General features: G+C 48.3%; 104 protein-coding genes, 4 tRNA genes and 1 riboswitch (2 of these 109 running past the window's edge). Of the genes, 56 read left to right on the top strand and 52 right to left on the bottom strand.

Features of this window, described 5'->3' with window-relative positions:
- Window positions 1-89, bottom strand: the 5' end (the start) of a protein-coding gene (locus ACY2RR_RS11930) for a hypothetical protein (RefSeq protein ID WP_490108370.1). It extends 598 nt beyond the left edge of the window; the window shows 89 of its 687 coding nt (coding positions 1-89); its start codon is at window positions 87-89; its stop codon lies beyond the left edge, outside the window.
- 304 nt (window positions 90-393) lie between these two features.
- On the opposite strand from ACY2RR_RS11930, the gene ACY2RR_RS11925 reads away from it, so the two are divergent.
- The 6 genes from ACY2RR_RS11925 to ACY2RR_RS11900 all read left to right on the top strand — a co-directional run bounded on the left by ACY2RR_RS11925 (window position 394) and on the right by ACY2RR_RS11900 (window position 8,102).
- Complete coding sequence (locus tag ACY2RR_RS11925; protein WP_490108369.1) at window positions 394-2,133, top strand: ABC transporter ATP-binding protein; 1,740 nt, start codon at window positions 394-396, stop codon at window positions 2,131-2,133.
- A gap of 69 nt (window positions 2,134-2,202) precedes the next feature.
- The gene (locus ACY2RR_RS11920; RefSeq protein ID WP_490108368.1) at window positions 2,203-3,765 is read left to right on the top strand and encodes an ABC transporter substrate-binding protein; all 1,563 of its coding nucleotides are present in this window, start codon (window positions 2,203-2,205) and stop codon (window positions 3,763-3,765) included.
- A gap of 103 nt (window positions 3,766-3,868) precedes the next feature.
- A complete protein-coding gene (locus ACY2RR_RS11915) occupies window positions 3,869-4,849 on the top strand; it encodes an ABC transporter permease (RefSeq protein WP_490108367.1) in 981 nt (326 codons plus the stop codon).
- The gene (locus tag ACY2RR_RS11910; protein ID WP_490108366.1) at window positions 4,846-5,808 is read left to right on the top strand and encodes an ABC transporter permease; all 963 of its coding nucleotides are present in this window, start codon (window positions 4,846-4,848) and stop codon (window positions 5,806-5,808) included. Before ACY2RR_RS11915 ends, ACY2RR_RS11910 begins: the two co-directional genes overlap by 4 nt.
- A 173-nt stretch (window positions 5,809-5,981) precedes the next feature.
- Window positions 5,982-7,409, top strand: coding sequence for a mannose-1-phosphate guanylyltransferase/mannose-6-phosphate isomerase (locus ACY2RR_RS11905; RefSeq protein ID WP_490108365.1), 1,428 nt, complete (start codon window positions 5,982-5,984; stop codon window positions 7,407-7,409).
- A gap of 60 nt (window positions 7,410-7,469) precedes the next feature.
- Window positions 7,470-8,102, top strand: coding sequence for an SGNH/GDSL hydrolase family protein (locus ACY2RR_RS11900; protein WP_490108364.1), 633 nt, complete (start codon window positions 7,470-7,472; stop codon window positions 8,100-8,102).
- Here the strand turns inward: ACY2RR_RS11900 and ACY2RR_RS11895 are convergent.
- The 9 genes from ACY2RR_RS11895 to ACY2RR_RS11855 form a co-directional block, all read right to left on the bottom strand.
- Complete coding sequence (locus ACY2RR_RS11895; RefSeq protein ID WP_490108363.1) at window positions 8,092-9,654, bottom strand: sodium:solute symporter family transporter; 1,563 nt, start codon at window positions 9,652-9,654, stop codon at window positions 8,092-8,094. The genes ACY2RR_RS11900 and ACY2RR_RS11895 overlap by 11 nt on opposite strands.
- Window positions 9,655-9,713: 59 nt before the next feature.
- Entirely contained in the window at window positions 9,714-10,232 is a 519-nt protein-coding gene (locus ACY2RR_RS11890) for a DUF3299 domain-containing protein (protein ID WP_490108362.1), read from the bottom strand.
- 30 nt (window positions 10,233-10,262) lie between these two features.
- Window positions 10,263-11,525, bottom strand: coding sequence for an ABC transporter permease (locus tag ACY2RR_RS11885; protein ID WP_490108361.1), 1,263 nt, complete (start codon window positions 11,523-11,525; stop codon window positions 10,263-10,265).
- Window positions 11,525-12,271, bottom strand: coding sequence for an ABC transporter ATP-binding protein (locus tag ACY2RR_RS11880; protein WP_490108360.1), 747 nt, complete (start codon window positions 12,269-12,271; stop codon window positions 11,525-11,527). The genes ACY2RR_RS11885 and ACY2RR_RS11880 overlap by 1 nt, the downstream gene beginning before the upstream one ends.
- 1 nt (window position 12,272) lies before the next feature.
- Window positions 12,273-12,974, bottom strand: coding sequence for a ZrgA family zinc uptake protein (locus ACY2RR_RS11875; protein ID WP_490108359.1), 702 nt, complete (start codon window positions 12,972-12,974; stop codon window positions 12,273-12,275).
- Window positions 12,975-13,011: 37 nt separating this feature from the next.
- Entirely contained in the window at window positions 13,012-13,398 is a 387-nt protein-coding gene (locus ACY2RR_RS11870) for a hypothetical protein (RefSeq protein ID WP_490108358.1), read from the bottom strand.
- 106 nt (window positions 13,399-13,504) lie between these two features.
- Complete coding sequence (locus tag ACY2RR_RS11865; protein WP_490108357.1) at window positions 13,505-14,410, bottom strand: putative 2-dehydropantoate 2-reductase; 906 nt, start codon at window positions 14,408-14,410, stop codon at window positions 13,505-13,507.
- Between the two features lie 17 nt (window positions 14,411-14,427).
- Window positions 14,428-15,096, bottom strand: a complete 669-nt coding sequence (locus ACY2RR_RS11860; RefSeq protein WP_490108356.1) for an HAD hydrolase-like protein — start codon at window positions 15,094-15,096, stop codon at window positions 14,428-14,430.
- Window positions 15,097-15,135: 39 nt separating this feature from the next.
- The gene (locus ACY2RR_RS11855; protein WP_490108355.1) at window positions 15,136-15,984 is read right to left on the bottom strand and encodes a MazG nucleotide pyrophosphohydrolase domain-containing protein; all 849 of its coding nucleotides are present in this window, start codon (window positions 15,982-15,984) and stop codon (window positions 15,136-15,138) included.
- A gap of 195 nt (window positions 15,985-16,179) precedes the next feature.
- On the opposite strand from ACY2RR_RS11855, the gene ACY2RR_RS11850 reads away from it, so the two are divergent.
- Genes ACY2RR_RS11850 through ACY2RR_RS11840 form a run of 3 tightly spaced genes read left to right on the top strand, consistent with a single transcriptional unit; the run spans window position 16,180 to window position 19,356 of the window.
- Window positions 16,180-16,800, top strand: coding sequence for a gluconate 2-dehydrogenase subunit 3 family protein (locus tag ACY2RR_RS11850; RefSeq protein WP_490108354.1), 621 nt, complete (start codon window positions 16,180-16,182; stop codon window positions 16,798-16,800).
- Window positions 16,801-16,809: 9 nt separating this feature from the next.
- Window positions 16,810-18,507, top strand: coding sequence for a GMC family oxidoreductase (locus tag ACY2RR_RS11845; RefSeq protein WP_490108353.1), 1,698 nt, complete (start codon window positions 16,810-16,812; stop codon window positions 18,505-18,507).
- Window positions 18,508-18,519: 12 nt separating this feature from the next.
- Window positions 18,520-19,356, top strand: a complete 837-nt coding sequence (locus tag ACY2RR_RS11840) for a ThuA domain-containing protein (protein WP_490108352.1) — start codon at window positions 18,520-18,522, stop codon at window positions 19,354-19,356.
- A gap of 11 nt (window positions 19,357-19,367) precedes the next feature.
- Here ACY2RR_RS11840 and ACY2RR_RS11835 read toward each other — a convergent pair whose 3' ends face one another.
- The 6 genes from ACY2RR_RS11835 to ACY2RR_RS11810 form a co-directional block, all read right to left on the bottom strand.
- Complete coding sequence (locus tag ACY2RR_RS11835; RefSeq protein WP_490108351.1) at window positions 19,368-19,661, bottom strand: hypothetical protein; 294 nt, start codon at window positions 19,659-19,661, stop codon at window positions 19,368-19,370.
- Between the two features lie 62 nt (window positions 19,662-19,723).
- Complete coding sequence (locus ACY2RR_RS11830; RefSeq protein WP_490108350.1) at window positions 19,724-20,521, bottom strand: GNAT family N-acetyltransferase; 798 nt, start codon at window positions 20,519-20,521, stop codon at window positions 19,724-19,726.
- 139 nt (window positions 20,522-20,660) lie between these two features.
- Window positions 20,661-22,232, bottom strand: a complete 1,572-nt coding sequence (locus ACY2RR_RS11825) for an aldehyde dehydrogenase family protein (RefSeq protein WP_490108349.1) — start codon at window positions 22,230-22,232, stop codon at window positions 20,661-20,663.
- Window positions 22,229-22,696, bottom strand: coding sequence for a hypothetical protein (locus tag ACY2RR_RS11820; RefSeq protein ID WP_490108348.1), 468 nt, complete (start codon window positions 22,694-22,696; stop codon window positions 22,229-22,231). The genes ACY2RR_RS11825 and ACY2RR_RS11820 overlap by 4 nt, the downstream gene beginning before the upstream one ends.
- A complete protein-coding gene (locus tag ACY2RR_RS11815) occupies window positions 22,693-24,159 on the bottom strand; it encodes a GMC family oxidoreductase N-terminal domain-containing protein (RefSeq protein WP_490108347.1) in 1,467 nt (488 codons plus the stop codon). The genes ACY2RR_RS11820 and ACY2RR_RS11815 overlap by 4 nt, the downstream gene beginning before the upstream one ends.
- 415 nt (window positions 24,160-24,574) lie before the next feature.
- On the bottom strand, window positions 24,575-25,621 hold the full coding sequence (locus ACY2RR_RS11810; protein WP_490108346.1) for a C45 family autoproteolytic acyltransferase/hydrolase: 1,047 nt from the start codon (window positions 25,619-25,621) through the stop codon (window positions 24,575-24,577).
- 94 nt (window positions 25,622-25,715) lie between these two features.
- On the opposite strand from ACY2RR_RS11810, the gene ACY2RR_RS11805 reads away from it, so the two are divergent.
- The 9 genes from ACY2RR_RS11805 (at window position 25,716) to ACY2RR_RS11765 (ending at window position 32,753) form a co-directional block, all read left to right on the top strand.
- Window positions 25,716-25,967, top strand: coding sequence for a GrxA family glutaredoxin (locus ACY2RR_RS11805; protein ID WP_490108345.1), 252 nt, complete (start codon window positions 25,716-25,718; stop codon window positions 25,965-25,967).
- Between the two features lie 380 nt (window positions 25,968-26,347).
- A complete protein-coding gene (locus ACY2RR_RS11800) occupies window positions 26,348-27,433 on the top strand; it encodes a patatin-like phospholipase family protein (RefSeq protein WP_490108344.1) in 1,086 nt (361 codons plus the stop codon).
- Between the two features lie 96 nt (window positions 27,434-27,529).
- The gene (locus tag ACY2RR_RS11795) at window positions 27,530-28,273 is read left to right on the top strand and encodes a forkhead box protein (RefSeq protein WP_490108343.1); all 744 of its coding nucleotides are present in this window, start codon (window positions 27,530-27,532) and stop codon (window positions 28,271-28,273) included.
- 218 nt (window positions 28,274-28,491) lie between these two features.
- A complete protein-coding gene (locus tag ACY2RR_RS11790) occupies window positions 28,492-29,097 on the top strand; it encodes a hypothetical protein (RefSeq protein WP_490108342.1) in 606 nt (201 codons plus the stop codon).
- 87 nt (window positions 29,098-29,184) lie between these two features.
- On the top strand, window positions 29,185-29,766 hold the full coding sequence (locus ACY2RR_RS11785) for a TetR/AcrR family transcriptional regulator (protein ID WP_490108341.1): 582 nt from the start codon (window positions 29,185-29,187) through the stop codon (window positions 29,764-29,766).
- A 29-nt stretch (window positions 29,767-29,795) separates the two neighbouring features.
- A complete protein-coding gene (locus tag ACY2RR_RS11780) occupies window positions 29,796-29,966 on the top strand; it encodes a hypothetical protein (protein ID WP_490108340.1) in 171 nt (56 codons plus the stop codon).
- Between the two features lie 154 nt (window positions 29,967-30,120).
- Window positions 30,121-31,011: a sterol desaturase family protein gene (locus ACY2RR_RS11775; protein WP_490108339.1), complete on the top strand. Its 891-nt coding sequence runs from the start codon at window positions 30,121-30,123 to the stop codon at window positions 31,009-31,011.
- Between the two features lie 19 nt (window positions 31,012-31,030).
- A complete protein-coding gene (locus ACY2RR_RS11770; RefSeq protein ID WP_490108338.1) occupies window positions 31,031-31,459 on the top strand; it encodes a DUF2141 domain-containing protein in 429 nt (142 codons plus the stop codon).
- Window positions 31,460-31,511: 52 nt separating this feature from the next.
- Complete coding sequence (locus ACY2RR_RS11765; protein WP_490108337.1) at window positions 31,512-32,753, top strand: B12-binding domain-containing radical SAM protein; 1,242 nt, start codon at window positions 31,512-31,514, stop codon at window positions 32,751-32,753.
- A gap of 378 nt (window positions 32,754-33,131) precedes the next feature.
- Here ACY2RR_RS11765 and ACY2RR_RS11760 read toward each other — a convergent pair whose 3' ends face one another.
- From ACY2RR_RS11760 to ACY2RR_RS11750, 3 genes are all read right to left on the bottom strand, one after another.
- Window positions 33,132-34,613 (bottom strand): MFS transporter, encoded by a 1,482-nt coding sequence (locus ACY2RR_RS11760; protein WP_490108336.1) that lies wholly within the window; start codon window positions 34,611-34,613, stop codon window positions 33,132-33,134.
- Window positions 34,614-35,053: 440 nt separating this feature from the next.
- On the bottom strand, window positions 35,054-35,809 hold the full coding sequence (locus tag ACY2RR_RS11755; protein ID WP_490108335.1) for a TSUP family transporter: 756 nt from the start codon (window positions 35,807-35,809) through the stop codon (window positions 35,054-35,056).
- 116 nt (window positions 35,810-35,925) lie between these two features.
- Window positions 35,926-36,384 (bottom strand): acyl-CoA thioesterase, encoded by a 459-nt coding sequence (locus ACY2RR_RS11750; RefSeq protein ID WP_490108334.1) that lies wholly within the window; start codon window positions 36,382-36,384, stop codon window positions 35,926-35,928.
- A gap of 116 nt (window positions 36,385-36,500) precedes the next feature.
- On the opposite strand from ACY2RR_RS11750, the gene ACY2RR_RS11745 reads away from it, so the two are divergent.
- Both ACY2RR_RS11745 and ACY2RR_RS11740 read left to right on the top strand, forming a co-directional pair.
- Complete coding sequence (locus ACY2RR_RS11745) at window positions 36,501-37,043, top strand: DUF2058 domain-containing protein (RefSeq protein WP_490108333.1); 543 nt, start codon at window positions 36,501-36,503, stop codon at window positions 37,041-37,043.
- Window positions 37,044-37,218: 175 nt separating this feature from the next.
- Entirely contained in the window at window positions 37,219-37,722 is a 504-nt protein-coding gene (locus tag ACY2RR_RS11740) for a redoxin family protein (RefSeq protein WP_490108332.1), read from the top strand.
- On the opposite strand, the gene ACY2RR_RS11735 is transcribed toward ACY2RR_RS11740, so the two are convergent.
- The 5 genes from ACY2RR_RS11735 to ACY2RR_RS11715 all read right to left on the bottom strand — a co-directional run bounded on the left by ACY2RR_RS11735 (window position 37,719) and on the right by ACY2RR_RS11715 (window position 42,303).
- Window positions 37,719-38,183, bottom strand: a complete 465-nt coding sequence (locus ACY2RR_RS11735; protein ID WP_490108331.1) for a CesT family type III secretion system chaperone — start codon at window positions 38,181-38,183, stop codon at window positions 37,719-37,721. The two genes, ACY2RR_RS11740 and ACY2RR_RS11735, sit on opposite strands and share 4 nt — an antisense overlap.
- Before the next feature lie 13 nt (window positions 38,184-38,196).
- Window positions 38,197-39,816: a hypothetical protein gene (locus tag ACY2RR_RS11730; RefSeq protein WP_490108330.1), complete on the bottom strand. Its 1,620-nt coding sequence runs from the start codon at window positions 39,814-39,816 to the stop codon at window positions 38,197-38,199.
- Complete coding sequence (locus ACY2RR_RS11725; protein ID WP_490108329.1) at window positions 39,813-40,304, bottom strand: hypothetical protein; 492 nt, start codon at window positions 40,302-40,304, stop codon at window positions 39,813-39,815. The genes ACY2RR_RS11730 and ACY2RR_RS11725 overlap by 4 nt, the downstream gene beginning before the upstream one ends.
- Window positions 40,301-40,840, bottom strand: coding sequence for a hypothetical protein (locus ACY2RR_RS11720; protein ID WP_490108328.1), 540 nt, complete (start codon window positions 40,838-40,840; stop codon window positions 40,301-40,303). The genes ACY2RR_RS11725 and ACY2RR_RS11720 overlap by 4 nt, the downstream gene beginning before the upstream one ends.
- A 113-nt stretch (window positions 40,841-40,953) precedes the next feature.
- Window positions 40,954-42,303 carry an alanine/glycine:cation symporter family protein gene (locus ACY2RR_RS11715; RefSeq protein WP_490108327.1) on the bottom strand — a complete coding sequence of 450 codons (1,350 nt, stop codon included), beginning with the start codon at window positions 42,301-42,303 and terminating at the stop codon, window positions 40,954-40,956.
- A 358-nt stretch (window positions 42,304-42,661) separates the two neighbouring features.
- On the opposite strand from ACY2RR_RS11715, the gene ACY2RR_RS11710 reads away from it, so the two are divergent.
- From ACY2RR_RS11710 to ACY2RR_RS11685, 6 genes are all read left to right on the top strand, one after another.
- Window positions 42,662-43,231: a 2-oxoacid:acceptor oxidoreductase family protein gene (locus tag ACY2RR_RS11710; RefSeq protein WP_490108326.1), complete on the top strand. Its 570-nt coding sequence runs from the start codon at window positions 42,662-42,664 to the stop codon at window positions 43,229-43,231.
- Window positions 43,225-44,454, top strand: a complete 1,230-nt coding sequence (locus tag ACY2RR_RS11705) for a hypothetical protein (RefSeq protein ID WP_490108325.1) — start codon at window positions 43,225-43,227, stop codon at window positions 44,452-44,454. The genes ACY2RR_RS11710 and ACY2RR_RS11705 overlap by 7 nt, the downstream gene beginning before the upstream one ends.
- Window positions 44,455-44,475: 21 nt before the next feature.
- The gene (locus tag ACY2RR_RS11700) at window positions 44,476-45,492 is read left to right on the top strand and encodes a thiamine pyrophosphate-dependent enzyme (protein WP_490108324.1); all 1,017 of its coding nucleotides are present in this window, start codon (window positions 44,476-44,478) and stop codon (window positions 45,490-45,492) included.
- Window positions 45,492-47,123 carry an NAD(P)-binding protein gene (locus tag ACY2RR_RS11695; protein WP_490108323.1) on the top strand — a complete coding sequence of 544 codons (1,632 nt, stop codon included), beginning with the start codon at window positions 45,492-45,494 and terminating at the stop codon, window positions 47,121-47,123. The genes ACY2RR_RS11700 and ACY2RR_RS11695 overlap by 1 nt, the downstream gene beginning before the upstream one ends.
- 78 nt (window positions 47,124-47,201) lie before the next feature.
- On the top strand, window positions 47,202-48,362 hold the full coding sequence (locus tag ACY2RR_RS11690) for a hypothetical protein (protein WP_490108322.1): 1,161 nt from the start codon (window positions 47,202-47,204) through the stop codon (window positions 48,360-48,362).
- 96 nt (window positions 48,363-48,458) lie between these two features.
- Window positions 48,459-49,856, top strand: coding sequence for a hypothetical protein (locus tag ACY2RR_RS11685; protein WP_490108321.1), 1,398 nt, complete (start codon window positions 48,459-48,461; stop codon window positions 49,854-49,856).
- A 30-nt stretch (window positions 49,857-49,886) separates the two neighbouring features.
- Here ACY2RR_RS11685 and ACY2RR_RS11680 read toward each other — a convergent pair whose 3' ends face one another.
- The 3 genes from ACY2RR_RS11680 to pgm form a co-directional block, all read right to left on the bottom strand.
- Window positions 49,887-51,263: an 8-oxoguanine deaminase gene (locus ACY2RR_RS11680; protein ID WP_490108320.1), complete on the bottom strand. Its 1,377-nt coding sequence runs from the start codon at window positions 51,261-51,263 to the stop codon at window positions 49,887-49,889.
- A 192-nt stretch (window positions 51,264-51,455) separates the two neighbouring features.
- Window positions 51,456-52,904, bottom strand: coding sequence for a carbon starvation CstA family protein (locus ACY2RR_RS11675; protein ID WP_490108319.1), 1,449 nt, complete (start codon window positions 52,902-52,904; stop codon window positions 51,456-51,458).
- Window positions 52,905-53,170: 266 nt separating this feature from the next.
- On the bottom strand, window positions 53,171-54,805 hold the full coding sequence (gene pgm / locus ACY2RR_RS11670) for a phosphoglucomutase (alpha-D-glucose-1,6-bisphosphate-dependent) (protein WP_490108318.1): 1,635 nt from the start codon (window positions 54,803-54,805) through the stop codon (window positions 53,171-53,173).
- A 219-nt stretch (window positions 54,806-55,024) separates the two neighbouring features.
- On the opposite strand from pgm, the gene ACY2RR_RS11665 reads away from it, so the two are divergent.
- Complete coding sequence (locus ACY2RR_RS11665; protein WP_490108401.1) at window positions 55,025-55,303, top strand: peptidylprolyl isomerase; 279 nt, start codon at window positions 55,025-55,027, stop codon at window positions 55,301-55,303.
- A 43-nt stretch (window positions 55,304-55,346) separates the two neighbouring features.
- Here ACY2RR_RS11665 and ACY2RR_RS11660 read toward each other — a convergent pair whose 3' ends face one another.
- Window positions 55,347-56,402 carry a hypothetical protein gene (locus ACY2RR_RS11660; RefSeq protein ID WP_490108317.1) on the bottom strand — a complete coding sequence of 352 codons (1,056 nt, stop codon included), beginning with the start codon at window positions 56,400-56,402 and terminating at the stop codon, window positions 55,347-55,349.
- Between the two features lie 209 nt (window positions 56,403-56,611).
- On the opposite strand from ACY2RR_RS11660, the gene yiaY reads away from it, so the two are divergent.
- Entirely contained in the window at window positions 56,612-57,763 is a 1,152-nt protein-coding gene (gene yiaY, locus ACY2RR_RS11655) for an L-threonine dehydrogenase (protein WP_490108316.1), read from the top strand.
- Between the two features lie 92 nt (window positions 57,764-57,855).
- Window positions 57,856-58,293 (top strand): hypothetical protein, encoded by a 438-nt coding sequence (locus tag ACY2RR_RS11650; protein WP_490108315.1) that lies wholly within the window; start codon window positions 57,856-57,858, stop codon window positions 58,291-58,293.
- Here the strand turns inward: ACY2RR_RS11650 and ACY2RR_RS11645 are convergent.
- Complete coding sequence (locus ACY2RR_RS11645) at window positions 58,290-58,751, bottom strand: hypothetical protein (RefSeq protein WP_490108314.1); 462 nt, start codon at window positions 58,749-58,751, stop codon at window positions 58,290-58,292. The genes ACY2RR_RS11650 and ACY2RR_RS11645 overlap by 4 nt on opposite strands.
- A gap of 243 nt (window positions 58,752-58,994) precedes the next feature.
- Here ACY2RR_RS11645 and ACY2RR_RS11640 point away from each other — a divergent pair, with 243 nt between their 5' ends.
- The 3 genes from ACY2RR_RS11640 (at window position 58,995) to ACY2RR_RS11630 (ending at window position 59,857) form a co-directional block, all read left to right on the top strand.
- Window positions 58,995-59,222: an SHOCT domain-containing protein gene (locus tag ACY2RR_RS11640; protein WP_490108313.1), complete on the top strand. Its 228-nt coding sequence runs from the start codon at window positions 58,995-58,997 to the stop codon at window positions 59,220-59,222.
- 129 nt (window positions 59,223-59,351) lie between these two features.
- The gene (locus tag ACY2RR_RS11635; RefSeq protein ID WP_490108312.1) at window positions 59,352-59,540 is read left to right on the top strand and encodes a hypothetical protein; all 189 of its coding nucleotides are present in this window, start codon (window positions 59,352-59,354) and stop codon (window positions 59,538-59,540) included.
- Window positions 59,537-59,857, top strand: a complete 321-nt coding sequence (locus ACY2RR_RS11630) for a GNAT family N-acetyltransferase (RefSeq protein WP_490108311.1) — start codon at window positions 59,537-59,539, stop codon at window positions 59,855-59,857. The genes ACY2RR_RS11635 and ACY2RR_RS11630 overlap by 4 nt, the downstream gene beginning before the upstream one ends.
- Before the next feature lie 70 nt (window positions 59,858-59,927).
- On the opposite strand, the gene ACY2RR_RS11625 is transcribed toward ACY2RR_RS11630, so the two are convergent.
- Window positions 59,928-62,441 (bottom strand): CoA transferase, encoded by a 2,514-nt coding sequence (locus ACY2RR_RS11625; protein WP_490108310.1) that lies wholly within the window; start codon window positions 62,439-62,441, stop codon window positions 59,928-59,930.
- A gap of 468 nt (window positions 62,442-62,909) precedes the next feature.
- Here ACY2RR_RS11625 and ACY2RR_RS11620 point away from each other — a divergent pair, with 468 nt between their 5' ends.
- From ACY2RR_RS11620 to ACY2RR_RS11580, 9 genes are all read left to right on the top strand, one after another.
- Window positions 62,910-63,392: a universal stress protein gene (locus ACY2RR_RS11620; protein ID WP_490108309.1), complete on the top strand. Its 483-nt coding sequence runs from the start codon at window positions 62,910-62,912 to the stop codon at window positions 63,390-63,392.
- Entirely contained in the window at window positions 63,389-64,975 is a 1,587-nt protein-coding gene (locus ACY2RR_RS11615; RefSeq protein ID WP_490108308.1) for a BCCT family transporter, read from the top strand. The genes ACY2RR_RS11620 and ACY2RR_RS11615 overlap by 4 nt, the downstream gene beginning before the upstream one ends.
- An 80-nt stretch (window positions 64,976-65,055) precedes the next feature.
- Window positions 65,056-66,216, top strand: a complete 1,161-nt coding sequence (locus tag ACY2RR_RS11610) for an iron-containing alcohol dehydrogenase (protein ID WP_490108307.1) — start codon at window positions 65,056-65,058, stop codon at window positions 66,214-66,216.
- A 108-nt stretch (window positions 66,217-66,324) separates the two neighbouring features.
- A complete protein-coding gene (locus ACY2RR_RS11605; protein WP_490108306.1) occupies window positions 66,325-67,824 on the top strand; it encodes a CoA-acylating methylmalonate-semialdehyde dehydrogenase in 1,500 nt (499 codons plus the stop codon).
- A 137-nt stretch (window positions 67,825-67,961) separates the two neighbouring features.
- Window positions 67,962-68,903 carry a transcriptional regulator GcvA gene (gcvA, locus tag ACY2RR_RS11600; protein WP_490108305.1) on the top strand — a complete coding sequence of 314 codons (942 nt, stop codon included), beginning with the start codon at window positions 67,962-67,964 and terminating at the stop codon, window positions 68,901-68,903.
- 131 nt (window positions 68,904-69,034) lie between these two features.
- Window positions 69,035-70,399 (top strand): MATE family efflux transporter, encoded by a 1,365-nt coding sequence (locus tag ACY2RR_RS11595; RefSeq protein ID WP_490108304.1) that lies wholly within the window; start codon window positions 69,035-69,037, stop codon window positions 70,397-70,399.
- A gap of 21 nt (window positions 70,400-70,420) precedes the next feature.
- A riboswitch (TPP riboswitch) is annotated at window positions 70,421-70,529 on the top strand.
- 75 nt (window positions 70,530-70,604) lie between these two features.
- Window positions 70,605-71,384 (top strand): ABC transporter ATP-binding protein, encoded by a 780-nt coding sequence (locus ACY2RR_RS11590; protein ID WP_490108303.1) that lies wholly within the window; start codon window positions 70,605-70,607, stop codon window positions 71,382-71,384.
- On the top strand, window positions 71,381-72,130 hold the full coding sequence (locus tag ACY2RR_RS11585) for an ABC transporter permease (RefSeq protein WP_490108302.1): 750 nt from the start codon (window positions 71,381-71,383) through the stop codon (window positions 72,128-72,130). Before ACY2RR_RS11590 ends, ACY2RR_RS11585 begins: the two co-directional genes overlap by 4 nt.
- A 30-nt stretch (window positions 72,131-72,160) precedes the next feature.
- Window positions 72,161-73,111 carry an ABC transporter substrate-binding protein gene (locus ACY2RR_RS11580; protein WP_490108301.1) on the top strand — a complete coding sequence of 317 codons (951 nt, stop codon included), beginning with the start codon at window positions 72,161-72,163 and terminating at the stop codon, window positions 73,109-73,111.
- Between the two features lie 84 nt (window positions 73,112-73,195).
- On the opposite strand, the gene ACY2RR_RS11575 is transcribed toward ACY2RR_RS11580, so the two are convergent.
- Window positions 73,196-73,909 (bottom strand): hypothetical protein, encoded by a 714-nt coding sequence (locus ACY2RR_RS11575; protein ID WP_490108300.1) that lies wholly within the window; start codon window positions 73,907-73,909, stop codon window positions 73,196-73,198.
- 181 nt (window positions 73,910-74,090) lie between these two features.
- Here ACY2RR_RS11575 and ACY2RR_RS11570 point away from each other — a divergent pair, with 181 nt between their 5' ends.
- Window positions 74,091-75,383, top strand: coding sequence for a hypothetical protein (locus tag ACY2RR_RS11570; RefSeq protein WP_490108299.1), 1,293 nt, complete (start codon window positions 74,091-74,093; stop codon window positions 75,381-75,383).
- On the opposite strand, the gene ACY2RR_RS11565 is transcribed toward ACY2RR_RS11570, so the two are convergent.
- Genes ACY2RR_RS11565 through ACY2RR_RS11555 form a run of 3 tightly spaced genes read right to left on the bottom strand, consistent with a single transcriptional unit; the run spans window position 75,380 to window position 77,515 of the window.
- Window positions 75,380-75,826 (bottom strand): GNAT family N-acetyltransferase, encoded by a 447-nt coding sequence (locus tag ACY2RR_RS11565; protein ID WP_490108298.1) that lies wholly within the window; start codon window positions 75,824-75,826, stop codon window positions 75,380-75,382. The genes ACY2RR_RS11570 and ACY2RR_RS11565 overlap by 4 nt on opposite strands.
- Before the next feature lie 4 nt (window positions 75,827-75,830).
- Window positions 75,831-76,103: a hypothetical protein gene (locus ACY2RR_RS11560; protein WP_490108297.1), complete on the bottom strand. Its 273-nt coding sequence runs from the start codon at window positions 76,101-76,103 to the stop codon at window positions 75,831-75,833.
- Window positions 76,104-76,153: 50 nt separating this feature from the next.
- Complete coding sequence (locus ACY2RR_RS11555) at window positions 76,154-77,515, bottom strand: PP2C family serine/threonine-protein phosphatase (RefSeq protein WP_490108296.1); 1,362 nt, start codon at window positions 77,513-77,515, stop codon at window positions 76,154-76,156.
- Window positions 77,516-77,775: 260 nt separating this feature from the next.
- Between ACY2RR_RS11555 and ACY2RR_RS11550 the strand changes: the two genes are divergently transcribed.
- Window positions 77,776-79,374 (top strand): ABC-F family ATPase, encoded by a 1,599-nt coding sequence (locus ACY2RR_RS11550; RefSeq protein WP_490108295.1) that lies wholly within the window; start codon window positions 77,776-77,778, stop codon window positions 79,372-79,374.
- 147 nt (window positions 79,375-79,521) lie between these two features.
- Complete coding sequence (locus ACY2RR_RS11545; protein WP_490108294.1) at window positions 79,522-80,949, top strand: MATE family efflux transporter; 1,428 nt, start codon at window positions 79,522-79,524, stop codon at window positions 80,947-80,949.
- A 15-nt stretch (window positions 80,950-80,964) separates the two neighbouring features.
- Here the strand turns inward: ACY2RR_RS11545 and ACY2RR_RS11540 are convergent, their stop codons facing one another.
- Window positions 80,965-82,611: a long-chain fatty acid--CoA ligase gene (locus ACY2RR_RS11540; protein ID WP_490108293.1), complete on the bottom strand. Its 1,647-nt coding sequence runs from the start codon at window positions 82,609-82,611 to the stop codon at window positions 80,965-80,967.
- 140 nt (window positions 82,612-82,751) lie between these two features.
- Here ACY2RR_RS11540 and ACY2RR_RS11535 point away from each other — a divergent pair, with 140 nt between their 5' ends.
- The gene (locus tag ACY2RR_RS11535; RefSeq protein ID WP_490108292.1) at window positions 82,752-83,225 is read left to right on the top strand and encodes a YcgN family cysteine cluster protein; all 474 of its coding nucleotides are present in this window, start codon (window positions 82,752-82,754) and stop codon (window positions 83,223-83,225) included.
- On the opposite strand, the gene ACY2RR_RS11530 is transcribed toward ACY2RR_RS11535, so the two are convergent.
- The 6 genes from ACY2RR_RS11530 to ACY2RR_RS11505 all read right to left on the bottom strand — a co-directional run bounded on the left by ACY2RR_RS11530 (window position 83,194) and on the right by ACY2RR_RS11505 (window position 96,236).
- Window positions 83,194-84,711 carry a hypothetical protein gene (locus ACY2RR_RS11530; protein ID WP_490108291.1) on the bottom strand — a complete coding sequence of 506 codons (1,518 nt, stop codon included), beginning with the start codon at window positions 84,709-84,711 and terminating at the stop codon, window positions 83,194-83,196. The two genes, ACY2RR_RS11535 and ACY2RR_RS11530, sit on opposite strands and share 32 nt — an antisense overlap.
- A 163-nt stretch (window positions 84,712-84,874) precedes the next feature.
- The gene (locus ACY2RR_RS11525; RefSeq protein WP_490108290.1) at window positions 84,875-86,398 is read right to left on the bottom strand and encodes a hypothetical protein; all 1,524 of its coding nucleotides are present in this window, start codon (window positions 86,396-86,398) and stop codon (window positions 84,875-84,877) included.
- Between the two features lie 89 nt (window positions 86,399-86,487).
- The gene (locus tag ACY2RR_RS11520) at window positions 86,488-87,042 is read right to left on the bottom strand and encodes a DUF4136 domain-containing protein (protein WP_490108289.1); all 555 of its coding nucleotides are present in this window, start codon (window positions 87,040-87,042) and stop codon (window positions 86,488-86,490) included.
- Between the two features lie 107 nt (window positions 87,043-87,149).
- A complete protein-coding gene (gene acuI, locus ACY2RR_RS11515) occupies window positions 87,150-88,127 on the bottom strand; it encodes an acrylyl-CoA reductase (NADPH) (RefSeq protein WP_490108288.1) in 978 nt (325 codons plus the stop codon).
- A gap of 88 nt (window positions 88,128-88,215) precedes the next feature.
- The gene (locus ACY2RR_RS11510; RefSeq protein ID WP_490108287.1) at window positions 88,216-90,177 is read right to left on the bottom strand and encodes a RecQ family ATP-dependent DNA helicase; all 1,962 of its coding nucleotides are present in this window, start codon (window positions 90,175-90,177) and stop codon (window positions 88,216-88,218) included.
- A 56-nt stretch (window positions 90,178-90,233) separates the two neighbouring features.
- A complete protein-coding gene (locus ACY2RR_RS11505) occupies window positions 90,234-96,236 on the bottom strand; it encodes a hypothetical protein (RefSeq protein ID WP_490108286.1) in 6,003 nt (2,000 codons plus the stop codon).
- A 139-nt stretch (window positions 96,237-96,375) separates the two neighbouring features.
- Between ACY2RR_RS11505 and ACY2RR_RS11500 the strand changes: the two genes are divergently transcribed.
- Entirely contained in the window at window positions 96,376-98,757 is a 2,382-nt protein-coding gene (locus ACY2RR_RS11500) for a DNA polymerase II (RefSeq protein ID WP_490108285.1), read from the top strand.
- On the opposite strand, the gene ACY2RR_RS11495 is transcribed toward ACY2RR_RS11500, so the two are convergent.
- Window positions 98,705-100,081 carry an NAD(P)-binding domain-containing protein gene (locus ACY2RR_RS11495; RefSeq protein ID WP_490108284.1) on the bottom strand — a complete coding sequence of 459 codons (1,377 nt, stop codon included), beginning with the start codon at window positions 100,079-100,081 and terminating at the stop codon, window positions 98,705-98,707. The two genes, ACY2RR_RS11500 and ACY2RR_RS11495, sit on opposite strands and share 53 nt — an antisense overlap.
- A gap of 195 nt (window positions 100,082-100,276) precedes the next feature.
- On the opposite strand from ACY2RR_RS11495, the gene ACY2RR_RS11490 reads away from it, so the two are divergent.
- The 5 genes from ACY2RR_RS11490 (at window position 100,277) to ACY2RR_RS11470 (ending at window position 104,243) form a co-directional block, all read left to right on the top strand.
- Window positions 100,277-100,762, top strand: coding sequence for an HAD family hydrolase (locus ACY2RR_RS11490; protein WP_490108283.1), 486 nt, complete (start codon window positions 100,277-100,279; stop codon window positions 100,760-100,762).
- A gap of 232 nt (window positions 100,763-100,994) precedes the next feature.
- Window positions 100,995-102,152: an iron-containing alcohol dehydrogenase gene (locus ACY2RR_RS11485; protein ID WP_490108282.1), complete on the top strand. Its 1,158-nt coding sequence runs from the start codon at window positions 100,995-100,997 to the stop codon at window positions 102,150-102,152.
- 29 nt (window positions 102,153-102,181) lie between these two features.
- Window positions 102,182-102,598, top strand: a complete 417-nt coding sequence (locus tag ACY2RR_RS11480; protein ID WP_490108281.1) for a thiol-disulfide oxidoreductase DCC family protein — start codon at window positions 102,182-102,184, stop codon at window positions 102,596-102,598.
- 24 nt (window positions 102,599-102,622) lie between these two features.
- Window positions 102,623-103,564, top strand: coding sequence for a LysR family transcriptional regulator (locus tag ACY2RR_RS11475; protein ID WP_490108280.1), 942 nt, complete (start codon window positions 102,623-102,625; stop codon window positions 103,562-103,564).
- Between the two features lie 73 nt (window positions 103,565-103,637).
- On the top strand, window positions 103,638-104,243 hold the full coding sequence (locus tag ACY2RR_RS11470) for a LysE family translocator (protein ID WP_490108279.1): 606 nt from the start codon (window positions 103,638-103,640) through the stop codon (window positions 104,241-104,243).
- Here ACY2RR_RS11470 and ACY2RR_RS11465 read toward each other — a convergent pair.
- From ACY2RR_RS11465 to ACY2RR_RS11450, 4 genes are all read right to left on the bottom strand, one after another.
- Window positions 104,233-105,414, bottom strand: a complete 1,182-nt coding sequence (locus ACY2RR_RS11465; RefSeq protein ID WP_490108278.1) for a hypothetical protein — start codon at window positions 105,412-105,414, stop codon at window positions 104,233-104,235. The two genes, ACY2RR_RS11470 and ACY2RR_RS11465, sit on opposite strands and share 11 nt — an antisense overlap.
- A 164-nt stretch (window positions 105,415-105,578) precedes the next feature.
- A tRNA-Gly gene (locus ACY2RR_RS11460) sits at window positions 105,579-105,654 on the bottom strand.
- Between the two features lie 18 nt (window positions 105,655-105,672).
- Window positions 105,673-105,748 (bottom strand) — tRNA-Glu (locus tag ACY2RR_RS11455).
- 34 nt (window positions 105,749-105,782) lie between these two features.
- Window positions 105,783-105,858: transfer RNA gene (locus ACY2RR_RS11450), tRNA-Ala, on the bottom strand.
- Window positions 105,859-106,096: 238 nt separating this feature from the next.
- Here ACY2RR_RS11450 and ACY2RR_RS11445 point away from each other — a divergent pair.
- Window positions 106,097-106,172, top strand: a tRNA-Trp gene (locus ACY2RR_RS11445).
- Window positions 106,173-106,454: 282 nt separating this feature from the next.
- Here the strand turns inward: ACY2RR_RS11445 and ACY2RR_RS11440 are convergent.
- The 3 genes from ACY2RR_RS11440 to ACY2RR_RS11430 form a co-directional block, all read right to left on the bottom strand.
- Window positions 106,455-107,399 (bottom strand): endonuclease/exonuclease/phosphatase family protein, encoded by a 945-nt coding sequence (locus tag ACY2RR_RS11440; protein WP_490108277.1) that lies wholly within the window; start codon window positions 107,397-107,399, stop codon window positions 106,455-106,457.
- A 79-nt stretch (window positions 107,400-107,478) separates the two neighbouring features.
- Window positions 107,479-107,652, bottom strand: coding sequence for a DUF1016 N-terminal domain-containing protein (locus tag ACY2RR_RS11435; RefSeq protein ID WP_490108276.1), 174 nt, complete (start codon window positions 107,650-107,652; stop codon window positions 107,479-107,481).
- 493 nt (window positions 107,653-108,145) lie between these two features.
- On the bottom strand, window positions 108,146-109,621 hold the full coding sequence (locus tag ACY2RR_RS11430; RefSeq protein WP_490108275.1) for a hypothetical protein: 1,476 nt from the start codon (window positions 109,619-109,621) through the stop codon (window positions 108,146-108,148).
- Window positions 109,622-109,861: 240 nt separating this feature from the next.
- Here ACY2RR_RS11430 and ACY2RR_RS11425 point away from each other — a divergent pair, with 240 nt between their 5' ends.
- Window positions 109,862-110,977 (top strand): DUF4124 domain-containing protein, encoded by a 1,116-nt coding sequence (locus ACY2RR_RS11425; protein ID WP_490108274.1) that lies wholly within the window; start codon window positions 109,862-109,864, stop codon window positions 110,975-110,977.
- 1 nt (window position 110,978) lies between these two features.
- Here ACY2RR_RS11425 and ACY2RR_RS11420 read toward each other — a convergent pair whose 3' ends face one another.
- Entirely contained in the window at window positions 110,979-111,182 is a 204-nt protein-coding gene (locus ACY2RR_RS11420) for a DUF2905 domain-containing protein (protein WP_490108273.1), read from the bottom strand.
- Between the two features lie 127 nt (window positions 111,183-111,309).
- Here ACY2RR_RS11420 and ACY2RR_RS11415 point away from each other — a divergent pair, with 127 nt between their 5' ends.
- Both ACY2RR_RS11415 and ACY2RR_RS11410 read left to right on the top strand, forming a co-directional pair.
- A complete protein-coding gene (locus ACY2RR_RS11415; protein WP_490108272.1) occupies window positions 111,310-112,686 on the top strand; it encodes a hypothetical protein in 1,377 nt (458 codons plus the stop codon).
- Between the two features lie 137 nt (window positions 112,687-112,823).
- Window positions 112,824-113,159 (top strand): PBPRA1643 family SWIM/SEC-C metal-binding motif protein, encoded by a 336-nt coding sequence (locus ACY2RR_RS11410; protein ID WP_490108271.1) that lies wholly within the window; start codon window positions 112,824-112,826, stop codon window positions 113,157-113,159.
- A gap of 64 nt (window positions 113,160-113,223) precedes the next feature.
- Here ACY2RR_RS11410 and ACY2RR_RS11405 read toward each other — a convergent pair whose 3' ends face one another.
- Window positions 113,224-114,135 (bottom strand): hypothetical protein, encoded by a 912-nt coding sequence (locus ACY2RR_RS11405; protein ID WP_490108270.1) that lies wholly within the window; start codon window positions 114,133-114,135, stop codon window positions 113,224-113,226.
- Between the two features lie 81 nt (window positions 114,136-114,216).
- Entirely contained in the window at window positions 114,217-114,780 is a 564-nt protein-coding gene (locus tag ACY2RR_RS11400; RefSeq protein ID WP_490108269.1) for a pilin, read from the bottom strand.
- 236 nt (window positions 114,781-115,016) lie between these two features.
- On the opposite strand from ACY2RR_RS11400, the gene ACY2RR_RS11395 reads away from it, so the two are divergent.
- Window positions 115,017-115,343, top strand: the beginning of a protein-coding gene (locus ACY2RR_RS11395) for a DUF8508 domain-containing protein (RefSeq protein WP_490108268.1). 4,701 nt of this gene lie beyond the right edge of the window; 327 of the gene's 5,028 nt are visible here — the first part of the coding sequence; the start codon lies at window positions 115,017-115,019; its stop codon lies off the right edge, out of view.

Here is a 115,343-nt window from a genome sequence, read left to right as displayed (position 1 = left end):
CTGTAATCGGGGATTGATTCAGAACAATTTGTCGTAGGCGCAAAGAAATGGAAGAATGCCAGTAACACTGTGGATATGAATGTTTTCATGTCTTTGCGTTTTGTAAGTAATTGATATAGAAGACGAAAGGTAGACTTCCGAAGCAGCTTTTTCTTCTGATATAGTCGGAAAAGATCAGTATTTAGATGAAAAGACTGCAATCACTATTTTTCTGAATAAATACAAACATGAAACGGCCGTAAATTAGAAAATAGAACTTCTTGGTCGTTTTTTATTGAATTAGCTCTGCTGTATAAAACTGTACAAAAAACGATCGAAATTCTTCATTGTTTCAATCGATCTCAGTCACACAAAACAGTTGTTAGAGCTTGCTTTTATTGAGAGGGGAAGAGCATGTCACTGCTCTGTGTCGATGACCTGACAATTGAGTTTCCATCCCGCCACGGGGTTGCTGTATCCGTTAAGGGAGTGTCTTTCCAGGTTGAGAAAGGGGAAATCCTGGGCCTGGTAGGAGAATCTGGTGCCGGTAAATCTACAATCGGCAACGGTATTGTTGATCTGCTCAGTGCTCCTGGCCGTGTAGCTGGTGGAACAATTAATCTGGCTGGTGACTCCATTCGTAACCTCAGTGGTGAAGCCATGCGCAAAGTGCGTGGCCGCCGTATCGGGTTTATTTTCCAGGATCCGATGACATCTCTGAACCCACTGCTAACCATCGGCACACAGTTGATGGAAACTGTGCAGGCTACTTTGGGAGCGGATAAGGAAACTGCCCGTGCTCGCTCTATTGAGTTGCTTGATGCCGTGGGTATTCCTGAACCTGAGCTGCGCCTGGAACAGTATCCGCACCAGTTTTCTGGCGGTATGCGGCAGCGGGTTGTTATTGCTATTGCTCTTGCTGGTGAGCCTGAACTGATTATTGCTGATGAGCCTACAACAGCTCTGGATGTTTCCGTTCAGAACCAGGTGTTGGAGCTGATTCGCAAGTTGTGTAAAGAAAGGGATGTGGGCTGCATTCTGATTACCCACGATATGGGTGTTATTGCCAACACCACAGACCGGGTTGCGGTTCTCTATCATGGTGAACTGATGGAGTGTGGCCCAACTATGGATGTGCTTGAACGTCCACAACATGCCTATACCCGCAGTTTGATCAGTGCTGTGCCACGGGCTGATGTTAAGGTGCACCGTTTCCCCAGAGTGGAATACATCGAAAAAGCACAAAGCAAACCGATTGACGTCAAGAACCATTGGCTGGGTATTAAAGAAAGCTTTGGCTCTGTCAAAAATGGAGAGTTGCTCAAGGTTGAGAACCTGGATCTGCGGTTTGTCACTAAATCTGCGTTTCTGGAGAAGAACCGTCAGTATGTTCAGGCTATTGATAATGTTTCCTTTACTGTTAAAGACGGAGAAACTTTTGGCTTGGTAGGGGAGTCCGGTTCCGGTAAATCGACTACGGCGCGGGTGATTGCCAGCCTTTACAGACCTGATAATGGTCGTGTTGTTTTTGCTGGCCAGGATTTAGGTGCACTGTCTGAGAAGCAGCGTCGTCCATTACGTCGACAGATTCAGATGGTTTTCCAGAACCCTTACTCCAGCCTGAATGCCCGAATGACAGTGTCCGACATTATTGCCGAACCTATTCAATTCCATAACTTGGCGGAGTCAGAGATGAAAACCCGCCAGATTGTGAACGATCTTCTTGATCATGTGGGGCTGGGTGCTGCAGCTGGTAAGCGCTTCCCCCATGAGTTCTCTGGTGGCCAGCGTCAGCGCATTTCTATCGCCCGCGCTCTGGCCACCCGTCCTCGTTTCTTGATTTGTGATGAACCGACATCGGCGCTGGATGTGTCTGTGCAGGCACAGATCTTGAATCTATTAAAAGATCTGCAGGATGAACTGGGTCTCACCATGTTGTTTATCAGTCATGACCTGCCAGTTATTCGTCAGATGTGTGATCGGATTGCTGTCATGAAGCGCGGGGGCATTGTTGAGATCAACGACACTGAATCTCTGTTTGCCAGCCCGCAAGACCCTTACACTCAAAACCTGATTGATGTAATGCCTCATCTGGATAATCTGTCTCGTGAAGGACTTGATCTGGAAGAGTTTCATCAGCCGGTAGCTGTGTAACCTGCAGTAAGAAAAACTATAGAAAAAACACAACACAAAAAAGCAGAAACTCCTTTGGGGGAAGACATAATGAGAAAAATGAAATTGTCGAAACTGTTCGCTGGCATGGTGCTGGCGGGTGCCATGGTCACCGGCGCTCAGGCAGCTACGCTCAAGATGGCTCTGGATGCAGATCCTGTTTCTCTGGATCCTCATGAGCAGCTGTCTGGTGGTACTCTGCAGATGTCGCACATGGTATTCGATCCTCTGGTTCGTTGGACTCAGGATCTTCAGTTTGAAGGTCGCCTCGCAGAAAAATGGGAGCGAGTAGATGATCTGACTGTGCGTTTTCATTTGCGCAAGGGTGTGAAGTTCCATTCTGGCAATGAGTTGACCGCTAAAGATGTGAAGTGGACATTTGACCGTCTGCTGACCAGCCCAGATTTTAAGGGTGTGTTCGAGCCTTTCGAAGGTATGAAGGTTGTTGATGAGTACACTGTTGATCTGGTGACCAAGCGCCCGTTCCCGCTGGTACTTAACTCTGCGACCTACATCTTCCCAATGGACAGCGCTTTTTACACTGGCCAGGATGACAAGGGCCAGGCTAAAGATCTGCTGAAGAAGCATGCGGATACCTTTGCTTCCCGTAACCACTCCGGTACTGGTCCTTACCAGGTGACTGAACGTCAACAGGGCGTAAAAGTGGTGTTTGATCGCTTCGACAATTACTGGGATAAGAAATCTCCAGGTAATGTTGACGAGATCGTTCTGACTCCTATCAAAGAAGCACCTACCCGTGTTGCTGCTTTGTTGTCTGGTGATGTTGATTACATCGCACCAGTACCTCCAACTGACCACAAACGCCTGGAGAAAACATCAGGCACTGATCTGGTCACGATGCCTGGTACCCGTGTAATTACTTTCCAGATGAACCAGAACCGTGTGGAAGCCTTTAAGGATGCCCGTGTGCGTCAGGCTATCGCCTATGCCATTAACAATGAAGGTATTGTTAAGAAGGTTATGAGGGGCTTCGCGACTGCTGCTGGCCAGCAGGGTCCCAAGGGTTACGCCGGTTATTCTGAAGACCTGAAGCCACGTTACGACCTGAAAAAAGCTAAGCAGCTGATGAAGGAAGCTGGTTACGAAGATGGTTTCAGCATCACTATGGCGGCGCCTAACAACCGTTACGTGAATGATGAAAAAATCGCACAGGCAGTAGCCAGTATGCTGGCCAAGATCAATATCAAGGTTGATCTGAAAACTATGCCAAAAGCCCAGTACTGGCCTGAGTTTGATAAGCGTTCTGCCGATATGATGATGATTGGCTGGCATGCGGATACTGAAGACTCCGCTAACTTCACCGAGTATCTGGCAGCCTGCCCAGATGAAGAGAGCGGCTGGGGACAGTATAACTCTGGTAACTACTGCAACCCTGAAGTTGACAAGCTGGTCAAAGCTGCTGGTAGTGAGACTGATCCAGTTAAGCGTGCTGCCATGTTGCAGGAAGTAGAACAGACCCTTTACAACGAAGCGGCCTTTATCCCTCTGCACTGGCAGAACCTGGCCTGGGGCGCAAGCTCCAAGGCGGGTGTCAGCAAAGTTGTTAACGTAATGGATTTCCCATACCTGGGTGATCTGGTCGTTAAAGAGTAATCGCACTAAAGCGTGATTCGTGATTGTTCCCTGTCGTCTTTGATTGAAAGGCGGCAGGGAGTGATAAGCGAATAACAGATAACGAGAATAAGCGAAGTAATTCATGCTTGCATTTCTAGCCCGGCGTCTTATGCAGGCGCTGATTGTTATGTTTGTGATCAGCCTGATCAGCTTTTCAATTCAGGATAACCTGGGTGATCCGCTGCGAGAGATGGTTGGTCAATCTGTGTCTGAAGCTGAAAGACAGCAGCTTCGGGATGAACTGGGTCTGAACGATCCTTTCCTGACCCAATACGGCCGTTTTTTAAGTAATGCCGTACAGGGTGACCTGGGGCAATCTTATTTCTTTAAGGAGCCTGCCCTTGAAGTTATTCTGGCTAAATTGCCAGCCACTCTTGAGCTGACTTTTGGTGCAACCCTGCTGATTATTCTTGTCTCTATTCCTGCAGGTGTTTATGCAGCTATCCGCCCTAACAGTTTTCTCACGAGGGTGATTCTTGGATTCAGTATTCTTGGTATCTCTGTTCCTGTTTTCTTAACTGCTATCTTCTGTATTTATCTGTTTTCTATTGAGCTGGGATGGCTGCCGTCTTATGGGCGTGGCGAACTGGTGCCTGTATGGGGAGTTTGGGAGTCCGGCTATTTAAGCAAGGACGGTCTGTTGCATTTGATTCTGCCCTGTGTGTCTTTGGCCAGTATTATGCTGCCGTTGTTTATTCGTCTGATTCGCTCGGAAATGGTTGAAGCTTTACATACCGAATATGTGAAGTTTGCCAAGGCGAAAGGATTGAAGAAGGCTCGTATCTATTTTCTCCATGCGTTGAAAAATACCATGCTGCCAGTTGTTACCGTTGGTGGTGTACAGATCGGTACCATGGTGGCCTACACCATTCTTACCGAGACTGTGTTCCAGTGGCCGGGAATGGGCTTCCTGTTCCTAGAAGCTGTAAACCGGGTAGATACACCGCTGATTGTGGCTTACCTGATTGTTGTGGGGGCGATTTTCGTTATTGTAAATACCCTTGTTGATTTGATTTATGGACTGATTAACCCAACTGTGCGTCTGGCTGGAGGTGATAAATGAGTTTTGATACCTCTACCTCAGCCGTTAATGAAGTGGCAGTACCTGGCCGGTTTGAGAGGTTCCTGCAATCGAACCTCTGGTACAACTTCAAGCGGGATAAGGTTGCCATAGTCTCCTTTGTGGTTTTGCTGCTTATGGCTGGCTCTGCACTGCTGGCGCCCGTCATTGCACCAACAAATCCTTATGATCTGGCCGCTATCGATATCATGGACTCTGAGCTTCCCCCTTCATGGGCGGAAGAGGGCGAAGAGCGTTTCTTGCTGGGTACAGACGACCAGGGTCGTGATCTCTTCAGTACTATTCTTTATGGTATGAAAACATCTCTGACTATCGGTATCTGTGCTGTGATGCTGCAGATGTTTCTGGGAATTGTTATTGGCCTGAGCTCCGGCTATTTTGGTGGGCGGATTGACAGCTTCCTGATGCGGGTTGCAGATATACAGCTGTCCTTCTCCACCATGATGGTTGCCATTATTGTACTGGCAGTCTTTCAGGCCTCCTTTGGTTCTGAACTCTATAGCCAGTTAGCCATGTTGATGCTGATACTTGTGATAGGTATTGCAGAGTGGCCGCAATATGCCCGGACAATTCGTGCATCTGTGCTGGCCGAGAAAAAGAAAGAGTATGTGGAAGCTGCTCGAGTGATGGGCTTTGGCAGTGGCCGGATTATGTTCCGCCATATTTTGCCGAACTGCCTGTCGCCGATTCTGGTTATTTCCACAGTTCAGATTGCGAACGCAATTATCAGTGAGGCCGCTCTTTCATTCCTTGGACTGGGAATGCCGGTATCACAGCCTTCACTGGGGGCACTGATTTCCAGCGGATTTGAATATATCTTCTCTGGCAGCTGGTGGATTACTGTAATTCCCGGGATTGTGCTGGTTGTGCTGGTTCTGGTTATGAACCTGCTGGGAGACTGGTTACGGGATGTTATGAATCCGAAGCTTTATAAAGGGTAATCAAAACCCTGAAAACAAATAAGCCACCTTTCTGGTGGCTTATTTGTTTCTGAATTAAAGAAAAGTCCCTGACTGTATTCGCTAAAATCTTTGAAATTGGTTATTTTCAGAGAGACGTTACTCTTTGAGCATCCTTTTATGCGAAATCGCATTGCGGCTTTAAGGAAAAAGCTGTGGCCTGTGACTCTATGATTCTTCCTGTTATTCTCTCCGGAGGCTCTGGTTCTCGCCTTTGGCCTCAGTCTCGGGCGATGTGTCCGAAACAGTTCCAGCCTTTGGTAAACGAGTACACGCTTTTTCAAAACACTATCCAGCGTCTGGAAGGTTTAGAAAACCTACAGCCTCCCATAGTTATTGCTAACGAAGAGCATCGTTTTCTGGTCGCGGAACAGCTTCGGCAGCTAAGTTGTTCGGCAACTTCCATTGTGCTTGAACCTGAAGGGCGAAATACGGCTCCGGCCGTTGCTCTTGCAGCATTTCAAACTCTAGCAGAGGGTGATGATTCACTTCTGTTGGTACTGGCTGCTGATCATGTAATTCTGGATAACGAGGCATTTCATCAGTCTGTAAATACTGCAGTTTCTGCCGCTGAAGCAGGAAAATTGGTGACCTTTGGTATTACTCCAGATCGTGCTGAAACCGGATATGGTTATATTCGGGGACGCTCACCTTCTTCTCATGAATCCTTAATGGATGTTGCCGAGTTTGTGGAAAAACCTGATAAGGCAACAGCAGAAGCTTATCTCAGCAGCGGTGAGTATTTTTGGAATTCCGGCATGTTTTTGTTTCAGACTTCTGTTTATCTGAACGAATTGAAAACGTACCGGCCCGATATCTATAAAGCCTGTGAACAGGCTATGGCAGTGCAAAAACCTGATCTTGATTTCACCCGTGTCGACAAGGTTCAGTTTCTGGATTGTTCAGCAGAATCTGTAGACTGTGCGGTGATGGAAAAAACCGATAAGGCCGTTATGGTTCCTATGGGTGCTGGCTGGTCTGATATTGGTTCATGGTCAGGATTGGCTGATGTGCTTCCAAAAGATCAGCACAACAATGTTGTGTCTGGTGATGTATTTGCTCTGGGCTCACGCAACTGTTTATTACGGGCGGAGAAAAAACTGCTGGCCTGTATTGGTTTGGACAATCTCGTTGTTGTCGAAACCGATGACGCTATTTTGGTGGCAGATAAACACCGTTCTCAAGATGTGAAAACACTGGTGGACAATCTTCACAGGCAAAACCGTCCTGAAGCACAAAATCACCGAAAAGCTTTTCGCCCTTGGGGATGTTATGACACGGTGGATATTGGTGAACGTTTTCGGGTGAAGCGAATTACTGTTAATCCTGGAGCGAGGCTCTCTAAACAAAAACATTACCACCGTGCAGAACATTGGGTTGTGGTTTCTGGCACTGCCAAAGTAACTTGTGGAGAAAAGATCTTTCTTGTAGCAGAAAATGAATCCACGTTTATTCCTGTAGGTGAAGTTCACCGTTTGGAAAACCCCGGTAAACTTCCGCTCCACCTGATTGAAGTGCAAAGTGGCGGTTACCTCGGTGAAGACGACATTGTTCGTTTAGATGATACCTATGGACGCTCGTAACTTTCATAGGGAGAAACTGATTGTCTTCTCCTATGCTTCTACTAAAGCATGGGAGGCACGATGAAAACAGTTCTGTGTTACGGCGATTCCATAACCTGGGGTTTTAATCCTCTGACTGGTAACCGGCATAACTATGAAAACCGCTGGACTTCAATTCTGCAGTATCAGCTGGGCGAAGACTATCAGGTTATACCGGAGGGGCTGACAGGGCGCTATACCGTCCATCAGGATGCCTGGCGGGAAGGGCTGAAAGGTTCTGAGTTACTTCTGCCGATTCTGGAAACCCACAAGCCTGTTGATCTACTGCTTCTTATGTTGGGCACAAATGATGTGCTTCACTTTCCAGAGCTGACCGCTAGCGATGCGGCTCGTGGCGCAGAGGTTTTAATTAAAAAGGCTTTAACCAGCGAATGCGGATTAGATAATTCTGCTCCTCGCATCCTGTTACTGGCACCGCCATTAATGGGCACCCTGTCGGCAGAGTTGGCAGAAATATGTCATGGTCATCCTGTACGTTCTGAGAAGTTTTCTCATTATTTCCGCCAGACAGCCAAGAGCTTGGGAGTCAGTTTCTTTGATGCCGGAAAAGTGTGTATTCCCAGTTGTGCAGATGGTGTTCATCTGGATGAAGAGGGTAATCGCTTGCTGGGGGAAGCACTGGTTTCCGAAGTATTGAAGGTTCTTACACCTTAATAATTTGCGACTCCAGAACCCAGAGAGTTGCTGTCAGAAGTAGCGCGAACAGAGTCAGAGTCAGGTAACTTAAACGGTTATTGGACTCAATGGCTAATGTCTCGTTGTCTTGAATGAAATGGTCACTAGTGTTCTGTGTTCGCTGGGTAAACAGGCAAAGAGCAACACCTGTGGCTGCAGCAAACCCGGTCAGGTTCCAGAGCACCCAGTGAACAGTTCCACTACACCACAGGCCTATATTCAGCGCTATTCCTGCCAGAATTCCTACTAAAATTCCTTTCGCAGAAACCCTTTTGAACAAAATGCCAGCAATAAATGCTGCCAGTATTGGACCATAGAAAATTGAGCCTGCTTTATTAATTGCTTCAATCACAGTATCTGCAAAATACCTTGTGGTCAGAGCCAGAAGAATAATTAATCCGCCCCAGAGTGCAGTGGTCAGACGACCAGCCCACAACACTTGTTGAGAGCTGAGTTGGTTTTTGCGGGGGAGAAAGTCTTCAATTGTCACTGCTGAAAGGGAGTTAATGGTGGAATCAAGGCTGGACATAGCCGCAGCTAAGATAGCAGCAACAATAAATGCTCTCACACCTTCTGGCAGATAGTGAATGATATAGAGCGGAACAAGCCCGTCGCTACTTTCATTAATGGCCGTTTGAAGTTGGGGTTCTTTCTGGAGAAAAATTCCCAAGGTGACTCCTAGGAATATATACAGCATATGCAGGGGGAGTCGCCCAAGGGCATTAAAATACAAAGACTTTTTTGCATGGTTGTTATCCTTGGCAGAAAGTTGCCTTTGAGCCTGGCTTTGATCAACGCCGTAGTAGGAAAGGTAGAGAAACAGGCTGCAGACAATAAACGCCCAGAGTGGAACCTGGCTCATGGAGCTTGGATTCAGAGCCGCCTGGCTTTCTGCTGAAAGAAAATGATTGATTTCAGCGAACCCGCCATCAGGCATGGTGTAAGCCAGACAGAGAGCTAGCCCCGCCACAAGAATCACCATTTGAATCACATCGGAGTAAACAACAGCAGTCATCCCGCCAATCACGTCATAAAGGACCGTGACAATGCCAATCAAAAGAATCATTTGCCAGATAGGCAGTTGCAGGCAGGCAGAAAGAACAATGGCTGTAGCATAAGTGCTGATGCCGGCCGCTAAACCCCGACTTAACAGAAACAAGGCACTGACAAGCTTCCTCACAGACCGGTTAAAGCGAAGCTCAAGGTATTCATAAATACTGATTAATGAGAGTTTTCGAAACAGGGGGACGAGCAACCCGGCCACAATAATAAGTGCCAGCGGCACTGCAGGTTCCATACGCAATAGTGTCAGAGCCCCGCCTTCATTGAGAGCCACAAACGCAGGGATAGAAATAAAACTGATGGCTGAGGACTGGGTGGCCATTGTGGATGCGCCAACTGCCCACCAAGGAAGACTGCGGCCACTTAAAAAGTAATCTTCCTGAGAGTGGTGTTTTTTACCCAGAATAATACTGACAACAATCATCAAGCCTAAATACACGGAGATGATTGCCCAATCCAGTGAAGACATAAAAAAGCCGCAGTCGTTAAACTGCGGCAACTATAGATTATGCGTCAGATGTTGCTGGTTTACTCATACTCAACAATGCTGGAAACATTCAGGCCATAAAGGGTATCGGTATACTGAGACGTGTTTTTTTCTACCTTGATGGTGCCTTCAATCCAGTAGGGTGTATAACCGGCTTCCGTGACCTTGATGCCTTTGTCATAACGCACATAAATGGTCTGGTTGGGCGGTGGTGGCGGTGTATGCACGCAAGCTCCCAGTGTAGGTACCAGCAGCAGTTCAGTGGCAACCTGATTCTTGTCCATATTCAGAGGAACAAGGAAGCCGGGAATCTTAACCTGGGATTTATCAAGGGTCTTCACCGGGGTATTACCCAGTGTTTCCATGTAATCCATCACATCTTCCCGATCCATTTCACCAGCTTCATACTTTTTAACAACTGCTTCATCGACAGGAGGCATCAGAGCTTCCCAGCTGATTTCTTCAAAGGCTGTTTTTTTAGCAGCGTCTTCTGCCTGTGCCAAAGTGGCTAGCCCCGCTATCAGCAGAGCTGTGAAAAAGGTGGTAAATCGTTGAAACATAAACTTTCCTCTATTCGTTATTGTTCTTCTTTACAGACGTACGGTTAAACCGTCTGCCAGTGAATTCCTATAAGCCCTCCATGCTGGAATTGCACCCAGAACGGTCGCGCTGATAACAATCAATCCCGCAAGAATTGCTTCAAACTGTCCGGGCAAAGTTATATCCAGATGTAAACCCAGGTTGCTTTGAAGTATTGGTTGTACCGAGAAAAGCAGACCATACATCAATGCAAAACCCAAAGCAGTTCCTGCCAGGGCATAAATCAGGGACTCAGTGATCATCAGGGCAAAGATATGCCAGGGGCGGGCACCCACGGAACGCAGAATAGCCATTTCCCGTCGCCTTTCATTCAGGGACGTAAGAATTGTGGTCAGCATGCCCATCAAACCCGCAATAACAACCATCACCGAAACAGCCAGCAGCGCTTTCTCTGCAGAACCAACCAGCTGCCAGAGTTCACCTAAAGCAACACCGGGAAGAATGGCGGTGAGGGCTTCCTGTGGGAACTCATTCACTTTGCGCTGATAGCGGAATGCGGCGATACGGGATTTCAACCCAACAAAATAAGCAGTTACGCTGGTTGGTTGAAGATCCATGGCTTCTGCTCTGTCTGCCGAAACCGAGAACGCGGCAATGGGAGGCGCGCCGTTTACCCAATCAATATGCAGAGCTTCAATACCTGCCAGGGAAATCATTATCGCCCTGTCCATAGGTGTTCCGGTTGGAGCCAGAATGCCAGACACGCGGAATGGTTTGTCATCATGATTCTGCAGGCTACGGCTTTCGACACCATGACTCAGTACAACATCCTGTCCGGTTTTATACCCCAGTTCTTGTGCAACAGCTGAACCGAGAACAGCATCATAAAGGCTGTTAAATGGCTTCCCTTCTACAAAAGACAGTGACTGTTTATTGCCGTAGCGGAAGTGCTGGAACATTGCGTCCGATGTGCCAACAACCCGGTAACCTCTGTGGGAATCGCCAAGAGCGATGGGTACAGTCCAGGCCACAGCAGGGTCAGATGATAACTCCTGGTAAGTTTCCCAGGTAATATTGTTGGTGGCATTACCAATATGGAAAACAGAATAAAGCAGGAGGTTCAGGGAACTGCTGCGGGCACCAACCACCAGATCAGTGCCAGACACTGTACTGGTAAAACTGTTTTTGGCTTCAACCCGAATTTTCTCCACACCTAACAGCAGTGCCACACTGACGGCTATGGAGAAAATGGTCAGCAAGGCCGTCATCCGACGGTTTTTCAGGCTTTTCAGCGCAAGTGTCATTACCGACATCAGGCAGTCTCCTTCTCTTGCACAGATTCAGCAAGGTTGTGCTGACTCATCCGGTTAATCGTATGCAGGGGAATGGAGCGATCAAACAGTGATTCCAGGGTTGGGTCATGGCTTACGAAAACCAGCGTGCTGCCTGCCGCTTCACACTCTTCAAACAATAATTTGATAAATGCTTCCCTAGCATCTGTATCCAGTGCGGACGTTGGTTCATCGGCAATAATAATATCCGGCTGGCCGATCAGAGCGCGTGCTGCCGCAACTCGCTGTTGTTGGCCAATACTCAGCTCGGTCACATTGCGTTCTATAAGAGTCGGGTCAGTGAGACCAAGGTGGTTCAGCAGTCGAATCGCTTCCTGCTTTTCTTCAATGCCTGTTTGCAGAACATTTTCTTTTCTGGTGTTTGCAAACCCCAGGGGCAGAGTGACATTCTCAACCACGGAAAGATAAGGGATCAGGTTAAACATCTGGAAGATAAAACCAATATGTTCTGCCCTGAAGTGATCCCGTTCCGCCGGAGACAGATCAACAAGATCTGACCCCAACACGGAAACCTGCCCTCGCTCAGGGGTTAGCACCCCGCCAAGAAGGCCGAGCAATGTGGTTTTACCGGAACCAGATGGACCGCGGATAAAAACCTTCTCTCTCTGGCGAACAGTCAGCTCCTGAATATCAAGTACAGGCGTACCGGGCTTCCAGCTGAACTGAATATCCTTCAGGTTGATAACCGGTGAGTGAGAGCTAAGCATTTTAGAAACGCACCTCGGGCTTTTCGTGGGTCAGATGGCTGAATACCTGACCTCTGGGAGCAATTCCCTGAATCTTCAGCTCTTCACTGTTAGGGAAGGTGGTGAAGAAGGTTGTGCCCAAGCTGCGCAGTTTATTGATATTGGCGCACTGGTACACGTAGGTGGCTTCAATATCCATATGGGTATCTTCATGATGCTCATCGTGGTCATCATGATTCTTGGCATGATGTTCATCGTGGTCGTCATGCTTTTCTGCATGATGCTCATCATGATCGTCGTGCTTTGCAGCGTGATGTTCATCGTGATCATTGTGCTTCTCAGCATGGTGTTCATCGTGATCATTGTGCTTCTCAGCATGGTGTTCACCATGATCGCTTTCGGCACCCGGGATCGTGGCTTCTACCAGCTTGCACGAGGCTTCAGGAGTAAAAGCCCATAATTCAGCAGACTTGAGCTGCTTGTGTGCAGCTTCCAGTTTTTTGTGCTGTTCTTCTGTGGTGATTTTTTCAAAGCCAAGAACATCAAAGCCCGGAGCTTTCAGCTCCAGATAAACCTGATCGCCTTCAATGGCAAAGTTGAGTTCACCTTCACCGTGCTGGTGAGCGCCGGCATGGCGGGTTTCATTGGCGGCCCATGTTCCCATGGAAAATACAGCACAGGTCAACGCGGTGGCAATACGGCCGATTTTTGGGGAATGTCCCATGTTTCACTCCAGATAATTTTAAGGTCGTTGTGATGAATCAAACGGCCTTAGCTGGAGGGGCACGGGTTACCCTGTTGGTTGGCGTTTTTAAAGAGTGTGGTGGACGTTCCGTCTCAATCTGTTGGGGAGGTTGAAATACAATTTTTGTATCAACACCATAAACAACAGGAGGTGCTTGAGTAAACAGTTTACAGCTGGAGCTGTGATGCTGGTCGGAATGCCAATGTTCGGCATGATCTTCCAGGCTCAACGATTGATAAAGCTCAACAGCAGAGGGTACAAAACTTTGTTTTGGATGCTCGTAGCCGTGATGGCTATGGCTGACTGAGTAGAGGGCAACCAGTATATATACAGCCAGAAACAGCCAAACCTTCGCGGGGCGCTGTTGCAAGCTGTTTGTTGTATGAAAAATACTGGAAACCATGAAACCTGCTTTATCTTTTCCGGCCCTGTGGAAATTTGCAGTAACAACTGAAGTTTCACCAGAGTGGACGTTACAATATAACAGGTTTCATTTTGATGAAAGTGGGTTATATCTCAGTTTCTGCTTCCAGCTGTTGAAGCAACATATCCAGTTTGGGTGTTTTTATTCCAGCCTGTCGTGCAACCCTTAAAGGATTTCTGTAGATATACTCCAGCTCCAGAGGTTTTTGGGCACGGTAATCCAAAAGCATGCTGGGCAGGTAATCTTTCATTTTATCGGTATTGTCCAGCATATTGTCAGCCAGAGAAGAATCAAGGCTGATGCCTTCACTTTGTGCGGAAGCTATCACTTCCAGCATCAGGTCTTTAATCAGGGCACGACTGGAAGGGTGGGCCATAATCGGGCCAGTTGACTGATTCAGTACTACAGAGAGGCCGTTATACGGCATATTCCAGACAAGCTTTTCCCAGCGGGCGCGGGTCAGGTTATCGGATATCTGGATGGGTATACCTGCCTTTTCCAGCTTGTTTGCCCAAAGCTCAAATGCCGGCTGATCTTCTGGTCGAAAAGCGCCAAGGCGTATAGCACCATAATCCAGGTGAGAAATATGCCCGGGGCCAACCTTGTTACTGCAAACAAAACACAGCCCACCGAGAATATTTATCTCGGGGAACCGTTCGGCAACCTGTTGCTCCAGACCAAGGCCGTTCTGCAAAATTAAAACAGTCAGCTCTGGGTGAGCAATCTTTTCCAGAGTTTCAAACAGTACAGGTATATGAGTTGTTTTCAGCCCAACCAGCAGCAGATCACAAACCGGGAGTTGTTCTGCACTGGCGTAAACTTCGGGATTGGATAAATGAAAGTCACCAAATACAGAGTCAACTTTCAAACCGTTGTTCTGAACATGTTCCCTGTCACTGTTCAACAGCCAACAGATCCGCTCTCCCACCTGAGCCAGCATGCCACCATACAACCCGCCAACAGCTCCGCCACCCAGTACTGCAACTGTCATAGTTATCCTGTTATTTATTACTCTTCATTAGCGTGAAGGCTGACACTTCTTGACTGAATCGGCAAGTTCAGAAGTTCATCTGGTGTATCAATAATAAATGTTGGATTGTGCTCATCAATCTCAGCCTGTGATCCGTAACCCCAGCGCACAAACGCAGAGCGGATATTGTTTTTGTTGGCGGCAATCATGTCCATAGAGCGGTCACCAATCATAATGGTGCCCGAATCAATCACCCCTTCAGCCATCAGTTGTTTAATTTGCTGCGACTTTTGAATGTTGTGGCCACCACCGCTAATGGTTTTGAAATAATGGCGTAGGCCAAACATTTTCAAAATACGATCAGCAGAGTCAGCATTTTTGGTTGTACAGATGCCCATGGTGATGCCGTTGTTATGCAGAGATTCCAGAATCTTGGGAACATCTGTGTACACTTTGTTTTCTGTATAACCTTTAGCGCGGTAGCGCTCGCCATAAATGGCGATATATTTTTTCAGGGTTTCTTCATCATCTGTTGCTGCCAGCTCGGTAAAGGATTCATACAAAGGTGGGCCAATATATTTGCCCAGTTGTGCTTCTGGTTTGGGCTGGTGGCCGAAATGTTCCAGAGCATGGTTAATTGATCTGGCAATTCCTTCAAGTGGATCGCTGAGGGTTCCGTCCAGATCGAAAAGCAATTGAATTATCATCACAAGCTCCCTTTGCATTAGGTTCTGTTTGGCGTTTGGTTACCGATAAACAACCTGGAACGTTTCCAGTACCAGCATCATATCTTTCGATGGCTTAATATTTAATTCCTCACACTCAAGGGAAAAGAATTCCCAGTGTGCCTTGCGCCACCAGTCCAGTGATTTATCTCCTTCCCCTTCAGCGCAGGCAAACTCTTCGCTGACTTCATCGAACCGGCACTCCTTCACAGAAGTTGTCTTAATAATTGCAACTGGGTTTCCTTCCCACTCAGTGACTACCTGCAGGTGATTTCTTTCTGGGTAGGGTTCCCCCTTATGCTCATACCAGTACTTCATACTGCAGGTGGCGGTCTTTTCACCTTTGACTATCAGGTTTGCACAGATATCTGCATTCACCTGATCAGCGCAAAAGTAATCTGCACTGAAGCTGCTGTACCTGAGCCGTTCTTCAGTCGGCTGAGTTTCCAGAAAATTCTTCAGATAAATAAACGGTTGTTCCGGCATCGCTTTTTTAGCCAGATACAGCTGATGCTCGCAGGCCAGACGGGCTTTTTGAACATCTTTGATATCGCTCCAACATATGCCATTCTGTATACCACTGATCCGTTCATCATATTTTTTTGAGGCTCTCTCAAAGACTTTGTGAACAGAAATCTTATCCTCCTTCTCAAGGCTCAGCAGCAGGTTCAGATAATCCCAGAATACGTCACCAAGCTCTTCTTCCAGATAACACTGGCGATCACTGTCCAGTTCTTCAGCCACTTCATCCAGCTCAGTTTTTATCTCCCTGAAGTAGGTTTCACTTCCGTTTGACCAGTCGCTGGTCTGATCAATCTGGTTCTTGGCTTTTACTGTGTGAAAAAGTTGAAGCAAGTGTTCAGGATTCATGGCTTGTAATTATCCAGGGCTTGTCTCTGCTGCGCTGAGGATACAGAAGAACGGGATGAATGAAACTATGACAATTTATGCAGGTATCTTTGGTTGAAACTGTTATTGCGTATGACGTTTTCGATGGCACCGTTAGACCTTCTCAACCGGTTCCTTTATAAACGAAATCAAAACCAATAATAAAAAGAGGTAATCATGAACAGACGCTGGTTTCTGGCCTCAACGGCTATGGCTGTTTCCGGGTTTGCCACCTCTGTGATTGCCCGGCTGGGGCTGGATCAAAATGCCCATCTTGCTCTGGGGCCATCCATTACCGAACAGCCACAGTCTTTTTTCTCTGCCAGTCAACGGGCACTTGTTGCTCAAATTACCGAATCAATTATTCCCCGTACAGAAACTCCCGGTGCGATTGATGCGGGTGTTCCTGTTTTTATCGAACACATGGTTGCGCAGTGGCTGACTGAACAGGAGCGGGAGGTGTTTCTGCAAGGGCTGGAGCAGGTTACTCGTTTAAGTCAGCAGGAATATCAAAAGAGTTTCATAGAACTGACGGTAGAGCAGCGCATTTCTGTTCTTGAAACTCTGGAAAAAGAAGCCAGTGATTCTCCGTGGTACAGCTTTGGTAATGTGCAAAGGGATTTTGTGGAAGGTGCACCATTTATCTGCCAGATCAAAGAGCTGACCATCTTTGGCTTTTACTCATCGGAAGTGGGAGCAAAAGAAGTTTTGCGGCATAACCCCATGCCAATGTCGTTTGATGGTGAATACGCGCTGGATGAAGGCGACAGCACCTGGTCAACAATTCGTGTGATGTAGGAGCTTGCCATGATTGCTGATGAAAGCCGTACGTATGATGCCATTGTTGTGGGTTCCGGAATTACCGGAGGCTGGGCAGCCAAAGAACTCACTGAGAAAGGTTTGAGTGTTCTGGTACTGGAGCGTGGCCCCGATAAAAAACACGGTCTTGATTATATTGGTGAGCACACACCACCCTGGCAGGTGCCATTTGCCAACAAAGCCGATCGGGATAGTAACCAACGGGATTACTCGATCCAAAGCCAATGTTATGCCTTTGATGCCACTACCAAGCATTTCTTTAATAATGATCGGAATAATCCTTACGTTGAAGATGGTGACAAACCTTACCGCTGGACCCGTGCCAATGGCGTAGGCGGGCGTTCTACCATCTGGGGCCGGCAGACATACCGCTGGAGTAATCTGGACTTTGAAGCCAATGCTCAGGATGGTCACGGCACCGACTGGCCTATTCGTTATAGCGATATTAAAGACTGGTACAGCTACGTTGAAAGATTTGTCGGTATCAGCGGTCAGAAAGAAGGTCTGGCCGAATTGCCTGATGGTGAGTTCCAGCCACCCATGGAAATGTACGCTCTGGAAAAAACTATAAAGGCCCGGTTAAAAGACAAAATGCCAGAGCTGACCCTGACTATGGGGCGCACTGCCATTCTTACAGAGAATCTTGGTCACAGGGCTGCCTGCCACTATTGCGGCCCTTGTCCACGGGGGTGTTCCACTGGCAGTTATTTCAGTTCCCAAAGTTCAACTTTACCAGCGGCGCAGGCTACGGGACGTTTAACTTTACGCCCGAACAGTGTGGTTGAACGTTTGGAGTATGACGCCAAAGCTAATCGAGTTTCTGGCGTGAAAGTGATAGATGCGGAAACGAAAGAGCCAATCACTTATCGTTCCAAACTGGTTTTCCTGTGTGCTTCAACCTTGGCCAGTACCCAGATCTTGCTGAACTCGAAGTCTGAACACTTTCCTAATGGTATGGCTAACTCCAGTGGTGTGCTGGGGCATTACCTGATGGACCATATCAAGGTTCAGCACTTTGGCGTGTTTGCGGATGATATCGATAAATATTATCTCGGCTTTCGCCCAACAGGTGCTTATATTCCCCGTTTTAAAAATCTGAACAATGAAAAGGGTGAAGGTTTTCTGAGAGGATACGGCATCCAGACAGATGTTGTTCGGCCAGATTGGCGTTTTCACTTTAACCAGAAAGGTTTTGGCGCAGACCTGAAAGAAACGCTGCGAAAGCCTGCTCCATACTGGGTCTGGGTATTAGGTGCTTTTGGCGAGAACCTTCCAAGCTATAACAACCGTGCGGTGGTGGATGAGAGCCGCCCTGACCGGTTTGGAATTCCCCAACTGCGTATGGATATGACCTTTGGTGAAAATGAACAGAACATGGCGGAAGATATTCAACGGTCAGCTGATCGTATTTATCGTGCCGCGGGTGCCGTATATATGGAAACCAATGCCAATGTGAGTACGCCAGGTAGCAGTATTCATGAGATGGGCACAGCCCGTATGGGCCGTGATCCGAAAACGTCTGTGTTGAATGGCTGGAATCAGTCTCATGATATCCCCAACCTTTTTGTTACCGATGGAGCCTGTATGGCGTCATCATCCTGCGTAAACCCATCACTGACTTATATGGCACTGACTGCCAGAGCCTGTGATTATGCGGTCAAAGAGTTGCGTAAGGACGCTATTTAAAGAGTTAAGAAAATGATAAAAATAATTGCCTATAAACTCTTGCTTGTTCTGGGCCTGCTGCTTCTGGCTGCAGCTCTGTTTGTTACTTATCAGCTATGGAAGTACGAACTGTTCAAAACTCCGGTGTATGAAGTGGAAGCACCAACACTGCCTGCTTTTGAACAGGATGTTCAGGTGCTGATGTTTTCCAAGACCAATAGCTACCGTCATCTTGACGCGATTCCTGCGGCTGAAAAGTTATTTAATGAGTTTGCCCAAAGTAATGGCTGGGATCTCTACATTACCGAAAATGCCGCAGTTCATAATCCGGAGCAGTTAAATCGTTTTGATTTGATTATCTGGAATAACGTCACCGGTGGCGTATTAACTCAGGATCAGCGAAGTGCGCTTCAATCATATATGGAGCAGGGCGGTAAGTTTCTTGGGCTTCATGGCACTGGCGGTAATGAAAAATATGAGTGGCAGTGGATTCCCGATAACTTGATTGGTGCACAGTTTACCGGTCACCCAATGTTTCCCCAGTTTCGTGATGCCACATTGATTACCGAAGACCAGATACACCCGGCCACAGCACATATGCCCAAAACCAAACCCTGGTATGAAGAGTGGTACAGCTTTGAGAAAAGTCCTCGTGGCAATGGTGCGGACATTCTGATAACTGTTGATGAGACGGAGTATCAGGTGCCTGAAAAGTTGAGAATGGGCAGAGATCACCCTTTGGTGTGGCACCATAAGATTGGAAAGGGTACGGTCTTTTACTCAGCTTTGGGGCACAGGGCTGAGGCTTACCAGGATAAAGACTATAGAGCATTACTCGGCTCTGCTTCCCTATGGTTGCTTCAGCAGTAAATTCAATATTTCTAAGTTCTTTCTGCGGCACTCTCAAGGCGAGAGCGTCGCGGTAAACGCCACAGAATAACTATTCCCCCAACAAAACATCCACTGGCAATAACGGCCAGTTCGTAATATTCCCAGCGAGGCAAGTAAACAGAGGCGACCTTGAAGCCGGAGTAGAGCCAGTAAATAAACTCGATTTCTACAGCATGATAAAGCTCGAAAAAGAAACGGCTGGTGGCGGGCAACAGAAAGTACACATAGCTGGTTGTAAGGATGGCAACAGCAAGTGGAAGCCTTAAAGATACCTGACCAGTCATGCCTGAATACTCTTTGTTATTATTGTCTTTTATAAATCGTCTTTATTATTGCTTGCTATCCCTTATGAAACCAGTGCCTTATTTGGGTTTTTCCAATGATAACCACGAGTATTGGTAATCCACTCAAAACCTAGTTTGGAAACAATCGGCTGGCTTGTAGGTAAGGCATCAATGGTTAGGTATTTTCGCCCACGCTGGCGTGCCTCTTCTGCCCGGGCGGTTACCAGTTGTTGGTAAATACCTTGCCCCCGATATTCAGGAAGTGTGCAGCCGCTCCATAGCCCGGCAAAAGGACTTTCTGGAGTAAAAGTTATTCGGGCAGTGCTGTCAGGCTTGTTATCGATGTAGGCCACATAAACAGACAGTGTTTCAGGCGCATTTTTGATGCTCTTTAGAAGCTCTTGCCCGAAAGCGGTGAAGTCCTCTTGCCAGACCTCCTGTTTAATAGACAAAGCATCACTAATACCCTGTTTGTCAGTTACTTTGGTAATTTTGGCTGGAGACTGGTGGTTAGGGAGCTTCAATCTATCGAGCTCACACACCATAAAGGCTTCTGTGTCATCTTCCTGAAAGCCATGTTTCAACAAATGTGAGCCAATATCTGCAGGCCTATCGGTATCGTAAACTTTCCATTCAAAGGGCAGGGCTCTATCTTGGAAGAAGGAAACCTCCCGCTGAATACACCGGTCAACTTCAACGCCCGACTTATCTGTAAAGTTGAAGTAACTGATAAAAGCTCCCTCACCGCTTTCCGGAATTATCCGGGTTGCACTGTCACTTAATACACAGTGGGCATTGTATTGGCTGTACTCCTTTCGCTCATAAAAGTTGTAAAGATCGATGATAGCTTTTGTGTTCATTAAACAAACCAGTAGTGGACAGTAGCGGCCTGGCAAGGTTCGCAAAGGATAATGTAATCAAGAATAAAAGAGATGGGCAGAGGGCGGAGAAAGTGCAGCGATGAGGGCTCTTTTCATCGCTGCAAATTGGATGCATGAGCTAGCTTCTTGGTTTTTTAGCTTCTCCTTCCAGCTTCATACCAGTCACTGCCAGCTTCAACAATTTGATGGGACTCTTGGTAAACAGTACTTCAATCAGTTTGTCGAAAATCCGGTACTTTTTCATGGTATACGGATACCAGTTGGGCTCAATAATATCGCTCTGTTTATCAATCAGAATGGACTTGCTGCGGGTAAAGGCCAGCAACCCTTCAGCGCCTTTGGCCCGGCCAAAGCCACTTTCTTTCTGACCACCAAAGGGCAGGGCGGGGTTGCCTTCCGTGAGCATGACATTGTTAATCGAAACTGCGCCGACCTCTAATGCACGGGCAACCCGCTCTGCACGGTTCAGGTCTTTACTCCACACGCTGGCAGAGAGGCCGTACTGATAACCGTTGGTTTCACGAATCACGTCTTTTTCGCTGTTGAAACGATAAACAGGAATTAACGGGCCAAAGGTTTCTTCGGTATGCAGCTGCATATCGGGCGTAATGTCAGTGATCACAGTGGGCAGATAAAAGTTATCTCCCAAACGTGCTCCTCCAGTAAGAATCTTCGCGCCTTTGCTGCGGGCATCTTCCACATGCTGCTCAATAATATCCAGCTGGAAACCGGCAGTGATGGCACCGATATCGGAGTCACCGCGATCACCGGTGTTAACGACCAACTTTTCGGTTTCGGTAACCAGTTGTTTTAAAAACTCGTCGTAAATGGAGTCGTGGATATAAAGCCGCTCGACGGATGTGCAGGACTGCCCAGCATTGGTCAGAGCCCCCCAGAGAGCGCCGGCAACAGTGCGTTTGAGATTCACATCATCAAAAACAATCATCTGGTCTTTGCCACCCAATTCCATTTCAGCAGGAATCAGCAGGTCGGAGGCCTGACGAAGAATACGTTTACCTGTGCGGGTTGAGCCGGTAAAAAAGATTTTATCGGGACGAGCCGCAATCAGTTGCTGAGCAGTTATACCGGAACCATAAGCAACCTGAACAGCACGCTTGATCAGTGGAGAGGCTGCAAGAACTTCTTCCAGCAAACCCTGTAGTGGCGTTTGTTCAGAAGGCTTCAGGATCACCGCATTGCCGGCCAGAAAAGCACCGAGAGAGAAAGTCATGGCAATATGGAACGGATAGTTCCATGGAGCGACTTTCAGTATCACGCCATAAGGTTCATGGAAGATACGTGACTTTTTACCCAGAAGGGTAATAGGTGTGGCAACCTTTTCATCTTTCAGGATTTTCGGAGCGTTATGGACATTCCATTCCAGGTTATCCAACACGCCCATAATTTCTGAAACCAGAGCGTCGGTGCGGGTTTTACCAGTTTCATCGCAAATGCGGTCAACAATATGATTCCGGTTATCACGGATATAATCCATTACCTGTTCAACAGCATGTTGGCGCTGTTTCAGAGGTGTTTTCCGTAACTCCTGGGCAACAGTGCGGGCTTGCTCAAACAGAGCGTTTACCCCTTCCTGCCCGGCTTCCTGCAACTGGTAAACAGTCTGTCCGGTGATGGCTGAGCAAACAGGAATGGATGATGTGTCGTGTATAAGTGTGGTCTGTTCGCTCATAACGGGCTTTCTTCCTGAGTTTTATTTTTGGAATTAGGTGTATCTGGTTTGCATGACACTTGGTAATCCATTACCTCGTAGACACGATTGGGGTGATAAGGATTGCCTTGCCCGGAGTAATAAAGCGTAAAAACGATTCCCCGCAGGCCGAATAGCAGTAAACGCAGCTGGGAAGCTAAAGCGTCACTCCACTTTGGCATATTGTCAGCCTTCTGCAGAGATTCCAGTAACCATTGCAATGCTGAGAGAGGGAGAAAACTCAGTAAGGTCAGTACCAGCTTTAAGGATTGCAGGTCACCAGCTGGTGTGGGTTCCAGAATGGTGTCGATATTGTACAGACAACCCGATTCAGAAAAGGACGGGAAGTCATTCTCTGATGGAACCATAATGTCGCCAATGCGGCTCACAGCCTTTAGTTGACGCTGATTAAGGTGCTGGGAGGTTGTATAAGTTGTAGTACTCACAGGCTGACCTCCTGGCTTATAGTTTCACTGGGAAAAGTAATCTCTGATGCGCTGCTGAGGCTTTGCCCGAACTCTGCCAGAAGAGCCTGACTGGCCCGATGGCTCTGGGCCATGATAGAAAGTGAAGGGTTAATGCCGGGAGCCATCGGATAAATGGAGCCATCGGCAATACTAAGGTTTTCAAAACCGTGTACCTGGAAACCTTCGTTAACAACAGAATTCGCTGCTTTTTGACCAATATTGCAGCCGCCCATCAGATGCAGGGCGATACACAAAGGTGATTCAATAATTTCCCGGGCATTTACTGCCTCGAAAATATCACGAATCTGTTGTTTGCCCGCTTCAGCTTTCTGGCGGTCTATATCCGACAGTGGTTTATCAAGAACCAGGCGGCCACTGTTATTGAGTTTGATGGTGCCGGGAACTTCATCGCGTACCGCCACTTCAATACAGGCCATATGACGAAACTTAGCCATAAACTCCTGATGGCGGGAACCAAAACCGGTTTTCAGCATGGCAACAGCGGCGGGGCCGGCAAAAACATTCTCCAGCTTAAAGCCTTGTTTGCGGAAGCGAGGGTCATCGGATTTTAGCGACTGAAACGCACCTTTATGGGAATCAATAATTTCATCCATAAGGGCAATGGTCATAAATTGGGGATGACAGTGGAAACCATGTCCCAGTGCTGGCAAATCTTCACCATATCCAGACTTCAGCAACAGCTCGGTAGAGCCAAGGCTGCCAGCGGCAAGAATACACTTGCGGGCGTAAAGAACCTGGTACTCACCTTTATGGGAACCGTAAACGGCTACCTGCTGCGGGCCATGAACAACCTGGTGTACATGAAACTGGTCTTTTAATACTGCACCTTTTGAAAGGGCTGAAGGCAGGAAGGACACTGCCATACTTTGTTTGGATTCCCGTGGACACCCGCCAAGGCAAACAACGCAGTCATTGTTTTTGTTGTCGCAGTTTTTCTGGCCGCGGCGCAGAGGTGCTCGCTTCAGGTTAAGTTTGTCGAAGCCTTCTGCGTATAAGTGGGCATTACCATTCCAGTCCGATTCCGAAATATATTCGAGATTAAGGCGGCTTTCGATCTCGCTGTAATGCTCATCCATTGTTGTCCGGTTGTAGAACTCGACACCGGATTTATTACGGAAATCATCCAGGGCTATATCGTCAAAGCGGTCCAGCAGGCAGTTATTAATAATGGTGCCGCCACCAGCGACTTTTCCCCGCAGGAAAACTGTGCGGGCATCTTTGCTGGGATCCATACCTCCATTCCACATAAGCTGAGTGTTGGCATGAAGCTCATCGGCAGGGAATTCCTCAGCACGGTAATGTTTTCCCGCTTCCAGCAGGCAGACATCCGCTCCGGCAGCACTGAGATAGTGTGCGAGCACACTGCCTGATGCCCCTGTACCGATAATTATGAAGTCGTGAAATCGTTTTATTGTTGTCATCTTCAGGCTCAGGTCCCAGCTAAATACGGCGGCTGTCTATGCAGAGCTCTCTGCAAATAACAGACGACTGGATTAGTGTAATGAGCTAAAAGGTACTTTCGTACCAATAAGGCTCTAATTTTACACCTTTCTGATCAAAGGAACAGCCCTTAGGGGGCGTTTTCAATTAAACATCGAACTCAGCATTTCCGAGAGTTGCTATGGGTAGGCGCAGCGTTGCTGGAATGCTGGTTGCCTTTCAAAATGCTGCAACGCAGCCATAGGAACTCTCGGGAATGCCCTTCGGGTGGCTCTGAATGCCACCATCCGCTGTGTCAGGCTTGCTCAATGTAGAAAAACTACGATTGTCACAAGCCTTCCTAACGCCTGACGGCATTCAGAGCCACTGAGTCGTATGTTTAATTGAGAACGCCCCCTACACCGATTCCGGTTGATCTGGCAGCAACACAGGGTAGCTGACAAAAGAACCCTGCGGGTCGTTTCCTTTGCGGATATGCATAATCTTCTGGGGAAGTTCCATCACAATGGTGGCAATTGTGCCGAACTCCCCGTAGCCGGGAACCAGCGAGGTATGCCAGGTCTGATGAACTGGCCATGTGTTATTGGAGCGATCTGAGAGTAGCCGTTGCATAGTGGCAATATTCTGCTGACGAAGAATTGTGGTCAGCCCAGCCAGAGTTTTCAGGCGCTCGTGGGAGCTGGCGTGAATGCCGCCCTCAGGGGTTAAACGCCGACCCAGGTAATGATTGGTGTGCAGGCTTATCTGTCCGGGTGGAGATAGAAACCAGCAGCTGTTACCGGCAAATTCTACGCAGAACTCCTGCCCGGTATTGCAGGCCATGGTCAAACAGCCAATGCGCGCGCCAGGAGTTGAGCTGGCCAGATCCCGGGCCTGTTCCAAGGACGAGGTTTCCAACAGCGCCCGCATAAGGATATGAAGGGGCACACCTTCACACCTGCGGCGAAGGCGCAACATATTCAGGCATAAGCCAAGGCCGCAGTTGTTCAGGCCAATCTTTCCAATAATGCCTGGCTCGGTAAAAGTCAGAATCTGGAGGTTATTGTCCAGAGTGATATGGAGCAGGGCCGCCATATCCAGCAGAGGTTTGCTGAAATCCCAGTTCTGGCCAAGCAGGCCATTGTCCCGAAAAGTGATAGTGCTGCATTCCATCTGCTGGCTGATAAGTTCAGAGCGCGCATTGAGCACATAAATCCAGTCTGCGGGTTGGTGGGCGGCATCGGCAAGAGCATCAATTTCTTCGCAGTAATCGGGATGAAATTTATGGATCTGCTCACGAAAGTAGCGGCCGGTGGTGTGGACTTCCGCTTCTGTCATCCGCAACAGGCCGGCATAGAAGGCGATGGTGCTGGCAATGTTTTCTGCCAAACGGGCACCGTGTGTTGCCCCTCGGTCTTCAGCGGAACCAGACAGTGCGATCATTGGGAAACAGTCGGTCATCATCAAACTCGTGGCTATCTGTTGCCATGGATCAATGGCAGAACTCGGGTCTGTGGTGCAGACTGAAACAGATACTGTCCGTCATCAGGATTTACCAATGAAAAAAATTACCATTTTTGGTCGCTCCGGTTGTGGCTTTTGTGCCCGGGCCAAGGAAGTTTGCGAGAGCAAAGAGCTGGAGTTTCGGTATATCGATGTGCATGAAGCAGGCATCGGTCAGGCCGATCTGGAAAAGACCATTGGTAGAAAAGTAGAAACTTTACCGCAGATTTTCCACGGTCAGGATTACATTGGTGGTTATGTAGAGCTGGAAGCTTTCCTGAAGAAAGAAGGTGTTATCTCTGCCTGATTTTCCAGTTAGCCCGGTATCACTGGGATAGGGGGTGTTCACAATTAAACATGCGACTCAGTGGAGCTGAAAGCCGTCAGGCGCTAGAAAGGCTTGCGCGAATCGTAGTTACTCTACATTAAGCAAGCCTGACGCCGCGATGGCGGCTTTCAGCTCCACCCGAAGGGCATTCCCGAGAGTCTCTATGGCTGCGTTGCAGCATTTTGAAAGGCAATAAGCATTCCCGCAATGCAGCGCCTAACCATAGAAACTCTCGGGAATGCTGAGTTCGATGTTTAATTGTGAACACCCCCTAATGCTTTTATCTTTCCTTTTGCACTTCCCCCTGTCGTTCACGTTACAATGCTTCTGTTTGGAGTAGAGCTGTTCGGCAAATTTCAATGACACAAATAACAAAAAAATTCCGATCTCTGGTCATTCGGGGTGGAAATGATGCCTTGCAGCATCTTGCTGACAATGGTTTTCAGCAACAGCATGTGAAAGCCATGCTGGGGGCTTCCGGTGGACCAAAATGGTTTGTACTGAGTGGCCTCGATAAAGCCCTGCTTGGGGAAACCTTCAAAGATCGCACTGATCCCCTTCATTTGCTTGGTAGTTCAGCAGGCTGCTGGCGCTTTACCTGTTACGGCATGGCTGATCCTGTGGCAGCTATTCATCGGTTTCAGGAGGCATATATCGCTGATTCCTATGAAAAGCGGCCTACAGCGGCAGAAGTGACAAACAATGTAAAAGGTATTCTGAAAGAAATTCTTGGCGATAACGGGGCAACAGAAATACTGAATAACCCGGTTTTTCGTTTGAACCTTGTAGTTGTTCAGGGGCATGGACCACTGGCTTTTCAGAACGTGCCTTTGCAAATGATGGGATTAATGGCAGCCTCTGCTGGTAATGCTGTTCATCAGAGACTGCTGGGGACACTGTTTTCCCGGGTTCTGTTTCAACACCCTTCAGGTGATTTTCCCCTCGGTACTTTAAGCGATTTGCCAACTCGCAGTGTAAAACTGACCGAAGAAAATGTGGCTGATGCCGTACTGGCTTCCGGCTCTATTCCCATGGTGCTTGAAGGTGTGAAGGATATTGCCGGAGCAGGGAAGGGGCTTTATCTGGATGGTGGAGTAACGGATTATCATTTTAATCTTCCCCTGACCGTTGATGATGGGCTGGTGTTGTATCCTCATTTTCGTGAGCAGCCTGTTCCTGGCTGGTTTGATAAAGGCCTGCCTTGGCGTAAACCCGATGCCCATAATTATCGCCGGACTTTGATTGTTGCTCCTTCTCCCGAATTTGTCAGTAAGCTGCCTTACGGCAAGATTCCTGACCGTAAAGATTTCACAAAGTTAGATACAGATGCCCGGCAGAAGTACTGGCGTATTGCTGTAAAGGAAAGTGAGCGGCTGGGGGATGAGTGGCTGGAGCTGGTGGAGAAACAGAAACTGGGGGAGGTCGCACAGCCTTTAACATTCTAACAAGTTGGTTTGTATCTCTACTCTTTTGATACCAAAAACCATCTTTTTCTGTCTAACCGTTGTTATGTGACATAGTCAGGATTAAAGGTGTGACAGATGATAGATTCCCCTGAGAACAGAGATACGATGTGGTGGAACGAGGGGGAAGATTTACCAGCGATAAGTAATGAAGCTTCCTCCAAAGCTTATGGAGAACCTGTATCCGTGCAGGTGTTGATGTCAGGAACATCCTCTGATGTGTTTTTAACGGATACCAAACCTCTGGGAGATTTCTCTATATCTGTTGCAGGTGGGCCTGTTGTTTCTTCTGTTTCTAAACCATTAATGCTTAATGGTGATGCTTTTGAGCTCACAGTAACTCCTCATGGCAAGTTGAGCCGCACTTATGTAGATCTTATCCAGCTTGCTATTCAAGAGAATGCGGGCTCGGCCTCCCTGAGCGAAATCGTTGAGTGGATAAAAAGCCGCTTTTCTTCAGTTTTTGAAGAACTGTGGACAAAAGAAGAACAAATGAAAAAGGCTCCTAAATCAGAAGCTCAGCAAGGCTGGAAAGGTGTCTACAACACCATCAGACATACTTTGACCATAAGTAAATGCTTTATAAAAGCTGAGAATCTAGCAGGCCAAATTAGAAAAGGTGGGAAATGGATGTATGACTCTCAGAAGCGAGCTTCAAAGCAAGCGCGGTCAAGGGTGAAAACAAAACCGTCTTGCTCAACGACTTCTGCAGTAAAACCTTCTCCTCCAGTTTTTTCTCTGCCAGAAGGCATCAGGCTTGGCCAAAGTGACCTGCCTTCAATCTCTGTTTTATCTGAAACGTTTTCTATCGTGTACCCTTAACTCTCGATTGTTTGCATTTGAGCCTCCCAATTAACTTTTCTCTTATATTGTCTTAGTATCAAAAGATAACTTTTGGAACGTATTCCCCCAAGGGTTGTCCGGGGAGGCTGATTGGATGTTCATCGATCAGCAGTGCAAAGGATGCCTGATATGGAAGTGGGCTTATTCAATCCCTGCAAAGTATCGCAAACTCTTCTTGACCGTAAGGGGGAGAGTTAATGGCTTTGCGCACACCATTCAGTTACCAGGTTTCAGCCTACGACTGCGTTCCCATATCGTTTATCAATGCGCTGGCCTATCTGTTTGATCGCGATGATATTCCCCCGCTGGTGATTCAGAAAATCTATCTCTACTGTCTGGATACAGTTACCACTCAGGGTGAACTCGGGCATGGTACTACCGGGCTGGCTGTGGCTTTGCTGGGCAACTGGTTGCAGAAATACCGTGATGATAGTTTTGCTCTCACTACAACCTACCTTGAACGGGATCGTTTTTCGGTCACTGAAAAAAGCCCTCTCTCAGAATGCCTGAACCGAAAAGGCACTGCGCTGGTACGTTTGCATACCGGCAAAAACCTCTGGCACTACGTGTTGGCATTGAGCATGGATGATGACTGGCTTTATGTATTCGATCCCTGCCGCAGAAAACAACGTAATATTGTTCGCGGGCAGGTGGAATATTTGCCCGAGGCCAAAGAGCAACAACCCAATCTTCGTATTCGCCGCCAGTGGCTGGATACTCTTTCAAACCGTAAGCGTTTTTGCCTGGGCACTCTCCGCGAGAGAGAGTGTCTGCTGATCGAAAAGCCTGCCCAGATTCACTGATTTCTCCAAATTTATTTATTGTCACATTTGACAATAAACCCTCTTGGGTTTATAAATTGTCACATGTGACAATAAATGAGATTGGCCATGGCCAGACCCAGTAAAAAAGAAGAGCGTACCGAACAGGTTCTTCAGGCATTTCAGCGTTGTGTTGCCAGATACGGTTTAGAGGGAAGCTCTCTGGAGCGTATTGCCGAAGAGTCTGGCCTTCAGCGCAGTCTTGTTCGCCATTTTGTTGGTAACCGCAATGACCTGATTCAGCGATTGGCAACAAGGGTCGTGGAACAGTCTGACCAACAGTGGCAGGAGTTGATGGTTTATCTGCCAGAGAAAGGCGCGACAAAGTCTCTGCTCGAAGTATTGTTCGACTATCAGGGTTCTGATCCGGAACTGTTAATGGTGGTTGAGTCGTTGATCTTTGCATCCGCACGGGATGCGTATTTGAAAGAGTTAATGCGTGGATGGCTGCAGCGTTTTACCGATGATGTTGTGTCTATCCTGAAGCGGGACTTTCCGGCCGCGAATAGTACAGATTTGCGAGCCGTTGGATTTGGTGTGGTGTCTCTCTACTTTAATCTGGATTCTTTGAATCCTCTTGATCTGATTGACACCTACCGGGTACCGGCCCGACAGGCTGCGGAAAAACTTATTTCAACTTTGCATTCTTAAAGACTGAATTTTTAAAGGAGTCTCTGACTATGTCCTGGACTGTTTATCTTGGTATCGCGTTATTGGTTTGGGTGGCCTGGGATCTGTTTGCCGGCAGTGTCTGGCTACACCGTGAGTACCGTCGCTCAGAAGAACCATTTTCCTACTGGTTGCTGATACTGGTTTGGCTTGCTGTTGCTGTGTCGTGTTTTTACTGGTGAGGAAAGATGATGGGACTGCCAAAACATAACCCGATTATCCGTGGGCTCTACGCACTTTTGATTGTTGCAATGTTTGCTTTTCTTGGCTGGTGGACCACTTTGCCAGATGTCAGCAGCTGGTACTGATAATTACAATACTTAGAGGGGGCCACCCATGTGGGGAACAGATTTTTTTCAGGGCTGGGGTGAGAACACCTGGCTGGAATATATCGAATATGTCTCGTTCGATATTTACGACTGGGTCGTTGTATTTGCTGTTTTGTTTTTAGGATTGGAGCTGTTGGATGAGCTGGTGACCCGACGCTTCAAGAGAGAGCGTTTCTATGAAACCTTGTCCAGCCTCTTTACCCAGGTTCCGGTTTATCTGGCAGAGGGCGTAGTGTTTGCCGGAGCGGTTTATCTCTACTTTACCATTTACGAATATGTGCCATGGAAACAGCCAGTGAATGGTTATACCGCTATTCTGGTTTTGGTGCTGGCAGATCTGACTTATTACATTGAACACTACGCCTTCCATAAGATTCGTTTGTTCTGGATGGCTCATGCCGTGCACCACAGTTCATCGGTTATGAACACGGCCACAGCGTTCCGGTTCAGCATATTTGATCCGGTGGTATCGGTTACTTTCCACTTGCCTTTGGTATTGATGGGCTTTAACCCGATTCTAATTTTCGCCGCTGAAGTTCTGGTTCAGGCTTATCAGTTCTGGCTCCATAACGAGATGATTGGCAAGTTGGGGCCTCTGGAATGGGTATTCAATACGCCATCGCACCACCGGGTGCATCACGGTTCCGATGATAAATATCTGGATAAAAACTTTGGCGGTATTCTGATTGTTTGGGATCGCTTGTTTGGAACCTTCCAAAAAGAGGAAGAGTTGCCGAAATATGGCTTGACTGAACCTATGAACAGCAAGAATCCCATTGTCGTTCAGTTTTCTGAGTTTCCCGGTTTGTTCCGTGATCTGCGTCGGGCGAAATCCGCTTCCGAAGTCGCAGGCTATCTTTTCCGAGGCCCCGGCTGGAAGCCTCAGGGCGCTAAGTAAACTTTCTCTCGAGGTTAATATGTATCGTTTTTTATTGACTGCGTTTCTGGCAGGGGCTTCCTGCACCCTGCAGGCCGCTGATCTAGACATTGAACTGAACGGCATTCGTAATGGTCAGGGCAATATTATGATGTCGCTGTTTGATAATGCCTCAGCTTTTGAGCAGCAATCTGTGGGCAAATCCGAAGCCGTTCTGGCCCAGAGAGCCCAGCGTGGCGCCATGAAATTCCGCATCTCCAACCTGAAACCAGGCAAGTATGCGTTGATGATTCATCACGATGAAAACAACGATGGGGAAATGGAGATGGATGGCAAAACCCCTGCAGAAGGTTATGCCTTCAGTAAAGGTGGTGGCCGCTTGGCTGCTCCCTCTTTTAAGCGTGCCACTCTGGACATTATTGAAGGTACCAACACAGAAACATTGTCAGTGATCTACCTGAAAAACTGATGTCGTTGTTTTCACGTTTTCCGCTGTATTGCCACTGAGCGAAGGAGTCGACATGAAGGTTTATATTATCAAAGCCTCTCGGAACAGCCTGTTTAAGGATTACAAACGCTTTATGGCGGCTCCTCCCCAGAGCATTTTCTCAATCACTGCGGTGACTCCGGAGTGGGTTGAGGTAGAGATGATTGATGAAACTTCGGAAGGCCCGGCAGATCTGAAGATGGATGCTGACTTGGTAGCGATCTTTATGTCGACACCCGATGCCTTCCGCGGTTATGAACTGGGTGATCATTTTCGCTGTCGAGGTATCACAGTGGTTTTTGGTGGTCTGCATGCGTCGTTTGTGCCTGATGAAACCCTTGAGCATGCTGATGCGGTGATGTGCGGGGAGGCGGAACAACTCTGGCCGCAGCTGCTGGATGACTTAAGCAATGGTGTTCTGAAACCCCGTTATGAAAATGCTGAGCCTGTGCCCATGTCAAACATGGCACCGTATTCCCATGAATATATTGATCTGAAACCTTACGATGAAATGGGCTCGGTGATGGTGTCCCGGGGCTGCCGGTTTAAATGCGATTATTGCACTGTGCATAAGTTCTTTCCTACTTTTCGTACCCGCCCAGTCGGTGAGGTGGTCGATGAGATTAAAGCATCCGGTTTGGAGTATCTGGAACTTCATGCCGACAACCTGATCGCTGACCGTGACTACGCCATGGAGCTGTTCCAGGCATTAAAACCGCTGAATATAAAGTGGATGGCTGAAGCCACTCTGAATATTGCCCAGTACGACGATATTCTGGAAGCTGCTGCAGAAAGTGGTTTGTTCTATCTGCTGGTGGGGGTGGAAACCCCAAGCCAGGAAGCATTGAAAGCCAGTGGCAAAGGCTTTATTCGAGTGAATAAGGTAAAGGACAATATTGCCAGGCTTCATGAATATCAGATTGCCGTGGACTCCGCCATGCTATTTGGCTTTGATGCTCATACTCCCGATATTTTTGAAGAAACCCTGGAGTTTGCTGACGAAGTGGAATTCGACAGTTGCTCTGCCGCTATTCTTACCCCGTTCCCGGGTACCGATTTTTATGATCGTATGGAAAAAGAAAGGCGTTTGCTGACAAAGGACTGGTCTTTGTACGACTGCAGTCATGCGGTTTTTGAACCCAAACATATGACTCCTATGGAATTGGAGCAGGGGGCTGACTGGTATCACCGCAAATACAACAGCATTGGCCGTTCGGCGAAGCGAAAAATTACCCGTACTAAAAATCTTGGCTTCGTAAATGCCATGTACTTCTGATTTGGTCAGCTTTTTACTCCCTGTTGTATGGCCTGAGCGGCCAGTTGTTGGAGTCTGGTTTTGAGAGAACGTTTTAAGAATATTAAGTGGCGGGCATTGCTGGGAACGGCAGGGGTTGTGATTGCGGGCTGGTATCAAATTTACTGGCTTTGGGCCATTTTGATTTTCTTATTGGTTGTGCCGGATATAAGAAGCGGCCATACACATTTTTTTGAGCCAGTCAGCCGGAAAGATAATCCGTTTACCTTCTGGTTGATCAATAGTGTCTGGCTGTTGTTTGCTCTTTGGTTATTGCTAATTTAATGGAACTTTAAAAGAAAAGCCCCGAGCAACTTATGTTGTTCGGGGCTTTTTAATAACCGCAGAACTTAAGGATCTTTACACAGCTTCAGCAGCAGTCAGACCTTCGGTCTTTTCCAGCTCGTCAGCTTTCTTCAGCATGTTGCGGATCATTACGGAGGAGCCCAGAGCTACAACTACCATGGCGGCAGCAGCAACAGTCAGCATGCCGAAGTAGTCACCGTATACAGTCTGTACGAACTGCTGGGTGATTTCCTGGCCTTTCTCCATGGCGATAGCGCCGGAGATTACTGCGCCAACGATGCCGGACAGAGCCATGGCAACGGAGAACAGGGATACGGAGAAACCTTCGATGTGCTTAGGAGTTACAGACAGGATGAAGGCAACAACCAGGGAGCCAACGATAACTTCACCGAATGCCAGGAAGCCGTGGATAGCCAGGAACAGGTCTGGGCTGGTGGTTACGTCTTCACCGATGTTCTTCACCGCCATGGTCAGCAGGCCGAAAGCAGCAACAGTCAGTACGAAGGAGATGGCAATCTTGGTAGCGGTAGACAGGTTGATGCCGCGCTTTTCCAGAGAAGTGAAGGTTGCAGTGATCACAGGACCAGCAACGATACACCACAGTGGGTTCATAGCCATGGAAGCTTCAGGTGCCAGAGGGATGAAGCCCAGCAGGTCGCCACGCATGGTGTTGATGGTTACCATGGTCATGGAAGTCATCATCTGACCGTAGTATACGAAGAACGCAGTAGTCAGCAGACCCATTATCAGGATGGTGCCCATACGCAGAGCTTCAGCCTTGGTAGCTTTGGTCATCAGGAACATGAAGTAAACAACAGCCGCGGCAGCGATGGCGTATACGATGTACTTACCAGTTTCCATATCGTTGAACATGAAGAACACCATGCCCAGCATCGCTACGGACAGACCCAGGAAGATGCCCTTGTTCTTGGCAGATACTGGAGTCTGGTCGATGTCTGCGCCGATCTCTACCAGAGGCTTGTGGAAGATGATCAGGGTAGCGGCACCCAGAGCAGCCAGAGTCGCGGACAGAGCGAAACCACCGTTAAAGCCGATTGCCAGGATGAACATTGGGTACAGGTACTGGCCCAGCAGTGCACCCACGTTGTTCACGGAGTAGTTGATTGGGTAGCAGTTCTCGAAATCTTCCTGAGACTTGAAGGTACGCTTGTACAGGCTTGGGTAGGATGGAGACATCAGACCACGGGCGTAAGACGCCAGTGCGATACCGAACATGGACATGCCAACGTTCAGAGTAGATGCACCCAGTGCCAGCAGGCCGTAACCGGTCGCGAAGCTGATGTAAGCCAGAGTCAGGGAGCGCTTGGCACCCAGGAATTTGTCGGCGATGAAACCACCGGCAATGGCGAACAGAGGGCCGATAGAAGAAAACGCACCCACGATCATCATGGTTTCGGCTTCGCCGTATTGCAGTTCTTCCAGGAAGAAGCGGGTGAGGATAATCATCACGCCGTAAAAAGATAAGCCAAACATCATTTGGCAGAACATCATTGACTTGTTCAGTCTATTCCACATAAAGGCACCGTAAATAGTTTAATTTGCTATGTGGGATGCAATACGCCTTGCCTCTGTAAAGAAACTGTATTCACAGAGAGGGTGATCCAGGCAACAGAGGCCAGATGTATTGAATCTGTAGGTCGCAAATTTGGTCAGTGAATTTTGCGGTGGTTTTATAACAAAAACTATCGTCGAAAATGCTGTCCCAGAGCATACTTTTTGATGATAAAAAGCGCAGAACTACGGATTTTGTAAGGGTTTTTCGATGTTTTTGCGGGGTTTTATGGTGTTGTTGGATCAGGGAAAAAGACCAAATTATTTTTATAAAATAGAGTTTTGATCTTTCTTTCTGTTGGAATGGGTTTATTCCGAAAAATAAACTCTTTAATAAAATGTCAAGACTGTGTGAATACGGCCATTATTAAGGTTTAATTCTTTTGTTCTCTTTTTTATTCCTGTCAGGACATGTTCTGCATTATTAATCTTGCGGACATAATCAAACAAACAATCACGATCATCGGGCGAATAAGTTTCTGCCCTTTAGTCAGCACCATTTTGGAACCCATGCGGGCACCAATAAACTGGCCAGCCATCATCACCAGCCCAATACTCCATAAAACATGGCCGCCGAACAGGAAAAACATCAGCGACGCAATGTTGCTGGTGAAGTTAAGAACCTTGGTGTGGGCTGTGGCCCTGGGCAGAGACATTCCAAGTAAAGTGACACAGGCCATGGCAAAGAAAGAACCTGTGCCGGGGCCAAAGAAACCATCATAAAAACCAATACTGAAACCAATGGTGAGAGCAAAGGTATTTAAAGAGATGCGTTGTTTTCCACCTTCCATGTTTTTGGCAAACATAAAGTAGCCGGCAATGGCGATCAGCATTACCGGAACCATGGATACCAGAATATCGGAGTTGATTTGCTGTACCAGAAGTGTTCCCACAGCGCTGCCTATAAAGGTGCAAAGAATTGGAAAGCGCATCTCTTTCAGGTTCACAATGCCAGCACGGACAAAATAAAAGCTGGCACTAAAGCTGCCGCCGCAGGCCTGTAATTTGTTTGTGGCCAGAGCTTGCAGGGGAGGGATGCCAGCAGACAACATAGCAGGAATAGTAATCAAACCGCCACCGCCAGCCATCGCATCAATACATCCGGCAATGGCGCCGACAGAAAACAACAGCAAAAGAATCTCCGGAGAGAAAATCTCCATTCAGGTACCTACTTCAATTTAGAAATCAAACAAAGACTAAGCCCTGGCAATCATAGCGGTTACCTGAAGAGGAATCCTTAGTGAAAATCAACAAATGTTGAAATAGTGTGGTTTCTTTAGGGCGTGGCGCCAGCAGCCTTCATACCCGCCTGATGGGCGTTCTCCATAAAGGGAGGTTTTCGTCTTGGTTTGCCGGACGCCAGGTCGATGCAGACATAGTTAATATCTGCGCGCAGCAGGGTGGTGTCATCCTTAGCTCGGATAATCTGGAAGTGCCGGGTCATGCGCAGGCGATCACCGCCGGTAAGCCAGGTTCCGATATAAAGGAGGTCACCCGCTCTGGCAGCAGCCAGGTATTCCACATGGGTCTCTCGGGTTGCCATGCCTATGCCGGCTTTTTTCCACTCATCCCAGGGGGCGCCCAGTTGGGTAATATGTTGCCAGCCTGCTTCTTCAAGCCAGTGCAGGTATTGCACATTATTCACATGACCAAGGCGGTCTTCGTGCTCCATGCCACAGGAGATACGCCAGGTAAACGGGTTGGGTAAATCCCAACTTAGTGAAGATAGAGGCATGTCGGCTCCGAAAGGCTTTTGGTTCATATTAACGGAAAGTCGTTTCTTCGGTCTTCTCAGTTTTGTTACTGACTGTATAATTCTTTCCATTATTTCGGTTGATGAAAAAACATATTATGAGTTCCTTACGAGACCAGTTACTGAAGTCCGGTGTTGCCAGCAAGAAACAGCACCAACAGGCCCGCACCCAGAAAAAGAAGCAGAAGAAGCAAGGGGTTGATGTTCAGGCCGAGCAGCGCAATCGCTTGGAAGAAGAGCGTAAACAGCAGATTGAGCGGGATAAAGAGCTGAACCGCAAACTGGAAGCTGAGCGTGCCGAGAAAGAGAAGCAGGCCCAGATTCGTCAGATTATCCAGACCAATACGGTCAAGCGGGAAGATGGTGAAAACAGCTACAGCTTTGTTGATGGCACGAAAATCAAGAAGTGGTATCTGGCCGACAAGCAGATTGAAGAGTTAAGTAAAGGCCGTCTGGCTCTCGCTAAACTGGGTGACGAAGAGTACGCCCTGATTGCTGGTAAGGTTGCAGAAAAGCTGGCAGAACGTTTGGCCGATGAGGCGGATAAGTACCTGCTGGTCAGCAATAAAGGCAAGCAGGACGAAGTGGATGAAGATGATCCTTATGCCGATTACCAGATTCCTGATGATCTGATGTGGTAATCAATTAGAGATACACCTGAGCCGGTATCGATCCTTGCCGGCTCTTTTTGAAAATCATAGTAAGCCCCCCTCTTATTTGATGATATTTTGGACACTGACGTTCTCATCATTTAAACCTATTAATTAGACATATCAATTTTCAAGGCTTGTTAGGGCTAAAAGTAGGGAGAACGTCATGGCTTTTCAGGAAGGGGAGTCACTACCGGATTATTCTGTTTATGAGTTTGATGCTGATCAAGGCCCTGTAGAGCGTCGGTTACCCGATCTGGCTTATAAAAAGAAGATTGTCGCTATCGGAGTCCCCGGCGCTTTTACTCCGGTTTGCAGCGAAGGTCATTTACCCGGCTATCTGATGCACCATCAGGATTTCATGGATATGGGCGTTGATGAAATCTGGTGCATAGCGGTAAACGATGCATTTGTGCTGAATGCCTGGGCTAAAGACCTGCATATTGATGGCAAGGTTCGAATGCTGGGTGATGGCTCTGCGGAGCTGGTCAGGGCGATGGATGTCACTCTCGATTTAACAGCAAAAGGAATGGGGGTTCGCTCAGACCGTTTTGCCATGGTGATTGATAATGGCCAGATCACCCATTTTCTGAAAGAAGAACCTGGGCATTTAATGCATACCGATGCTGCTTCTGTTCTGGAAATCCTGAAAGAGGAAGTCGATATCTAAGGCTGTATCGCCTGCAGGTTAAGATTTATGCCGTTATTCACCTGCTCCTGTCGGGCACATTCCTGCTCCATCGCCAAGGCAGGCTGCAGATGATCAGCAATCTCGACAATATTGCCAATCATATTGTCGAGCAGTTCTGCAGATGTCGTTTCCGCAGTAGTTCGGTAAGTCAGGGTGATACGTTCACCAACGGTATCCCAGCCTAAAACAGCTCCACGGGTTTCCAGCGCGTAGGCATTCAATTGCATGGCAGCTTCAAGGCGTTTTCGACGAATTTCCCCAGTTCCCACAGGGGTGATTTCCACCACTATAAAAAGGTCATCGCTGTAGGCTGGGGCTTCGATGCTGACAGGTAACCGGTTATCAAAGATAAAGGCGCATATCCTGCCGCTTTTATCCAGTGCTTCATTATCAATTCCGGCAAACTGCACCCAGGCTTTTAACAGTTCAATGGCAGTCATAATCATTCCCTGATCAGGCCACCGTATGGCGGCGGTGATACCTTTGATAATAGAAGTGATTCAAGTCGTGCTGGAGTTGTTTTATCGGTTTTGTTTTTTCCGGTTTGAATTCATAAACAGATTTGGTACTGAGACTACTGCCAAACTGTGCGATATAGGAAGTGGCTTTAGTTTTCAGTGCTGACAGTTTTTGAGCTGCGGTAGTCAGTTTGCCGCTGAGCCAGAGTGAACCTGCAAGAATTCTTTTCCCCAGTGCGGTAAGGCCGCTGACATGCAGAAGGGTTTTTGCTGTCTGCTTCAGCATCAACCCTTTGAACTTCAGCTTATCGTTATAAATTACTTTCTGAAGTGTTTTCAGGGCAGCGCCTTCAGGAGCCAATTGCAAACGTTTGATGGTATTTTCTGCAACACCGAGGTTTCTTAAAAAAGTCACAGATTCTTTTAGCTCTTCACCTTCAGAGGAACGTAACCTCTTCAGGAAAGCCCGCTCGGCCACACCAATATTTTCTTTTGCCATAGATTCCAGAGGCTTGCCCAGAGTCATCAGCTGGGAAGCCTTCTCTCGGGTTTTAGCGAGCTTGCGATTGTGCAGGCCATCAAAAGCCATAGTGCCGATTGCTGTCGCAGTGCCGACAGCTCCCGCTGCTACCAAAGCTGCTGGAGCGCCAATACCGGATGCGGCCAGGGCAATACTGGCTCCGGCACTGAACGTACTGACGGCAGTATTCAACAGATTTTTTCGGGCGCGGATGGTGCGTTCTTTCTTAATGTGACCGGCAAGCGCTTTCAGCAAAGGGTCATCGGTTTTCTTTTCTGCTGATGCCAGATTGTTCAGTGCCGCAACCTGAATGCCAGTTTTAATGCCGGAATGGATAGCACTGATGGTACTGGCTGCAATTGCAACTCCCGGAAGAGCTTTCGCCGCTGTGGTGCTGACACTTTCGGCAATAAGAAACGAGGAGGTGGTGATACCAAGCCCGGTAATAGCCAGATCTTTTAAATCCGTTAATCGGTCTACAGCGGTTTTCTTTCGGGAGCGGGTCAGGTCTGTTTTATTGTTGGCCAGCTCTTGCAGACGTTTTTCATCTTTCGCCGATCCCTGAAAAGTACGGGTTTCGGCATCCCAGTCTTTTAACAGTTTCTGGGTTTCTCCCCGCTTCTTATGGGCAGCGATATCTTTGATTGCTGTCCATGTGCCTGTGGCCGCATCTTTTGCAAAAGTCAGACCTTGTGTCGCCAGTGCGACTCCCTGTAATGCTTGGAGCGAGCGGGTATATTCAGCAGTTTTTGTTGCAGCGCTGCCAGATATTGCTGCAGCACGTTTGGTAAATAACAAGGCAGAGTTCAGTACCCCACCAACAGTTCGAACCTGTCCGGCGACGGTGGCCACTTTCTCGGTTTTCGAGCTGCCTTTGGCAAAATGAAATTTGTTGGAGCCAAATGCGATGTTCTTGGCAATCTTCAAACCTGATGAGGAAAGGTCAGAAAGGCTTCTGCTCTGTTTGCCTTGAGGATGAACTTTGGCAACTGGCTGAAGGTGAGCCGGTTTGTGGAAATCCGCTCCGGGCCAGCTGTGGGAACGTTGCAGCCGCCCCGTTGGGGCGGACTGCCGGTGTTGGATGGTGGAATTCACTGGGCCGGAGCTTGTTGATCCTGTTCAGCTCCCGGCCCCTGCAGTGCCTGCATGGCCGTTACCATCGCCTGTTGCATAGGGATTTTGCTGGCGGCGAGATCAACAATACGAGTGAATACGGCAGAGATGATATGCCGGGAAATCAAAATTCCTTCATCGAGAAGTCCACCAATAGAGTTGGCATCTCCCCTGAGCATCAATCGTAAGGTCAATACATCATTCATCATCACGATGGATGCCGGAGCAAGAGCCGGAGAAAGAGCTGCGGCCAGAGTGGTGGCATTATCGTTGGGAGTAATTTTCACAGAAGTGAGCATAATGGCCGTCAGGTCACCAACTTCCTGCTCGTAGCAGAACAGTTCACTCTGCAGATCTTCGGCAATATTAAAAATCCAGCTGATGGCCGGATCTTCAGCCTGTTGCTCCTCAGGAGAAAGCTGCTGTGTGGTGAGATGGCTGACAATGGCCTGGCGTGTCTGTGGGTTCATTCTGTCAGGGCTCCGTAGAAACTTTCTGAGAGAAGGTCGGCCATTTTGCGGGCATCTTCCGGGGCAGGATTTATTTCACAAATGGATTTAACTGTTTGCTGAATCAGCGGAATCAGAATCTGCACAGCGTTGAAGAAAGGAATGCAGGATATTGGATATTTGATTCCCATCAGCTGGCTCTGCCGAAGAACTATCTGGCTGGTACGCATATCAACCAGCATGGCCATAGGGCTGAGCAGGGCAGTGGACTGCTGCATAAAAGCACTCAGGGCATTCAGGTGCTGCTCAAGGTTTGGGCCTTCTGGGAGGGTGGCATCCAGAATCAGGTTCACATTCTGATCGGGGCTTACGCCGGGAGTGATTAAAGCAGTCAGAACCGCCTTTTCATTATTCAGGGTGGTGAACCGGCTTTTCAGAGCTATGCCGTATTCATGGCGAGATGCGCCAACCTTGTCCACTTCCAGAGACTTCAGCTCTTTCTTGAGTCGTCTGGCGACTGGCTTAAGGGCTTCTTCATTAATAGCGGGTGCGTTCAATGTTTCTGGCTCCTTCCAGATCAGGCAGACGGCTTTCTTATTACTGCTATTACGGCCTGCTGATTTTAATCCTTCTAGTTATTATGGATGATTTCCTGAAATGTGTTACTCAATTACAGCCTTGATGACTTATTCGCGAAATAACGCCTGGTTTCTTCTACCGCAACCTTCTGCAATAACAGCAGTGCGATGAGGTTTGGCAGTGCCATCAGGCCGTTCACGATATCGGCTAAAACCCAGATCAGATCCAGCTGCAGAAATCCTCCACCGGCAATAAGAGCAATATAAATCAGCCGGAAAGGACGGGTGGCTTTAATGCCGAACAGATACACAGCGCAGCGTTCGCCGTAATAACTCCAGCCAAGAATGGTGGTGAAGGCAAATACCATCAGCCCCACAGGAACAATAAGGTCCCCTGCAACGGAAGAAAGACTGTTGGAGAAAGCCCGGGCGGTCATGGTTGCGCCAGCTACGTCACCATCCTGCCAGACACCGGATACCACCAGAACCAGGCCGGTCATAGTGCAGATAATAATGGTGTCGAAAAAAGTACCGGTCATTGTCACCAGCCCCTGCCGGGAAGGCGCGCTCACTTGAGCAGATGCTGCGGCAATCGGTGAGCTTCCCAGCCCCGCTTCGTTGGAGAAAACTCCACGGGCAATACCAGACTGAATTGCCAGCATTATAGACGCCCCCAGAAAACCACCACCGGCAGCCACTGGGCTAAAGGCGCTGGTGAGAATAAGGTTTATAGCTGAGGGCAGTTCACTGGCCTGAGAAATAAGAACAGCCAGGCAGGCGCCAACATAGAAAAGCGCCATTAACGGCACCACTTTGGTGGCGACTTTGGCAATGCTGGTAATTCCCCCAAGAATCACCATTCCGGCAAGCAGGGTGATAAGAATGGTTGTTACCAGAGGCGGAATATTAAAGGCGAGAGTCGCAGCTTCTTTTATGGCATTGGCCTGGGGGAAGGTTCCAATACCAAAAAAAGCTACGCCCATGCCAAACAGCGCAAACACCTGGGCCAGCCACTTCATGCCCAGGCCATCCTGAATGTAATACATCGGACCGCCAGCCATTTGCCCACGGGCATCGGTACGCCGGTAAACCTGGGCAAGAGTGCATTCGGTGTATTTAGTGGCCATACCAAAGAAAGCCGCCAGCCACATCCAGAACAGTGCGCCCGGGCCACCAGTGGCAATCGCTGTGGCTACACCAACGATATTACCGGTACCAATAGTGGCAGACAGGGCTGTGCAGAGCGCGCCGAAACTGGAAACATCTCCCTTACCTTGCTTATCCGGGGTAACAAGAAGTTTGAGAGCCAGTGGCAGATGACGAATCTGGATAAATCCCAGCCGGAAGGTGTAAACAATGCCGGTGCCAACCAGCAGGATCAGCAGTGGCGGCCCCCACACCAGCCGGTCGATTGTTTCCAACCACGTCAGTAGATCAGACATGTTTACCTGCTCTGTATGTCATCGGATAAGTGTAATCGCAGTTATTGTTTCTGCAGGATCAGGCAAGCATTAGCGATGAATAGGAATTCGTAAAGAAAGGCGGCACGAATAGAATCCGCTCTCCTCGATAATTGGCTGATCCTGTAACGATTTTTTGCACAGTTCAGTTGTGTTTACAAAATCCATACAGGAATCGGTGAAAAAACTTACGCACATACGTAAACCTGTGGTTTTTTCAGCGGAATCTGCTGGTTACCCAATCGTTTTCCTGAACCTATTCTCAGACGTCGAAGAAAACCATTGATACCTGTTGTGAGGCGGGTATCTCAAACGATTTATCTGAAAGAGCAATCAATAAATGTTCCAGGTCCGTATTCACGGTCGCGGGGGACAGGGTGTTGTATCGGCTGCAGAAATGTTGTCCATCGCCCTGTTTCATGAAGGGGCTCATGCCCAGGCTATCCCCAGCTTTGGTTCCGAGCGCATGGGCGCACCGGTGGAAGCTTATGTCCGTATCGACGATCAGGAGATTGAGTTGCGTGAGCCGGTTGCCGAACCGGATATGGTTATTATCCAGGATCCATCCCTGCTGCACTCTCTGGATGTTTTTGCCGGTTTGTCTGACAACGGCTACGTGCTGATTAACTCTTCCCGAACCCTGGAAGATCTGAATATCAGCGACAAGCTGGCACATCTGCCAGAAGGCCATGTGCACTGCCTGCCAGGCACTGAGCTGGCTCTTGAGTATCTGGGGCGTCCAACTCCGAACACAGTATTGCTGGGTGCGTTCTGTTCTGTGGTTGGCTCATTTTCCCTTGCGTCCCTGAACAGTGCCATCGAACAAAAATTTGCCGGGCCGGTCGCCAAGAAAAACATTCTCGCTGCCAGAGCCGCCTTTACCCTGATTGAGGAGCGCCAGCCATGCTGAAACAGATTGACGGCTCCTATGCCGTTGGTGAAGCAGTAGCCCTGTGTCGCCCACAGGTTGTGTCCTGCTATCCAATCACTCCCCAGACCCATATCGTGGAATCCCTCGGTAAGCTGGTGAAGTCCGGCGAGCTGGCTGATTGCAGTTTTATGAATATGGAATCCGAGTTTGGCGCCATGAGTGCCTGTATCGGTTCTTCCGCCGCTGGCAGCCGAACGTATACGGCAACCTCCAGTCAGGGCATGTTGTTTATGTCGGAAGCGGTTTACAACGCCTCCGGTATGGGGCTGCCAATCGTGATGACCGTCGGCAACCGTGCCGTGGGTTCTCCCATCAATATCTGGAACGACCACAGTGATGCCATGTCGGTACGGGATGCCGGCTGGATTCAACTGTTTGTAGAAAATAATCAGCAGGCGATCGACGTACATATTCAGGCTTTCCGTCTGGCTGAAAGCCTTGGACTGCCGGTTATGGTGAATATGGATGGCTTTATCCTGACCCACGCCTATGTGCGGGTGGATATGCCGGAGCAGCAACAGGTAGATAAATTCCTGCCAGTTTTTAAACCTTTCCAGAAACTGGATCCACAGTCTCCCATCACTATGGGCGCGCTGGTAGGACCAGAAGCCTTTACCGAAGTTCGTATGCTGGCCCATAGCCGTATGGAGCGGGCGCTGGGGCTGATTCCCGCTCAGGCAGAAGAGTTCGCCAATATTTTTGGCCGCAATGCTGGTGGTCTGGTGAAAAAGCATTATGAAGACGAGTCTGGAGCAGAAGCTGAAACGATTCTGATTACTATGGGCTCAGTGATTGGTACCGCCAAAGAAGTTATCACCGAAATGCGTGAAATGGGTGAGTTTGTGAACGCTGTTACCCTGCGCACTTATCGACCATTCCCGACACAGGCCCTTCGTGAAGCGGTGACTGGTGCCAAGCGGGTTGTGGTGCTGGAAAAATCTTTTACCCCCGGTATGGGCGGTATTGTCTATCAGGATGTGTTGGCGGCTCTGAACGGTACAGGTATTGAGGTTCAGTCTGTTATTGCCGGGCTGGGTGGTCGTCCTGTGACTCGTAAGTCTATTCGCGCATTGTTTGCCGGTTGTGATGAGCGTGCAAACGGTAATGGCTTTGAAGTTCTGGATCTGGATAACACCACAATGGATCGGGAACTGGCCCGTGAAGCCAGCGTGCTGGATTCTGCTTCAGAAATCACGGTCTAAAGGTTGGGAAATATTTAAAAGATGCAATCACAAATCCTTCATTTCCCAGCGAAAGAAGACATGATCATCGGTCAGCAAACCGGTGACAGAACAATCAGCAACCGACTGTCTGATACAGCAGACAGTCTGCAGGGTACAGCAGAACGCTCCAACTCCCTGGATTCCGGTCATCGTGCCTGTCAGGGCTGTGGTGAAGCACTGGGTGCTCGCCATGCTATTGATACGGCTCTGGATGCTACCGATGGCGAACTGGTAGTGGTTAACGCTACTGGTTGTTTGGAAGTTTTCTCTACGCCATACCCTCAGTCTGCATGGCGTACCCCGTGGATTCACTCTCTGTTTGGCAATGCTGCAGCTGTTGCTTCCGGTGTTGCCCAATCCTTCCGGGTGCAAGGTAAAGAGAATGTTCGTGTCATCGCCCAGGGCGGTGATGGTGGTACCACCGACATCGGTATGGGCTGCCTGTCCGGCATGTTCGAGCGTAACGAAGATGTGCTGTACATCTGTTACAACAATGAAGCTTATATGAACACCGGTGTGCAGCGTTCCAGCCAGACTCCTGGTGCGGCAAGAACTGCCACCACCATGCCTGTTGGTGAGCATCCTGGTAACCGCTTTGGAACCGGCAAGAGTGTGTCAAAGATCGCCATGGCCCACGGTATTCCTTACGTAGCGACTGCCAATATTGCCAATCCTCGTGATCTGGAAGCTAAGGTTCGCAAAGCCATGAGCATTCGTGGCGCCCGTTATATTGAAGTGTTTGTTCCCTGTCCGCTGGGCTGGGGCACCGCGTCCTGTGACACCATTAAGGTGGCTCGTCAGGCTTTGAACTGTGGTCTGACCCCACTGTATGAAGCTGAATACGGTGAAATTACTGCAGTCAGCAAAATTGCTAAACCAGAAACTGTGCGTGCTTACCTGAAAAGCCAGCGTCGTTTTGCCCATGTTTTCAAGAAGGGTAATGAACACCAGCTGGAAGCGATTCAGGGGATCGCCGACGCTAATATCCGAGCCTTTGATCTGGTGGAGAGCAAATAATGCAAACGTTAATTCCTTTTGCTACCACTCTTGAGCCGGGTACCAGCCGGGATAACAAAACCGGCAGCTGGCGCAGCCTTCGCCCGGAGTATGTGCAAAACCTGCCCCCATGTAATGACAGCTGCCCGGCCGGCGAGAATATTCAGGCCTGGCTGAGTCATGTGCAGAGCGGTGATTTTAAAGCTGCCTGGCAGGAAATTGTTCAGAACAATCCACTGCCTGCCACTATGGGGCGGGTGTGTTATCACCCTTGCCAGTCTGGCTGTAACCGGAAGATGACAGATGGCAGTGTGCAGATTAATGCCACGGAAAAATACATTGGTGATCGTGCTCTGGAACAGGGCTGGCAGTTTGAACCACCAAAGAAGCTGACGGGCAACCGGGTTCTGGTGATTGGTGGTGGCCCTGGTGGTTTAGCTGCAGCTTATCATCTGCGTCGTGCTGGCCATACCGTCACTATCTTCGAAGGTATGCCAGCTCTGGGCGGCATGCTTCGCTATGGTATCCCCAGCTACCGCTTACCCCGTGAAATTCTTGATGCCGAGATTGATCGCATTCTGGCCATGGGTATCGAAGTGCGCACCAATACTCGAGTGCACGATATCAAACAGGTAATGCGCAGCGAAGGTTTCCACGCAGTCTTTACGGCGGTGGGCAACTGGCTGCCAAATCGTGTGGATGTGGTAAGCAAAGCCAAGGCACCGGTGCTGGATGGTATTGATGTGCTGCGCAAGGTGGAAACTGGCGAAGATCACGGCATGAAAGGCTCTGTGGTTGTCTGGGGTGGTGGTAATACTGCTGTCGACGTTGCCCGTGTAGCCCTGCGTGTCACCGGTGAACGCCCCAAGCTGATTGTGCGCCGGGATATGGAGCATATGCGTGCGCACCCGGAAGAAGTGCAGGATGCTCTTGATGAAGGCGTACAGTTCTTCAACCTGCATACCATCCATGAAGTCCGTGATGGTGAAGTGGTACTGGAACGTATGCAGGCTGATGACCGTGGTCGTCCATTCCCGACAGGTCGCTATGTTACAGTTGCTGCAGGATCTGTGGTGATGGCTCTGGGCCAGAGTGCGGAGCTGGGTGTGATGGAGAAGATGGGTATTACTCAGTCTGGTGACTGGGAGGTTCCGGTTTCCCCCGGCATGATGACCAGCGTGCCCGGTATTTTTGCCGGTGGTGATATGGTGCCCTCTATCCGCACAGTTACTGCGGCCATTGGCCATGGTAAGAAGGCTGCGAGAAATATTGACCTTTGGCTTAATGACCAGCCAGCGCCAGAAAGACAAGAGCGCACAATTGCCACGTTCGAACGGATGAACACTGCTTACTATCCGGATGCGAAGACCAACCATCGCCCCAAGCTTGAGGCTGATGAACGTATCTACGACTTCCGGGAAGTGAAAGGTGATCTCACCGAGCAGCAGGCTATTGAGGAAGCCCAGCGGTGTATGTCCTGTGGTAACTGTATGGAGTGTGATAACTGCTACGGTTTCTGCCCGGATAACGCCATTATCAAACTGGGAGCTGGCAAGGGTTTCAAGATTGATTATGACTACTGCAAGGGCTGTGGTATCTGTGCCACGGAGTGTCCGCTGGGTGCTCTGGATATGGTGATGGAAACCATCTGATTTTCGATTACACAACTCTGCAACGGAGCTGTGGTAGCGCTGCTAGACTCTGGCCGGTTTATCTGGCCAGAGGTTCTGATGATGCGTTTCAGTTTAAAAATAATAACGACCTTCGTTCTTCTTCTGGTTTCACTGGAAAGCCTTCTGGCAGCTGAAACTGTTGCTAAAAAAGATGAAGTGACAAGACAGGTTCTCATCATTGTTGAGCCGGGTCTTCATCCGCATATTCACTCCTTTCTGCTGGATGAATGGGTTGATCAAATTGTTGATGAAGGATGGAACGTTAATCTCCGGGTTCCAGCTTCCCAGAATGTTGAGAGCCTCGAGGCCCTGAAAGAATACCTCTATCAGCATGCGGATGTGTCTGGTGCAGGAGGAGTCATTCTTGTCGGTGCACTTCCCTGGCTCTCACGGGAATGTTTTGATAACACCATTCATGATCTGTGGCTGACCACCCGCAGCAAGGCTGTTAGCCTGAAAGTTGATAAAGAAACCGGAAAACCGCAACAAAGAGTTGAGCCTTATTATCAACACAAAAATACTGATTTCTGGCTGAGTCGCATTGCCCCTCCTGAAAATAATGATGCACAGGGTTTCAGAGCTGAGAGCTACAGCGTTGAAGAATACAGCGAATGGGTTAATTCTTACCTGAATGACAATATTACTTCTCGCCAAAAGGGCGTAGCACTTGAAGAGGTTCACGGGGATTGCACCCTGGAAGGGCAGCTTGTATGTACTCCATGGCGTTTTGAGAATGAAGAGAATGTAACCGGTTCAGCAGTAGGAGTAGCACTACGAACTGGGTATGGCCTTCATCTTGATAGAACCAATGTAAGTAATTACGAGTTTTTATACGACTGGGCCAGTCGCACAATAGGATCATCCTGGGAAGCGGGTTCCGGAACCATAAAATCAAAAATCGGCCAGATTTACTCCGCAATTGTTTCTATGCATAGCATAATCCCTTCGCTTCTTATGGGGAAACCAACACCGGATGGATACAGCTTTGGCACGGTGGCTGTGCCACTGGAAATTGCTGGTGGGGTTGTTTTCTGGCTGACAAGAGACTGGACAACAAAGAAACGTTCCGTATGGTCTTTGATAGGCCTAGGCATTGGGATTATGTTGGCTGATTTTCATAAGTCCTATGACCGACAGGAGAAATTTTCCCATAAACCTTATCTGCCAGTCTTAATGGGAGATGGTACTGTTCAGTTGAAAGTTTCAAGTGAACAATAATTTTCTACGCTAAAAGGATAGTGACTGGCAGGACGCCACATCATGCCCAGAATTCCCGGATCTCAATCTTCTCGGTATCAACCACGAACAAAACACTTGGGGTCGCCCAGAAAATCTGGCAAGCCGGGAGTCTCTTTTGACTCTCATTCCGATGCTGTGCGTTATACACCTCAAAGAGATGCCTTAGACGATACATCGCCAAGTCTTCATGACCGGCCTGTGCAGACTGCGGAAACATCTTTTACTCAGGGAGTATCCAGAGAAGATTCTGTTGATAGCGGTTTCTGTGGTGAAAGTCAGGAAGTACTGGAAGCTGAAGAAAACTGGCAGAAAGCCCAATCCTTGAAACAGGATATTGAGCAAAGAATCCTGGAACTGCGCAAGAGTGGTAAGAATCGCCAGCAGGATTGTTTGGCTTTGAACCATTCCCTGTCTGAACTGGATGATCTGTTAAAGGCTTCTAGAGTTCCCATTGAGTCCGTTCAGTTGGTAATGGAAGTCAGGGAATACCTCTTATCCCAACTGGTTAATATGCCGGAGTTTTACCGGGGGCTGTTCAGGGCAGAGGTGAATAACAATCGGATTTATCTGCACAAGTGTGTGAACCAGCTTGGCACGCTGGCTATAAATCTGATGCCTGAAGAATACTGGCTACCAGTTTCACACCATATCTATAGCGAACAGGTATCTGACCGGGTCGCCGGGCTTATGTTTCTGTATCGGGATGTGCATAAGAGTCATGGATTATTCCCAACAGAGCAGAGTAAGCGCGAGTTCTGTTTTCTCTGCTGTGATCTGGCCAGACAGAATATGCTCGCTCCCCGCCAGACATTTGAGCATTTCCCTTCAGAACCTGAAGGCGCTGATGCGCTGAAAAAGGCGACAGAAGAGACGATTGCTGATCAGCTGGACGCTATAAAAACGACATATGAGCAAAGTGGGCGTTTAGGTTACTCCCATCAGGGGCGGGTGGATTTGCTGCGCCAGAAAATGCAGTTTTTCTATTCCGGAAAACCTGTAGATAGTACCAAAGAGGAACTGGAGCAGCTGAGTGTCGGGACCAGTGAGCCTAAACGTGAGGCTTTAAGAAATCGTATAGAAGAGAAAACCCTGAGCTTTTTGGAAGGGCTGGATACTCAGCAGCAGATGGAGATTCTTGCCCACCTGAATCAAACACAGCTGAACGACATGAATTACCTGTTTTTTCTTGGGCAGCAACAGACAATGGGAGACTGGGGCGTATTCAGTGTGAACACTGGAGAGAAACTCCTGAAGATTAACCGGGAAGGAGACACTGTTTCCGTAACCTTTGAAATTCATTCAACTCCGGAGCTGCGCCCCTCAATCCCGGAACTGGGTGGCGATATTGTTTATGACAAAAAATCTCACCTGTCTATGAAGAAGACCATTGTCTTTAAGCCGGGGCAGCCGCCTGAAAATGGCAAGCTTGAAATCGCCATGACATTGAATAAAGGCAAACGAAAACCGACCTGACATCAGTCAGGCCGGTTCTTTTGTTTCGGGTTATGCAACCAGCATGCAGGCTGCCTGGTGATGCTTTTTCTGAAGTTGAACCATATCTACATTCAGCAACTCTTTGTTCTGAACCTTCCACTGTCCCTGAACCATAACATGATCGGCTTGATGAGCGCCGCAGATAACCAGCGCTGCTAGTGGATCATGGGCTCCTGAGAATCGAGGTTCATCAAGATTAAACAGAGCAATATCCGCCTGTTTGCCGGGAGCCAGTTCGCCAATGTCATTGCGTCCAAGCACTTCAGCGGAACCTTTGGTGGCCCAGTAAAGCGCGTCCTCATGAGACACTTCGTCAGCCTGATAACGCAGCCGGTTTATCAGCAGTGCCTGACGCACTTCCTGAATCATATTGGAACAGTCATTAGACGCTGAGCCGTCAACACCGAGGCCAACTTTTGCGCCAGCAGCCTGAAGTTCTTTTGTACGACAAATGCCTGATGCCAGAATCATATTGGAAGATGGACAGTGACAAATACCTGTTCCGGCATCTCCCAGCCGTTTCACTTCTTCATCGTTGAAATGAATACCATGGGCCAGCCATACGTCATTGCTCAGCCAGCCAACAGATTCGAGATAATCCAGTGGCCGCATACCAAACTGTTGCAGGCAGAAACTGTTTTCATCGTTAGTTTCTGCCAGATGGGTATGCAGGCGAACACCGTATTGGCGGGCAAGTTCGGCGGTGTGTTTCATTAGTTCTGTAGTTACAGAAAATGGTGAGCAGGGTGCCAGCGCTATTTGAACTTTGGAGCCTTCTTCAGGGTCGTGGAAGGCTTTTACCACTCGTTCGCAGTCTTTCAGAATAGTGTCGTCTGATTGCACGGTACTTTGTGGGGGCAGGCCACCCTGATCTTTCCCAAGACTCATGGAACCCCGAGTCAACACAACCCGTGAACCAATGCTTCTGCTGGCTTCTACTTGGATATCAATAGCTTCCGTGAGGGCATTGGGAAACAGGTAGTGATGGTCGGCCACTGTTGTACACCCAGACAATATCAATTCTGACAGGCCTAATTGGGTGGCGGTATGCAGCAGGTCTGGCTGCAGTTTTGCCCATACCGGATAAAGAGTCTGCAGCCATGGGAACAGCCTTTTATTCAGGGCTGGTGGGTAGGCACGGGTAAGTGTCTGGTACAGATGATGGTGGGTATTAATTAATCCAGGCAGAAGAACATGGCGGGATGCATCAAAAGCAGAATCAACGGTGACAGTGGGTTCTTTACCAGCAGGAACAAGTTCAACAATGGTTTTCCCACGAATCACAATACCATTGTCGGCATTTTCAGTGTTCGCGGTAAAGCAGGCCAGAGGGTTTTTGATCCACAATGCTTTTTCAGGCATTGCTTCAGATATAGTTTCAGACATAACAGCGCCTCACAAAATGAGAGAGTTGCTCCGCTGTGCACGACATTTGGCTTTATAAATACAGGCCATGCACCAGCTGGTTTGCAGTGATACATGGCAGTGACTCGCGTGTTAATCTGCCTGAAGCGAAAAGATATTCCCGTTATTGGGATAATGTGTTGCTCTGGGTCATCCCTGATCCAGAGAAAATTATCACCCTAAGTCAGGATTTTGCAGGCGGGTGCCTAATCCGCTGCCACCCTGTGCCCGCCTCACGACAGCAATGGTGATAATAAGAGTTAGAAGAGAACCAATGCCGGTCGCTATAAGAATGGGTTGCCCAAAACCCAGAACGGAAGAATTCAGCAGAAAGGTAAATACGACCGTGGTCATAAACATGGCGGGGACTGTGCTGATCCAGTGTAGCTTGCCGTTCTGCAAAAGATAGGCTGAAGCTGTCCATAGCATAATGGCGGCGGTGATTTGGTTTGCGACACCGAAATAGCGCCAGATAATGCCAAAATCTACCTGAGTAAGAATTCCACCTGCGATAAACATCGGCACAGCAAGAATTAAGCGGCGAAACAGGTGTGTTTGCTTGATATTGAAACATTCTGCCAAAACCAGACGAGCTGCACGGAAGGCCGTATCCCCAGAAGTGATTGGCAAAATAATCACCCCGAGAACCGCAATAAATCCACCCACTTCTCCCATTAATCCATTGGACGCTTCATAAACCACATTGGCGGGGTTACCTGCCATACCGTTATTCAAACCATCCACGCCACCAAAATAGGAGAGGGCGATAGCACACCAGATCAGGGCGATTAAACCTTCGCCGATCATCGCGCCGTAGAAAACAAAGCGTCCGTTCTTCTCATTTTCTATGCAACGGGCCATCAGTGGAGACTGTGTGGCGTGGAAGCCAGATACCGCTCCACAGGCAATGGTGATAAACAATGCAGGCCACAGCGGCATATCATTGGGATTTAAATTGTGGAAGAAATCAGAAATCGTAAAACCCGGTAAGGTGGAATGTTGTGCTGAGAACAGCAATGCCAGAGTCATGCCTACCGACATAAACAGTAACAACACACCAAACAAGGGATAGATACGGCCAATCACTTTATCTACGGGAACAATGGTGGCGATAAAGTAATAGGTAAATATCAGGCCAATAAACATTAATTCGCTGTAACCGGTCAGGCGGCCCAGCAAACCAGCGGGAGCTGAAATAAACACCACGCCAACCAGTAACAACAGGATGATGGCGAAAATATTCACAAATCGTCTGGCCCAGTCGCCCAGGTAATGACCCGCCAGAGAAGGAATGGATTGCCCTTGATGGCGGACAGATAACATGCCGGAAAAGTAATCATGAACACCGCCGGCAAAGATACAGCCAGCAACAATCCACAGCATGGCTGCGGGGCCATAAAGAGCACCCATAATTGGGCCGAAAATAGGACCAACACCGGCAATATTTAACAGCTGAATTAAATAGACTTTGCGTTTGGGAAGAGGGACGTAATCAACCCCGTCCTGATTGGTGAACGCAGGTGTTCTGCGGCGTTCGTTGATTTTGAAGACACGTTCTACAAAAGAACCGTAAAGGAAATAACCGGCAATTAATAAGGCCGTACAAAGTAAGAACCAGGTCATACTACCCTCCCCGAGAAGTCATACATGTCCATCGGTTTGTGCTGGTTTGGTCTTGTTGTTGTCGTGCCGTATAAAAGTAAGCGGTTTTCTTGCTGAGGGATCAATAACCGTATTGTTATAAATCCCGCCAGACGGAATAACCCGAGTGGAAATTTAGTCGAGAATTGAGAATCTGAAAGTTTTTAAATGTTATTTGTCAGGAGCAGCGTGGGAAGGGAAAACAAGAACACTGACAGCAATCGCTGCCAGTGTGGGTGAAACATGAATTAACCGGCAAAAACATCCGCAACCAGTTGCTGGGCTTCTTCCTGCAGCAGAGCCAGATGCTCCGCGCCTTTAAAGCTTTCGGCGTAGATTTTATAGGCAGGTTCAGTGCCGGAAGGACGGGCAGCAAACCAGCCGTTTTCGGTAACAACCTTTAAACCACCAATTGCAGCACTATTGCCGGGAGCCTCGGTCAGGCATTGAGTGATGGGGTCGCCAGCCAAGGTATCAGCCTTAACCATCTCCTGATTCAGGCCAGAAAGAATCTTGCGCTGTTCCATATCCGCAGGAGCCTGAATACGGGCATAAACCGGCTCGCCGTATTTGTTGGCCAGCTCCTGATAATACTCACCAGGATCTTTGCCGGTAACGGCGGTAATTTCAGCGGCCAGCAAAGCGAGAATGATGCCGTCTTTGTCGGTACACCAGGTGGTACCATCTTTGCGCAGAAAACTGGCTCCGGCGCTTTCTTCACCACCAAAGGCAATGTCACCGGAGCAAAGACCATCAACAAACCATTTAAAACCTACAGGTACTTCACAGATTTCACGATCAATGCCGTCAGCTACCCGGTCAATCAGTGAACTGGAAACCAGGGTTTTACCGATCTTAGCCGAGGCGGGCCAGCCCTTCCGGTGCTGGTACAGGTAGTCAATTGCTACCGCCAGATAATGGTTCGGATTCATTAATCCCATGGAGCGGGTCACGATGCCGTGGCGGTCGTAGTCAGGATCATTACCAACTGCAATATCAAAGCGATCTTTCAGCTCAACCAGACCAGCCATCGCCCAGGGCGAGGAGCAGTCCATACGCACAGCGCCGTCTTTATCCAGACGCATAAAGCTGAACGATGGATCAATAGTCCGGTTCACCAGCTCAATATTCAGTCCGTAGTGTTCGGCAATCACATCCCAGTAGGCCATACCGGAACCACCGAGAGGGTCTACACCGATTTTCAGGTTGGCTTTGGCAATGACTTCCATATCAAGAACCTGATCCAGGTCTTTAACGTAGGGAAGGATGTAGTCATGGGCGTGAATGTTTTCAGCGTCCATCGCTTCCACAGCAGGCAAACGCTTAACACCAGTCAAACCATCAGCCATTAATTCATTGGCACGGTTTTCAATCCATTTGGTCACCGGACCTTCTGCCGGGCCACCGTGGGGCGGGTTGTACTTGATGCCACCATCTTCAGGTGGGTTATGGGACGGAGTAATAATAATCCCATCCGCCTGTAACTCAGAATTGCGGTTATGGCAAACAATGGCATGGGAGATAACCGGTGTGGGGGTATAACCTCGGCCTATCTGGTAATAAACCTGGCAGCCATTTGCTGCAGCCACCTGCATGACGCTGGTAAAAGCGGCTTCAGACAGAGCATGGGTGTCCATACCAATATACAGCGGCCCGGTAATACCTGCAGATGCCCGGTATTCGCACACCGCTTGAGTAATTGCCAGCACATGAGGCTCGTTAAAGGTGCAGCGGAAAGCGCTGCCACGGTGACCGGAGGTGCCAAAAGCCACCCGGTGAGCCGGTTCGCTGGGATCTGGCTGTTCAGCATAATAAGCGCTGACCAGTCTTGGGATGTTGACAAGGCTGTCGGACGGGGCCGGTTGGCCGGCGAGTGGATGCACGACAGTGATCTCCCTATTCAATGACGAAAGATGGTAAAAATTGAAAGCAAGAATAGTACCTGTGCGGCTATTGAAAATCAGTTCTTGTTTTCGATTGTTACTGAATAAGCGGTTATATGGATACGGGGCATCCGTCAGCTTTATTGTGCGCTTTGATCAGAGTAAGGTGCGCCCCTGTTTTGAAAATGTACAATTTGCAGACGAACAAAGAGGTGGATGATGGCTATTGCCTGCGCCCGACATATTCTGGTGAAAACCCGGGAAGAAGCGGAAAAACTCAAAGCCCGGCTGGCGAAGGGAGAGGATTTTGGCAAATTGGCGAAACAATATTCTCAATGTAACTCCCGTAAACGGGGCGGAGATCTTGGAGAGTTTCGTCCGGGCATGATGGTTAAGGCTTTTGATGATGTGGTGTTTAAAAAACCAGTGTTAAAAGTTCATGGACCGGTAAAAACCAAGTTTGGTTTTCATTTGATTGAGACGATTTATAGACAATGAATGACAGGGGCTAAACCTTCACAGGGTTTCAGCCCCTTTGACGTTAAAACTGACCAGATGATTCTTCAAATTCATCGGGTTCACTGGAATCATCAGATTCATCGAGCTCGCCAGATTCATCAGGTTCGCCAGGCTGATCAAGTTCTCCAGACTCACCGGGTTCATCGAGCTCGCCAGAGCCATCGGGCTCATCAGGTAACCCTTTAGGCTTTTTAGGTGTGCTTTGAGTGGAATCCTGAACGATGATTTTATGAATAACCGTTTCATTAGGGTTCTTCGCACCGCTATGTTTATTGACTGAGTAATCAATTGTGACTTTAACCTGCGCCCACCCAGTGTCCTCTGCAAAGCGACAAGCTTCTTCACTGTGGGCAACGAGAAGGGTTCGGGCTGGCACATCGACCTGATAGTAGCGGTAGACTGGAATCTTCTCAGTGGTACAGCTTGGAAGCCAATCTCCATCTCGGTAATAGCAGGTTTCTTTTTCCCGGTAATAAAGCAGCTCTCGTCGATTCTCTTTTTGTGTTCCGCCAGGGCTGACCATAACGTTACAACTGCGGGTCCAGCCACTGAAGCCTTTACGTTCAACGGCGATGACATAGCCTGACAGGAACTTCTGATTTGCCTTTTTGCCACGTTTTATACTGCAGGCTTCTTTAAATTCTTTTTGGTGAGCGCCGTGGGACTCGGTGTGTTCGAAATGTTCGTAGGCAGCAAATGCATCTAACGCTACATAGGTGTCATACAAGTTGCCAGCATGATCCAGGTAGGGGACTCCGTAATGTATGGCCATTGAAGCGTGGTTGAGCTGAGTTTTGATTTTGTTGGCAGCATCCGGTTTTTTTTGCAGATTTAACTTAACTTTGATGGAAAGATAATTGCCAGGTTCTTTTGGCAGGCCTCCTCCAGTGAAGAAGTATGAAGAATTACCATTATTGGCATCGTAGCGACCGAATAGTAACCCTGCGATTTTCCAGTCTTTATGGCCCTTTTTTACTTTTTCCGGGTGGCGATTGGCGCACTCTTCGGCCTCTGCGTAGGGAACCAAACCCGTTAGCAGGCAGCCAGCGATCAATAACCCAGATAGTAAACTTCTCATTTTCCGCTCCTGGAAAAAGACTCTCCTTTTCTCAAACTAGATCAATGCAAGGATTAAGCGTCAGTTCTGGTATCGCGGGTAACTGACGGACTTTTTGTTGCGCAGAAACTGCAGGTGTCAGTCGGGAAGTGTCAGTATATTGTCGCCACTACTTAGAAAAAATTCCCTTAACTCCTATGCTTGTCGCAGTTCATCAGAGGTGTACTGCCATGAGCGCTTATCGTTTTTATATGCCCGCCCTGAACCACATGGGTTCTACCTGCCTTGAAGAATCCATCAGTGATATCAGTACACTGGGCTTGAAAAAAGCCCTTGTGGTTACCGATAAAGTATTGGTGGATATTGGTTTGGTTGGGAAAGTGGTTGAAAAACTCGGCACTGCCGGTATCACCTGTGAGATATACGACGAAACCAAACCAAACCCTACGGTTAAAAATGTTGAAGATGGCGTGAAGCAGTTTCAGTCAGCAGGTTGTGACTGCGTGATCTCTCTGGGAGGTGGTTCACCTCACGACTGCGCCAAGGGTATTGCGCTGGTAGCCAGTAATGGTGGCAATATCAAAGATTATGAGGGCGTTGATCAGTCATCCAAGCCTCAGGCGACACTGGTATGTATAAACACAACAGCGGGAACTGCCAGTGAGATTACTCGCTTCTGCATTATTACCGATGAAGACCGTCATGTGAAAATGGCGATAGTCGACAAAAACACCACACCAACTATGTCGGTGAATGATCCTGCCCTGATGCAGGGAATGCCCCGTTCATTAACAGCCGCAACAGGAATGGACGCGTTGACCCATGCCGTTGAAGCTTATGTCTCAACAGCGGCAACACCTGTGACCGATGCCTGCGCCTTACAGGCGGTGGAACTTATTTCCACATGGCTGCGAACAGCTGTATACGACGGAGATAATATGGAAGCCCGGGAGCAGATGGCTTACGGACAATTACTGGCGGGTATGGCGTTTAACAGTGCCAGTCTTGGTTATGTGCATGCTATGGCGCACCAGCTGGGTGGTTTTTATGATCTCCCCCATGGCGTGTGTAATGCCATCCTTCTGCCCCATGTTCAGGCTTTTAATGCCCGAGTATGCCCGGAGAAACTGGCCAGGGTCGCGGCCGCTATGGGTGTTGATATCTCTGGCATCTCTGACCGGGAAGGTGCAGACAGTGCGCTTACTGAGATTCAGGGGTTGTCTATGGATATTGGTATTCCCGATGGTTTAAGCGAATTGGGTGTGAAGGAGAAGGACTTCTCAACCCTTGCGGATAATGCTCTAAAAGATGCCTGTGGCCTGACCAATCCTATTCAGGCAACCAAAGAAGAGATCATCGAAATCTTTGAAGGCGCTTTCTGAGGCTCTCTGGGTTGAGCTTTTGATTTATCAGGCCGGAGTAACCTGTTAAGGGTTGTTCCGGCTTTCATCTTAATGCTCAAAAGGATTAGTTGGTGCCATACAAAGCCATGCTTTTCGCAACCATTGCCGCTCTAGGGAATGCATTATTTGTATACAGTCAACGCTGCATGGGAGCTTCGACAAATTCTTTTCTGGTGATGTTCTGCGTCAGCGTGACCTGTTCACTCTTACTGCTTGGAAGTGCTGTTATTTTCAGTCAAGGAGGAGAGGTAATCTGGTTAAAACAAAATCTGGTAATGGCTATTGCTGGCGGGGTAGGGCTGTTTATTACCTATATGGGTTTTTATTGGATGTATGTTTATGGAAGTGCCAGTATTTATACGCCTTATGCGGTCATATCTATACTGACAACCTCCATTGCTGTTGGCATTGTCTTAATGCGTGAGCCGTATAATGTCTGGCATATTGCTTCCGTTATTATGGCTATTGCCACAGTTATTCTTTACGGAATTGGTCAGGCTAAAATTTAGCGCCCCGCAATAAGCTGCTGTTCCTTCTGTTTATTCAGCTTCTGCTTCTTTTGTTCGTTGCAAAAGTATTCCCGGTAATCCTGGGAAACATCCCTCATATATATGCAGTCATCTTCAAAGGTATACGATGCTTTCACCTTATGAAGCAGAGGACCGATGCTGAGCATAATGGCATCGTTTTCATAATTCAGGATGCTGTAGTTGTAATAATCAGAAATGACTTCATCCAGCATCACCGCTGTTTTGCCACGTCTGAAAATCAGCGACATTTCACCGACATCTCGCTCGAGTGCTTCCCGCCGTGCCGGTGTTATACGGCTTGAGTTTTCAACGGACACCATGGTTTTGTCACGATCTGAACGCCATGTTCCCTGCAGCCTCTGATCCCCTTCCTGAAAAGCCTCTGGTTGCGGCTGGCTAACTGTTAAGGCAACAACCACAGCTGTCAGTAATTTCATCGTTGTCCCCCTATGTTTGTTGTTTTTATCTGTTTGTTGATATGAATACCGGAAATGTTCTGTTTTAAACAGGGCATTGCGGGAAAAATTATTAAAAATTGTATTTTTTCGAACTTTCATCGGCCTAAAGGTTTTCACGAACCTGTATGGCTTTGTATCAAAGAGTCATGGGCTGTTTACCCTCTTCATTGAGAGGAATAACATGACCTGAGTTAGCAGAGCGGGACTAACGACGGGGGATATATGCACTGGTTTGATATGGCCCACGGGCACGGCTTTTTTATGATGCCTTTCGGTATGTTGATGTTCGCCTTATTTCTTTTTGTGATGTGGCGAATTTTTAGTGGTTCTAAGACTGTTTCTACAGGTTCACCAACCGCAGATACGGCCATGCAGATTCTCAGGGATCGATATGCCAGCGGCGAGATTGATGAAGCTGAGTTTAATTCCCGAAAGAAAAATTTGTCTTAATTACAAACAGCAGACATTCACGTGTTGACTTAAATCGGCACGTGAATGATTTAGTAAGTTCTACCTATAGTCGCCAGATGCTGGTAATGAAACGATGGGAGGAAATGCGCAGTTAAGGAGAAGCTGACAATGGATAGCATAATAATTCGCCATGCAGAGAAAGCAGACTTTCCCGCCATTCATGAAATTTTTGGCGGTAAAAGTGTCACCTATGGCACCCTTCAATTGCCATTTCCTTCCCTTGACCTTTGGGAAAGCGTCTGGCTGATATCCCGGAAAACCTACGCAGCCTTGTTGCTCAAAGTGGCAATGAAGTGATTGGTAATATTGTTCTGGATGTCTGCCCAAACCCCAGAAGAAAGCATGTGGCGAATCTTGCCATGATGGTTAAAGAAAGCTGGCAGGGGCAGGGAGTGGGTGGTCGCCTTATGCTGGCAGCTCTGGATCTGGCTGATAACTGGCTTAACCTGAAACGGATTGAATTAACCGTGTTTACTGATAACGAGCCAGCGATTCGCCTCTACACCAATTATGGTTTTACTATTGAAGGCGAAGCACCTTGCTATGCCTTCCGCGATGGTAACTATGCCGGTGTTTACTACATGGGTCGTATAAACCCAAACGAGTGCAGTTGAACAGAAAATAAAATGGCCTGCGTGGATCACACGCAGGCCACTGCCTCAGCGAGCTTAATCCCGATAGGGATTAACTGGGCAGGAACTCTTTACCCCATCCCAGACCGGCGATACCACGGTCAATCATACTTTCCACTTCCTGATCGCTGTAACCCACGGAAGCAAGAATCTCCCGGGTTGAATTACCGAAGCGTTCAGTTGGAGTCGCAGCAATCACCTTGGCATCTGTTGGACGGATGGAATAGTGATCAATCTGTGTAATGCAGTGACCACTGGGGTGATCCGGATAGATAGAGAAGGCAAAGCTACCTTTATCCAGCCCTGGAGTCTGGTCAGCTACCCGGCTGTACTGTTCACGCAGGTGCTCAATCGCCTGGGGTACTGCTGCGGCAATATTGGCTTCCTGCAACACTTCTGCCCAGTACTCTGCAGGAGCGCCAGAGAAAGCTGCTTTCAGGAATGCGGCTCTGTCTTCGGCCTGGGAGACACCACTTAAACCTTCCACCTGTTCCAGCTTGTCCAGCTCACTTTCAGCACTGTCCAGATAGATCCAGCCTTCGCTGGTCTGGTAGAAGTGAGACAGGGCGTGGTAACCCAGCGCTTCACGGCCAGATGGCTCATTAAAGGGCGCACGACCTTCATAATCAAAGGCGAAAGGTACCTGAGCCAGGTTGGTGACCGCAGACAGGGATGTACGACCACGGGTAGGTTGGCCAGTCTTCTGACGATGGTAGAGAGATACCGCCATTGCCAGGCCGCCGGAGAAACCACAGTTAACATCCAGAGTGCCCAGGTGGGCATGTTCTTCCGGAGTAGCAGGGCCGCCGAAGCGACTCATAATGCCACTGTTGGCCTGGATAATATCATCATAACCGATGTAGTTGGTCTTTGGTCCGGGCAGAGGGCCGCCCAGGCAGTCAAGGCGGCAGAACAGTACGCCAGGATTTACCGCCTGCAGACTGTCATGGTCCAGTCCCAGTGGTTTCATCTGACGTTCTGGTGCATTAATCACTACCAGATCCACAGAGCGCACCAAGCGGTTGAACGCTTCACGACCTTCTTCACTCATGATGTCAACCAGCGCGCTGTGCTTGCCTACACCGGTCTGGAAGGTGAACAGGGTACCGATCAGCGGATCGTACAGTGGGGTAACCGGATCAAGCTTAATCACTTCAGCACCAAAGCGGCTGAGGAAAGCGGTTGAATGCGGGCCTGCGATAACATTGGTTAGATCCAGAATTCGCAGACCCTCAAGCCAACCTTTATTGTCGGACGGTTGAACAGCCGTTCCCGTTGGTCGAGTAATTTCCTCGTGAGCGGCAACGGCAGTCAGTTCTGCCAGCGCTTCTTCGAAGGTCACCTGCTTGCGTGGTCGTGGAGTAACCATCTGATCGGCAAATTCTTCCAGCCAGGCAATCGGGCCAGGCTGTTTCATCAGGCCGTATTCCGGGTCGTTGACTTCTACAATCAGGCCAGCCGTGTTGGTATGCGTATCGTTAACCCATTCCTGCGTGGTACGGTGAGGAGCACCGGGAATCTGTCCTTCACCAAAAATGCGGCCCCACTCTTCAGAGGTTTTGGTCAGGAACACTTTTTTCATCTTGGCAGAGATGATATCGGCCCATTTCTTCGGCAGTGGGTAAACACCGATAGAGGTTTCACCGTCCCACTCGTTAATAGGCAAGTGCAGGTCTTTTACATCGGGCAGGCCTTCAGCAACTAAATCTTCATAAATACCCAGTGCCTGCAGGCAGCGTTTGGCATGGTTGCGGTGAGAAGGGCATACGCAGTAGAACATACGACCATCAGCACATTCATAGGTGCGATAGAACGGATCAAGGTATTCCTGCAGGTCTTCGTAGCTGAGATCCATAGGAATATTATTACTCTTGCGATGTTCAATCTCATGTTCACGCATGGTCTTGTAACGCTCAGGCAGGCCATCAACAACGTAGGAGTTGTAAGACAGACCTTCCATCATCGCAGCAATGATCGGTACTTCAATATGATCACCACGGCCACTCTTTTCCCGTGCGGTCAGCGCCAGAACAACAGAACTGGCCGCCAGGGATGTGGCATAGGAAGAGGCCAGTGGCAGTGGGGAGAAGCTGGGGTTCAAACCCATCAGCACCCGGTTAAAGCCCATATCGGTAAAGGCACCGGCAGTGGCAGCGACGATTGCTTCGGTGGCTTTCCATTCACGGCGCAGCTGGTCGTTACTGGCAAAACCGGGTACAGACAGGGTGATCAGTTCAGGGCGCTCTGCTCGCAGGACCTGAAAATCAATGCCCAGTTTGGTCATAGTGTCCGGGCGGAAACTTTCGATAACGATATCTGACTGGGCAATGAGTTCATGAGCCTGTGCCAGACCCTGTTCAGACTTCAAGTCCAGCTTCAGGCAGCTTTTGCCACGGTTAAGAACAGCATTGGCCGGGTGATCCCAGATGGGGCCTTCGGGTGGGTCAATATGTACAACGGTGGCACCGAGATCGGCCAGTACCATGGCGACAGCAGGACCTGCAATCTGCTGTCCAAAGTCGACAACGCGAACGCCTGCCAGTGGCAATTTGTTATTGTTTTGCACCAGAGAAACCTCTTGATAAAAAGCAGATAAGCGGTTTGCAAAATCTGTTGTTGGTTATTGCGGTCTTGTTGGGTTCGCGAAAATCTTATGAATCAGGGTGTGCTTCCACCAGCAATAAAAAAACACCCTGAGACCCTGTTTTTTTTATATCAGCGGATTTCCTTTATCGACCTTAAGGAAACAGGTCTGTGCTGTTATATGTTGTTACACAGTAGTTACATAAAGTTTTTGTCAGTTTGTTGTGGTGTTTAGGTGAGAGGAGTATCTATCAGCGCTAGCCATAAAGAAGCAGAAAGAATACGAGCCATAAATATTATTGGGTCTTAGGTGTTTTTTTTATTGTTTCTCATTTGTGTGGGGCTTACTGATAATGACCCTGCCTAATACTGCTGGTGGATAGAACAATTAAAAGCTCCACCGAGTTGATTTTAATGCTCTTGCATAAGAGCCCCTGAATAAGGGCAAGCTATGAATAATAAATATAAAAATATTTTGATTCCTTTGAATCCTGCATACGACAGCACCTGGCAATACTCGTTACCGATTGCTGTTGAGCAGGCGCGTAATCATGGCGCGACCCTTCATGTTTTGACCGTTGTGCCCAATGCCGAGCTGCCGGCTGTGGCAGCTTTGCTGCCGGAAGGTGTTGATCTGCAACTGCGTGAAAACGGTCGCCGTGAATTGCTGGAGCTGGTGAATGAACATGTTCCGCACCAGATCTCCGCTGAAGTCCATGTTGGACAGGGCAAGATTTACCGGGAAGTGCTGAAGGCTGCTGATAAGGCTCAGGCAGACCTGATTGTGATGGCTTCCCACCGCCCGGACTTTACCGATTATCTGATCGGTGCCAATGCTGCTCATGTCACCCGTCATGCCACCTGTTCCGTGATGGTGGTGCGGGAGCCGGCGAGCATTGGCAATACCAGTAATAACAAAGGTTTTGCAGCATGAACAATAACAATAATACGCTGCCACAGTCCGGGATTCTGGCAGGTGCCAACCCGGTTATGGCGATTGGCTCAGCCCTGGTGGTACTGGCCTTTATTCTGTTTACCGTGGCTGATCCGGAGTATGCCGACGGAATCTATAACGCTGCCAAGAATTTTATTGCCCGGGACCTGGGCTGGTATTACATCGGTCTGATGTCGTTTTTTCTGGCTATGTCGGTATGGCTGGTGTTCAGCCGCTACGGCGATATTCGCCTGGGTAAAGACGACGACCGTCCGGAATTCAGCAACTTTGCTTGGTTCTCCATGCTGTTTGGTGCCGGTATCGGTATCGGCATTCTGTTCTGGAGTATTGCGGAGCCAATTTACCACTTCCAGAGCAATCCATTTATTACCGCTGAGAATGCCATGACTGTGGAAGCCGCGCAGATTGCCATGCGTATTTCCATCTTCCACTGGGGGTTGCATGGCTGGGGTCTGTTCGCCATTACCGGTTTGATTCTGGCGTACTTTGCTTACCGTAAAGGTTTGCCTATCACCATCCGTTCCAGTCTCTACCCCATCTTTGGTGATCGTATCTATGGTCCTATCGGTCATGCGGCTGACCTGCTGGCAGTGTTTGGTACGGTATTTGGTATTGCCACGTCTCTCGGCCTTGGTGCCCAGCAGATGAATGCCGGCCTGGATTACCTGTTTGGTTTTGAAGTGTCGACGTCCAACCAGGTGCTGCTGATTGCGGTGATCTCTGTCATTGCCACTGGCTCTGTACTGACTGGCCTGAACAAGGGTATTCGTATCCTCAGCGTGTTCAACATGCAGCTGACCATGGTGATTCTGGGGCTGTTTATTATTCTCGGGCCGACTGCCTATGTACTGGGTGCCTTCTTTACTAACACCGGTGACTACCTGCTGAATGCAGTGTCCCTTGGCCTGTGGGTTGACCCTGACCCCAAGAGTCAGTGGCAGGGTTGGTGGACCATCTTCTACTGGGGCTGGTGGCTGGCCTGGGGGCCATTCGTAGGCATGTTTATCGCCCGTATCTCCAAGGGCCGTACTATCCGTGAGTTTGTGCTGGGTGTATTGGTTGCTCCAACGACACTGGCTGCCTTCTGGATTACCATCTTCGGTAACAGTGCCATGTATCTGGAACTGTTCGGTGACGGTGGTGTGACTGAAGCGGTAAACAACGATATCACCATGGCGTTGTTCAAAACCATTGAACTGCTGGTTGAAAGCAAGTTTGTAGTGGTGATGATGGCTGGTATCTGCACAGTTATGCTGGTGACCTACTTTGTAACCTCTGCCGACTCTGCCACCCTGGTGATCTGTACTCTGGTCTCTATGGGCGATGAACATCCACCAGCTCGTTACCGGGTGTTCTGGGGACTGTCGATTGGTGCTGCTGCTGGGGTATTGCTGTTCGCTGGTGGCCTAAAAGCTCTACAGACCGCTTCCATTGTTGCTGCACTGCCGTTCTCGATCATTGTTCTGCTGGCGGTCTATGGCCTATTCAAAGCACTGCGTGAAGAGCCGCTGCCAGGCCGTGAAGATTATCAGGATGCTGTAGCAGCGAAAGCCTCTCAATAACTCTTGATTTGTTATCTATGACAGGTGCCGCTCAGGTGGCACCTTATTGAAATACTGAAACATTTACCAACAGGTGGGTTATGTCTACACAAGTGGTTCTGCCGCGCATTATGCAGGTCGGTGAAGGTGCCAGTCAGGCACTGCCCGGCATCCTCAGCAGCCTGGGCTGCCAGAGACCATTAATTATCACTGATGCCATGATGGTGCAGCTGGGTTATGTCGCTGCCATCGAAGAAGTACTGGCCGGTGAGAATATGAAGGCCGGTGTTTTCTCGGACACTATCCCTGAGCCGACAGTGGCCTCTATTCAGGTGGGTGTCTCCGCAGCCCGTGAGGGAGATTATGACTGCATCATCGCTCTTGGTGGTGGCAGTCCGATCGACAGTGCCAAGGCCATTGCCATTCTGGCCCAGCACGGTGGTGAGATGCGGGACTACAAATTCCCCCGTATTACCAATGAAGCGGGCCTGCCCATTGTGGCGATTCCCACAACTGCTGGTACTGGCTCGGAAGTGACTCGTTTTACCATCATTACCGATGAAACCTGTGATGAGAAGATGCTCTGCGTTGGCGTGGGCTTTATGCCTGTCGCTGCTCTGGTGGACTTTAATCTCACCCTGAGTGTTCCTCCGCGTACTACCGCTGATACCGGCATTGATGCGCTGACTCACGCTATGGAAGCTTACGTCAGTAAGAAGGCTTCTTTATATAGTGACACCCAGGCGCTGGAAGCTATGCGCCTGATCGCGCCTAACCTGCGCCGTGCTTATCACAATGGTGCTGATAAAGAAGCGCGGGAAGCGATGATGCTGGGCTCCACTCTGGCGGGCGTGGCCTTCTCCAATGCCTCCGTGGCTCTGGTACACGGCATGAGTCGTCCTATCGGTGCGCAATTCCATGTACCCCATGGTTTATCCAATGCCATGTTGCTGCCGGCCGTAACCGAGTTTTCCATCCCCGCTGCGCCGAAACGTTATGCCGATTGTGCCCGAGCTATGGGCGTCGCCAGTGAAAGTGACTCTGATGAGCAGGCTAATCAGAGACTGTTGCAGGAACTGCGGGCCTTGAATGATGAACTGCAGGTGCCTTCGCCGGAGCAGTTTGGTATCGACCGCAATACCTTCTTTGACTCTGTTGCCGTGATGGCGGAGCAGGCATTGGCTTCCGGTTCTCCAGGCAATAATCCACGGGTACCTACCGTGGATGAAATTATCGAAATCTACGGCCAGCTCTGGAATTGAGTACACACCTCACCAGACTGGTTATAGCAGTACCAAACACACAACAGCAGTACCAAACACACAACAGCAGTACCAAACACGCACAGAATAAAAACTGAGGATTGAGTTATGAGCAGCACTGTCGGCCACCTGATTAACGGCCAACTGGTAGAAGACGCCAGAAGTTTCCAGGATGTCTACAACCCGGCCACTGGCCAGCCTGAAAAGAAGGTTGCGCTGGCTTCCAAGGCGACTGTGGAAGAAGCCATTGCTGCTGCGGAAGCGGCTTACCCGGCCTGGCGTAATACCCCACCCATCAAGCGTGCCCGTATTATGTTCCGCTTTAAGGAACTGCTGGAGCAGAATGCCGATCGTATCTGTGAGCTGATTGGTGCCGAACACGGCAAGATTTCCCACGATGCTGCCGGTGAGCTGCAGCGTGGTATCGAAAATGTTGAGTATGCCTGTGGCGCGCCAGAACTGCTGAAAGGTGAGTTCAGCAAGAATGTTGGCCCGAACATCGACTCCTGGAGTGAGTTCCAGCCTCTGGGTGTAGTCGCCGGTATTACTCCGTTTAACTTCCCGGTGATGGTACCGCTGTGGATGTACCCTATGGCGATTGTCTGCGGTAACACCTTTGTCCTGAAGCCATCCGAGCGTGACCCCAGCTCAACGCTGTTTATTGCCCAGCTGTTGCAGGAAGCCGGTCTGCCTGACGGGGTTATGAATGTGGTGAACGGTGACAAAGAAGCCGTTGATACTCTGCTGCATGATCAGCGGGTAGAAGCAGTCAGCTTTGTCGGTTCCACTCCGATTGCTGAGTATATCTATACCACTGCCAATGCCAACGGTAAACGCTGTCAGGCACTGGGTGGTGCCAAGAACCACGCCATTGTTATGCCGGATGCAGATATGGATAACGCGGTTAACCAGCTGCTGGGCGCGGCGTTTGGTTCTTCTGGCGAGCGTTGCATGGCGCTGTCTGTGGCGGTTGCGGTTGGTGATCAGGCCGCTGATGCACTGGTCAGTAAAATGACCGAAGCGATGAAGTCCCTCAAGGTTGGCGCTTACACCAACAGTGAAAACGACTTTGGTCCGGTCATTACCCGTCAGCACCAGCAGAAAGTGGTGGGCTATATCGACAGCGCTGAACAGCAGGGCGCCCAGGTGATTGTTGATGGTCGTAACCCTGAAGTTGATGGCTATGCCGATGGTTTCTTTGTTGGTGGCACCTTGATTGATCAGGTGACACCAGAAATGACCAGCTACCAGGAAGAGATCTTTGGCCCGGTACTGCAGGTTGTGCGGGTGAACTCTATGCAGGAAGCAATGGATCTGATCAATGATCATGAATACGGCAACGGCACCTGCATCTTTACCCGTGACGGTGAAGCCGCCCGTTACTTCTCCGATCATATTAAAGTCGGCATGGTGGGTATTAACGTACCTCTGCCAGTGCCCGTGGCTTACCACAGCTTTGGTGGCTGGAAGCGTTCCCTGTTTGGTGATCTGCATGCCTATGGCCCGGATGCAGTACGTTTCTACACCCGTCGTAAGACCATTACTCAGCGCTGGCCAACTGCGGGTGTGCGAGAAGGAGCACAGTTCTCCATGCCCACTATGAAGTAAAAGAGCAGGCTTTAAAAAACAAAGTCTGATTGTGAGCACTCCTGTCCCTGCACAGGACATTTGGCCACCTCCGGGTGGCCCTTTTTGTTTTAAGAGCGTACCGGTAACAAAAAACTGCTGAAACAGAGGATGGAACAGTGAATACTGCACCGAGTAGTCCGGCTGTGAACACGATAATGAAAAAGCGACTTCCTCCTCTTAACTGGCTGAGATCTTTCGAAGCGTCAGCCCGCAATCTGAGTTTTACCCGCGCTGCTGATGAACTGAACCTCACCCAGGCCGCTATAAGCCAACAGGTTAAAGGTCTGGAATCTCAACTGGGCGTGGCACTGTTTAAACGTTTGCCGAGAGGGCTGGAATTAACGGAAGCCGGTCTGGCTTATCTGCCGGTTGTTCATGAATCTGTTGAACGACTGGCGGCCGCTACTGAAGAGCTTTTTGGTCAGGGGCGGAGCCGGCAGTTAACGGTCAGGGTTAACCTGGTATTTTTTACTACCTGGCTGGCCCCCCGAATGGAGCGTTTTCGAAAACTCTATCCGGATATCGGCATCCGCTTTACCAGTAATATCTGGGTTAAAGAACAGGACAAAGAAGCGGATATGGAGATTCGTTATGGCAAGGGACAATGGCCGGGCCTGAAAGCTGATCGGCTGACAGATGATGAGCTGTTGCCAGTTTGCAGTCCGAAACTCGCAGAACATATTGAACTCCCTACCACTCCTGAACAGCTGGCTGAACATACTCTGTTACATGTGATTGGCTATGAAGAAGGCTGGGGCTACTGGTTCCGGGAAATTGGTCACGAACCCTGTGAGAAAACACCAGGCATGCAATTCGATACACTGATTACCGCTCTGGAAATGGCTATTCACGGGCAGGGTATTGCTCTTGGCCGCACGTCGCTGGTGGAATCCATGCTTGAGGATGGGCGGCTGGTAGCACCGCTCTCTTACCGGGTAAAAACTTCGGAATCATTTTATCTGGCCTATCCATCTCACCAGTACCTTCATCCAAATGCTGGGATATTCCGTGACTGGTTATTAAATGAAAGCCTGACTGAAACTCTCGAGACCGAATGATGAGTGTTAGGTTTTTAAAATTAGAGTGGTTGCGTTAAACCGAAGCTAAGTCATGGTTTCTAGGAATAGGTTTTTCTTCACTTTTTTCACACTCTGATTCCCGAACACTCTTTATCAGTTTCAGGAAATTCATGTCCAAGTCGATCGACCTTGCCCGGGATGGCACCGGCCGAACCCTTTTCCGCTATGCACTTCCTTCAACCATGGCGGTTTGGGTTCTTGCGCTTTATACCATGGTGGATGGTATTTTTGTTGGTCAGGGTGTTGGCCCAGAGGCTCTTGCTGCTGTAAACCTTACCCTTCCTTTTATCAGTGTTCTTTACGCGATTACTATCCTCATCACTATCGGCGCCGCAACTATGGCCGGCTGCAAAAAGGGTGAGGGTGATAATCAGGCTTCCAGCAGAATTTTTTCCATGGCGTTTTATACGCTGACTGTTGTGGGTACCTCTGTTTGTTTAATCAGTTATTTCAATATTGAAACTGTTGCCCGCTTGCTGGGAGCTAAAGGAGAACTGGTCGGGCTTGTTGCGGAATATCTCGGAACCCTGCTGATCTTCAATACCTTTTACATGTTGTCTTATTCGATGGAGGTATTTGTTAAGTTCGACGGTTTCCCCCGCAAGGAACTGTGTGCCATTCTGCTCGCCGCTCTTACAAATATTGTGCTGGATTATATTCTGGTGATCCGTATGGGAATGGGGTTGCGGGGCGCGGCAATTGCCACGGGCAGTGCCCAGATACTGCAGGCCAGCTTACTGATCACCCATTTCTTCTGTGCTAAGGGAACCATTCGCTTTATGCGGGTTATGCCTGCAGCCAGAGAGTTGATGAGTTTCATAAAAGTTGGCATTCCTGACTGTATTACCGAAGTGTCTGCTGGTGTTGTTCTGTTGGCCTTTAATACAGTGATTATGTCCCGACTAAGTGCAGCAGACCTGGCCGCATTCAGTGTGGTGGGTTACGTCAATAACCTGATGATTCTGACTATGATTGGTTTAACTCAGGGTATGCAGCCAATCGTCACTTATTTAAGAGGCTGTGGTCAGAACTGGGAACTGTGGGCTGTTGTTACCCTAACAATTAAAATATCTGTTATCTGTGGTGTGGTGGCTTATCTGGTGGTGTCGTTCTGGGGGAATGAGATTGCGACACTGTTCCTCAATGAACGGGCGATGATAGACCGTTCAGTAAATATTCTGTTGATCTTCGGTTCTGCATTTCTGTTCACCGGGCTCAATATCGTGATTTCCGGGTTCTTCACCGCTATGGAGAAGCCATTCCATGCCGGAGCACTTTCATTATTGCGGGGCATGGTGCTGGTAAGTGTGTTGCTTCTGGTTTTGCCTGAAATTCTCGGTGAAACCGGTATCTGGCTTGTGGCTCCCGCTACTGAGGTTCTGACTTTATTGTGTTCGCTGTTTCTTCTCAGGCAGGAGTCCGTACGTTTGAGGTCAAAAAATAGGTACTTAGCAGTAAAAACAGGTGCTTTTTAAAACCAAAACCTATAGATTGCTGCACGTTGGTTGGGGTGCTGCCCGCAGACTTTGCAGAGCCGGGTGGCTGAGAAAGACCCACAGACCTGAACCAGATAATGCTGGCGTAGGAAACCGACAGGCCTTTCACCCTACCTGATACCGTGTGTTGAAGGTATTCCTTCCTGTCAGCTTCCTCCGCTTTCGGACGGAGCTTCCGACTTTTATGTTTGATATCACTCTCCGTAGTGCCGGGCTGGCCTATGGTGATCACCAGATTTTTGAAAATCTGAATTTAACCTTGGAAGGCGGTCGCTGGACCTGCCTTTTGGGTGGAAGTGGTGTGGGCAAAACCACACTATTGAGAATGATTGCGGGATTAACCGACGCAAGAAATATCTCTACCAGTGGCGAGGTTATCTGTGGTGATAGCCTGCCATTGGAAGGCCGAATTGCCTGGATGTCCCAGCAGGATTCACTGCTTCCCTGGGCCAGCGTGCTGGAGAATGTAACGGTTGGCGAACAATTGCGCAGTCGTTCATTATTTCGAAAAAAGAAACTGGCCCATGATGTACTGGAACGGGCTTTGTCTGTACTGGAACGGGTAGGTCTTGCCGACAAAGCTTCAGTTTTACCCCAGAACCTCTCGGGTGGTCAGCGTCAGCGGGTGGCTCTGGCTCGTACCTTGATGGAAGATCGTCCGGTTGTTTTGATGGATGAACCTTTTGCCGCTGTGGATGCCATCACTCGCCTTGATTTGCAGGATCTCTCCTGCGAACTGCTCACTGGGCGAACTGTGTTATTGATTACTCATGACCCTCTGGAAGCTCTGCGTTTGGGGCACCATGTTTATCATCTCCGCGGGCAGCCCGCGCAATTGACAGACCCCATCGCGCCCCCAGGGCGAACTCCCCGGTCGCTGGAAGATCGTGAACTTATGTCTTTGCAGGGGCAACTTCTGGATCGCCTTCGCCATGAAGAAATACCAGTGGAGGCCAAGCAATGAAAGACTCTTTAAAACCACTGGTGGTATTAGCCGGCCTGCTATTGCTCTGGCAGGCCGTTATTAGCCTATTTGATGTTCCGCCTTATATCATTCCGGAGCCAGGTGCTGTTTTCGACAGAATCATCGAAGATGCCGGATTACTGCTTGAGCATACATTGGTCACATTCTCAGAAATGTTAATGGGGTTGTTTCTGGGGGTTCTGTTTGGGGTATTAATGGCTTTGGTGCTGGTTTATTTCGCCAGAGTGCGTCCATGGCTCTTGCCAATTTTGCTGATTACCCAGGCTATTCCTGTCTTCGCCCTGGCTCCTGTTTTAATGCTTTGGTTTGGTTATGGCATGGCCTCCAAAGTGGTGATGACGGTGCTGATTATCTTCTTCCCCGTTGCCACCTGCTGTTATGACGGCTTACGCCATACTCATCAGGGTTGGCTGGATCTGGCCCATACCATGGGCGGAAACTCCTGGTCTATTCTGCGAATCATTCGCTGGCCCGCGGCGTTACCAGCGTTGGCTTCTGGATTAAGAGTGGCGGTAGTTGTGGCACCTATAGGTGCTGTTGTTGGGGAATGGGTGGGTTCCAGTGCCGGGCTTGGCTATTTGATGCTACAGGCGAATGCACGACTGTGGGTTGATTTAATGTTTGCGGCACTGACTGTTCTGGCTGTCTGCTCCGTTGGCCTCTATTACCTGACGGATTCCCTGTTGCGCTGGTTAATTCCCTGGCAGGAAAACACGGCTCACTGATTTTGCGGTTGATCTGAGAGAGAAAACAAAATGATGAGAAAATTCGCAGTACTGGTTCTGGGGTTAATAATGCCGCTTGCGGTAATGGCGGCTCCCCAGAAGCCGGAAGAGTTAAAGCTGATGCTGGAATGGTTTGTGAACCCAGACCATGGCCCGATTATTATTGCCCATCAAAAGGGGTACTTTGATAAAACTGGAGTAAAGGTCACTATCCAGGAGCCAGCAGACCCTGACCTTCCGCCTAAACTGGTTGCGGCAGGAGATGTTGATCTGGCGGTATATTACCAGCCAAGCCTGATCCAGGGCGCCAGTGATGGGCTGCCACTGTCCTGGGCCGGTTCACTGGTGACGACGCCTCTGGATGGGTTGATTGTATTGGCGGATGGTCCGATCAAATCACTGGCGGATATGAAAGGGAAATCTATCGGCTTCAGTGTCAATGGTTCTGAGAAGGCCATTCTCGATACCATGCTTGCACCTTATGGTTTGGGCTATAACGATGTCAAAATGGTGAATGTGGGTTGGAACCTGTCTTCATCTCTGATGACTGGCCGCGTCGATGCACTGCTTGGTGCCTATCGTAACTTCGAATTGAACAGCCTTGAACTGCACAAGAGCAAAGGCAAAATGTTCTATATGGAAGAAAATGGTGTACCTCCTTACGATGAGCTGATTTATATCGCTAACAGTAAAACGGCTAATAAAGAAGCAATTCGTCGCTTTTTGACAGGCGTTGAGCTGGGAGCTCAATTCATTATCAATAATCCGGATGAAGCCTGGGAAATCTTCAAGAGCTATAACCCGGATACACTGGATAACGAACTGAACAAACGTGCCTGGAGAGATACCGTAAATCGTTTTGCTCTGCGCCCGGCTGCTGTTGATAAAGGTCGTTATCAGCGTTACGCAGAATTCTTGAAAAAGCACGGGGAAATAAAGCAAGTGCCGGATATGAATGCACTGATGTTACAGCTTTATTAATAATCCTGATTGTGCGGATAAAGTGCTGTTGTTTTCAGAAAACTTTATCCGCTTCAGGCTTTCAGTTTTCTCCATTGTTGTTTCTCACCAACTAAATCCATAGCCAACCCCGCCACCTTTTACCGAGCTGGCAATACCTGCCTTAATCTGAATCAAGTGCTGCTTATCACTCCCCCATTTCTGGGAATAACCGGCAGCGAACGCTGTCTTGTTGGCATTGTTTGCTACCCCAAAACCAATCATTCTGGGCTGGTCGATTGTTTGCGGAACCATTGCTAGAGCACTGGCTAGCGAAGCACTGTTACGAGACCGGTTGTCGTATTTGTCCAGCCTGTTGCAGGCAGAACATCCAGTATCAGCTTCTTTTTGAATATCCTGCACTTCTTTGGCTAAAGGAGATACAGAACTCTGCACCTGTTGTACGTCAGTTTGCAGGTTACTAACGTTTCCCTGGATCTGCTGTAAGTTGCCCTGAATGGGCGCAAGTGAGTCATTGACCTGTTTCAGTTCAGATTCAAGTGGGTTAACCGTTTCGATAATATAAGTCTTGGTGGCAAACTCGCCGACTTTAGTCTGGTTGTTTACATCCCATATATCTTTGTTTCCCTGGTTTGTACCTCTGAATATTTCCCCAGTTTTCATATCCACACCAATAGCGTATTTCTTGGCTCCTGCATCGTCATAAATACCACCTCCGGTACCCGTTCGCACAATGTCGGGAACATCTGCTTGAAGATATGAAGAGCACAAGAAGAATGCCGCCGCAGCTGAAACGGTATGGAATACACGGGAAAACATTGTGGGCCTCCGGTCGACAAAGCCGGCAAGCATAGCTTAAGCCGCCCAGCAGTGAAGAATATTGAAGTAAATGACTCTTCTTACAGGGGCTAATTCCTGTGCCGAATACCCCAGAGGTAAAGGTATTAGATCACTGCTAGGTTTACTGAAGAACAGGGGAAAGTTGAAAGAGGCAGGGAGCATGTTTAGTCGTTTTATTTATGCGCAAGTTATGGCGCTGGCCTTGGTAGCCTTTGGGGCTAACCACAGTTTTGCCATGACTGTCGATTTCAACAGAATTGCTCAGTTAGAGGACAGATCCAGGCCAATTTTAATCGCTACCCAGAGCCTGCATGCGATGGGTTACATAGCTTATGCAGATACACTCTCCAGAATTATTCTAGATAAGTTCCCTGATCAAAAAGTGAGAATTCTGGTAGAAGTCGGCAGTGGTGAGAAGTTCAAGGATCTGAAAGGACGGTTTGCTTTTCACCCCAGCGCGGACGTGAAGATTGGCACAGCTAAACAGCTGGAAGGTATTACTGAGGACTGGATTCTTTCATCCTTACTTACGATCTTTGCGGTGGAGCGCCCCACGATAAATCTTCCTGAGGAGAGTCAATACAACTGTTTTGTTGTTTTTAAAATTGACTATTCAGGCATTCCTCTTGATGAACAAGGGCGCTGTTTTGGAATTATGTGGCCTGGGCTTGGGGATAAAAAAGATGGAATTCTGGTGGCACCATCAATTCTAGAAGAATTAAGTAAGCGTAAAAGCCGTGTCTTTAAAAAACACTTTAGCCGTTTGCTAAGAGAAAAACCGGCGTTAAAAAATGCACTGGCTGGAGCCAGAGCACCGTTCAGTCTTTTCAGCTTTCCTTATCGCTTTTATATGGTCTACAAGCACTTTGGTTTGGGTGAGTATGTTGGTTATGTCGCCATGTTAGATAAGGAGCCATGGATACTCACGAATGAAGATTTAAGTGGTGAGTCGAGGCTTAGCCAATCAGTTGTTGAAAGTATTGTTTTGAGATTAAAGGGCACAGGTGTATCTGAGATCGACTATATAGATCTGGAGCATAATAACAGGCGCACTATCAATACCAATGGCGGAGGTAGTCGTACAGTACATCTGGTACGTCTGCCCCGTATTAATGATGATATGGCGTATTCATCACTGTTTTACTTTTCCCAAAACCCTGTTGGAGTTACCGGAAACAGAAGCCTTATGAATGCTTTGGCGATGGGGAAGGTGCCTGATTACTCTTCCCCCTGGCATTGGCAGAATGAATTTTATGATCACCTTGGAGTGCTTTTTAATTCACCAGAATTGAAGAAGTACTTCGATGCTACATATCACAACAAAGCTGAGCATTTTCGAGCTTATCGTAAGTCAGCCCAAAGCCGGAAAGTGCCGTACGACCTGAAAAGTATATTGGCCAATTACAAACTCTTAGAGGTTGTGGAGAAGTTTGTAGAAAGTCCTGAACGCTAGTGCTTTTGGATGGCTGTACTGGCTGTACTGGTAACCATAAGTGCTAGATCTTCTCCTCTGCGCCTGTACGCCAGCCAGGGAGAAACGATAAGCTCAGGTGCATTGTCAGCTTTTATTTCCGCAAAGCCATAACGGCTGTAGAAGGCGACGAGATGATTGTAGGGGTAACACCATACTGGTTGCCCCAGTTCAGGTAGGCAAGCTTCTAATAACTGGCCGCCTACGCCTTGTCTTTGTAGGCTTGTTGCAACCCACAAACCACGTAACAGCAGATAATCACCTTTAGCGGTGAAACGTACAGCCGCAACTATTACCTGCTTCTGTCTGGCGACGTAAACGATATCATCCCGACCACATTTGCCTTTATGGCCGTTAGCTTTATAAAACCGGTTAACCAGCCCAAGCTGGTCACCGGTGATTTGTGAAAAACTGAGGTTGTCCACGGAATTAAATAAAGGTATCCAGCCAGGGAGTTTCCGGCAGTTGTTCCAGCTTGGCGATGTATTGCTTGGTGTTGAAGGGTTTGCCACTGCTCACCATCTTTTCCATTTCCAGACCCAGAGCGCAGGCCATCATTTCAATGGCTTCCTCTTTGTCTGTGCCGGTCATTACCAGTCGCATCAGCTGTTCTTTAACTTCGATGGGGTTGCCTTCTTCCAGCTGGTTTTCAACGATGGTTTTCAGCTGCTCACCGTCCAGCAGTTCTTCTGTTTCAGACATCGGAGTTCTCGATAAAAAGATGGCGCCATCATAGACAAAACCCGGTCTGATTACGACCGGGTGCTGGCTGTCATTACACAGGCGGTGGTGTTGTCAGCAACATCTTTTAGTGGGGCTCCGTATGCGGACTTTTTGGCTGTTGCCAAAATGAAGTTCACTACATATCTGGCAACTTGATCCGGATTTAACTTTTTCTTGGAAACAAGATGGTGAACAAGTTTGCCCAGATGCTCGGTTATGGCGAATTCTGTAACACCATCGCTGACAACAACAATCGTGTAAGCCCGGTCTTTCTCCATTGGTAAATGAGTGAGCTTTGATCGGGCGGATAAACCAATAAGAGACTCATTACCGAGCCCTCTGGCGTTCATCACCATATTGCCCAGCCTGTCGGGGCCTGTTCTTCGGGAGCCTTTGTAAAGAGTGCCATTCCTTTTCTTTATTCCTTTTTGGAAATTTTTATCCTCTACTGCCATGTCAGTCGTAAGCTGGGTTACGTGGCCCAGATCATCAACAACAATCGCCCGGGAATCCCCAAGGTTGATGCCGTAAATCGTGTCGGCAGATACAAAAACGCTGCAGGCCGTGGAGCCAGATGTCTGACATAGACCTTCCTGCTTAATTCTGTGGTTGGTATCAACCATGGCTGTTTTCGCCATGTTATACATCATAAGTTCTGTAGCATCTGGAGCCGCATATTCTTCCAGTCGTTCTTTGCTTTGCTCAGGCCATAATTTGCAGGCCGCTTCTGCTGTTTGCGCACCGTTGTGACCATCACAGAGCGTGACCGTATGAAATAGGTGGTTTGGTGTCAGGGGATTATTGATCTCGGCAAAACAGTGTTTATCTTCCCGATACTCCTGTTTGCCGTCATGGGTAGCCCATCCGGCAGAGCAATTGGAAGATTGAGGGTAACTGCCAGACTGTGTTTCAGCTAAGTCCGTAGGTGTATCGCCCCAGTCAATATAGTCATCCACCATTCGTGAAAAATTTTGATAGTAATCACGGTTACGGTGATCAACCCAGTTTCTTGATTCTTGCTCCTGTTGCTCGATTGCTGCTTGAGTAGCTGTTTCTATTCTTCGATGAGCTTCGTCTTTATCAATACAAATCCGGTACTCCAGATTCAGAAATTCTTCGATCTTGAACTCATCACCTTTCAGTGGAACTGGTTGACCTTTGACCTTGCCACTGATTGTTGGACAGTGTTCAGGCTCTAAGAAAACAATCTTGCCAGCGGTATAAGCCGTTTTACCTTTGCGCTCAACTGGGCAGGCTTCAATTGTTAAATCACCACAATAAGGAACTGTATGTACAGTTCGAAAGCTGTGGTGCTTCACTGCCGTTTTTGATGCTGTGACGGGTAATGGAGGCAACTCCTGTGGTGTCTCTTTAGACGATACTGAATGCATGGCTCACCTGCTGCATATTTTTGCGAAATAAAGAGTTATCGACAGAGTGAATTCCAGAAGGTTGACTTGTTGTTATCTAAGCTGACAACTTTGTTAGCTGATAGGTGTTTGTTTCTTCTATATGCGTGGAAAGAGTGGCTATTCTGTAAAGAATCTGATTGCTAGAAAGCAGCTGGCAAGGTAGTCTGCCTCGCTTTTGTATCCGGCAGGCACTCAGCACCGGAACATTCCAAATAGAAAAGATCTGACAGGACACGAATTTGATCACAACAGCCAATATCACCATGCAGTTCAGCGACAAACCGCTGTTCGAAGATATCTCCGTTAAGTTTGGTGACGGTAACCGTTATGGATTGATTGGTGCCAACGGTTGTGGCAAATCCACCCTGATGAAAATCCTTGGCAGTGAGCTGGAGCCTTCCGCTGGTTCTGTTTCTCTCGCTCCTAATACCCGTATGGCGAAGCTAAATCAGAACCAGTTCGCTTACGAAGAGTACAGCGTGATTGATACCGTACTGATGGGCCACGCGGAACTGTGGAAGGTAAAAGCTGAGCGTGATGCTATCTATGCGAAAGGCGACATGTCTGAAGAAGAGGGCATGCGTGTTGCCGATCTGGAAGTCCAGTTTGGTGAAATGGATGGTTACTCCGCTGAAGCCCGTGCCGGTGAATTGCTGTTAGGTCTGGATATTCCTCTGGACCAGCATTACGGCTCAATGAGTGCCGTTGCACCCGGTTGGAAACTGCGTGTGTTATTGGCACAGGTGCTGTTTGCTGATCCAGATATCATGTTGCTGGACGAACCGACCAACAACCTGGACATCAACGCTATCCGCTGGCTGGAAGACGTGCTGAAGCAGCGCGACTGCACCATGATTATCATCTCTCACGACCGTCACTTCCTGAACAGTGTCTGCACACATATGGCGGATCTGGATTACGGTGAACTGCGCATGTTCCCAGGTTCCTACGATGAGTATATGACCGCCGCTGAACAGGCTCGGGAACGTATGCAGGCGGACAACGCCAAGAAGAAAGCCCAGATTGCGGAACTGCGCACCTTTGTCAGCCGCTTTTCTGCCAATGCTTCCAAGGCCAAGCAGGCTACATCCCGCCAGAAGCAGCTTGATAAAATCAAACTGGAACAAATGAAACCTTCCAGCCGCCAGAGCCCATTCATCCGTTTTGATCAGGAAAAGAAACTGTTCCGAAACGCTCTGGAAGTCAATGGTCTTTATCAGGGTTATGAAGAACCATTGTTCAAAGATGTGAACATGCTGGTGGAAGTGGGTGAGCGCATCGCCATTATCGGCCAGAATGGTATTGGTAAAACCACACTGCTGCACACACTTGCAGAAAAGATGGCGCCTAAGGGTGGTGAGGTTAAGTGGTCTGAGAATGCCAATATTGGTTACTACGCTCAGAACCACAGCGAAGATTTCGATATGGATATGAATCTGTTCGACTGGATGAGCCAGTGGCAGAACGAGGGTGAAGACGAACAGACCATTCGTGGAACCCTTGGGCGTATGTTGTTCTCCCAGAGCGATATCAAAAAGTCCGTTAAGGTTATTTCCGGTGGTGAGCAGGGCCGTATGCTGATTGGTAAACTGATACAGCAGAAGCCAAATGTTCTGCTGCTTGACGAACCAACCAACCACATGGATATGGAAAGTATCGAATCCATCAATCTGGCGCTGGAAAACTACCCAGGTACACTGATTTTCGTTTCTCACGACCGTCAGTTTGTATCGTCTCTGGCGACCCGGATCATTGAGATCACTGAAAAGGGTGTAAATGACTTCCACGGTAATTACGATGATTACCTGAAGAGTCAGGGCATTGTTGAAAACGCCTGATCTGATTGATTAAGTCATTATAAGAAGCCCCGTACAACAAATAGCTGTACGGGGCTTTTTTATGCCGTAGTAGTCCTTATAACCCTCTTGCCTTTGCCCACTTATGATGTGCGGATATAAAACCTCAGGTGTAGAGAATTTAAAGGAATGTCGGCAAGCTGCTCTCTTCTGCAACGTTATCAAACTGAACTGGGAAAGCTTTTAAAGCTCTCCCTGCCCATTATTGGCGCGCAGCTGGCTGCCGCCGGTATGACGTTTGTTGATGTCAGTATGGCAGGGCAGTACTCATCACTGGATCTGGCTGCCGTTGCCATTGGCTCGAGTATTTGGGGGCCGACGTTTTATCTGATTCGTGGCGTATTGATGGCTATTACTCCTATTGTTGCCCAGTTGTTTGGCGCACAGAGCTACCGGGAGATTCGCCATAAAACCCGTCAGGGAGTCTGGGTCGCGTTGTTTATGTCTCTACTGGGATGGGCCGTTGTGTTATCCCCCGGAGCATTTCTGGATGACATGAATGTTAATCCGGATATCGCTGATCTCGGGCAGAGTTATTTGCAGGCACTGGCTTTTGGTATTCCCTCTATGTGTCTGTACCAGCTGATGACCAGTTATTGTGAAGGGTTGTCCGATACACGAGCGCCGATGATTATCGGGTTGATCGCTTTGCTTATTAATATTCCTGCTAACTATGTGTTGATCTACGGTAAGTTCGGTCTACCCGCTCTCGGTGGTGTAGGGTGCGGTTATGCGACAGCGATTTGTTTTACCCTGATGGCATTAATGATGTTCTTTTACATCAGGCATAGCCAGAAACACACTCAGAGTGGTCCATTCCGGCACTTTGAGTGGCCGGATTTGCGCTCTATCTGGGATCACCTCCAACTTGGTTTGCCCGTAGGTATCGCGCTGTTTATTGAAACAACGATTTTTGCCGTTATCGCACTGTTGATAGGGAATCTGGGAGTATCTATTGTCGCAGGGCATCAGGTAGCGCTGAATGTTGCCAGCCTTATGTATATTATTCCTGTCAGTCTTGGTGCTGGCGTGACAATTATAACAGGACAGCACCTAGGGGCAGGAAAGCCTTATGAGGCTTCGTTTACCAGTTTCTCCGGTATATCGACCGCTCTGATTTTTGGTTTGCTTATAGCCTCAGGGATCGCTTTTTTTGCTGAGAATATAGCCAGCATTTATTCACGGGATTCGCATGTTATTGCCCTTGCGGCAGAGTTAATGTTATTTGCCGCAATTTACCAGATAGGAGATTCCATTCAGCTGGTTGCCGTTGGTGCTCTGCGTGGTTACAAGGACACCCGGGTGCCTATGTTTCTGATGATGTTTTCCTGCTGGGTTATTGCATTGCCACTTGGTTACTCGCTGGGTATGACCAACATTTTTTTTGAAGCAATGGGCCCCCATGGATTCTGGATCGGTCTGGTTTCAGCATTGTCTACCTCTGCCATTCTGAATTTTTACCGGCTGCGGAAAATCAGCAACCGGGTGATTCAAAAACATAACCAGCAAGGGAGTGCTGGCCTCAATAGCCCGATGACTTCTGGTATTGCTGCCTGATAGCTTTAGAGTTTGTCAATTCAGCAACGTACGAAGCTGACCCCGCAGTTGGGATTTAATGACTTTGCCCGTTGCTGTGTGGGGAAGTTCATTGATAAATACGACTCTGTCCGGATGCATCCATTCGGGCAATTTTCCTTGATACCACTCCAATAACTCTTGTTCATCCAGAGTTTTGTCTTTCTTCTTAACGGCAATAATGAGAGGGCGTTCTCCCCAGGTTTCATCGGGCATAGCAATGGCTGCAGCTTCGGTAATATCCGGGTGAGCCATTGCCAGGTTTTCCAGTTCGATGGAGCTGATCCACTCACCGCCAGATTTAATAACGTCTTTGGCTCGATCAGTGATTTGCAGGTAGCCATCTTCATCAATGGTGGCAATGTCACCAGTGTTCAGCCAGCCATCGCTGTCATGGGAACTGGTATTAGGAGACTCTTCCCCTTCACCAAGATATCCACTGCAGATGGCATAACCCCGCACAAAAAGAATGCCTGGGTCTTTGCCGTTGTGGGCAACTGGATTTCCGTTGTCGTCTTTCAGCTTCATTTCCACGCCAAAAGCGGAACGACCCTGCTTGCAGCGTAAATCCATTTTTTCGTCGTAAGACAGTTCGGTACGTTTCTCGGCCTGATTTAACGTGCCAAGTGGGCTGAGCTCGGTCATGCCCCAGAGATGAACGGTATCTGCACCGTAAACCCGTAACAGGGTGTCCATAATATGGCGAGGACAGGCAGTGCCACCTGTGTAAATCCGGTTCAGGCTATCAATGCGTTTAGCGCTTGATTCCAGATAATGAACCAGCGCCAGCCAGATAGTGGGAACACCAAAAGCCACAGTGACCTGTTCTTCTTCTATTAACGCCTGCAACAGTTCGCCATTACCCATATGGGGGCCGGGGAGAACCATTTTTGCCCCTGCCATAGCGGCGGAATAGGGAATGCCCCAGGCATTCACATGAAACATAGGCACAACCGGCATCACCACATCCTGCTCGTTGAGGCCAATTGTCGCCGCAATATTGCTCATTAATGTGTGCAGAACCGTGCTGCGATGGCTGTAAAGCACACCTTTAGGGTGGCCTGTCGTTCCGGATGTGTAGCAGAGTGAGCTGGCGGTAGTTTCTGGGAACTCTGGCCATTCATATTGATCGCTGGCTGGTGCGATAAGGGTTTCATATTCAATCGCTCCGGGAAGGCTGGTTTGAGGAACGTCTCCATTGTTACCGAGAATAATAAACCCCTTCACTCTGGGGATATTAGGAAGAATTTTTTCCAGAAGAGGAATGAAATCGACTGAGGCGAACACCCAGCTGTCGCCCGCATGGTTAGTTATGTAAGTGATCTGTTCTTCAGACAGACGCGGGTTAATGGTGTGACAAACGCTGCCGGAACAGGCGACAGCATAATAGATTTCTATATGACGGTTATCGTTCCAGGCCATGGTGGCAATACGATCACCGGGGCGTATATCAAGCTCTGCCAGAGCATTGGCTAGTTTACGGGTACGCTGGAAGGTTTCTGCAAATGTTGTGCGATGACGTTTGCCTGCACCATTAACGGAAACAATTTCCTTGTCAGGCCAGGTGCGTTCTCCGTGAAGCAGGATATCCCGTATCAGAAGAGGGCGATCCATCATAATGCCGGTAAGTGGGGAAGAAACCACAGCGCCACCATTTTGATTATTAAAAACAACAGACCTTCAAAAAGTAGTTGTCAGAACCCTAAACTCAAGCACAGATACGGACTGTGCGAGTTGCCGCTAACTGGCGTATGATGTGCCGCTTTTCATCACCTCTGAATATAATGTCCCGACCTGACAGTTCTTCTGCGCCTTTCTGGCATACCAAATCCCTGACCGAGATGACCCGGGAAGAGTGGGATTCTCTCTGTGATGGCTGTGGACGTTGCTGCCTGAACAAGGTGATTGATGACGATGACCGAATTCACACTACCGCTGTGGCCTGCAAACTGTTGGATTTAAACAGCTGCCAGTGCAAAGACTTCCCTAATCGCTGGCACTATGTGCCGGACTGTATCCGTTTTACCGCAGAAAACCTGGAAGAAAATCTGAAATGGCTGCCCGACAGCTGTGCTTATTTGCTGTTACTGAAAGGTTATGATCTGCCAGAGTGGCACCCGCTGGTAACCGGTGATCCCAACAGTGTTCATGAAGCAGGTTTCTCAGTACGGGGTATGGCCGTTTCCGAAGAAGAGTGGCCAGACCCCGATGAGTGGCACCAGCTGATTATTGTGACTGAGGAAGAGGCCGAATCCTGACCTTCATGGCTACCCGGGTCACGGTTATTCTGTGAGGTGTATTTAAGGTTGCAACTCCGGTGTTGGTGGCAATATCAATATTTGGGGCTTTATCAGATATCAGTATCCGCTTCACAGACTCTGCGCTGGCCAGTTCCCTGAAGGAGAGTGGGGTATCGCTGGCCATCATATCCAGCTCCCTCAACCCGTCAGCTTCCTCAAGAATATTCAGCATTAGGGGAACCATAGTGGTTACAGTTCTCGTGATACCTACAACCTGAATACTGTTGGCCAGTAATGCTGGGATATAGGTGGGGGCTGCGACTGGCAGCACGGTGAATTGTTTATCGCTGTATTCTATCCACCGGGTCTGATCATCTTGTGATAACTGTTCAAATCCTTGCACCAGATCTTTGCCCTGATCGGGGGTATAAACCCGGCTCAGGGCTGCGAGAAGCCCGATAGCCTGAGATTTCCTGATCGCAGAATTTCCTATTTCTTCGGGGGAGTTATCTTTGGCTGTCTGCTGGTCATCCTCTTCTGGAAGAACATCATCAGCAGTTCTGTCACTTGCTATGCCCAAGTTTGTTGCTCTGGCGGCTACATATTCGCGGAGTTCTACCGGGGTGTCTGGGTTGCTGCTATATCTCGCCATTATGCTGAATAGTTCACCCAGGGCTTCATAGGTATTCTGGTCGAGGTAAACAGACCCTTTGGGCACTATGTGACCACGGAAACTGCTGATATTGATGACCCAGTGCAGTATCCACAGCCTTCTTTTCTCGTCGCAGTCTTGAGTGCAGGCCAGGCGACGATAATTTTTAAACATGGCTTGTGAACCTTCGCCGTAGAGCATGTGGCGAAGATTGCTGTCGGGCAGGAAAATTGTTTTGAATTTCTCCTCGGTCTCTGGGTATTTTGCAATTACCTGCCTTGCTAGCGGATAAATGGATGCAGCGTGTAGGGCCGTTTGTGCCAGAAACTGATTACTGTCTGAGGGGATGTTTTTCAGAATAACATCCGCCCTTTCCCGGGCCTTAGGAGAAAGTGCTACGGCATGGATAATGGCGGCCGCCTTGAGAACTTCGAGTGATTCTTCACTCAACGCTTTAAACTCATTTGAGATTTTTTTGAAATCCTCGTAGGAAAGGAAAAGCTGTTCACCAGACAATTGCGGTGTCACAAAGGCTCGATAGTCCTTTTCTGTGCCCGATCTCAGCAGCTGAAGGTTATAAAGCCGGGACAGTGCTCTCGGTATTTCCCTGTGAATAGTTCCGGTTTTTTGTTTGGCTCTGTAAACAATATCCATTTCCGGAGTACTGACAGGATTTTCCAGAACCCAGCTGAGCTGCTGCACCTGTTCATCAGTAATTTCCAGCGATGGGCCGAAAACTTCTTGGATAAATCGATAAACTTTGTTTTCCGGAGCTTCCACAACAGGCAAATTTGCCATAAGGGTAAACAGCGCCAGGAATCCCGGAGCTAGGAGAGAGGATTTCAGTTTCATGGCAATACCTGCCGTACTTCACTCATTAAAGGTGCAGAGAGCATAGACGTTGATTTGTGCGGGCAGGTAACGAACTGTTAATACCTAAATGGTAACTTCAATAAATGCAAGCAGGTCGTTGGCTGGACTATATATGTTTCAGAGATAGAGTGGCCATATTGACCTATGGTGGCGGAGTCAGACTGTATGGGAAAATATATTCCTGATGCCATTCGGGCATCAGATTATGCAATATCAGTCCTGTGCTGGTTTGGATTTGTAGCTTGATATCCTTCCCATCGAACAGGCGTTTTAGAATTTCAGTGCGAGCAAGCTCTTTGAAAGACAGTGGTGTCCTGTAATCCAAAAGGTTAAAGCTACGAAGGTTGGCGGCGTATTCTTCCAGATTAAGGAGTAGCGGAACAATACGTCTGACAGTTTCCCTGATACCCACTAAAGCAATGGCATTGTTTAGAACTGACGGTATATAGCGTGGTGTGTTGGGTCGAATGATCAGGGCCCCATAACTGAGTAAAATCAGGATTTGGGTGGACCAATGGCCTCTGGTTATTTCAAACTGCTTCTGACTGTATCGGAACCAGCGTTGCTGGTCATTTTCTGAGAGTAACTGGAAACCTTCTTGCAGCTGCTGAATATCACTGGGGCTGTGCAAATCCGCACGCGTTGCCAGCAAAGCCATCGCCAGATTTTTGTCTGAAACCGTGTGGCTTTCAGTCAGCCCCAGTGTTTCAGCTCTAATGGCTAGATACCGTTTTAGTTCATCATAAGGATGGAATAAACCATAATGAAGCATACTATTGATCACTCTCAAGAGTGAGAGCAGCATAGTTGCTCGTCGATGATCAAAATAAATTGATCCTTTTGGGGATAGGTGTCCCTGCAATCCTGACATGTTTGCTATCCAGTAAGAACTCCAAAGGTTGAAGGTTTTCTGGGCGCAAGGGCAAGCCACAAGGCTATGGAAACTTGAAAACATATCCTGAGTCCCTTCCGCAAACATCATATGTTGAAGATGGGAGTTTGGGGAATAAAGTCGGTGTAAGTTCCTTTCAGCACCAGGGAAATCTGTGCTCAACTCTTTGGCCAACGGGAATATGGCTGCAGGATTTATTGCAGTTTTTTCAAGAAAGTTGGTACTGTCTTTTGTCGTGGGTAGGCGGGTATCAACCACAAGGTGGATATGATCCTTAACCTGGTGCATTGTTGATGATAAGGATGCTGAGTTAATGATTGTTGCGACCCGGACAGTTACATATTCTTGTTCGTTCAGGTTTATGACTGGTTCAGCCAGCTTCTGAAACTGTTCCCAGGTTAAGGGAGTGACTTGCTGTTCAAGCTGTGGAGTGATGAATAACTGGTAATCCCGTTCAGACCCCGAGCGCAGCCTGTCTAGGTTATATAGCCGTGAAAGTGCCCTCTGCACTTCTGGATGCATGGCCGAAGGGTCGTAAACAGCATAATCATCTGAGGTTACTTCTGGACTGCCTATAGCCCAGCTAAGTTGATTCACCTCAGTCTCAGAAAGAATCAGTGAGTCCGCAAATATAAATCTAATGTAATCGTTGATAGCTTGCTCAGAGACTGTTTTCTCAGCGGCAACAACCCCCGGTTTCAATGTAATAAATGAAACGGTAAGGATGGATATAGCCCGCAGCAGGTAAAGCTTGTTAAGACGGGATTGGATCATTACGGCCTGTTGCCAGCTACCCCAAAAAATACTTAGAGAAGCTTAGATTCAAACCGTAATAAAAAAAGTTACTAAGTGTTATCGGGTGTTTATTTTGTTTGTGGCCGAGGAAAACCCGAGAGAATAAGCTGTACGGTTTTATTGATATTTACTATGCGCTCGTCCGGCGTTGAGGTTTTATCCAGCCGGGCCCAGCTACTGCCTCGCCAGATCAGTTGCCTGGTTTTCGGGTCGATAACATCAATGATTAAAGTGCCTTCATCGTAATAACGTGTGCGGGTTTCCACAGAGAAACCGGCTGACCACGGATAATAGCCGTAACCAAAGTGAGAACCTGTCTGGTATTGTTCCTGACGGTTTTCTACCATCATGGAATCATGTACGAGGAAGTCGGCTTTTTCATGATCAGCAACAGGGCGGAACCCTTTTTGCTGTAGTGTTCTGTCAACGGCTGTATGAATACGCTGCTGTACCAGAGCCTGTTTGTTATAGGCCTCATCTTTTTCATTACCGCTGAGCCAGGAATAGGTTTTCAGGTTATTCAGAGGCTGGTTTGGGTCATAGTCCCAATTTACATTGGAAGCACAGCCTCCTAAAAAGGCCAGTGTAAAAATAACAAACAGGAATCTTGAGGATGTCAGCATGGTTGAAAATCCAGACCAGATTTCAAGGCTGACAGAGAATAGTTGAAGGTGGGAAAAAACAATAACGGCATCGCCTGTTAGCGATGCCGTTAAGTAGAACTATAGAGTTACAGTTTTACCAGAACACGGCCAGTCACCTGACCATTGGTAATTGCTTCCGCCTGTTCAGCAACATCTTCCAGAGCAACTTCAGTACAGGCCTGTTCAAAGAAAGATTCTGGCAACAGTTCAACCAGACGGTTCCAGGCAGTCATACGACGTTCCAGCGGGCAGTAAACAGAATCAACACCCAACAGGTTTACGCCACGCAGAATAAATGGCATCACGGTTGTAGGCAGATCAAAACCACCGGCCAGACCACAGGCTGCTACAGAACCACCGTAGTTTACCTGAGACAGAACATTAGCCAGCAGCTGGCTGCCGACAGTGTCTACCGCACCTGCCCAGAATTGTTTGTCCAGTGGGCGACCTTTCTCGGTAAACTGGCTGCGAGGCAATACACGATTGGCACCAAGTTCCTGCAGCAAAGGTGTGTTTTCTTCACGGCCAGAAACGGCTGCAACCTTGTAACCCAGTTTAGACAGCAGAGACACGGAAACACTGCCCACGCCACCACTGGCACCGGTTACCAGAATTTCGCCGCTTTCAGGCGTGATACCGGCATCTTCCAGAGCCATTACACACAACATAGCGGTCAGGCCCGCGGTACCAATAGCCATGGCTTTTTTGCTGTCCAGACCTGTAGGCATATTCACCAGCTGGCTGGCTTTTACCCGAGCCTTGCCAGCCATACCGCCCCAATGGTTTTCACCCACGCCCCAGCCAGTCAGGATAACCTTGTCGCCTTTATCAAAGGAGGTGTTATCGGAATGAGCTACAGTACCAGCGAAATCAATGCCGGGAACCATAGGGAAGTTGCGAATAATCTTGCCTTTACCAGTAACCGCAAGACCATCTTTGTAGTTCAGGGAGGAGTACTCAACATCTACCAGAACATCGCCTTCCGGCAAGTCGCCAACTTCCAGCTGTTTCACAGAGGACAGGGTTTTGTTGTCTTCTTGTTCCAGTACCAGTGCCTTGAACATACGACATTCTCCAGATGTTAAGTGATAAATCCTGAGGCCTAGGATGATAGACCGTATAGGATGTGTAAATAGTTGAAAAAACCTAAACTTATTTTAATTTATAAAAATCACGAATAGTTTTTATAACTCTTTGATAGGGCCATTGGCTTAAAGTTCCAAACCCTGGCAGCGAGCGCCCACGAACTTTTTGCAAAACCGGTTCAGGGATGCCACAAAGAAATCGGGCTAGAGTCTCTGACTCCGATTGTTGCTCCAAAATTGTACTGAGTTTATCTGTATAGGGCTGGAGCAACTGCTGGATATTCACAGAGTCTGCTGGTGGATTTAAAGGTGGTGTGGGGAACGCAACCGCTACCTGCCGACAGGCTGAGCAATGCCCACACTGTGAAGGCGTGTTGTGATCACCAAACCATTGGGCCAACTGGCTGGTCAGGCACTCTTCGCTTTCAAACAAAGCTATCATTTCGTGAATTCGTTGAATTTCGCTCTGTTCTTTTTTCTTAAACAGTTGATGGAGTGTGTCAGTTAATTCATTCAGTACAAAGTGATTGCCGATAACCTGATACACCTCGGTCATCTGTTTGCTTTCCAGAACAATCCAGTTCTGTTCCTGAAAATAATCCAGTGCCTTGATCACTCGGCTGCGATCGGTTTGCCCTCCCATTGAGTTGTAACTCTGGCAGAAACTGTCGATATCCAGCGTGCCCCAGGTGCGGGCCATGCGTACACTTCTGAGCAGGGCTTCAACAAATTGTTGCCTTTCTCCCTGAAAGTGTTCAGCCAGTTGGTCGGGTTGGATGACATATTGCAGTCGGTATTCAGCAAAGTAACTGTACAAAGGACGAATTACGCCCTGCATTTCCAGATACACCAACAGGGTTTTCAGAGGCAGAAGTCGTATATTGGTTGATGATGACAGCTGGTTCATCATTACTTCCCACTGAATGCCAGCGTCGCGAATCTGCTGCAAAACCAGTTTGATACTATTGGCGGTGGGCGTGTCACCATACACAAAGTTTTCCAGCACATTGAGGTTGTCCCGGTTTCCCAGAACAAGGCACTGGGAAGGAAGGCCGTCGCGCCCCGCGCGGCCAATCTCCTGGCTGTAATTTTCAATAGATTTGGGCAGGTCGTAATGAACAACGGCGCGTATATCGCTTTTATCAATGCCCATACCAAATGCGATTGTGGCAACAATGCATTTGTAGCGGTTGTTCATAAATGCCTGTTGAATATTGTCCCGCTCTTCACTCTGCATGCCTGCGTGATAGGCAACAGCGTTAATACCGTTGTCCCTTAGAAATGCTGCCAGCGTATCGGCTGTTTTCTGTTGGGTGACATAAACGATTGAGGCGTCATATCTGTGAGGCGTTAACCATTCCAGCAGAGTTTGATCCCGGTTATTCTGATCAACGGAAGTGACTGACAAATCAAGGTTAGGGCGGTAGAAACCTGTCGCCACAATGTCGCCGCTAGCAATAGCAAACTTCTGCTGCATATCTTCCATGACTTTTGGCGTAGCTGTGGCTGTCAGCAACAGAGATTGAGGGATACGAAACTCTTTCTGGTAATCGGGGAGCTTCAAGTAGTCCGGGCGAAAGTTATGGCCCCATTCCGAAATACAGTGAGCTTCATCAACAACCAGCAAAGAAACAGGAACGTTGCTGATAAATTGGCGAAAGCGCTCATTCTTTAAACGCTCCACTGAGACCATCAGGATTTTAATCGTACCGTTCCTAACATCCTGCATAATCTGCCGGGTTTCATCGCCGCTGTGAGTGGAATCAATACTGGCTGCTGGAATGTTGCGGCTGTTCAGAAAGTCCAGTTGATCCTGCATTAACGCCAGCAGAGGTGAAACCACCAGAGTGAGGTGAGGCAGACTCAGAGCCGCCATCTGATAGCAGAGTGATTTGCCAGAACCTGTTGGGAAAATTGCTGCGGCGGAGCGTCCATCAATAATGGTTTGAATAACCTGTTCCTGTCCCTCGCGAAAAGAGTTGAACCCAAACCAGTGAAGAAGGTTGTTGTGTAAATCTGAAGGGAGCATTGTGCTCGAATCCTATGGTGTATATCGCTCAGTGTGGCCAGTTTACTGAAAAATCTTTAAGAGGGCTCAGCTTCGCTGGCTTGAAGAGGATCTTTTACCGGCTGAGAGTTTGCTCCAGTATCTTGGGCTTTACTCTTTTTGCTTCTTTTCTTGTTCTTTTTTTTCTTTGCTACAGGTTCGCCTGCACAATCAGGTTTATCTTCCAGAGTGCCTGAAGCTTCGGAGACACCAGAGAAATGTCTTTCTTCCGTAGAATGTAAGTCATACCAGTATTTAGCCATTTTCCGCTGCTCTTCATTTTGCGGAACAAGTTGAACGGGTAACTGGCCTGTAATCAAGGCCTCAACTATCTGCATTTGCACCAGATTTATAAAGTGTTCGTTGACCTTTTCTCCAGGCGTTTCACAGATCACTGATTTCTCATCACAATAAGCTCTTTTCCAGGAACTGGCTTCGCCTTTGCCCATAAGAACCAGTAGTTCATGCCAGGAGCCTGATCTATGGTGCCAGTCCAGAAATTGCTGCTTAATTTTCTGCGATGGTTTTTTCAGTCCTATGTGATAGGGAACCGCATGGATTCCGGGGGAGCGTCCGCCCAATGACTCGTTGATAGCGGTCGTCGTCTTTTTCACCCATGTTCTGTACTCATCCGTATGGCTGGTCACCCACCAAAGGTGCTGGGCCCACTGGAACAAGAATGGAGGTGATAATAAGTCACACTTTTTGGGATCGAACAGAACCCGTGCCTGGTTCTGATTGATCTTGTGGAAGCAAATACTGATCAACAGATTGATCTTACCGCGAATTTCGGTACTGACTATGCCTGCCCTGAGAGCCTCAAGGGCGGGAATTAAGTCATCGGCAATAAGCGAAGCGGTTGGTTTTCGTGCTCCATCAGATTCAAGGCAGAGAGAAATCAGTATATCCAGAATAAACTGCATCTCCGGGTTGGCGCTATGAAAGGTTGGAATTGTGAAACGTACTTTATGACGGCGTGGTCGCTGGTACTGTACAAGGAACATTTCCAGCATTCTTTCAATAGAAAGCGCCGATGAAGGCATTAATGCAAGCCGGCCATAATGGATAGCGGCATCATCCGCACCATACATGCTGGCTTCAAACAACTTCGTTGTGGCTGTGACGATCTGCTCTTCCTTACAAATCTGCCCGCCCATCATTTCTGTGCAGAGGGCCTTTAGAAGAGGTGTATAAGGATTGACCGGGTTTTGACTGGGCATCATGTTCAATTCTGCCAGAAGGTCTATAGCCGCAAACTGCGTTAATTTTCCTAAAGTAATCATTGCGTCTTTTCGACTGACAGATGTCTGGTATTTTTTTATAAGACGCAGCAGTTGTGGTTGTGCACCGTCACCTTCTTTTTGATCCAGATAGTCACGGAGTTCCTGTTCCATACGTTTGATTCTGTCGGCTACACTTTTGCTGACCGAATCGAAAAAAGAACTATGACCCTCTCCTTTCAGCATTTGGTACAAAGCAATCCAGCCACGAATGGGGTCGAGTTTTTTGTCTTCTGGCCAGGGTTCTAACTGACCAAGATCGGCAAGAACAGATTGTTGAAATAACACCATTAACTGTTCAGCGTTATGTAAACTCTGACCCATGGCTTTCGCGGTTTTTGGAGATTTCGTTTTCAACTGTTCAATGGCCGTTTGCATATTCTGGTGCCCAGGTTGCCATTTGAGGTATGACAACAGTGTCGCACAATCCTCAGGGCGCATGGTTGCCTGCATAGCTTCCGGCTTGGTTGATAGAGTTTCCCAGCATACCTGCAGTCGGCAGACAGCAGGTATGCCAACATCCTGCAGTAACTGTTTTAAATAAGCTTTGGTATGTGTTGGCAAGTAACTCAGCGAAGAAATTATGCTGAGTTGTAACGCTACAGGCAGGTGAGTGTGCTCATCTCGATCAAGCGACAGTCTTAACTCATCAGGCTTTGGCGCTTTGTACCGGCAGCTGGTACGCAAGGTTGCATACAAGAGAAACAGGCGAATCTTGTGGGTTGTGTTTGAACATGTTTTTAATTCTTCGGCAAGAAGCGCCAGCCCTTTGGATATATGCTGCCCCCATAACTTCGTTTCTGTTGTCTTTTGGTCAGCTGACTCCGTTTCGGGTTGGCCGTCATAGCTGGTAACAAAATCTGTGAATGGGTTTTTGAGAATAGGGGGGAACTCAAAATCAAGCGCCAGATGAGCGCTTCGCCCCTGTCGATGATTCACCAGACTGGTGACAGGAATCATAAGTGCGTCTGCTCGCCCAGCGAGTAATTCTTTCAGAAGATCATCTGTTGCGCCGTCAACTCCCACAGTACCCGCGTATAAAAGAAGGCCAAGGTAGTTTTCATACCAATGCTGCTCTCCTTGCGGGGTATGCAGGTTGTTTAGTAGTTCGGCTCTGACTAGCCGGGCATAAACCCAGCACGCGTATGGATTCCCATACTGGCTGATGGCTTGCGACAGTATCGGTAGCGCTTTTTGTCTTGCTTCCTTCGTGGGAACCGGAATGGTAATGCCATTGGTGGCCGAACCAGAGAGTTTTGCGCCTAAGACTTGCAGAGCATTGCACGTAAGGTCGCACCCTTTCGCACAGGACGTATGAGATCTTTCAGATGCATAGGTGGCGAGGGCTTCTGGCAGTTCGCATGTTTTGGGGTGAGTTTTTATGGACAACGTATTGAGCATTAACGTGTCCATCTCCTGGAAGTTTTCAGCGTATTGTTTTGCCCCCAGTGGGAAATCCGCATTTAAAACTTCACTGGTTTCATGGGCCATCACAGGTGACGCTGGAAAATGTAAGCAGGTGCTGGCCTGAGATTTTTGTTCCACTTCTTTGGTGGTGGATTTGGTGTCTGTGGATTCAGGCTCTTCCAAAACCGGTTTACATGGTTCAACGCATTTTATCTTGGCCTGACTGTTTAGGTATTTCCAGTAGTTCCTTAAGGCCGGTATTCCCTTTAGCCAGCCAAATCCAGCTTGCTCTGGGCAGGTGCTTTCAAGATTGCAGGGTAAGCAAAAAGGCAGCCACTCATACCAGAAACCCGGTGCATTAGGTTGTATATCCTCGAGGTTTCCGACAAACCTTGCTCCATCATTCAGAATCATACAGAACAGAGCTTGTTCCATGGGACCGGTTTTCAGCCCGGTTGGAAGCACGAGATCATCTGCTGTCAGGGGTTCAACTGCTGAACATTCAGACTTGGAGGTATCTCTTACTGTCTTGTGACTCTTCAGGTGAGCGGGAAGTAATTGTGCAGACCAGTCGAACTTCTGAGTGTCAGTGAGCTTCACCAATCGTTTCTTGCCAAAGGTATCAAGGAACTCCCTGGCCTTGCGAACATCACCAGCATAGTTAAACGCGCAACAGGCAGTTAGCAACAGACGTTCTTTCGGGTCTGCGGCAACGGTTTGTGCCATATGTGAGCACTCATGGCCGAGCTCTTGCCAGCTCAATTTTGTGTCCGGTAAGTGCAAGCGTTTTTCAACAGCGTTAATAATGATATCCGCGACGCTGAAGGGGAATCGTGGAGTGCGGCATTGAATGCGTAGAGAAAGCTGTTTGCCTTGTGGGCGCTCTATGCAGTTTTTAAGCATCATCATGGCAGCGCTAACGGGCAGTTCGCTATTACTGTCAGACAAGGCAAGGTGAAGGAGTTCAACTGCCGCTCCTGTGACCCCGGCAGTTGCTGCCCTTACTAAACAACGAGTTGCATGTTTTGAATCTGAAGATGTTCGTAATAACAGAACACCCTTTAAATAGAGGCCATAAGGGTGGCCAATCGCTTTCTCATCCTTGAGCGTTTGCAATGCTTGTTGCGCGGTCGAGGGATTATCCTGAAGAAGGATGACCGGTTGTTCGTGCTCGGCATAACAACCTGACACAACACCTGCTCTGACCAGAGCCATAGATGATGGGAGTGTTCCTAAAGCTGATGTTAAAGCCTGACGATCCCGCTCTTTAAAACCGGGAGGGAATACACCGGTCAGCATATATTCGGTTATATGCTTTTCTGGAATTTTTGATTTTAAGGAAAAGCGCGGGCAACTCTTCATGCGAGTGTTTAATGAGAGTGCTACTCCGGACATTTTTTCAACATCACTGCTGATGGATATATCGTCTGGAATTGAATCGTCCTTTGAGGCTTCCGTACCATCCCCCAGGCTGAGTTCTGAAAATGACGACTCAATATCTAACGATGATCCAACAGAATAAACCTCTGCTGAGGGTTGCTCTAGTGGTTCAGGAGGCATCTCCGGTTCAGGCTCGGCTTCAGGAATAGATTGGTATGCTTGTGTGAGCAGGTGATAAATCAATTCCATCTGGGGAGTCAGATCAGGAGACTGCTCCAGAACAAGGCTGTTCAGTTGCTCAATATCCACTCCTTTTCTTCGCAGAATGGTGTGCCTTCTAAACGCTTCTGGTTCAGTTTCCAGCTCGGTGATCAGGTGTCCAATGTCTTGTGTTGTTAAATGTGACAGTGGCGAGACTGTAAAACTTTCCAGAGGCGCGGACTTTTTCTTCTTTTTTTTGTGGACTTTTCTAGGTGTTAGCGGACTGGGTGAACTCAGGTCTTCAACTCTTTTGGGTCTTGCTGATGGGCTTTTCTTCTTAGTGGCGGCTTGTGTGCTACAAGGTTTTGTTACCACTTTTTTGGGTAGAACTTTGCTGGCCAGGGAGGCATAGCTGGTACTTTCAGGCGCTGTTGTTTCCCGTTCAGTTATTAGGGGGGAGGATTTTTCCTTCGGTATATCCAGAATAGGGGATGGTTCTTTTTTTACGGGTACTGGGTCTTGTTGAGTTTCAATGTCCATCTCTTCTTTTGGTGCAGGTGACGGTGGATTTTGAGGTTTGCTTCCTTCAACTGTGCTTTTAAGAACGGCTTCAGTTTCTGGAAGCGAAGGTTCGAGTTCTTTTTCTTTTGTTATCTGAGGTTGTTCTTCTTCGGATTTTGTTGCTTCTGTTTCATTTGGAGAGTCGCTCGGGGTAACAATTTCTACAGCTAGCTCTCTTTTTTCACTGCGAACATAGGTTTTTGGTGAGTCCATCAAGGGTTTTGGGACGGGCTGAAACTGTGGGCCTGTCAACATAGGTTTGAAGAGCTCATACTGTTGAGGGGCAAGAAGTTGGTGCAGGTGCCCATCAATAAATGGCCTGAGCTCAGGGAGATGGAAACAGATAATCTCCATAAGTCGCAGGCAGAACAGGTCAACCTGGTAACCATGCATTGGCATTAGTCGAGTGACCTCATGATATGCCAGCATGCGAACCGCATCCTGTTGTTTGGCTCTCATCTCATCGGTGCAGTCTGGATTTTCAAGAACCTCACTCAGGAGTTGCAGATAATCCATGTCGGTCAGCGTTCTCGGGCAATAGTTTATTACCTGCCCGGTTGGAGCAACGCTCATCGCCATGCAAATGGGCTGTGAAGCTTGCAAAAAACGATGGATTCTATTGCGCGAAGTATTGACGGCTACTTTAGCTGCTTCTGTTTCAGGCTCTCCGACCAAAGGGGCGGAACAATCTATGCTGCTGAGGAATACATATTCCTTATTTTCATTCAGTCGGAATATTTTGATTGTTCTTTGTTGAATGCCATGATGGAAATTTTTAAGAGGAGATTCTGATACCCTGCAGATCAGATCTGGTCGTCCATTGATCTGGATTTTCAGGTATTCAACGATGTCATTCTGCATCTGTTCATCATCAGCCCAAAGATCAAGATCATTGGAGTGAGTCACAAAGCGACCTTCCTCTACCCCTTGAAACAGATAGCGTGTACCCATAATCCGCTGCAGAATTCTTGATCCTACGATACAGACTCTGTTGGGGTAAGCTCGGGTACAGTCTTCGACAACCTTTATCAGCCAGTTATCAAGATTTTTATCCCCCGGGAACTTTCCGCAACTTATTGGTCGCAAAGCGGATGCCCACTGAAAGCGCGCAGCTTCCGGGTCATGGTAAACGACTCTTCCTTTCAGCCAACCGGACTCAACCAAGGGTATGGTTGGTGGGATCGCCGATTTGGTTTGAAGACCTGTTAACACGTTGAACCTGCAGGCTAATATTCCGAATAGGTTATAGACCGTGAATATCAACCAAAAACAGTTGTGACTGACAGGGATGACAGCGGTTCTGGCATGTTACTATCGGTAGAATCTTCTGACATATATGTGACAAGGCATTGTGAACACAGTGACTTCTGGCTTTTTGCTGAGCCGTAACAGCCACGATCGTAGCCGCCATACAGAGATTGTTCTGTGGGTTGTGACCGATAGCGGCCCAGCAAGGCTGGTGGTTGAGGGTGAACAGCCAGTTTTCTTTGTGAATAGCGAAAATCAGGAGCATTGCGAAGGAATGCTGAGAGGTACAGGCATTCATTTTCGCAGTCGCCCTTTGGAGATGAAAACCTTCAATCACAAACCGGTCACAGCATTTTATTTCCTCACTCTCGATCTGGCCTGGCAGGCACGTAAAGCCTTACAGGGTAGCGCTGTTCCTGTTTTTGAAGATGATTTCCGTCTGCAGGACCGCTACCTGATGGAGCGCTTTGTTAACGGTGGACTGGAATTCACTGGGCAGGCTAGGGAGTTTGAAGGGTTTACTGAATACCGGAATGTGAAGATTCGACCTGCAGGCTTTGTCCCTGATTTCCGGGCTGTTTCTCTCGATATTGAGTGTTCTGCCAAAGGTGAGCTGTATTCCATTGGTTTTTATGGTCATGGCCCAGACAGTTCCGGTCAGGAACTGGTTTTAATGATTGGCCAGCCAGAATCAGATGTTCAGAATATTACCTGGGTTGATAATGAGCGGGATCTTTTGGATGAGCTGGTCAGGGTTATTCAACTCTGGGATCCGGACATTATTACTGGCTGGAATGTTATTAATTTTGACTTCCGGTTATTAATTAAGCGGGCGGAAATACATGGTATAAAGCTCGCGCTTGGGCGGGGTGCAGGTAGCCGCCAGCGCATAGCCAGCTGGCGGGATCGTCGGGGTGAAGAAGGGCAGGGTTTTATCACTATTCCGGGCCGTATGGTGATTGATGGAATCGACAGTTTAAAAGCCATGACCATGCACTTTGAAAGTTACAGTCTGGAGTATGTCAGCCAAGCTCTGTTGGGCAGAGGCAAGAATACGGAAGATGTTGATAACCGTATGGCCGCCATCACTCATGACTTTGAAAATAACAAGCAAAAGCTGGCACGCTATAACCTTGAAGACTGTCGACTGGTGCATGATATTTTTGAACATTGCCGGTTGCTGGATTATCTGCGTTTACGCAGTCATTTGACTGGGTTGGAACTGGACAGGCAGGGCGGTTCGGTTGCTGCTTTCACCAACCTCTATCTTCCCCGGTTACATCGTGCCGGTTATATCGCTCCCAACCTTCCAGAAGGTGGTGGACTGGCTAGCCCCGGTGGTTATGTGATGGATTCCGTACCAGGGCTTTACGACAACGTTTTAGTGCTGGATTTTAAAAGTCTGTATCCATCCATTATTCGTACTTTCAAGATTGACCCCATGGGGCTGGTGGAAGGTCTTCTGAAGCCGGATAAAGCTATTCCCGGATTTCGTGGTGGTGTGTTCTCCCGGGATAAATATTTTTTGCCTGAAATTATTGCTTCGCTCTGGAGTCAGCGGGATGAGGCGAAACGCGAAAAAGATGCTGCCCGTTCTCAGGCTCTGAAAATTATTATGAATTCGTTTTATGGCGTGCTGGGCTCTGGTGGTTGTCGTTTCTACGACACCCGGCTTGCAAGCTCAATCACCATGCGCGGCCATGAAATTATGCAGCAGACCGCCCGCTGGATTGAGAGTCGTGGCCATAAGGTAATTTATGGTGATACTGATTCCACCTTTGTTTTGCTGGGAAGTGACGTAACCGCAGAGCAGGCTGATGCCATAGGCAGAGAGTTAGAGGCAGAGATTAACCAGCGTTGGCAAACTCAACTCCGTGAAGAGTTTGATCTGGATTGTTATTTGGAGCTGGAATACGAAACGCTTTATAGCCGCTTTTTGATGCCAACCATTCGTGGTTCAGAAACCGGAAGCAAAAAGCGTTACGCCGGATTAAAGCGGACGGATAAAGGGGAAGAGCTGGTTTTCAAAGGTTTGGAAACCGTGCGTTCAGACTGGACGGCTTTGGCCAAGTCTTTCCAGACCGAATTATTCGAAAAGGTTTTTGCCGGTGAATCTCCGGAAGCTTTGGTGAAAGACTATGTTGCCAGAACCCGCGCCGGAGAACTGGATGAACAATTGGTTTACCGCAAGAGACTGCGCCGCCATCTGCATGAATATGTGAAAAATATTCCACCCCAAGTACGGGCTGCTCGACAGGCGGATGAACAGAATAAAAAACTGGACAAATCCCTGCGTTATCAACATAAAGGCTGGATCAGCTATCTGATAACAATGGCTGGTCCGGAAGCTGTTGAGCATCATCACAGTGCTATTGATTACGATCACTATGTTGAAAGGCAGCTTAAGCCGGTTGCGGAAGGTGTTCTGCCGTTTATTGGTCTGGATTTTGATGCTCTGATTGATGAACAGGGCAGTCTGTTTTAACTGACTCCTTCTTGTTTCGGGCTTTGATAGTTTCTGCTGCAGCAACGGCCTGGCCCATGGTAAATCTCTGGAATGGTTCGTCGGTGCAGCCGCCGATAACAAATAATCCTTTCAAATCTGGATGAAGGCATTCATGGGTTATTTGGCAATAACTTTCTGGATCGTCCAGTTTTTCCTGAGTTAGTGGTGTCTTAAGCCATGAGAAGTCTGCGCGAGTGCCAGTGAGTGGTGCAACGTGTTGGAAAACTTCCGTTCTAACATGTCCCTTATCTCGCAATTGGCAGCCCTGTTCGTCTATCTGTAATAAGGTTTGATCTTCCAGCCTTGTGTAATCATCCCTGTGAAGTTTTTTATTGCACATGGCTTCTGCAACTTCGGCGTGTTGGAGGAGCTCTTCGCTGTTACGTAACTTAAGAAGAACCCTTGAGGAGGCAATAGCTGAGTGTTCGGATTTATGGCTTTCACCCTCCGCCACAGTTTTGCTATCAACCAAATGGTGAACATGCAGACCTTTTTCCCACGCTCGAATAATCACATCAGCGGCTGAAAGTCCCATGCCCATAACCAGAATGCTGTCACCAGGTTTCAGCTTATCCATAGCGGCAGAGGCAGCTTTTGTAGTGCGTGAAACGATGTCCGATTCTTCCCCGGGAATGTTCATGGGTTCTATGCGGGTATTACCAACAGCGGCCACCAGATTGTGGCAATGAATAACCTGTTCAGGGGTTGCTTTATCACTGGATTGAATCGTGACCCGCCAAAGGTCATTTTCCTTCACTGCTGAAGTGACTCGGCAGTGGGTATGTATGCGGCCAGCATCAAGAGTTTTGGCGTAATCTTCGTAATACTGACAAAGCTGGCGGGCATAGATACGTTTTCTGCCGGGACGCTTGTTATCCCAATCGTGAGGGTTGTCGGTAGTAAACCACTGGCTAAGTGGTTTGTCTGGCAGTTCCATCCAGTTTAGAGGGCTGACTGTACATTGTTCCGGCCGGTAGGATTGCCAGCTGCCACCGGGCGGCCATTCACTGATGATCTGCCAGTCTACGGCTTTGTCAGGGTCTTCAGACCAATCCAGACAATGTACAGGCTCTGACTTTGAACCATGGAAACGGAAAGTATCAAACCAGTTGCCGGTGACTGATTGTCCGCGACCTTGCTCAAAGCTGGTAGGGAAGTCAGGCCAGAATACCCGCTGATCCGCATTTAGGTTGTTATGGAGTACGTTGTTGCAAGCGCTGGGTTTATGAATAAATTCCAGTCCACTCAACAGTTTTGCTGTCATTAATCCCACAGGCCCAGCACCCACAATAACTGTATTCACAGTTCGCTTTGCTCCACATTCACCCTTCTCTAATAGCTGTGCTCTTGAGGCGGGTGTGAGATGAGAGGAGGTGGGTGATATTGAGCATGCCACAGCGAAGATAGATCCTTGGTGTTATTACAATGTGTGTTAGATACCGTTGCGTTGGGCTGGTGCCAGCGATATAACCGCACTGTTACCCAACAAAAAAGCGCTATGAATAACTACAGCAATATAGTTTTTGATTGGGGGGATACCCTGATGGAGGATATTCTCGGTTGTGCAGGGCCAATGTATTTATGGCCTGAAATCAAAGTTGTAGAAGGAGCGAGGAGCCTACTGAAGAACCTTTCAAAGAATTACACCTGCAGTCTTGCAACCAATGCTGCCGATTCCAGTGAGCGTGAAATCTGGCTGGCTCTTGAACGAGGTGGGCTGGCAGAATTTATCGACCATGTTTTCTGCCAGGAAAATATTGGCTGTAAGAAAGTAGATAATGGTTACTATGGAGTCATTGCATTGCGCCTGGGTGGTGAAAGCGGGCAGATTCTTATGGTTGGTGACTCTCTGGAGAATGATGTACAGCGTGCTCAGCAGGCAGGTATTGATGCCGTTTGGCTTAATCATAAAAACGCAGATGTGCCTGAAGAGGTAAGAGCAATAAGCCGGCTAAGTGAGCTCGAGGTGCTCTTGAGTAATTAAATGATAAACAGCAATCGTGTTAACGCGGCACCAATAATCACAGATGTAAGAGCCAAACCATAAAAGTGCAAATGTTTGGTGTGTTGAGGCATAACAGAAATCCAGTATGTGTGTTTTCGATATTTAACCGGAGAATGCCAATTGATTCGGCGATGCTCTTCACACTTTTTATGAAATATGTTCTTTCTGAGAAAGTGCTCACAGATTCGCAATTCTCTTCTTAAGGTTTTCTATGATGAACGGTTTTACCTTTCTGACTAATCAGAGGCTTATTTTTGGTGCTGGTTCCATTGCCGATTTGCCGGGTGAGTTACCGGATGGCGTTCATCATGTTGTGTTGATTGCCGGAGGATCTTTTTTGCAGCAGTCTGCGTATAAAGCATTGATGCAGCAGCTGGAAGAAAGAGCAGTGGAGGTTTCTTCGTTCTGTGTAAAGGGTGAGCCATCTGATACCACCATTGATGATATTGTCAAAACCTGCCCAGGCAATGCCGGTTGTGTCATAGCCATTGGTGGTGGCAGTGTGCTGGATGCCGGTAAGGCCGTGGCAGCAATGATCTGCCATGAGCACTCGGTAAAGCGTTATCTTGAGGGTGTTGGTGATCTAAGCCCCAGCAGTAAAACACTGCCGATGATTGCGGTTCCTACAACCTCAGGAACTGGCAGTGAAGCGACCAAGAATGCTGTTATTACCCGCACTGGCCCTGAAGGTTTCAAAAAGTCTTTACGCCATGATGCTTATGTGCCGCCAGTTGCCATTCTTGATCCTGAATTGATGGTTGGATGTCCAGCCGATACCACTGCTTATTGTGGCATGGATGCGTTGTCTCAATTGCTGGAGTCTTATGTTTCAGTGAAGGCTAATCCGTTAACTGATGCTCTGGCCTGGAATGGTTTGGAAATGGCTTTGCAGGCGCTGCCTGTTGTGTTCCGTGAGCCGAATAATGTTGAAGCCAGAGGTCGTATGGCCTATGCGGCTTACCTGGGCGGAGTAACTCTGGCAAATGCTGGCTTAGCAACAGTGCATGGTATTGCTGGCCCGCTTGGTGGTTATATTTCCGTACCTCATGGCGTTGCCTGCGGGACTCTACTTCCTCCGGTGTTTAAAAGTATTTATGAGCGTTCACCTGAAGATGCGTTGGCTATAGAAAAGTTAAAGCGAGTTGGTGGCTTGGTACGTCAGCTTTATCCTGAGTTTAATGCGCCGGGAGGGCAGGCTTTGATTGATCTGCTGCAGCACTGGCAAGAGGTGTTCAGTATTCCTAGGTTATCTTCGTTTGGGTTAACGGAGCAGGGATGTCGTGATGTGGCAGCTGCAAGCGATAATAAACAATCTCCGGTATCTCTTAACGAAGAGGAGATTCGTCAGATTTTACTGGCACGGTTATAGTGAGAATATTCTCGTAGGGAGGGCGGAAAATGGTTTTAAAGCGCAAGGAAATCAGTTTCCCGGTTACGTTGTTTTATGATGGCAGCTGCCCTATCTGCATGAAAGAGATCAACTGGCTTTATAAAAAAGACAAAGATCGGCGGCTAAACATGGTTGATATTAGCCGGGAAGGCTTTTCTGAAGAATATCCTGAGATGGACCCGGAAGCGCTGGATCGATTAATTCATGCTCGCCTGGGTGATGGCCGTATGGTTACAGGTGTGGATGCGACTTTGGCGGCCTGGGAAGCAGTAAACCTTGGTTTTCTGATAGCGCCTTTACGTTGGCCCTTGTTTCGAGCTCTAGCTGATTGGGGGTATCGAACCTTTGCGAACAATCGTCATAGTCTTGCCCGCCGGTTTGCTTTTCTTCTGGGGCAACCCTCATGCCCGACCGGCAAGCGTTAATTCAAAGATTTCTGGTGGATAGGGATGCGTCGTAATTTTAATCAGCTACCTGTGCTCGAGGTTCTGCTAGAACATAAAAACCTGACCAGGGTGGCTGAACAACTCCATATGACCCAGTCAGCCGTCAGTAAAACTCTTGCTCAGTTGCGAGATAGCTTTGATGATGAATTGCTGGTGCGCGATGGTCAGAAATATCTGCTCACCCCCAAGGCTGAAGAGCTGAAAGGGCGGTTGCCTGATGTGATGCAGAGCCTTGAAGCGCTTTATCAACCTCGGCAGTTTGATCCAGCTTCATGTTCCCGAAAGTTTGTTATGGCCTCTTCGGATTATGTGGCGCAATACATTTTTTCAGATATTGCAGCAGAGGTAGCAAGGCAGGCTCCACAGGCGAGTCTGGAATTTCGGCTGTGGGAGCCCGCTATGGTGGGCGGCTTCAGTGAGCAACCTATTGACCTAGTCTCAACCATTATTGATGTGCCCCCTGAGAGCTCCAGCGCGCTCTATCAGGGACAGGATGGGCTGGCAGTATTAATGGGTAAACATCATCCTCTTGCTGGTAAACCAATCACACTTGAGCAGTATCTTCAATTTTCTCATTTGAAAGTCAGTGGCGGCGGGGATAAGGATACGCTGGTGGATAGAGAGTTGGAGCGGTTAGGCTTTCGGAGAAACTGCCTTGCTGTGGTGCCGTTCTTTCAATCTGCTGTAGCAACCCTTGGTAAAACCAATACCCTGCTCACCACACCTCAGCATATCGCGGCACAGCTTTCTGAAAACGAGTCACTCTGTTTTGCCGTTTTGCCTTTTGAAACACCTAGCCAGCATTATCACCTGTTCTGGCATCAGCGTTTTGATGATGATCTTGCCCATCAATGGTTTCGGCGTCTGGCTTTGTCCTTCCTTAAGGGCAGTTTTGATAGGTCTGCAACTTTGGGTATGAGTAAAAAGACTGCTTTATATGACTAGTTATCGTTTTGTGGAATAGCTTTGCAGAGATAGCATCGCCCTATGATTTCTAGATTGTAGAGCGGGGCAAATAATGACGTTTACTCACTGGATACCTTTAGCAGCGGTTTGTACATTGGGAGCTATCAGCCCGGGGCCAAGTCTTGCGCTAATCATCAATAACACAATCCAGACTGGGCGCCGCGGTGGAGTTGTTACGGCTGTAGGCCATGGTTTGGGTGTAGCTTTGTACGCCTTAATCACCTCTATGGGGCTGGGGGTAGTGATTGCCAATACGCCCTGGTTGTTTAGCCTGATTCAATATGCGGGTGCTGGATTCCTGCTTTATATGGCGCTGAAAATTCTTCGGGCTAGCCCCAAAGCGAAAAATGAATCTAAAAAAGAAGAAGGGCGCTTCGTTGGTTTTGGTGGTGGATTCCTGGTTGCTTTCTTGAATCCTAAATTAGCGATTTTCTTTCTGGCTCTGTTTAGCCAGTTTGTGACTGCAGACCTGACTTTGACTGATCAGTTGATAATGGCTGTGACTGCCAGTGGCATTGATATGCTTTGGTATGCGTTGGTTGCCCTTGGTATTGGCAGCACCGGGTTGTTGGGTTGGCTGCAAAAGAACAGCCATTGGGTGGATCGAATTAGTGCAGTTGTTTTTATTGCTCTTGCTTTGCTGGTTGTTAGTCGTTAGCGGATTCTGATTCCGAAGATGAAATTAATGCGCTCAATACTTTTTCCAGTTGAGTCACTCTGTGAGCCAGGTTTTCTTTCTGGTTGTTAAGCTGGGGAAGTTGCAGGTGAAACACTTTTACGGGGCTGTTTAACTGTTGTTTTAACAATAAAGCCCTGTAGGTGAGTTCATTTGGTAGATAGCCGCCACTGGAGCCGGTAACTGATACCTCTTCAAGAACGTCTTCCAAACTCTCTATTGTTTTTGTTCCCGTGAGCGTTGAAATCGTGCGGTTGTCGATAACCGGCCAAGGTAGCCTGGCGGTAAAAAATGAAGACTCTGGCTGGGAGCTGGCGAGAAACTCCGGGCCTGTAAGGCTTTTTCCCTGAAGGCGTGGAGGTGATGGGCGGAAAGGTTTGGCACTGGTGATGGTGTTGGTGTTGTCAGGAATTGGGGTACTGCGGTTGCGCCCTGCATAACGCTGGAAGATCAGCTCTCTTTGATTGCCAGACGACAGAACAACAATGGCTTGCAGGGTTTTGTTCTGGAAAAACGGAGTGAGCAGGCCTTCTATCAGACCATCGTCAAAATCCCGAAAGCGGTTGGGTACTAAAACGGCCTGGCTGTGAATGGTTTCTAAATCAGCTTGCCAGTGGTGTTCATCAAGATTTAGCAGCGTAGAAGTGAGTTGGTGACTGCCTTTTGTGCCTGAATCAAAGATGGATGGGTCTAACCCGATAAGCAAAAGGTTTGTGCTATCCGAATTTAGGAATGCTGTACTCAGCATGCCTCGAGAACTTAACTCATAAAGAGCCAATAGCTCTCTGCGTTGTTCAGGCGTTAGGGAAAAGCTGTTTTTTTGCTGTTTGATTTGGATACGCCCTGCAAGCCTGGCTCGATAAAGCTGTTGATGATCTGTGTTATCACGCCATAGACTGGATCCTGCTTCCAGTACAAGTGCTTTGAGTTCTTTAAAGGAAGGGGCTGAACCCAGATGGGAAGTCAGCGTCTGAACGGATGCTTCCTCGTCATTTATGCCGCTCGGAGAGAGTGGGGGAGTATTTAATAATCTGCGTTCTTCGGCGTTTATGGGCAGAATGCCAGATTGGTGCCGGGCCCAAAGTGCATTGCTGCATATCCAGAGTAAAAGCAGTGTGTACTTGAAGCTTTTCAGGAACAGGGATTTTGTCATGCTCCGGCTGCCTGCCGCTTTTTAGATCCTCTCTAAACACTAGTGAGCAATATTGCAGTCGGCAACTAAGGGGGATGTAAGGTTTAGGCAGAAAATTTATTGATAAGCAGATACGAAAAAGCCCAAATCTTTCGATTTGGGCTTTTGGCTCTTAAAGAGCAAATTGGAGCGGGAAACGAGATTCGAACTCGCGACCCCAACCTTGGCAAGGTTGTGCTCTACCAGCTGAGCTATTCCCGCAATATTCTAAAAAGAATATGGCATCCCGTAGGGGACTCGAACCCCTGTTACTGCCGTGAAAGGGCAGTGTCCTAGGCCACTAGACGAACGGGACACAATCTCTTCGAAAAGAGTCTTCATAAAGAAGATGGTGGAGCCTAGCGGGATCGAACCGCTGACCTCAACACTGCCAGTGTTGCGCTCTCCCAGCTGAGCTAAGGCCCCTTCGTGCAAAGCGCTAAGCTGTTGCCGAAATGTGGTGCGAATTCTATGGGGAGGCTGTGGGTGTGTCAATACCGGGAAAAGAAAAACTGGAGAAAAGTGTGAGATGGTTTTCCCCATATAAAGGAAGAGATAAACGACAGGGGAGGGAAGAAGGATGAATGTGCCAAAAAGAAGAAAAAATCCTGAAAGAACATAGACTTCCGAAATTCTCCGCGGTATATTTTGCACCGTCTTCTGCAGGCCACTAGCTCAATTGGTAGAGCACCGGTCTCCAAAACCGGGGGTTGGGAGTTCGATTCTCTCGTGGCCTGCCATTTTCCTCTTCAGAAGCAAGCCCCATCGTTCAATACCCCAACCCTTCTAGCACGTATGCTTTGCGATTACGAGGTAGACAATTCTTTTACTGTTTTTAGTTATCTCGGCCATTTCAGGCTCACATCGCGACTTTATGCTCTAAAAACAGGGAAATATCGGTAAAATTACCCCTTATTTCTTCTGTTATTCCAGTCAGTTACCAGGTCATTAAACGACGGTTTTTGCCACTTCGTTTTTACCCGTGAAGAAGGTTAGGCGACACCCAGCAGAACCTTATACTCCTAACCTATAAACTCATCCAGCAGCTCATCATCAATCCAGGTATCCACTTCCAGCCATAACGGTAAATGATCACTCAACTGATTTTTGAATTTTCCCAAGCTTAGATCCGGATACAGCTCCGTATGGGAATCTTCAAAGAAGCGAATCACTCCGCCCTTACCCGTGAACCGTTCACTTTTGGTCGGGCTATGTAAAATCTGATCATAAACCGCTTTTTCGGTTAAGTTGGTGCCTTTCACCCGAAGTAAACTTGACGGGATCTGCAAGCTACCACTGGTAATAGCCTTGTATGCACTACTCCGGCGGCTGGGAATATTAAAGTCTCCCAGAACAATGAAGTCCCTGTCCGTTAAAAAGTCAGAGGCTCTTCTCTGTTCAACCCAGTCGGCAAGAGCCTTAAGCGCTGCTGTCCTCGCCTTAACCCCACCGCTCCAGCGGATATGGGCTGTCAGCATAACAAAGTCGAAATTTCCTGCTCGAAATGACGCCATGTAAGGAGATCGCCACCAATCAGGCGTCAGCTGTCGATACTCACCATCATCGACCTTTTCTCTCAGTGGATCTGCTTCCGCTGCTAGTCCTGTAAACACAGCTGCCCGTTCATCATAAACGTAGGCAATGCGCTCCTGGAAACCTGCCGAGTCACTACGAAAGTCGGAAAAAACGACTTTGTAATACGGCCCAAGAATGTTCAAAACCCGCTTCAAATCACCAAGGTTATCCCGGAGTTCCGTCAGGGCCAGAACATCGAATTGCCCGATAATTTCTGCGATAAGGTGGATAGCGTCATCCCTCCTGTACGCCTTACCAAATTCACGAACATTCCAGGTGCCGATAATCAGATTTTCATCTAACTTGCTAGGCGGAATATTTGCCTTGTTGATTTGATCTCTTATTCTCTTCAGCTTCAAAGCAGTAGCGGAAGACATCTGTCCATGATGCATCGCAATATCCCTCTCGCCTGATTATTTTTATGCGTAGACACCCATTTTGGCCAAAACAGGTGGAGCTTCATATAACCGTTTAGTTTTCCACTAATTCCTGCACACTCCAACCATCAATTCGGCACATTTGTGTAGAAAACTCCCACTGCAATAGATCTTTCATGGGAATCAGGGTTATAAAATGGGGCCAGCTCAATTGTCGCATCAGTAATACGACAATATCTTGCTCAGGAAAAGCCTCGGCAAACCGCATCGTCCGCCGCAGAGGCTTTTTGACGGGAATCGAAAATCAGGACGCGAAGCTCAGTCAGCAGCTCCGGCGCTAAAGGGATTGTTTCTGACATGCAGATGGCTCTTGTCAGAGATCATTCCAAAGATGGTTGATCTATATTCATCTGTCTCAAGCCTGCCCAACCACTTATGCTGATGGTGTTCAGCCAGAAACAGTCGCTTTATCTGAATGTTGCAGCACTGTTCCAATGATTTAACTTTCCACGCATTTGTATACCTGAAGGATACATTTAATGGTAAATATGAATTAAGCCTGTAAAGGTCCGAGTTTACTTTTATCTGTTTTTGTATAGTCCAACTGTACTTTTATTGGTGTTTTTAAACTATCTTCCTTCGAAAGAAATAGCTTAAGTACAGGGTGGTATGGACTTGCCTTATTCGACGGCATTTATCTTTTGGGGATGAGGAAATGCAAATATGGCTGGTTTGGAGTCCTTCCAACACTTATACCCAGCCTATAATCTTGGCTTATCACTGCCTCCTGCATGCAGAAGACAAGGGTACATAAGCTCATGCTGGCTGAGTCGGGTATTCATCACGGCGCGTGGTTCTGCCTGAGAGTCACCAGAGCTCGTTGCTTCGGCCAACATAGCTTGCACTCTTTCCTTAACATTTTCAGACCACCCCAGCAATTCATCGGTAACAGTGACCTTTTGTTCGGCAGAAGCATGCGATACTATTTTTTCAAATTGTTCAGAGCTATCCAGTTTTCGTTTTTTAGGTGTAGATGAAGAACTGCTTTGCTGCCTCTTACGTTTTCTTCCAGTACCGGTTTGTTCTTTCTTAACCAGTTCCCTGTGAGCTTCTGCCATAGCCAGAATGTGAGCTACCCGTGACTGAATAAACTCTTCCCCTGCTGGAAGAAGTTCTACATCGCCAATATCCATTCCGTAAAGGTGAGAGCTGCTCCCATTTTCTGATGTTGTATTAACTCCTTCGCTAATCTGCTGCCCAACCTCCATAACAGATGGCGCTATAAAAGTATTGCCGGGGTACTCCATAGAAAATGTCCCGCGAAATCTACATGTCTGTGATGTGGTTGCTTCTGAATCATCCGACACATCGCAGTAGGCGGTACCGGTATAAGATGTTCTCTCGGGCCTGTAGCTGTCAGGAAACTCCTTGCCAGCAACATCTTCAGGCAGATTAAAGGCAGCAAGATTCAGGTAATGTTTGCCATTGTGATACCTCACCGGAAATGCTTTTGCCTTGAGGGTATCTTTAATATCAACCTTGATCTCTTTTACGGCTGTTAGGGCTGCGCTCATAATGGCAGGGTTGTTCACGAAATAGCGCATGGCTGCGAGGGTAAAGGGGTGAAATGGAGAATAAATATCAACCTCTTTAAAAACCTCTACATCTGTCAGGGTAACTTCCCCTGTTGCTTCATTCGATGACTGACCATCTTCACTCTCAGCGGTCAAAGATTGCAGCCTTTCCAGTTCCTGCTGCAATGCTTTCTCAGAATACTGATCGAAAAAATCCGTGAAAGGAAAATATTCACCAGATGCGTCAAAAAGATCCTTTGTGCCAAGCTCACTCTCAACATGGAGCGGCAAAATAAACACCCTGTCAAAACCAAAATCGAAAAGGACATCAATCGTTTTCAGTTGATATGCTCCATCATCGTCTTCCCACTCATAAGAACCATCATCAAAGAACTGTTCGCCAGTTCCATCTGTAACCACAGGTACATAGGTAATCTTCACCCTCTGGCCAAAAAGCTCGGTTTCAATAACTTTCGAGAAATGAGGATAGAAAACGCCATCACCAGGGCAAACCCTGAATTTGCCCACTTCGTAGCATGCAACTTTGCGGTTGATGCTACCGATTGTGGCTCCTTTACCTGGAGCCGAAAAGGTGGGATCAGAAATAAGAAAAAGGCTAAGCAGGGCAATTTGCCATACGAAGACTGTGGGAAAACGTTTCATGTCGTTTACCAATAAGATCAGACAAGAAAGCAGTTTGAAATAGAAGGGTGAGATTAGCAGATTAGTAACTCTTCGTTTTTATTCTGTCCATATTATGGGATTAAAGGGAGGCCTTCAGGTTAGATCGAGTTTGTATATTTGGGGACGAAAATAAAAGCGCGAGCTGTATGGTGTGGCGAATTGCCTGATATCTCTGGCACAATTTACGGATTGCTAATAACTATAACAGGGCGCATCAACATGGCAGTTTCTCTGCGCATATTAAGAGTTCTTTTTCTTCTCACGGCTGGAACGCTGGCATTGATCTGGTATGTTTCAACAGAGCAGCAACGCCAAGAGTATTTGTTATGGTTAGGCTTGGTAGAACCCCCACCCGAAATAGAGTCAGTTTCTCCTCCAGCTATTGATCAGGAAATCACGAACCCTTTTACTCAATTCACTCATGGGGCTGTTAGTCATTACCAGTGTGCTCCCACAACTCGCGCAGTGACTGATGTTGAAACAACCAAAGTCTATAAGTGGAAAGATGAAAACGGGCGGGTTCATTTTTCAGATCGGGCACCACAACAGGCATCCGTCGAAGATCTCAGTCAAAAGTACCAGAACAAGGCTCAGTACTTTCGGGTCAAGGTTGATGTGTTCGGCAATAAAGTACCTGCCTGGACTCAAGACCGCCTGGCCGGTAGCACACGACAAATATTCACTGTTCTAGCCGATCAGCTGGATCTGACAGACCTGCGGCAGATTGATCTGAATGTGAAGGTATTTGCCAGTCGTCAGGCTTACCAGAATTATGCCAATCAGGTTGCCCCTAATATCAGTAAATGGTCTGCCGGATTTTACAGTGCAAAAATAAATACGGCAGCGGTTCACCATGATGGCCGTGATGAAATTACCCATCAGGTGGCGCGCCATGAATCAACTCATGTAATTATGGCTGGCCTGTTTGGCAATATGCCCACCTGGTTTACCGAAGGGATGGCGGAATACTTTGAGCATATGAAAATAACCGGGCAGGCAAAAATTATTGAGCCTGACCGGGGGCAGATGGCTCTCCTCCAGAAATCATCACTCCCTCACCTGAAGTATTGGTTTGATCAAACTGAAAATTGGTACAATCCAGAAGATCGCAACAGGAACTATGCCATTGCCTGGTCCGTTATTCATTTTCTAATGCAGGATGAACAACGTAAACAGTTGCTGGCAGCTTATATGAAAGATCTGGGACGAGATCTTTGTCGGGCAGTTTCAGCTTCTGAGTTCTTTGCCCGTGAGTACCCGGGAGGTATTCGCCGGATGACGCAGGATTGGCAACGCTGGGTGTTACACGGTGCAGCATCGCCACATTATTTCTAGACTAACGAAGAATTTTCATAACTGCTGCCACTGCCAGGCAAAACAGTAATGTTGATGACAGTGGTAGCGATATCTTCTTACCGTCACCTTCCACGCAGATATCTCCGGGTAGGTGGCCCAGCCAGTTCATAATGTTGGGCTCATACAGTACGAGCAGCCCGAACACGATAGCAACCAGTCCAAAAGCTGCGAGCAGTCTGATCATGTTTCCAACTCAAAATGTTTGACGGAAATAAAAATGGTTCATGATCAGCAAGGTGGCAATCCTCTGCCACGCATCAACACTTTTCATTACCTGCTTTTGTAGCATGCACCCTCCTTGGAGGGTTGCTATGAAAAACGGGGTAACGGTTAAAAAGCACGACCGTTTCCAGCTGGAAATTTGTGTAGAAAATACTGGGGAAACCCGGAAACAGTCTATCGACATGTATCTGTGTTTTCCTAAAGTGCTGGATATTACCTCGAAAACCTATCGGCGAAGTTCATTCTACAGAGACAAGAAAAACGGCCTGCAGCTACTGCCGGAGGTGATTGATCTTACCGGGCACCCCCTCCAGTGCTGCAGAGCTATGCGCGTTTTTATACATCATCAAACCATCAGCGATGACAAACGCTATAAACATCTTCTGCAACTTTTTAGTTGTACTTTTTCCCGTTCTCTCCAGCGGACTCTGGATAAGTTCAATAAAAAGGATGTTGCCACATTCGAGTGTGTAGATAACAACGTTCGGATCATGCTAGGCCTTCTACGGCGTCGTATGCCTCGAGGGGAGAAACGACAGGGATATTTTCGCTTTCTCGATGGCTATCTCAGCAGTGTGGTTACCCAGACTTATCTCAGTCTTCTGGCGCGTCATCCAGAGTTTCATGCCCGCCTTCTGCTTCTCGAAACTCTTGAGCTGGAGAAAGAATACCGGGGCAAAGCTGGTATATCTGATTTTGGTAATCGTAAAAGGGCAGGACGTGCTTATCGCCGCCTGGCACTGCAGCGCAAATACAGTGAAAGTGTTCTGCACCTTGAGAGCAAGTTCAGCCCTCATGGGGTAATGATTCAACAGATGGCTTATAGCCTTGTTGCTGGTTTGGCCATGGCCATCGCTATGGTTATAGCTTTCTGGTCTCAAAATAAGTTCGGCAACCTCACCACTAACTTTCTGGTGGCGATGGTGCTGGGCTACATGTTGAAAGACCGGGTGAAAGCACTGGGGAACAGTTTTACCGATCGCCGCCTGAGCCGGATTCTGTTTGATCATTATGGTGAAGCCAGAAACAAGTTCAGCGGCAAGAAGATGGCCTCTGTGCGGGAAGTGGTGAACTTTACCAGTGCAGGAGGGAGTGAAGAGCCAGTCTTGCAGGCCTTTCTTAAGCTCAAGCGTCGCTTTCGGCCAGAGCAGTGTGTCAGTATTCTTCGTTACAGTCGGCGTCTTGTTCTTGAAAGACAATCCTTTGATCCATTTATTACTGGTGTCAGTGACCGCACCCTTATTAATATGGAAACTATGCTGAGAAATGCAGCCTGGGAAGAAAGGAATGTCTATTTCCAGGAGGGAGAGCGAGTGATTACCGGGTCTGCCTTGCCTGGCTATGAAGTTGAGCTCCTTGTTCATTATGGGGATGAAGAGAACAACACCTGGCATGCTTACACATTAAAGGTAAACAGAAAGGGGATACGCAAGATCCGTGAAGGCAATTTGCCGGAAGCGGAATAATTGATCTGGCAGAAAACAGTATTTTCTAGTAGTGTTCACCGGTTTACCGCCCTTAGCCGCCCTGTTCATCTGACCGGTATTCCAGGTTTTTTGAGAATGCGTGTATCTGGGCCTCATCCATATTTACAGGTGAAATAATGGGCAAACATTACACCCAGACCAACCTTCAGATTGACGATCGTGTCAGCCAGCGCGATTTCAGCGGCAAGCGTCAGGCGCGTTTGGGTACTGAGAAAAATCCAGCCTCTATCACTGTTAAGACTGAAGAGCGTAAAGCGGAACTGGAAACAGTTTTTCTTGATAACGGCTGGTCTTACACCATTGTTGTGAACGAGGAAGCGGAAGAGAACCTTAATGATCTGGAGCTGCTGAAGCAGATCCCGACCAAAACCACTGTTCTTGAAAAGACTCCCGGCCGTAATGATCCATGCTCCTGCGGCAGCGGCAAGAAGTACAAAAAGTGCTGCGGATGATTTTTTGAAAATCTGCAGATGAACAAAAAAGCCACGATTATCGTGGCTTTTTTGTATTTGGAAATCAGTAAACGGCTATGCCGAATTTTAATAATTGCCGGGGAAGAATTTCATCAAGGTGTTTGAGGTCTTCGTCATTCAGCGTGATCACATTCAGGTTGTGGCTCTGGTAAAGGGAGACTCTTTTCTCTCTTAGCTTTTTGTAGGCCGGATCACTCCCTGCTCCCAGATATTCGATATAAACCGGGCCTTCAGGAAGATAGAAATCCCCCCAGGCATTCTCTTCTATAGGAAGCCGACGCCCGCAGGCGTGGGTAATTCCAGCCATATAAAGCCAGTTATCAATCAACATATCTCCACGGGAACGCACCATGTGCCCATCAGCGGTTCGCAGAGTGGCAGGAAAGCGGGTGAGATATTCATCAATCTCACTGGTGCTGTCATCAAGGCCAATGGCCAGGGTTAAATCTCCCTGGATTTCTTTCAGCGCGTGCTGAAAGGCTGGGTGAGTAACAATCTCTTCAGGCCAGCAGGCATAAGGATAACCCGTTCGCTTGTCTTCTTTTTGTGCGCCGCCTATGGCCTGGCCTGAAGGTGTGAGCTGCCAGCCTCGTAAACCTTTGCGAATCCAGCCAAGTTCGGCCAATAGGTTATTCACCTGTCGGGCTGGCAAATGGATTTCTTCTGCCAAAGCGGTAGCCGTGAGTAGAGGTGAGGATGCAGAAGCTTTCTTTGAATTGACCGGCTGTTGTGTGTCGATACGGGTCAGCGCTGGCCAGCAAATATAGGTGCCATATTTACTGTGGTTAGTGTATTCGCCCCCTTTGCTTTTTCCCTTCTCGGTCAGCTCCCAGGTTTCATTCTTTCGAACAATCCACCCAGCGGCTTCCAGTCGGCCAAATAACTCTTTACTGGTCAGGGATAAAGACTTGGCCAGGGCGCTGGTAGATATTTTCTTGAGGCCGGTTGCTTCCATGACTGTCTGCCTGCTTCAGAAGGGGATGAAGCAGATAGTGCCATGTCAGCACCGGGAGGAAAAGTAAGCGTGGGTGAGGTGTTAGTTATAAAGCCCGTCTGCGGTAAGATTAACACCATCAACAATCAACCCATCCGGCTCAGCCATATAATTACTGCGGCAGGATTCAGGTAAATACTGGGCTGGGATTCTGGCAGCCTCGTGATATCCGCAGTACCATTGGATCTGGTCATTTACTCTGACAGGGAAGAACACCAGCCTCGCCTCATTGGGCATATCGCTGGGGAAACTGTCGGCCTTTAATCTTGCCTCAAGGCGGAAGGGGCGGGAATCTCCATCAAGGCGGGGGTGACAGTACATAAAATCGATATATTCCATTAACCCGGTACCAATCAGTTGTCCGGTACCATTGGGTGCGGCAGGCATAGATGAGCAGTATCCGGCGACAGATCCCATGCTGGCAAAGTGTTCGTTGACATCGTTTTTATAGCGGGAAAACTGGGGGATAATCTCGCCGGCAATGGCGGATCGGGCGGTATAGGCGGGGTAATAGGTGATCGCCATTGCCGCCAGTATGCCGATAATGGCCACAACAATCATCAGCTCGATCAGGGTAAAGCCCTGAATTTCTTTGCCTTTTCTCATTTTCCATTCCCTGAAATATTCATTCCTTATCCGTCTAAATCTAGACGGGAAATCCCAATCCGGAAGTTTTCATAAATTCGCCGGATAAAGTTCATGTTTCAGAAACACCACTGCAATAAATCACAGTCATCGTCTGATAAGACTTCACACCTTTGTAGTCGTTTGACTTCCGTGGTTTGGGAGCAGGCAGGAAGGGAATTTCTTGCAGAACGTTCATAGAGAAAAGGATATCGACAATGGCTGCTCAATCACCGGTTATAAACGAGTTCGTTTTTAATCATGCTGGTACAGACACCGATGAGTTTATTGAAATTCTTGGTGACCCGCTGACGGATTACTCCAACCTCTGGTTGTTAAATATTGAGGGTGACAACACCAGCTCGAATGCTGGGAAAATCACCCAGGCTTACCAACTGGGAACGACTGATGGTGATGGCTTCTGGACTGTTCAGGCCAACAACCAGCTGCAAAATGGTTCTCAAACCTTGTTGCTGGTTGACGGATTTACCGGCTCTATCGGTGCATCTGTAGACGCAGACACTGATGGAGTGCTAGATGTGTCG

The organism is Parendozoicomonas sp. 2304DJ65-17 (assembly GCF_058148445.1).
This window is presented reverse-complemented; position numbering and strand designations above follow the sequence as displayed.

What these genes read in the sequence shown, in the direction of transcription:
- ACY2RR_RS11925 (WP_490108369.1), top strand. Translation starts at nt 394, where the DNA reads ATGTCACTGCTCTGTGTCGATGACCTGACAATTGAGTTTCCATCCCGC.
- ACY2RR_RS11920 (WP_490108368.1), top strand. Translation starts at nt 2,203, where the DNA reads ATGAGAAAAATGAAATTGTCGAAACTGTTCGCTGGCATGGTGCTGGCG.
- ACY2RR_RS11915 (WP_490108367.1), top strand. Translation starts at nt 3,869, where the DNA reads ATGCTTGCATTTCTAGCCCGGCGTCTTATGCAGGCGCTGATTGTTATG.
- ACY2RR_RS11910 (WP_490108366.1), top strand. Translation starts at nt 4,846, where the DNA reads ATGAGTTTTGATACCTCTACCTCAGCCGTTAATGAAGTGGCAGTACCT.
- ACY2RR_RS11900 (WP_490108364.1), top strand. Translation starts at nt 7,470, where the DNA reads ATGAAAACAGTTCTGTGTTACGGCGATTCCATAACCTGGGGTTTTAAT.
- ACY2RR_RS11895 (WP_490108363.1), bottom strand. Translation starts at nt 9,654, where the DNA reads ATGTCTTCACTGGATTGGGCAATCATCTCCGTGTATTTAGGCTTGATG.
- ACY2RR_RS11890 (WP_490108362.1), bottom strand. Translation starts at nt 10,232, where the DNA reads ATGTTTCAACGATTTACCACCTTTTTCACAGCTCTGCTGATAGCGGGG.
- ACY2RR_RS11885 (WP_490108361.1), bottom strand. Translation starts at nt 11,525, where the DNA reads ATGTCGGTAATGACACTTGCGCTGAAAAGCCTGAAAAACCGTCGGATG.
- ACY2RR_RS11880 (WP_490108360.1), bottom strand. Translation starts at nt 12,271, where the DNA reads ATGCTTAGCTCTCACTCACCGGTTATCAACCTGAAGGATATTCAGTTC.
- ACY2RR_RS11875 (WP_490108359.1), bottom strand. Translation starts at nt 12,974, where the DNA reads ATGGGACATTCCCCAAAAATCGGCCGTATTGCCACCGCGTTGACCTGT.
- ACY2RR_RS11870 (WP_490108358.1), bottom strand. Translation starts at nt 13,398, where the DNA reads ATGGTTTCCAGTATTTTTCATACAACAAACAGCTTGCAACAGCGCCCC.
- ACY2RR_RS11865 (WP_490108357.1), bottom strand. Translation starts at nt 14,410, where the DNA reads ATGACAGTTGCAGTACTGGGTGGCGGAGCTGTTGGCGGGTTGTATGGT.
- ACY2RR_RS11860 (WP_490108356.1), bottom strand. Translation starts at nt 15,096, where the DNA reads ATGATAATTCAATTGCTTTTCGATCTGGACGGAACCCTCAGCGATCCA.
- ACY2RR_RS11855 (WP_490108355.1), bottom strand. Translation starts at nt 15,984, where the DNA reads ATGAATCCTGAACACTTGCTTCAACTTTTTCACACAGTAAAAGCCAAG.
- ACY2RR_RS11850 (WP_490108354.1), top strand. Translation starts at nt 16,180, where the DNA reads ATGAACAGACGCTGGTTTCTGGCCTCAACGGCTATGGCTGTTTCCGGG.
- ACY2RR_RS11845 (WP_490108353.1), top strand. Translation starts at nt 16,810, where the DNA reads ATGATTGCTGATGAAAGCCGTACGTATGATGCCATTGTTGTGGGTTCC.
- ACY2RR_RS11840 (WP_490108352.1), top strand. Translation starts at nt 18,520, where the DNA reads ATGATAAAAATAATTGCCTATAAACTCTTGCTTGTTCTGGGCCTGCTG.
- ACY2RR_RS11835 (WP_490108351.1), bottom strand. Translation starts at nt 19,661, where the DNA reads ATGACTGGTCAGGTATCTTTAAGGCTTCCACTTGCTGTTGCCATCCTT.
- ACY2RR_RS11830 (WP_490108350.1), bottom strand. Translation starts at nt 20,521, where the DNA reads ATGAACACAAAAGCTATCATCGATCTTTACAACTTTTATGAGCGAAAG.
- ACY2RR_RS11825 (WP_490108349.1), bottom strand. Translation starts at nt 22,232, where the DNA reads ATGAGCGAACAGACCACACTTATACACGACACATCATCCATTCCTGTT.
- ACY2RR_RS11815 (WP_490108347.1), bottom strand. Translation starts at nt 24,159, where the DNA reads ATGACAACAATAAAACGATTTCACGACTTCATAATTATCGGTACAGGG.
- ACY2RR_RS11810 (WP_490108346.1), bottom strand. Translation starts at nt 25,621, where the DNA reads ATGATGACCGACTGTTTCCCAATGATCGCACTGTCTGGTTCCGCTGAA.
- ACY2RR_RS11805 (WP_490108345.1), top strand. Translation starts at nt 25,716, where the DNA reads ATGAAAAAAATTACCATTTTTGGTCGCTCCGGTTGTGGCTTTTGTGCC.
- ACY2RR_RS11800 (WP_490108344.1), top strand. Translation starts at nt 26,348, where the DNA reads ATGACACAAATAACAAAAAAATTCCGATCTCTGGTCATTCGGGGTGGA.
- ACY2RR_RS11795 (WP_490108343.1), top strand. Translation starts at nt 27,530, where the DNA reads ATGATAGATTCCCCTGAGAACAGAGATACGATGTGGTGGAACGAGGGG.
- ACY2RR_RS11790 (WP_490108342.1), top strand. Translation starts at nt 28,492, where the DNA reads ATGGCTTTGCGCACACCATTCAGTTACCAGGTTTCAGCCTACGACTGC.
- ACY2RR_RS11785 (WP_490108341.1), top strand. Translation starts at nt 29,185, where the DNA reads ATGGCCAGACCCAGTAAAAAAGAAGAGCGTACCGAACAGGTTCTTCAG.
- ACY2RR_RS11780 (WP_490108340.1), top strand. Translation starts at nt 29,796, where the DNA reads ATGTCCTGGACTGTTTATCTTGGTATCGCGTTATTGGTTTGGGTGGCC.
- ACY2RR_RS11775 (WP_490108339.1), top strand. Translation starts at nt 30,121, where the DNA reads ATGTGGGGAACAGATTTTTTTCAGGGCTGGGGTGAGAACACCTGGCTG.
- ACY2RR_RS11770 (WP_490108338.1), top strand. Translation starts at nt 31,031, where the DNA reads ATGTATCGTTTTTTATTGACTGCGTTTCTGGCAGGGGCTTCCTGCACC.
- ACY2RR_RS11765 (WP_490108337.1), top strand. Translation starts at nt 31,512, where the DNA reads ATGAAGGTTTATATTATCAAAGCCTCTCGGAACAGCCTGTTTAAGGAT.
- ACY2RR_RS11760 (WP_490108336.1), bottom strand. Translation starts at nt 34,613, where the DNA reads ATGTGGAATAGACTGAACAAGTCAATGATGTTCTGCCAAATGATGTTT.
- ACY2RR_RS11755 (WP_490108335.1), bottom strand. Translation starts at nt 35,809, where the DNA reads ATGGAGATTTTCTCTCCGGAGATTCTTTTGCTGTTGTTTTCTGTCGGC.
- ACY2RR_RS11750 (WP_490108334.1), bottom strand. Translation starts at nt 36,384, where the DNA reads ATGCCTCTATCTTCACTAAGTTGGGATTTACCCAACCCGTTTACCTGG.
- ACY2RR_RS11745 (WP_490108333.1), top strand. Translation starts at nt 36,501, where the DNA reads ATGAGTTCCTTACGAGACCAGTTACTGAAGTCCGGTGTTGCCAGCAAG.
- ACY2RR_RS11740 (WP_490108332.1), top strand. Translation starts at nt 37,219, where the DNA reads ATGGCTTTTCAGGAAGGGGAGTCACTACCGGATTATTCTGTTTATGAG.
- ACY2RR_RS11735 (WP_490108331.1), bottom strand. Translation starts at nt 38,183, where the DNA reads ATGACTGCCATTGAACTGTTAAAAGCCTGGGTGCAGTTTGCCGGAATT.
- ACY2RR_RS11725 (WP_490108329.1), bottom strand. Translation starts at nt 40,304, where the DNA reads ATGAACCCACAGACACGCCAGGCCATTGTCAGCCATCTCACCACACAG.
- ACY2RR_RS11715 (WP_490108327.1), bottom strand. Translation starts at nt 42,303, where the DNA reads ATGTCTGATCTACTGACGTGGTTGGAAACAATCGACCGGCTGGTGTGG.
- ACY2RR_RS11710 (WP_490108326.1), top strand. Translation starts at nt 42,662, where the DNA reads ATGTTCCAGGTCCGTATTCACGGTCGCGGGGGACAGGGTGTTGTATCG.
- ACY2RR_RS11705 (WP_490108325.1), top strand. Translation starts at nt 43,225, where the DNA reads ATGCTGAAACAGATTGACGGCTCCTATGCCGTTGGTGAAGCAGTAGCC.
- ACY2RR_RS11700 (WP_490108324.1), top strand. Translation starts at nt 44,476, where the DNA reads ATGCAATCACAAATCCTTCATTTCCCAGCGAAAGAAGACATGATCATC.
- ACY2RR_RS11695 (WP_490108323.1), top strand. Translation starts at nt 45,492, where the DNA reads ATGCAAACGTTAATTCCTTTTGCTACCACTCTTGAGCCGGGTACCAGC.
- ACY2RR_RS11690 (WP_490108322.1), top strand. Translation starts at nt 47,202, where the DNA reads ATGATGCGTTTCAGTTTAAAAATAATAACGACCTTCGTTCTTCTTCTG.
- ACY2RR_RS11680 (WP_490108320.1), bottom strand. Translation starts at nt 51,263, where the DNA reads ATGTCTGAAACTATATCTGAAGCAATGCCTGAAAAAGCATTGTGGATC.
- ACY2RR_RS11675 (WP_490108319.1), bottom strand. Translation starts at nt 52,904, where the DNA reads ATGACCTGGTTCTTACTTTGTACGGCCTTATTAATTGCCGGTTATTTC.
- ACY2RR_RS11665 (WP_490108401.1), top strand. Translation starts at nt 55,025, where the DNA reads ATGGCTATTGCCTGCGCCCGACATATTCTGGTGAAAACCCGGGAAGAA.
- ACY2RR_RS11660 (WP_490108317.1), bottom strand. Translation starts at nt 56,402, where the DNA reads ATGAGAAGTTTACTATCTGGGTTATTGATCGCTGGCTGCCTGCTAACG.
- yiaY (WP_490108316.1), top strand. Translation starts at nt 56,612, where the DNA reads ATGAGCGCTTATCGTTTTTATATGCCCGCCCTGAACCACATGGGTTCT.
- ACY2RR_RS11645 (WP_490108314.1), bottom strand. Translation starts at nt 58,751, where the DNA reads ATGAAATTACTGACAGCTGTGGTTGTTGCCTTAACAGTTAGCCAGCCG.
- ACY2RR_RS11640 (WP_490108313.1), top strand. Translation starts at nt 58,995, where the DNA reads ATGCACTGGTTTGATATGGCCCACGGGCACGGCTTTTTTATGATGCCT.
- ACY2RR_RS11635 (WP_490108312.1), top strand. Translation starts at nt 59,352, where the DNA reads ATGGATAGCATAATAATTCGCCATGCAGAGAAAGCAGACTTTCCCGCC.
- ACY2RR_RS11620 (WP_490108309.1), top strand. Translation starts at nt 62,910, where the DNA reads ATGAATAATAAATATAAAAATATTTTGATTCCTTTGAATCCTGCATAC.
- ACY2RR_RS11615 (WP_490108308.1), top strand. Translation starts at nt 63,389, where the DNA reads ATGAACAATAACAATAATACGCTGCCACAGTCCGGGATTCTGGCAGGT.
- ACY2RR_RS11610 (WP_490108307.1), top strand. Translation starts at nt 65,056, where the DNA reads ATGTCTACACAAGTGGTTCTGCCGCGCATTATGCAGGTCGGTGAAGGT.
- ACY2RR_RS11605 (WP_490108306.1), top strand. Translation starts at nt 66,325, where the DNA reads ATGAGCAGCACTGTCGGCCACCTGATTAACGGCCAACTGGTAGAAGAC.
- ACY2RR_RS11595 (WP_490108304.1), top strand. Translation starts at nt 69,035, where the DNA reads ATGTCCAAGTCGATCGACCTTGCCCGGGATGGCACCGGCCGAACCCTT.
- ACY2RR_RS11590 (WP_490108303.1), top strand. Translation starts at nt 70,605, where the DNA reads ATGTTTGATATCACTCTCCGTAGTGCCGGGCTGGCCTATGGTGATCAC.
- ACY2RR_RS11585 (WP_490108302.1), top strand. Translation starts at nt 71,381, where the DNA reads ATGAAAGACTCTTTAAAACCACTGGTGGTATTAGCCGGCCTGCTATTG.
- ACY2RR_RS11580 (WP_490108301.1), top strand. Translation starts at nt 72,161, where the DNA reads ATGATGAGAAAATTCGCAGTACTGGTTCTGGGGTTAATAATGCCGCTT.
- ACY2RR_RS11575 (WP_490108300.1), bottom strand. Translation starts at nt 73,909, where the DNA reads ATGTTTTCCCGTGTATTCCATACCGTTTCAGCTGCGGCGGCATTCTTC.
- ACY2RR_RS11570 (WP_490108299.1), top strand. Translation starts at nt 74,091, where the DNA reads ATGTTTAGTCGTTTTATTTATGCGCAAGTTATGGCGCTGGCCTTGGTA.
- ACY2RR_RS11560 (WP_490108297.1), bottom strand. Translation starts at nt 76,103, where the DNA reads ATGTCTGAAACAGAAGAACTGCTGGACGGTGAGCAGCTGAAAACCATC.
- ACY2RR_RS11555 (WP_490108296.1), bottom strand. Translation starts at nt 77,515, where the DNA reads ATGCATTCAGTATCGTCTAAAGAGACACCACAGGAGTTGCCTCCATTA.
- ACY2RR_RS11545 (WP_490108294.1), top strand. Translation starts at nt 79,522, where the DNA reads ATGTCGGCAAGCTGCTCTCTTCTGCAACGTTATCAAACTGAACTGGGA.
- ACY2RR_RS11535 (WP_490108292.1), top strand. Translation starts at nt 82,752, where the DNA reads ATGTCCCGACCTGACAGTTCTTCTGCGCCTTTCTGGCATACCAAATCC.
- ACY2RR_RS11530 (WP_490108291.1), bottom strand. Translation starts at nt 84,711, where the DNA reads ATGAAACTGAAATCCTCTCTCCTAGCTCCGGGATTCCTGGCGCTGTTT.
- ACY2RR_RS11525 (WP_490108290.1), bottom strand. Translation starts at nt 86,398, where the DNA reads ATGATCCAATCCCGTCTTAACAAGCTTTACCTGCTGCGGGCTATATCC.
- ACY2RR_RS11520 (WP_490108289.1), bottom strand. Translation starts at nt 87,042, where the DNA reads ATGCTGACATCCTCAAGATTCCTGTTTGTTATTTTTACACTGGCCTTT.
- acuI (WP_490108288.1), bottom strand. Translation starts at nt 88,127, where the DNA reads ATGTTCAAGGCACTGGTACTGGAACAAGAAGACAACAAAACCCTGTCC.
- ACY2RR_RS11510 (WP_490108287.1), bottom strand. Translation starts at nt 90,177, where the DNA reads ATGCTCCCTTCAGATTTACACAACAACCTTCTTCACTGGTTTGGGTTC.
- ACY2RR_RS11490 (WP_490108283.1), top strand. Translation starts at nt 100,277, where the DNA reads ATGAATAACTACAGCAATATAGTTTTTGATTGGGGGGATACCCTGATG.
- ACY2RR_RS11485 (WP_490108282.1), top strand. Translation starts at nt 100,995, where the DNA reads ATGATGAACGGTTTTACCTTTCTGACTAATCAGAGGCTTATTTTTGGT.
- ACY2RR_RS11480 (WP_490108281.1), top strand. Translation starts at nt 102,182, where the DNA reads ATGGTTTTAAAGCGCAAGGAAATCAGTTTCCCGGTTACGTTGTTTTAT.
- ACY2RR_RS11475 (WP_490108280.1), top strand. Translation starts at nt 102,623, where the DNA reads ATGCGTCGTAATTTTAATCAGCTACCTGTGCTCGAGGTTCTGCTAGAA.
- ACY2RR_RS11470 (WP_490108279.1), top strand. Translation starts at nt 103,638, where the DNA reads ATGACGTTTACTCACTGGATACCTTTAGCAGCGGTTTGTACATTGGGA.
- ACY2RR_RS11465 (WP_490108278.1), bottom strand. Translation starts at nt 105,414, where the DNA reads ATGACAAAATCCCTGTTCCTGAAAAGCTTCAAGTACACACTGCTTTTA.
- ACY2RR_RS11440 (WP_490108277.1), bottom strand. Translation starts at nt 107,399, where the DNA reads ATGCATCATGGACAGATGTCTTCCGCTACTGCTTTGAAGCTGAAGAGA.
- ACY2RR_RS11435 (WP_490108276.1), bottom strand. Translation starts at nt 107,652, where the DNA reads ATGCGGTTTGCCGAGGCTTTTCCTGAGCAAGATATTGTCGTATTACTG.
- ACY2RR_RS11430 (WP_490108275.1), bottom strand. Translation starts at nt 109,621, where the DNA reads ATGAAACGTTTTCCCACAGTCTTCGTATGGCAAATTGCCCTGCTTAGC.
- ACY2RR_RS11425 (WP_490108274.1), top strand. Translation starts at nt 109,862, where the DNA reads ATGGCAGTTTCTCTGCGCATATTAAGAGTTCTTTTTCTTCTCACGGCT.
- ACY2RR_RS11420 (WP_490108273.1), bottom strand. Translation starts at nt 111,182, where the DNA reads ATGATCAGACTGCTCGCAGCTTTTGGACTGGTTGCTATCGTGTTCGGG.
- ACY2RR_RS11415 (WP_490108272.1), top strand. Translation starts at nt 111,310, where the DNA reads ATGAAAAACGGGGTAACGGTTAAAAAGCACGACCGTTTCCAGCTGGAA.
- ACY2RR_RS11410 (WP_490108271.1), top strand. Translation starts at nt 112,824, where the DNA reads ATGGGCAAACATTACACCCAGACCAACCTTCAGATTGACGATCGTGTC.
- ACY2RR_RS11405 (WP_490108270.1), bottom strand. Translation starts at nt 114,135, where the DNA reads ATGGAAGCAACCGGCCTCAAGAAAATATCTACCAGCGCCCTGGCCAAG.
- ACY2RR_RS11400 (WP_490108269.1), bottom strand. Translation starts at nt 114,780, where the DNA reads ATGAGAAAAGGCAAAGAAATTCAGGGCTTTACCCTGATCGAGCTGATG.